We start from the raw sequence: 115,343 nt of genomic DNA on the forward strand, positions 1-115,343 counted from the left end.
TTGCCCTAACCGTCGTTTTCACCTTTTTTATTTCATGGTCACTATATCAGACCTTTAATTCGGCCACCGAAATTGTTTTCGGTACCGGACTCAACGCGGATGGTTCTATTGCGGGGGAAACCCATGAATTTACCTTGGATCAACCGATTACAATCGGTTTCAACAAATCCGTAGGATCGCTCAAGGCATCTTCAGTTAGGATCACGTTGCTGGATCAAGAAGATAATGAGAACCTTATACATAGTTTCGACGTAGAGGTTGATCCTACCTGGGAGGGGGCATTTCTTGACCTAAAGCCGGGCTGTGTTGATGATATAGGGTTTGGAAAATATATACTGAGGATTTTTATACAGGACAAACTTGTCGCAGAGGGGAACTTCCAAATCGAATAAAGATTAAGAAATGATGCCAGCCTATCGGAGAACCACCGGAGCTGGCATTGTTTTTTGTATAGGATGCGGATGGATTCAAAATGGGCTTGGGAATGGGTTTCGTAGAATTCGAAATCATTGACAGCGGGCCATAAAAGTGAAATAATTTATATATGATCAATCATTCATATGTTATCCGTTTTTCTCGGAAGGATGGGATAGAAGATGGAGACGGCTGCGGGTACGGCCAAACGTAAATTTTTGCTGGAAGGTCTGGATTGCGCCAATTGCGCGATGAAAATTGAGAACGGCGTCAAGAAGATTGACGGCGTGTCCGCTTGTTCGGTGAATTTCGTAAACAAGACGCTAACGATGGAGATGGCCATGGAGCGGTCCGAGGAGATTGTGGATTTGGCCAGGAAAAAGATCCGCGCATTGGAGCCTGACGTCAAAGTGCTGGAGCAGGGGGCGCCAGGGACGCCAGCGAGCGGGGGGCGGAACCGGAAGTCCGCCGAACCGGGTCAAGTCCATGACCACGCTCATCACCACGGCCACGCTCATGACCATGACCATGATCATGAACACGGTGACGGAGCTTCGGTTGACGGGCACGGCCATTCCCACGATCATGGCGCACAGGGCGTAAAAACCATGGTACTTCGCCTGGCTGCCGGCCTTGTCATCGGGGCGGCGGCATTAGGGTTGTCTCTGGGCCGGGAGCTGGAATTGCTTCTGTACCTTGTTTCTTATCTTGTGGTAGGCGGGGATATCGTACTCAAGGCGCTGAAAAATATCGTCAGAGGCCAGGTGTTCGACGAATACTTCCTGATGTCGATCGCGACCATCGGCGCCTTTGTGATCGGGGAGTACCCCGAAGGCGTTGCCGTCATGCTGTTCTACCAGGTCGGAGAACTGTTCCAGAGCATCGCCGTCAACCGGTCGCGCAAATCGATCGGCGCGCTGATGGATATCAGACCCGATTTCGCCAACTTGAAATCCGGGGACGAGATCAAGCGCGTGAACCCGGAGGAAGTGCGGGTCGGAGATCGGATCGTCGTACGACCGGGCGAAAAGGTCCCGCTGGACGGCAAAGTGATCGAGGGCGGATCGGCCATGGACACCTCCGCGTTGACCGGTGAATCCGTACCGCGCGAAGTGGCGGCGGGCGACGACGTGCTGAGCGGATTCATCAACAAAAACGGGGTTCTGACGGTCGAGGTGACCAAGGAGTTCGGCGAGTCGACCGTAGCCAAAATTCTCGATCTGGTCGAGAACGCCAGCGGCAAAAAAGCGCCGACGGAAAACTTCATCACGAAGTTCGCCCGTTATTATACGCCTTTTGTCGTCATCGTCGCCGTTTTGCTGGCCGTTCTGCCTCCGCTGGTCGTCAGCGGCGCGACTTTTTCGGATTGGGTCTACCGGGCGCTGGTCTTTCTGGTCATTTCCTGCCCTTGCGCCCTGGTCGTTTCGATTCCGCTCGGCTTCTTCGGCGGCATCGGAGCCTCTTCCAGGAACGGTGTGCTGGTCAAAGGCGGCAATTACCTGGAAGCGCTGAATGACGTCAAATATGTCGTCTTTGACAAAACGGGAACGCTGACCAAAGGCGCGTTTCAAGTCGCCGGAACTTATCCGCAAAACGGATGGACCGAGCAGGAGCTGCTGCGTCAGGCCGCTTTTGCCGAGATGCACTCCACGCATCCGATCGCCCAGTCGATCCGGGAGGCTTACGGACAGGAATTGAATGAAGCGCTGCTTGCGGATTATAACGAAGTTCCGGGGCACGGCATCCAGGTCGTGTTCGAGGGCAGAGAAGTCCTTGCGGGGAACGCCAAGCTGATGGAACGGGAGAATATCGAATTCGCCGCGCCAACGGAGCTGGGGACCATCGTGCACGTCGCGGTCGACAAACAGTATGCCGGCTATCTGGTCATCGCCGATGAGGTCAAAGAAGACGCGGCGGATGCGATTCGTTCCTTGAAACGATTGGGTGTGAAGGAAATCGTCATGCTGACGGGCGACATCCAAGCGGTCGGGGAACATATCGGCAAAAAGCTGGGTGTGGACGAGGTCAAGGCCGAACTGCTGCCGCAGCACAAGGTGGAGGAGCTGGAAAAGATCGACCGCCGGAAATCGAAAAAGGAAAAAATCGCGTTCGTCGGCGACGGGATCAATGACACTCCGGTTCTAGCCAGAGCCGATGTCGGCGTGGCTATGGGCGGGCTCGGATCCGACGCGGCGATTGAAGCCGCCGATATCGTCATCATGACCGACGAGCCTTCCAAATTGAGCTCCGCGATTCATATCGCGAAGAGCACCCGGCGGATCGTATGGCAAAACATTATTTTCGCCCTGCTGGTCAAAGCGGTCTTCCTGCTCTTGGGCGCTTTCGGGATCGCCACGATGTGGGAAGCGGTGTTCTCGGACGTGGGCGTGACATTGCTGGCCGTTCTCAATGCCATGCGCGTAATGAAAATCAAGCCCAATTTGGAATAGGGGATGCGGTAAGTGAACAATCGCTGGAATAAGTTGATTTATCGGGCGTTGTCCCCTTTCTATGATGCTTTGTTCGACGCGGGCCCTTTCGCCCGGGCGAGAAAAAGAGCGTTCGCCGATCTAGCTCCGAAGCCGGGCCAACGCGTGCTGCTGGTTGGGGTGGGAACGGGCGCGGACCTTCGCTTTTTCTGCGGAAAGGAGCTTGAAGTAACCGCCGTCGACATCTCGCCGGTGATGCTCGCTAAAGCGAAATCCAAGGCAAGCGGGAACGAGAATATCCGCTTTATGGAGATGGATGCGCAGGACCTGCGTTTTGCCGACCAATCCTTTGATTTGGTGATCGCAAGCCTGATTCTGTCTGTTGTGCCCGATGAGCACAAATGTATGCTGGAGCTCGTTCGCGTTACGAAGGAACAGGGGAGGATCGTCGTATTCGACAAATTCAAGCCCGGGGAGAGCAAAATGTCGCTGCCCATGCGGTTGCTGCGGCCGCTTATCGCCGTATTGGGCACCGATATCGGCCGGGATTATCAGGCTATACTTAAACCTCATCTTGGAGAGTTATTGATTCAGGAAGACAGCCCCGCCATGTTTGGAGAAATGTATCGCAAAATCGTGCTCCAGCGGCGGGCTTCGGCAGAACTCCGTTTTGATCCGGATTGAAGTGCGCAAAGCTTAGCGCTAAATTAACAAGGACTGTTCCGCATGCACCGCGGAGCAGTCCTTGTTTTTGAACAACGCCTTGAATCGAATCTATATAGGCCAACTTATGGTTTGGTTCGAATTAAAGGGAATTCTTCCCGCTAATTTGATGCGTATGCGGCTACAGAGGCGAATTAGCTGGAAAACCTCCCGCTAATTCGCCTGAAATGGTGTATATCAGCAATAGGGCCGCAAAATAGATGGAGCTTTTCCAGTTAAATCCGATCGGAGAGCCAAGAGCGGTACACATTAACAGGAGCTTTTCCCGTTAATGGTGTAGACTCCGGCGGTGGGACCTTGTATCCACAATTGTCCCCGCATCATCCATGGTTGGTGTGCTGGAGGGTTTGCAGAAAAATCTGCTCGATATGCGCGTCGTCGAGCGAATAATAGACCGTCTTTCCGACTTTGCGCCGTTTTACGATCCTCATGTTGCGCAGGTACCGCAGCTGGTGCGAAACGGCCGATTGTCCCATCTCCAGGAGGACCGTCAAGTCATGCACGCATAGCTCTCTTTTTAGCAGGGCGCCGATGATTTTGACGCGGGTCGGGTCGCTGAAGGCTTTGAACCAATCCGCGAATTGAACGGCCGCCTGGTCATCGATTAACTCCGCCTTGATCGCATCCAAGTCCACCGTTCCCGAGCAGCTCGTATCGCATTCTTCCGTTATATTTATAGATCGTGTCATGGATGATCACCTTTCCGCTGGGGGTTTACATTATTATATCAAAAAGGACGAATTAAACGAAATCATTACTATTAAATGGAGATGATATGCGCTTGAGTGCGGATAGTGCGAATTATGTATTTGCAAAAAATGCAGTCAAAGGGTGAAAATAGAAGGGACGATACTATAAGGGAAGGATGAACCGGAGTGCAGCGGAGTAAACGTGTGTTGGCTTTTGGAGTTCTGATCGTGGCGGTCGCGGGGGGCTCTCTATTTTTATCCCAAAATGCAAACCGCCCCACCCGTGAAGTACAACAAGACAATCCCGAGATTAAGGAAATCGTGCAAAAATATAGTGCCTGGAAGGGTGCTTCCGAATCGGCATCGATCACCTCGCACCAACTCATTGTGTCCGACGGGGGAAAAGAAGTCGTCTACGACCTGCCCGAACGTGAATTTTTTGTTTCCATCGCACCGTATAAGCAGGATACACATCCCTGTCAAATTCACAGTTTGACGGGCTGCCAAGGGGAACTGGTCAATGAGGAGTTTAACGTCCGCATTGCCGATTCGAACGGAAATATCGTGTTGGATGAAGTAAAGATGTCCGGGTCGAATGGGTTTATCGACTTATGGCTGCCGCGAGACCAACAATATCAAGTAATCATCGAGCAGGACGGGAAAAAAGCGGAGTCCACCCTTTCTACGTACAAGAATGATAATACCTGCATTACTACGATGCAACTAGTATAATCTTGAACGAGCTTCTTCACGCAAAAAAAACAGCCTCTCCCTGACACTGCACGGGAGAGGCTGTTTTGCTTTTGATCAGGATAGATTCGACTACAGGCCGGAGACGAAATTGTATACGGCCTGAGCCGCTTGAGCGCGGTTGGTTTTAGCCTGCGGCTCCAGCAACCTATCGCCCGTACCTTGGATGATTCCGGCCTTCAGCATGGCTTCCATGGCCGGCGCGGCGTACCCGGCCACCTTGTAGGCATCCCGGAACGCCTGGATCCCGCTACTCCCGCTGCCGGAAGGCAGCTTCGTACCGGAGAGCTCCGCGATGCGGTGGAGCATCACCATCATATCTTGGCGGGTAATTCCGGCTTCCGGCCGGAAGCGGTTATCGCCTTCGCCTTTTACCAGCCCCAACCGTTTCGCTTCCGCCAGGTATGGAGTATAGTACTTGTTCCCCGCATCGGCAAAATTGGCGTCTGCTCCGGTGCCGGAGATTTTATACCCGAAGGCGTTCATCGCCATGACCAGGAAATCCGCCCGGCTGATCTCGGCTTTCGGCCGGAAGTTTTCGGCTCCCGTCCCTTTGACGACATCCCGGGCCGACAAATAATTGACCGCCGCGAAATACCAATCGTTCGCCTTCACGTCCGCGTACGGCACCGTTTGGTAAGCTACGGCAAATGTACCGAGATGATTCGTGCGGAAAACCATGGAGCGAGTCTGCTCGTCGTAACGGCCGTTGATGACGGCCCGAGCCGTCCCGTCCTCCCGAATCGACATGATTACTAGATTGTCCGGTTGTTCTCCTGCTGCCGGAGTGTAAGGCAGGGAGATGACGACCTCCGTTTTGCCGTTGGCCCATTTGGCTGCGGCGCCTTCGATCCGGAGCGACAAATCGATAGCCGGTCTGGCTCCGATCATTCCGCGGACCGGGGAGGCCAGACTTTCGCGTTCGGCCCGTCCGATGACAAGCTCTGCGTATTCGCCCGTATTCGGCAAATTCGTCAGCAGATCGGAGGGAACCGTAACGGTTGCTGCCGGCGTTTCTACACGATACCGGTCGCTTCCGCTAACTTGGTTCAGCAATCCGGAAGGCAGACGCAGGACGACGTCCCCGTTATGCCGTTTCCCCTGCGCGTCCAATTCGATCGTGACCGTACGGATCCCGTTGTCTGTCGCCGCCTGGTTCAGCGCCTGGTTCAGCGCGCTTGCATCCGGCGTAGCGACGGCTTGGTCTCCCTCGATCTTGGTAGGGGCGACCACGGTGCCCGGGGGCGGTGTTTGGCCCGATGGCGGTGCGGTTCCATTCTTACTGCCCGGAGCGCCGCCGGTCATTCCGCCCGAACCCGAACCCGATCCCGGGCTGTTCCCGGCGTTGCCGCCACCGCTTCCCGGATTCGTTCCAGGGTTACCGCCGGGATTCTCCCCGTCTCCGCCGCCCGGCTTGGGCGTCCCGGTCGTAAAACGGTAAATCGGGCTCAGCCGCTCAGCGCCGTATTCGTCCGTAAGCTGCATGTACCAGTAGTAGGTATGGTCTCGCTGCAGGTTTTTCCAGACGGCCGACGCTTCCGAACCGGAGGCCAGGTCCGTTTGTTCGCCGATGACCCGGTCCTTGAAGACGTTCAAGGCAAAGTAATCGGTGGCGACCCGTTTAGTCGTATCGCGGAAGGCAAACGGCTCGGTAAAGTCCTCGATCGCGTCATCGAAAAAGTTGTAGTCGTCCAGATACGGCGAATACGTGTCCACGTCGAGCGTTCCCGCCGACGGATCGAATTTCAGCAGGCGCAAATAGCCGCTGCCTCCGCTCGGTCCGCCCTGATAGTCCGCCAGCATTTCAATGACCCGGCGCGTGGAGCCGTCCGGGTTCTGCACCGTCTTCACCACACGGTTGGCCGCATGGTAATGGCCGCTCAGCACGAGCTGAACATTCGGATTCGGCGCAATGACCTGATCGAAGACGTTTTGCGCCATATTGGACAACGTCCCGTTCGTCTCCAGATAGGCGTGCATCCCGACAATCGCGACGCGGTCCGCATGCTTCTTCAGCACTTCGTTGGCCCAAGCGATCGTTTCCGGTGTATCCTCCAGACCGAAACCGATGTACAGGAAGATGAAATCATGGCCGCCGAACGAATAGAGGTCGTAATGATTTCTGTTGTTGTCCATTTGCCCGCCGTACCACGGGTTTTTCTCGTACCGGTCGGCGCCCACATATTTTCCGTAGTTGGTATAATCCACGCCGTCGATAATGACGTCGTGATTTCCGGCAAGCACGCCGTAAGGCACTCCGGCCTCGTCCAGCTTCTTCAGGTTCCGGTCGGCCACCTTCCACTGAGCCTCGTCATTCGCTTTGTTGACGATATCGCCGGTGTGAATGGCGTAGCTGAACGTACCCCGACGGTACTGATCGGCGATCCAGTCGCCCATCGTATCAAAGATTTCCGGGTAGGACTCGGCGTAATATTGCGTGTCCGTAAACCACAGGATCGTAAACGGATCGTTAACGCCCTTCACTTCATCCTGCACCATCGCCTGAATCCGTCCATCCCGGACGAAACGGGAGGGCTCGACCTGCGACGCAAGCTCGATATCGCTCTCCTTCGCGTCACCTGTCGCCGATTTCAGCGCAGTCCATTTGCCCGCTTCGTAATCCCAGGCATACAGCGTGACGATCCGTCCCGGCAGCGTGCGGCCTTTCCAATACAGCTCGGCCTTATCGCCAGGCTGCAGTTCTTGTTCCAACTTGATCTCGAACCGGTGATACGGGAATCCCGAATCGGTGTCCGATACCAGGTATTCGCCGTCGGGTTTGGCGATCCGCGCTTTTTCGTCGGCCGACAGGCCCGTCTCTCCCTCGGGAGTCAGCACGAGCGGAGGTTCGCGGTCGGCCGTGTTCCGGTAGCCGGCGATTCCTTCAGTTCGAACGAAATCGTACTTGTCGGCTTCGAGGAACCGTACATCCAACTTGTCCCCGCTCGGGTCGGAAACGTGAGCGCGCAGCGTCGCGTCCGTCGGCACGTTGATCGCAAAATCCGCAGGCGACACTTCGCCCGGAGCGAGCGGTTTCTCTTCGCCGATGACGAAAGCGCGCTCCATAACGGCGGTGTTGCCCGCTCCGTCATACACGGTAACCTTAAGCCGATGTTCGCCCGGCGTCAGCACCGTGGAAGAAGTCGCGTGCGGCAGTTCGATTTTCGCTCCGTCGAGCTCGGCTTCCGTCTTGTGGATGCCGGTCAGGTTATCGGAGGCGATGACGTTTAAGGTAATGGCGCCTTTCAGCGCCTGTCCTTCCTCTACCGGTAGCCCTTCGCCGGATACGACGGCTTCGATGACGGGATCGGTGTTATCGATCATAATGTCGAAGGCTTCCAGCTCGTCGTTTCCGATCGTCAGGGCCAGCGGATAGACGCCGTCTTTCAGTTTTTCGGTGTCCAGCTCCACGTACCGGGCCGTGTACTTCTCTTCCGGCACGGGGAAGTGGAAGTGGCTGATCATCGGTTTGTTCGGATTGCTGCCGTAATCGGCATCCCCGAACCCGTAATAGGTGTCTTCCCGGTAATCCACCATCGTTTGGCTGCGGTTACCCAAATAGTTAACGACCCGGTCGGGTTTGACCACCGAACCGTCGGGCAGAACCAGATGCACGTTCATCACTTCAAAGTCGTCGTGGTTATTGATGCCGAACACTTTGTCGTGCTCGCTTAACTGATAGGGAGCATTCTCGTTGCCCGTATGCACGGATACCACGGAGCCGGTGACGAGCAAATCCGGTGTCATCGGGAAAATGGACCAGGCCCCGTCGGAATATTTGGGCAGGATGCGGGTGAAAAAGGACGGCTGGCCCGACGGATCCAAGGCGCTCGCCGAAGCCTGATAAATCTGGTCGACTCCCCGCGTCTGCATCCCCAACTGCAACGTGCCCGGTAGGGCCTTGCGCATCGGAAGCGGCTGGCCGTCCAACCGGACTTCGACTTGCTCCTGCGCGCTGCGCCCGTAAGCGTAGAACGCGGCCTTGTCTTTGAACATGCCGCCCGCTTCAATCGACAAACCCGGCTCCGGCAGTTCGGTTCCGGCTCCCGTTGCGTTCACGGTGAGCAGGCCGCCCCGCGAATTGTAAGGAACGCGCGTCCGGTTGCCGTGCTCGTCCTGCGCTTCGATAATGTATCGGTAAGCCCCTTTTTCAGGGAAGGCGATCGTTCCGCCATACACATACTTGCCGCCGTCCTGGGACAGCAGCTTCAGCGGCTCCTTGCCGGCGAAGACGGTCGCTTCGTTCGTTGCGGGACCGTACATCACTTCCGCTCTCGCGAGCGGCTCGTTGCTGACCAATTTTACGGTGTAGGGCTCGTTTTGCCCCAAATTATAAACCGCCTGCTCATGCTCGAGAACCGGAGCGGTCATATCCACGCCGTCCACGGGCGGAACCTGACCGGGATCAATGCTGCCCGGATTCGCATACATCCGGTTGTCCAGACGTTTCATGACATGTCCGGATTCCGGATAAGTATAGCGTACTACGGCATTGCGTACGTCATTGACGAGTCTGTCGGGACTATCCGGCGTGCTCGGATCGTACCAAGCCTCCACCAGGTAACGGTCCGGCTGTTCCGGACTCGACAACGCCAAGCCGCGCTGCAGCGAATTCGGCAGGTTGAAGTCCGACGGCTTCGAGTTGTCGTAGAAGATCACGTCGCTGTCTTCCAGCGTAGAGTTAAAGTGCAGATTAAAATCCGCCGTCGTTGTATATCCCTGCCCGTTGGCTATCGCTTCCTTGGCAAACCAGATGACCGCTGCGGTGTAGGGCTCGATGGCCGTATGCTGCGGGATGGTCCACTGCTTCGGTGCGGTATTCCCCGGATACAGGTACCATAAACGGTAATCCTTCAGGTCCAGCGTCTCGCTCGAATTATTGTAAATCTCCACATATTCGTATTGATTGCCGCTGCCCCAGCGGTAATCGCCCGCCGGATTCGGCAGAATTTCCGTAATCAATACAAGGGGGACCTCCGCAGTCACGGTGCCGGTCAGCGTTATCGCGTACTCTTGGGACCGGGTCGTTTCAATGCCGTCCGTAGCTTCGATGTAATAATACAACATGTCCCCGAACAGCTGAGATGAGGGGATAACGCCTGCATAGGCGTCTCCGCCGGAGCTTTGCATCGGAGCTTCCGCGAACGGACTGTTCGCGATCGACTTATAGAACAGCTTGACCTGCGGCGCGTCTCCATCCTCATCGTAAACGCTGGCCGTTACGGTCACATCCTGCGAACGGTCGGCTGAAGCCGCCGGAACATGGACGATGGCCGGAGCGTGGTTCGCGACGGATACCAGCTGTTCGGGTTCGATCACGCCGGCGGAAGGCGCCGCCTCCCGGGCGTATGCGACCATGGCGGCACCGCTGGAGGGCAACTGCAGATGCAGGCTTTTGCCGTCCCCGACATCGTCCGCGGTGTAATACACTTCGCTGATCACGGCGGCATTGTCATTCTTGCGGGTCACGTACAAGCCGCGGTCCGTGTTAGCGAGGCCATCCTGCCCCCGCAGCTTGAACACCGGAATCCCGTCAGGTACGCCGTGATAGCTTCTAAAGTCCGCCTCGGTCAATTTGCTGGCGGCTCCGGTAATGGATGAGCTGGTACGCTCTACCCAGAGTACCGCCGGACTTCCCGCGGGAATAATGACATCGTTAAGGCTGCCGTAGGCCGTATCCGTAACGGTCACGGACAAATCCTTTACGCCGGTATTATAGTTGTAGCGGATTTTATACTCCTCGTTGAACGATACCTCCCGGTCCGAGGGGTTATAAATCTCCACGAACTCAAACAAATCCGCACTTCCGGCGCCCTCAATCCGATCTTGATTGGAGCGATCGTCGGGATATACCTCCGTAATAAATACGCCCGCTCCGGGCGCCGCCGCTTGTGCCTTGTTCTCCAACGCAGGATGGAAGAACTGCACGCATAGCATGCTGCAAGCTAAAAGACCGGCCAACCACTGCTGTTTCCTCATGTTTTCCTCCCTATGTCTTTTTTACCTTAAAGAGCATAGCGGAGGGAGGTAAGAAGGATGTCAAAAGAAGTCGATAAATATGTAAATTTATACGGAAATTTGATTTTCTATTCATAGCACATCAACACTTTTCTAAAAGAATGTCATTAAAAAGTCACAATCTTCCTCGTGCTCCCCGAAAATATCCCCCGTGAGGGCTATACGAAGTGATGAAAGTTATAGCTTAATATATCGGTGAAAGTCTTTCAATTTTTGGAATGGGAAAATCCAAGGATCGGAGTAGGTTTATGAAATGATGAACGGAAAGCGCTGGATTTGGGGGTGTCTACGTTTTGCCGCGGCCTGTTGGATTATCCAGTTGTATATGGGGGATTCGAGCCAAGCCGCCCAAGCCGCCCAAGCCAAAAAGCCTCCGATACCGCTCCAGGAACTGGTGGATCGGGCGCGGCCGGGCGAGGTTGTCCGGCTTAAGGCGGGGGACTACGCGGGCCCTGTGGTCATCGGTAAGAAGCTGGTCCTTCAGGGGGAGGACGGAACTTTGCTCGTACAGGATAGCCGGGGGCCTGCCATTACGGTGAAGGCCGAAGGCGTGGAAGTCCGGGGTCTTGCTATCCGGCAGAAGGCGGAGGGGGAAGGCTCGGCGGCGGTACTCGTCCGTGCGGACAAGGCGGTCCTGCGGGAGTTGGACATCCGAACTCGCGGGTCCGGCATTTTGCTGCGCGAAGCGAGCGGCGGACGAATTGAGGATAACGTCATTACGTGGGACAGGGCCGGGGCCAGACTCAGTCTGGGACAGAAAGGTAACGGGATCGATCTTTACGGTTCCCCCGACAACCGAATGATTCGCAATGAAATCCGGAACATGAAGGACGGAATTTACCTGGAGAACAGCCGCAGCCTTACCATTGAGAATAACAGGATTTACGGCTCGCGTTACGGCATTCACTGCATGTACATCGACGGTACCCGGATCGCGGGAAACCGGGGTGAATCGAACTTTACCGGCGCGATGGTCATGGGAGTCAAGGATATCGTTCTATCCGACAACGTGTTCACCAAACAAAGTCAAAATGTTCATGCCCAAGGCATCCTGCTGTATGACGTGCGGACTTCGCTGGTCGAAAGAAACAGGGTCGACGGGAACCGCGTGGGAATTTATCTCGAGCGATCCAGCGATAATGAGCTGCGGGATAACGCGGTTTACCGGAACTTCATCGGCATCCAGTTTGCGGATGCGGAGCGAAACCGGATTCACGGGAACGATTTCGTAGCCAATGTGATCGAAGCGGAGGCGGCGCAAAGCGGGGAGAACCGGATCGAACGGAATTATTGGGATTCCTTCCAGGGACTGGACCTGAACGGTGACGGGTTTAGTGAGACGGAATACGCAATGAACCCGTTTTACAAAAACCTGATCTCCCGTACTCCGGCCTTTCAGCTGTTCTTTCAATCGCCCGGCATGACGTTCCTGAGCGATATGGTGGAAGAAGATCGGAAGCGGTGGGCTAGGGATGCTTCTCCGTCGATGCATCTTCTTCATCCCGATCTCGACCCTGCGCTGGAGCCGGAACAAGATCCGGTCGCGGAGCAGCGGGAACGGATTCCGGAGAAAACATTTATGCTGATCATCGCTTCCATGCTGTTTGCGGGATCGTTGGTCGTCATTATTTATTCGAGAGGGGCAAAATCATGAAAAAGGGATTTTTCGCTTTAGCGCTGATGACCGTGGTGTTGATTATGCTGGCGCTGGCAGGCTGCGGCGGAAGTAAAACGTATCAGCCGCAGGCCATTAATGAAGATGTCGACGTTTGCGTTGTCTGCAACATGCAGGTGAAGGATGACGCTTTTGCCACCCAGATCGTGCTGAAGGACGGGAAAAGCTTGAAGTTCGACGATATCGGATGCATGAACGAATGGAAACGGAAGAACGATACGTCCCAGATCGGGATGGACTTCGTGCGTGATTACAATGATAAGGAATGGGTGGAATTCAAAAAGGCGACCTACGTCTATGACGCCTCCATTCGTACCCCGATGGCTTACGGGATTGTCAGCTTTAAGGACAAGGCTTCCGCAGAGGCGTTTCTAGCCGAACAGGGGGTTGGGCAGATCATGAGCGCCGAGGAACTGGCGAATCATACCTGGAAACAAAGCAAGGAAATGATGGAGATGCCCGGTCATATGGAGCATGGCGAAGGACACGGAGAAGCGCAAGGAGAAGGACATGGATCATGACAGATCTGCTGCAAGTGGCCAAAAAGGAACTTAAAATCGGCTTTCGCAACCCATGGGCCTATTCCTTTTTATTGCTGTTCTCGGTGTTCGGCCTTAGCTTGCTGCTTGTAAATTCGCAAAACCGGATCGGCGGCTATTCGGGGATTACCGGCTCCATGTTGAACCTGATCTTGTACCTGCTTCCTCTGATGGCCCTTTTTTTGGGCTCGTTTTCCCTGACGGCGGAAAAAGAGGAAGGAAGCTGGCAATTGCTTTCCACCTATCCGTTAGGAACGGTCCCGTTTCTGCTGGGCAAATATGCCGGGCTGGCGATCGTTCTGCTAACCATCCTCTCCTTCGGGTACGGGCTGATGGGGCTGGTCACCGTGCTGCTCGGGAAAGCGTTTGAAATCAATACGTATTTGCTGTTCTTCTTTTTTTCCTGCGGCCTGGTTCTGTTATATCTGGCGCTCGCTTTATGGATCGGAGCGTTGTCGAAAAACCGTTGGCAGGCGATGACCATTTCCGTCATGGTGTGGTTCTTTACGGTCATCGGCTGGACGACCCTACTGGTCGCAGTCCTGGGTTTGCTGCCCTACTTATGGATCAAGCCGGTACTGACCGTGCTGACGCTGTTGAATCCGGCGGAATTTGTGCGCCTGTTCGTCGTCGTGAAGCTGGGCGGTGGTTCAGTGCTGGGACCGGAATATTATCAATGGGTTGGCTGGATTCAAAAACCGGGCGGAAGTCTGCTGTTCGCCCTGCTATTTATCGTGTGGGCAGCTTGTACGATATTCGGCGTTTGTCGGATTTGGGAAAGGGGGAGAACCCGTGGCTGAGCCTCTGGTCGTCGTTAGTAAAATTGACAAATCCATCAAAGGGCAGAGGCTGGTGGCGGATATCTCTTTCGAGCTTGGCGCAGGGCAAATCGTCGGGCTTTGCGGGGGCAATGGCGCGGGAAAAAGCACCGTCCTGCGTATGGTGGCGGGGATTCTCCAGCCAACCTCGGGAGATATTCGAGTAAACGGCTTGGAGTGGAAAAAGGAGCGGAAACGGTTTTCGGAGCAGATCGGGTATATGCCGGACGATTTTCAGTTTCCGCAAGGCATGACGGCGGCCGAGATGTTGTCCTTCTGGGCCGGCTTGCGCAAGCTTCCGGCCGCTAGCGTGCAGGAGGCCCTGGCACTGGTGGGACTTGAGGACAAGCGGCACAAAGCCGTCGGTACATTCTCCAAAGGGATGCGGCAGCGGGTGCTTTTTGCGCAGGCCATACTGGCGAAACCGGCTCTGCTTATTATGGATGAGCCCACCAACGGGATGGACCCCTACTGGATCGGCGAGTTTATGGCGCTGCTCAAGCAGATGAAGCGCCAAGGGCAAACGGTGCTTTTCTCCACGCATCAACTGGAGATCGCCGAAGAGCTCGCAGACTATGTCTTGTTTTTGAACTCCGGCCGAGTCTGCGGGGAAGGCCCTGTGGAGCTTTTTCGCAAAATGTACGGGACGCTGCCCCTTCATGCGGCCTTCCGGCACAGCTTGGGGCTGGATCCGGGAGGGACGATCCGGGATGATGAATAGAACGCTGAACAAGCGAAAGAATTCCTTTCTTGCCGCCGGAATACTCGCTTTGGTTTTGATTGCCTCAGGATGGGTGCTCTTGACGAATCTCTCCGAAAACGACGGACCGTCTCAGTCCGGCAGGTTGACGGTCGGCAGCCCGGCGCCGGATTTCCAGGCTGTTGATATGGCGGGCGAAAAGGTATCGTTGTCCGATTACCGGGGAAAGGTGGTTGTCCTTAACTTTTGGGCCTCCTGGTGCGGTCCCTGCGTGAACGAAATGCCGCTCATCGACCGCGTCCGGCAAGCGAATGTCCCGGAAGCGGAAGTCCTGTATATCAATGTCGGCGAGTCGAAAGGAACGGTGCGCGAGTTTCTGGCTTTGCATAAGTTTAATTTTTCCGCCTTCATTGATGCTACGGGGAAATTAGCCGGCCTCTACAAAGTGACCGGACTGCCGGTGACTTATGTTCTTGACCCGGATGGAGACATCGCTGGGGTAGCCATCGGAGAGATCCGCAGTGAGGCGCAGCTTCAAGCTTATATCGATGCCGCCAAAGAGGATTAAATTTATTTTAATCCTCTTTGCTGTGGGCGGAACTTGTGGTTTGATACTAATATACGACCAAGCGCTTGACAGGAATCGCGAAACGGAGGAGTTACTTTGACCTATAAACGGATAAAATGGATGATCTTGTTCATCCCTACGCTTACCGTGGGGATATGGGAATATGTAAGGCATCAATTTCTGTTATCCTATATTTCCATGGATCTGGGTAACTGGCTGACCCCTTTGCTGGTGTATCTGGTCAGTGTGACTCTGCTGGCCCAATTGTTCTCCGTGCTGGAGAAAATCCAATCCGAGCTGCAGGCCGAACGAGCCCAGAAGGTCGCTTTGGAGGAGCGCGAACAGCTGGCCAAGGAGCTTCATGACGGCATCTCCCAATCGTTGTTTTTGCTGTCCGTCAAAGCGGATCGCCTGGAGTACACGGAAGACCGGGCCAAGTTCGAGCAGGAGCTGTACAAAATCAGAAAAACGGTCCATGAAGTGAACCGTTATGTCAGACAAGCGATCGCCAACCTGAAATACGTCCCGACCTCCGAGGCTGATTCGGCTCCTTTTGCCACCTTGCAGGAACAAGTTAAGCAGGTGGCGGGAGAAGTTCTAATCCCGGTGGACATCCGGTGGGAGATCCCGGAGGAAGCTTTTTCCCCAAAAGAGAAGGTGGAGCTTCTGGCCTGTATCCGCGAAGCTGTCGTCAATATTCAGAAGCATGCCCGCGCGGGAAAAGGGTGGATTGAAGCGCAGGGGACTTTCGGCGAATGGAAGGTTGAAATTATGGACGATGGACGCGGGTTCCGGAGAAATCCGTTTGAATCGCAAGGCAGTTACGGGCTCAGCATTCTGAAGGAACGGGCTGAAGCGATGGGATGGCGATTCCGGATCCGTACGGAGCAGGAGCGGACGACGCTGGAGCTGCAAAAGACGGGAGGCGGCGCATGAAATGAAGACGCGCGTGCTTGTTGTGGACGATCATGCCCACGCTAGGGAGGCTATCTGTGAAATTTTGGCGATGGACGATCAGTTTGAGGTGATCGGCGTGGTGAAAAGCGGCCAGGAGGCGATCGAGTTTACCGAACAGTGGATGCCCGACCTGATTCTGATGGACATTCAGATGCCGGGGATGGACGGGCTGGCGGCGACGCAGCGAATTAAGCTGAGTTTTCCCTATGTCAAGATCGTTATGATTACCGTCTCGGATGATATGTTTCATCTTCTCGAAGCTTTAAAACGGGGAGCGCAAGGGTATCTGCTCAAAAACCTGGCCCCCTCGACCTGGATCGAGTACCTCCGCTCCATCGTCAACGAGGAGGCCCCTTTAAGCCGGGAGCTGGCCTTCGAGATTCTGAAGGACGTTTCGCTTTCGACGAAGCGGGAAGCGGCGGAGGGTCTGACCCAGCGGGAACAGGAGATTTTGGGGCAGGTGGCCAACGGCCTGACGAATAAAGAGATCGGGGAAACGCTGAATATTTCCGAACACACGGTCAAAAACCATCTGAAAAACATCCTTCAAAAGCTGCAGGTACAAAACCGGGTGCAGTTAACGAGGTATGCCCTGGAACAAGGGCTGGTTGCGGGGAAGGGCAGCGGCCTTAAAGGGGAAAAGGGAAGGGAAGAGACCGATTAGGGTCCGGGTCCCCTCCCGTTGGCGGAAACCGGGTCATAGGGCAGGGAGGTCGTAGGCTTCGCCCGCGATCTGAAGGGAATAAAGGTCTTTTGAGGCGCTATGGTGTCGAATTCGGCACAAAAGCGTAGATTAGCGGTTTTTTGGGCCTTTATTTTTGGAAAAAGCGGGCCAATCCCTTATTTCGCGGCTCTCACCGGGTAAATAGGGTCCTTTTTGGCCTTTTTGGCCGCTATGTTCCCCACAGAGCTGATCTGGGCCGGAATAGCGCCCCAAAATGCCGCTAAGTTGGCGGACGGGTAGCTGGGCGGGGGGGATTGCCGGGGATTTTACCCGGCACGCGCTGCCGTTTTTATAAAGCGTCGATGCCGATACCGAGTGCCTAATTCTGATGCCAAATAAGATGAGATAAAATCCAAGGAGGAACCACCACCATGATTATCGTAAGCTCCTGCCTGGCGGGCATGAAGGTCCGCTATAACGGTACGGACTGCCTGGAGGACACCATCGGGCGATTAGTGAAAGAAGGGAAAGCCGTGGCTCTATGCCCCGAGCTACTTGGCGGCTTTGCGACGCCGCGGGAACCGGCGGAAATTGCGGGCGGCACCGGCGAGGACGTTCTGCTCGGTAAAGCCCGGGTCGTGACCAAATCCGGCGAGGACGTTACGGACATGTATATGAAGGGGGCCGAGGAAGCCCTCCGTCTTGCCAAAGAAGCCGGCGCCACCGCCGTCGTGCTGAAGGAATTCAGCCCGTCCTGCGGAAGCTCCATGATTTATGACGGCAGCTTCGCCAACCGGCAGACTGCCGGCAATGGAGTTACGGCCGCTTTGTTCGAGCGGGAAGGGATTCGGGTCGTCTCCGAGGCGCAGATCGCGGAGGTCGTCGACGTCGAATAACGGCGGCGATTGACAGCGGTCATTTTATACATCACAAAGCTTGCGGTAAATAAAATACCGCAGGCTTTTTTTATTTGGGGCTTTAACCAGTTGAGCTCGCGAAGCGTGCGAAACAAAATTAAGAGGCGCCTATTGTGCTTCCAGGCTTCCAACTCCAAAAAAGATGCAAATCTGCAGGTATTTAGGCCGATTCCCGAGGGAATGCGAAAAAAGATGCAAATCCTCTGCAGGTATTTCTAGTGATTTTAGAGAAACGAGCCGGTTTTGTCAAAAATTCCTGCAGATTTGCAGGAATTTTGAAATTTTGGGCCCCGAACAAGAAAAAAACATGCACATATGCAGGAATTCTATGTTATCAAGGTTTGTCTGACGGAGTACGAGTTATAATCGCACCCCTCCAGGGGTAGGCAAAAGCGGCAACGGCATACCTGATCGTAGTGAAAGGTAGCGCCTTTAGACGCGAGCCGGTAATAAAGGCTTATAGCCTTAGAGGAAACCACCAGTTTGACGGATGGTTATGATTTTTGAATAAAACGTAATAAAAAGGCCCGGAAGCCCTAAGCTCCCGGACATCTTCCAACTAGGCTAGCGGTGCTCGATCAGATCGATCGCGCCAAGCACGATGTGGGCCAAGCCAAATCCGAGAGCCCCGGTCGCAGCAAGCTTATACTTGCTTCCAAGCAGTGATGCGGCAGAAGCGGACACTACAGCTCCAAGAACGGTAGGAATCAAACCTTCACGCATGCGTAACACCCCTTTGGACTGGTTTGGAAAGACATCACTATTTTGGGGAGGCAGGGGATCATTTATGCATCGGGTCAGATTCAAAGCTTGAACCGAAAGGGTAAAAAGAGGGCAAAACAGTTAGTCAAGGGGTGAGACGCATGAAACGGAGAAAAACGTCCCAACTGACGCAACAGCTCGTGTTCGTTGGACCCTCCACGATATTTTTCGTATTGATCGTGGCCGTTCCGTTTTTTCTCGGCTTATATTACGCCTTTACGGACTGGAACGGGATTTCAAGGCAGGCGGATGTGGTGGGCGTCCGCAATTTCGTCCATATTTTTACCAAAGATCCCGCCTTTCTGAATTCATTTTGGTTTACGGCCAAATTTACCGTGCTCGGCGTCATTCTCACGAATGTGGTGGGCTTCGCGCTGGCGTATTTTTTAACGAAGCGTTTGTACACGCGAAACGTGATGCGGACGGTCTTCTTTATGCCGCACGTCATCGGGGGGTTGCTGCTGGGATTCATCTGGCAGTTCATTTTTGTCCGGGGGTTCGCTTCCATCGGCGGGGCGACCGGCATTCCCTTTTTCCAGCTGCCGTGGCTGGGAACGGAAGCCACCTCGTTTTGGGCGATCGTGATCGTCTTCGTGTGGCAAAATGCGGGTTACCTTATGATCATCTACATATCCGCCATCAACAATGTGCCGAAAAATCTGATCGAAGCGGCCAAAGTCGACGGGGCCGGACGGAGACAGGTGCTGAGGCATGTCATCGTCCCGCTGGTTATGCCGGCGGTCACCGTCTGCTTGTTTCTGGCGATTTCGTGGTCGTTCAAACTGTTCGACCTGAACTTGTCCCTGACCAAAGGGGGGCCGTACAAATCGACCGAGTCGGTGGCGCTGAACATCTACAATGAGGCGTTTACAATCAGCCGTTTCGGGATGGGCTCGGCCAAAGCCATTATTTTCTTCATCATCGTGGCGTTGATCTCGATTCTTCAGGTCCGGGCCACCAAGCGCAGGGAGGTTGAACTGTGATGGATACAGCCAAACGTTATCGTGGCGGCATGCTGCTGGTCGAGGCGCTTTTGATCCTCGGAGGCCTGGTGTTTCTCGTTCCTTTCTACTTCCTGGTGGTGAACTCGGTGAAAACCTTCGGGGAAATTCTCAGCGACGCGGCCGGATGGCCCGCCGTGGCCCAATGGAGCAACTATGCGGAAGCCTGGGACAAAACCTCGTTCCCGAAGGCGTTCGGCAACTCGTTGCTCATTACGGTGGCCAGCAATTTGCTGCTCGTCCTGATGTGCTCGATGGCCGCTTACCGGATGGCCCGCAAGCCGACAGGATATAACCGTTTTTTGTATGCGGCCTTCGTCGCCGCGATGGTCATTCCTTTCCAGGCCATTATGATTCCGCTGGTCAAGGTGTCCAGTCTGCTCGGCCTCATGAACTCGACCTGGGGACTGATCGTCTGTTACCTCGGCTTCGGCGCGCCGCTGACCGTATTCCTGCTGCACGGCTTCGTCAAGTCGGTGCCCGTGGACATCGAAGAAGCGGGGCGGGTCGACGGCTGTTCGGTGTACGGCATTTTCTTCCGCATCATTCTGCCGCTGATGCAGCCGATCGCGGTGACGGTCATCATCTTGAACACGCTTTGGATCTGGAACGATTACCTGATGCCTTCGCTGATTTTGCAGAAACCCGAACTGTATACGATTCCGATCGAGACTTTCGCCTTCTTCGGCCAATACACCAAGCAGTGGGATCTGGCGCTGCCGGCTCTGGTGCTCGGGATTACGCCGATCGTGATCTTTTTCCTGTCCATGCAAAAATACATTATCGAGGGCATCGCCCAAGGTTCGGTAAAAGGGTAAACGGAGGGCCGAGGCGATTCGATAAAAGAGATCGACAAGAGTGGTGGAAGGAGAGTGACTCAGACATGAGAAGGGGTAAACTGGCATGGCTCCTGCTGGTGATGGCGCTGCTTGTCGCCGGGTGCGGCCAAAGCGGTCCGGACATGGACGGAGGACGCAAGGTGCTGCATATTTTTCAATTTAAAGTCGAGATTGCGGAAGCGATGGATCGCCTGAAGGTAGAGTACGAGAAAGAGCATCCGGACATCAAGCTCGATATTCAGACCGTGGGCGGAGGCAGCGATTACGGCGCTTCACTGCGGTCGAAATTCGCCTCCGGCGAAGAACCGGATATTTTCAATATCGGCGGCTACACGGAAATGGAGATGTGGCAGGAGTACCTGGAGGACCTGACGGACGAGCCGTGGGTGAAGGACGTCAAAGAGATTGCCCTGGAGCCGATGACCAAGAACGGCAGGCTGTACGGCATGCCGGTAAACCTGGAGGGCTATGGGTTTATATACAATAAGGATCTGTTCGCCAAGGCCGGCATCAAGGAAAAGCCCGTCACGCTCAGCGGGCTGCGCGAAGCGGCCGAGAAGCTGAAGGCGGTGGGGATCACGCCGTTCTCCAACGGCTACCAGGAGTGGTTCGTGCTCGGGAACCATAACGTCAACGCCGCCTTTGCCAACCAGAAAGATCCGGCGGATTTCATCCGGGGATTGACCGAAGGCAGGTATAAATTTGCCGACGATCCGGTATTCGAGCGGTGGACGAAGCTGCTGGATCTGACGCTGGAATACGGCAACCCGAACCCGCTGACCACGGATTACAACACCCAGGTGACGATGTTCGCCAACGGGGAAGCGGCCATGCTGCAGCAGGGCAACTGGACCCAGGTGCAGTTGGACGGCATCAATCCCGACCTGAATCTCGGCATTCTGCCGATGCCGATCGACGATACCGGGGAAGACAATGACAAGCTGTTCGTCGGCGTGCCGAACAACTGGGTCATTTACAAGGACTCTCCCATGAAGGAAGAAGCGAAGGAGTTTTTGAACTGGCTCGTCACTTCGGAGACGGGGAAGCGGTTTATTACAAAGGAATTTAAATTCATCCCCGCCTTCGACAGCATTGAAGGGACGGAGGAGGATCTCGGCGCCCTCGGGATGGAAGTGCTGAATTATACCGATGCCGGGAAGGCGCTCACCTGGAACTGGTTCCGCTTCCCGAACGGCATGCCGTCCGAGTTCGCCAGCATCATCCAGGCTTACATCGGAGGCAAAATCGACAAAGCGGGAATGTTCGAACAGTTCCAGCAGAACTGGGACAATCTCAGTGTAGAATAAAAAGCCCGTAAAATGGACGCAAGCGTCAAACGGTTTGATCCGTTGACGCTTGCTTTTTTGTTTCTTTAATTATATATTGCAACCCGTCACCTTCATGTACACGCTGAAGGGATGTTGGCGAAGTGGTTCCTGCCTAGACTACAACCGTAACTGCAGACGGTTTCCAAAACAACAAAAGCCCTACCTCTCATTTGTCCTTGCGGCTCCGATGACCGCGCCAGTGTGAATCAGAAATCTACGAAAATTCTTACTCGTTGGGTCATTCAAATAGGAATTTCATACCGGATAAGGTATTAGGAGAGTTATAATCTTTTGAGGAACTACTATAGAGGGTTTAACAATCTAATAAACTATATTACAGGAAGTTTTATGGAAAGTCAAATTTGAGCTGTCAACCGTCGTTGAAGTTCCCATCGAATTTTATAAAAGTAAAAGCGCTTAAGTTTTATTGCCAATTCGATAAAATCTATCTCTCGCGGCTCATGGCAAACGATTCGGGAGATTTTACGCTGTTTTACACCTGCTTAATGTGAAATTGACGCTAGAATCGGATAATATAAGGAGCTCATCGGAGAACCCCCGGACGCATCATTTAGTGAGAAATAAGTTGAAAATAGTTGGGGTTTGGGAAAAATATGCATAGAATATTTGCGGATCTATAAGCTATAATGAAAGCGGATTCGTTCTTCATGCAAGGGATCCCGGTGAGGTTTGAAGAACTCGGTATAAGAGAGGGGGCGCGTTTGGAAAACGGAATATTTTTTACGACAAAAGTTTAAGCGCTTAAACTTTATGAAGAAGTGAGGGGGTAGACCGGATGAAATATCAGGGCGGAACTAAATTGAAAAGGATGCTGTCTCTGTGGATGGCCTTATTGATGCTGCCGTTTCAGGTCGCAGGATTCGCCGCCGCGGAGGAAGCGGCAGACGGGGGAGCGCCGACCGGACCGGAGATCGTGGCGGAATGGGGGGGTGATCAGGCATACGCTTACACCGATGACGTTATCTCGGCCACGTATGGAGCGTACCGTTCGGCATCGCTGATCTCCGCCGCCGGCGGACCGTATTACGAGCAAGCCAGCGGGGAAGGGATTCAATATCAAGGATGGGATCGGGGCAAGGACAAAAAATATTGGCTGGCGCTGATCCCCACAAAGGGCTTCCGGAATATCACGCTGTCGTCCGAGCAGAAATCCTCCGGATCGGGGCCGCGCGACTTCCGGCTGGAGATCAGTAACAATGGTCGCGACTGGACCAAACTGAAGGATATTGAGCTGTCCAAAGGAGCCTACAGTAAAATCAACGATCTTCCGCTTACGGCGGCCGCCGACGATCAAGACTTGCTCTATGTCCGCTGGATCGTCGCTTCCGAAATCGCGACGGACTCGAAGGCGAATTCCGCCGTGGGACCGTACGGCTCCAGCTATTTGAAGGATGTTCGCGTGAAAGGCGATCCGATCGCCGGTGCCGGGCATACGCCTGTCGTTCCAACGATCGATCTGGCGTATTCGCCCAAAGACGGAGCGGAGGAAGTTCGCGTTGACACGCCGCTTACGGTGAAATTCAACAAGAACATTGCCCTGACCAGCGACGCGTCCGCCGTCATTACCGACGGAACCGACACGTTGCCGCAAGTGTCGTTGGAAGTTGCAGGCAACACGCTGCGGATCCATCATCCGGCATTCGCTTACGGTAAAACATATACGGTTTCCATTCCGAATAGGGCCGTCGAGAGTAAGGACCATGCCGCGCTGGTGCGCGATATTTCCTGGAGTTTTACCGTACAGGACTCCCCATATCTACCGAAATTGATCAATATGACCTTCAACGCGGACCCGAAGACAGGCATCGCTTTTGCGTGGTATACGGACGAGATGACGGACACGAAGGTACAGGTCGTCGAAGCCGCGCGCATGACGGCAAAAGAGTTCCCGGCACAGGAAGCGCGGGAATTCACGGGAACCGGCGAAGTCATTAAGACGTTCATGTCAAAGAGCGACCGGGAGTCCGGCGATCAGGCGCAATTTATCAGCCACAAGGCGATCGCCGACGGCTTGAAGCCGGGGACGAAGTACCGTTTCCGCGTCGGCGACGGCAAGGAATGGAGCGAGACCGGTTCGTTCACGACCGATGCGGCGGACCATCAGCCATACCGCTTCATCGTCGGATCGGATTCCCAAGCGTCGAGCAAGGAGGATTTCGAGCCTTGGGGGGATACGTTCCGCAAAGCGCGCGCCCATATCGGCGATCCGAAGTTCCTCATCAATGCCGGCGACCTGGTCGATAACGGCGACCTGGAGGAGCAATGGCAGTGGATGCTCGGCGCGGCGCAGGAAGAATTGCTGAACGTGCCGTTCGTACCTGTACTGGGCGGCCATGAAGTTCAAGATTACGACGGAGACGAGACGACGCCCAACAACAACTTTTACTACCATTTCAACCTGCCGCGGAAAGTGGTCGCGGCGACGCAGGACGGTTCCGTCTACGCCTTCGAATACGGCGACGCGCTCTACATGGTGTACAACTCGCAATTTGACGGCAAGCTGAACGAAGACGGAACGGTGAATTGGGACGACGAGCAGCACGAACAGTTCTGGAATCAGGTGGACTGGATGCGCAACACGGTTGCCAAGACGGACAAAAAGTGGAAGTTCGTCACGTTCCACAAATCCCCTTACGCGGCCGGCGACAATTCGGCTCAATGGGAAGGCGGACGCATTGAATTTTATAAGAAAAATTTGATCCCCGTCTTCGACGAACTGGGCGTCGACATGGTCTTTGAAGCGCATGACCATATGTACATGAGGTCTTTTCAAATGTACGGCGACAAAGTCATCGATCCCGACAGCTTGGAGAAGGATGGGGAAGGCAATGTGATTAACCCGCAAGGCACGGTCTATCTGATGTCCAACGCCTTCGGGAACAAGTTTTATTATAAAAACAATCAGTACGTGATCGGCGAGGACGGCGAACCGGTGGAAGCGATCGGCCCGGATGGCAAACCGATTCCGTACGACGACTATTTCGCCGCGAAAGACGAACAGCCGGAGAAGAAAATGTTCACCGACGTATCCATCGCGGACCAAGTCATGAAATTTACCGCTTATACCGCGGCGGTGGAAGACGAAGGTAAGGAAGGGACGGTCGGCGACGGATTGTTCGCTTACGACCGCTACGGTATCAAACGCACGGACACCAAGCCGGATAAGGTGGAACAAGCCAAGGCCGCGCTGCAAGGCAACAAGGCCGTTCTCTCCTGGAAAGCCCCGGCGAACAGCAAGGAGTCGGTAAGAGGGTTCCGGGTTTACGAGAAAAACGATAAAGTCAAAACCTACTGGAGCGAATATGTGCCGACGAAAGCAGGGCAGACGGAGTACAGCCTCGCCGTGGAAGGCCTGAATCCGGCCATAAAATACGATTTTATCATCAAAGCCGTCGGCAGAAGAGACAATTCCGCTCCGGTCGAGACGAGCACGATGGACGGTCCCGTGGACCGGGAACCGCCGTCCGCGCCGACGAATTTGCGCGGAACGGGAGTTTCGCCCTTCCAGATCAATCTGAGCTGGAACGCATCGCCCGGCACGGCCGCGCCGGCGGGATATCATGTGTACCGCGACGGAGCTTTGGTCGGGACGACCGCGGAAACGTTCTACCACGATACCGGATTGCAGCCGGAAACGTCCTACCGTTATGCGGTCAAAGCATACAGTGCGGCGGGCGTCGAATCACTGGCGAGCAACGAAGCCGTGGTGAAGACGAAATCCGCGCCGGCGGGCGAAGGGCCGCACCGGGCGTTCCCGCAGCATACGGCGTATGCCGCGGGTTCGATCAAGCCCAGCCATGTGACGCAAGCGCAAATGGATCAGACCGTGGCCCGGCTCTACGATGAATGGAAGGCGAAATATTTGAAACGCCATCCGTATCTGGCGGCTTCGGAACCCGACCAATACTATGTATGGTACGCCGACGGCGATTGGTTCGAGGAAGAGTTCGATGAAGAATTGGGCGTCGAATATATGGCGACCACCGTGTCCGAAGCGCATGGCTACGGGATGTTGATCACCGCCTTGATGGCCGGGCATGATCCGGACGCGAAGCGATATTTTGACGGGATGTTCCGTTATTTCAAGGCCCATCCAAGCCATATCAATCCGAATCTGATGGCCTGGAAGCAGGGCGATACGGGGAAGGACATCGTTGACGTCGACGGCGCCGATTCCGCGACCGACGGGGATATGGACATCGCCTACGCGCTGCTGTTGGCCGACAGCCAGTGGGGCAGCGGCGGGGAGATCAACTATCTGGCCGAGGCGAAGAACCTGATCGGCGCGATCATGGACAGCGAAGTGAACCGGGACGACTGGATGCTGCGGCTCGCCGACTGGGCGACAAGCGGCAAGTGGGCGTCGGCGACAAGGCCTTCCGATTTCATGCTGCAGCATATGAAAGATTATCGGAACGTAACGGGTGACAGCAACTGGGACCGGGTCGTCGAAACAACGTATGACATCATCGATGAACTGGTTCGCAATTACAGCCCGAACGCGGGGCTGCTCCCGGATTTTGTCGTGAAGTCCGGCGGCAAATACGCTCCCGCGGAACCGAACTTCCTGGAATCGGAATACGACGGGGATTACAGTTACAACTCTTCCCGCACGCCTTGGCGGATCGGCACCGATTACCTGATCACCGGCGACGCGCGGGCGAAGGAACAGCTCGGTAAGCTGAACCAATGGATTCGCGGGGTTACCAACGGGGATCCGGACCAAATCCGGGCGGGGTACAAACTGGACGGCTCGCAAGCGATCGAGGAATATGGGGATATTACTTTCTCCGCTCCGCTGATGGTAAGCGCGATGGTCGATTCCTCCAATCAAACGTGGCTGAACCGGTTGTGGGATCACAATGCGGCGGTACGGACGGAAGATGATGTGTATTTCGGCAACAATCTGCGCCTGCTGAGCATGATTGTCGTATCGGGCAATTGGTGGTCGCCTTCCGTGACGGACACCGAGGCGCCTTCCGAACCGACGATCGAAAAAGCGGAGGCCGCTTCGTCCACGGCCATTACGCTGAAATGGGCTCCGTCCTCCGACAATCTGGGCGTTGCCGGTTACAAAATATACCGTGACGACGTCGAGATCGCAACGACGATGAAGACGGAGTATCGGGATACCGGCCTGTCCCCGGGTACGACGTACAAATATTTTGTGGTTGCGTTCGACGCGGCAGGAAACTTGTCGAAAATGAGCAATATGAGGTTCGTGGCAACGCTGGGATCGTCGGGTGGCGGTTCTGGCAGCTCCGGCGGTTCCGGATCTAGTGGCGGTGGTTCGGCGTCCACACCGGGCGGAACGAAGACCGAACCGGAAGTTACGGCGCCGGAACCGGGGAAAACCCCCGATGCGGGCGGGACTCGGCCAGGGAAGAAGAACTTTATCGATATCGGCGATAAATACGCTTGGGCGAAAGAGGCGATTGAAGAACTGGCGGCCCAAGGCATTATCCGGGGCACGTCCGATACGACCTTCGAACCGGGACGAAAAATTACTAGGGCGGAATTCACCGTGCTGCTGGTGCGAGCGCTCGGACTGAAAGCCGATTTTGCGACAAGCTTCGGCGATGTCGCTTCGGACGCTTATTATTACGAAGCGCTGGGCATCGCCAAAAAACTCGGTATCGCCAAAGGAGTCGGCGCCGACCGTTTCAATCCGCAAGCGGTCGTTTCCCGGCAGGAAATGATGGTGCTGACGGCTAGAGCACTGCGGCTGGGAGGCAACCTCGGCGATGGCGCGGGAATCGCGGCCGACCTGGAACGTTTTACGGACGCCGATACCCTGGCCGACTATGCTGTCGACAGCGCTGCGTCTCTCGTCAAGGAAGGCATCGTCCAGGGCGACGGGGCGAACCTTCGCCCGGGAGCCCCAACAACGCGGGCGGAATCCGCGGTCATGATTCACCGCATTTTCAAGAAATACGGCTTATAATCTGAAAGAGAAACCCGGGCAAAGCCCGGGTTTCTCTATGGCACCGTCGCGATATTCAAAAACCCCCGCTTTGTAAAGCGGGGGTTTTCCTGCGTAAACTAGTTGGCGAACGTATAGCTGTCGTTGGTCTTCTTCAACATTTCCTTAAATCCGGGAGAAGCGTACAGCTTCTTGTCCTTCGTGATAAAAAGGACTTCCGTGTTCGGCGTATTTTCCGCGAATTTAAGCCCGTCCTCAATGCCCATAATCAGCAGGGAAGTGTCCATCGTATCGGCATCGGTGGAGCGGTCCGTCACGATCGTCACGCTGCTGATATTGTTATCGACCGGATAGCCGGAACGCGGATCGATGATGTGCTGGTACAGTTTGCCGTCTTCCACGAAGAAGCGCTCGTAAATCCCGGCGGTAACGACGGTTTTGTCTTCGACCCGGACGGTTCCGATCGGATTGCCCCGTTCCTGCGAAGGATCTTGAATACCGATGTTCCAGGTGGAGCCGCCCGGCTTGCTGCCCATCGCAAAAATATTGCCCCCCAGGTCGATGATCGCGCTGCTGAAACCCTGTTCCGCCAAATAGTCGTAGATGGCGTCCGCGGCGTAGCCTTTTCCGTAGGAGCCAAGGTCGAGCTGCATCCCTTTATCACGCAGGTAAATCTCGTGTTTCTCCGGGTTAAGCTCGATCCTGCGGTAATCCGTCAGCTTACGGGCGGCTTCGATGTCCGCGGCCGGTGGGACGTGGGCTCCCTCATGGCCGATGTTCCAAAGGCTGACGAGCGGGCCGATCGACGGGTCCAGCAGGCCGTCCGTTTTCCGGGCATAGTCGACGGCGAGCTGCACGAGTTCGAACGTATCCGGCGAAACCTCCACGGGGGCGATACCCGCTTGCGCGTTTACCTTATGGATCTCGCTGTCCTCGTTCGTCCGGCTGATTTTGCGGTCGATATCTTTCATCAGAGCTTCCAGCTCTTTAAAGTTGTTGGCGGTAGCCCGGTTATCGTAAATTTTGATGTTGACGACGGTATCAAATATAAAAAAGGTCTGCGCCAAAGGCTTTACGGAGGTTCCTGACTTCGACGAATCCTTCGCGGCGGAGGCGGCCCGCACATCGGCCGGGATGTCCGCCGCCTTCACATTCGCGGAATCGCCGTTTGTACAGCCTCCAAGCAGCGTCGTAATCATGGTCAGAGCCAGCAACAGGATTGCCGTTTTGTTCTTTTTCATATGCGTAGCCTCATTTCTCCCGTTATCTCGCCTTGATTTTAGCAGAAATAAAAATGAGCTAAAAGTACTTTTATTCACAAAGTAAGAATTATTCTCATAAACCGTCTTTTAAGTGAGGATTTTGTGAAATGGGTCCTGGATTGAGACATTTATCACATGGGAGTGAGGAAAGTTACAGGTATAATGGTTTCATCTAAGATTTATATAATTAAAAAATAAGATAAAGGAGTTAGCCATGAAACGTGGAGATATCCTGCTGATCGGGCTGATCGTTGTCATTGCCGCGGCGTTCTTGGTCCCCCGCTGGTTTGCCGGGGAATCAAGTGAAAAATATCACAACGAGACTCGCATCGCTAAAATTTCTGTGAACGGCAAACTGTTGCGCACGGTGGAGTTAACCGGAGAGGAACAGGAGATCGAGATTAAAACGGAGTACGGGTACAACCTCTTGAAGGTTCACGATTACGGGATTGAAATGATCGATGCGGACTGTCCGGATAAAGTATGTTATACGTTTGGATTCATTGAGCGCAACGGCGGGACCATCGTTTGTTTGCCGAATAAGCTGCTCGTGGAAATCGAAGGGGCGCCCGGAGAAGGAGATGAGGTCGATGCCGTCGTTAAATGAACAATCCCATCTGGCCTTAAAAAGAACGGTCATCGTCGCCATTTTTGCCGCGGTAGCGGTTGTGCTCAGCCTGGTGGAAAGCGTGATCCCCGTGAATATGAGCATCCCCGGCGCCAAGCTGGGGTTAGCCAACATCATGGTGCTGACGTGCCTTTATTTTCTCCGGGCAAGGGACGCCCTGATGATGGTGCTGTTAAAAACGCTGCTGACGGCTTTTATTTTCGGCACGTTTTCCAGCTTTTTATTCAGTATTATGGGGGCGCTGTTCAGCTTCGCGGCGATGTGGTTCCTGCTGCTGGTTGGACGCAAACGGCTTAGCGTCATCGGAATCAGCATCGTGGGGGGGATCGCCCATAACATCGGCCAGCTGACCACGGCGGCGCTGTACTTCAAAACGTCGAATATATTCTACTACTTGCCGATGCTGCTTCTCATGGGGGTATTGACCGGCATCGCGGTCGGTATCGCGGTTCGCTATCTGATCCCGTCTTTGTCCAAACTCGCGCTGTTCGACGGATTTTTGACCGAAAACGCCTAGCCAATTTATGGCCGGAGATCGGCCGGAAAGGGGAATGACGATGAATTCTACCGGGCTCGCTTATGAACTGCAGCAGGTTTCTTTTTCTTATGACCCGGAACATCCGGTCCTCAGCGATTTGTCCTTCTCCATCCCGCAGGGAAGCTGGATTTCCCTCGTCGGTCCGAACGGCTGCGGCAAATCGACGCTGGCAAGGCTGCTCGGGGGGCTTCTGGCCGCCAACGCCGGCACCATTATAGTAGAAGGAACGCCTCTGCTTAAGGAGACCGTTCAGCAAATCCGGCCGCGAATCGGGATGGTGTTTCAGAACCCGGATAACCAGTTTATCGGGGCCACCGTCGAGGAAGATATCGCCTTCGGCCTGGAAGGGAGATGCCTGCCGCGCGAGGAGATGGTCGAGCGGGTTCACCGTTACGCGGAAAAGCTGGAAATCGGCCATCTGCTGTCCAAACACCCCTCCGAGCTGTCCGGAGGGCAGAAACAGCGGGTCGCTATCGCGGCGATTTTGGCGCTGGAGCCCGGAATTCTGATTTTTGACGAAGCGTCCTCCATGCTGGACGAACGGGCCCGGGGGGAATTGCTGGCCATTTTAAAAGAAATGAAGGGTTCCGGGAGGTACACCATGATCTCGATCACGCATGATGCCGATGAAATTCTGGCCTCGGATCGGGCGATCGTGCTCCATAAGGGCGGAATGGCCGCGGATCTGACGCCGCGGGAGTTGTTCGGGGACGAAGCGCTGCTGGATGCCTGCCGTCTGATCGCGCCCTACGGAATCCGCCTTTTGAATGAACTCCGCAAGCGGGGGATCGACCTCTCGGCCGAGTCTCCGAAGGAGGTGGCAGACGCGATATGGCCATTGTATTCGAACAGGTAAGCTTCGCCTACGACGACCGCAGCCTCTGGCGTCAAAGCGCGCTGGAAGAGATCTGCCTGACGTTGGAGGAAGGTGTGTTTGCAGCCGTGGCCGGGGCCTCGGGATCGGGGAAATCGACGCTGTTGCAGCTGTTCAACGGGATTCTGAGACCGACCGGTGGAAGGGTGCGGGTACTGGATTGGGACATTCAGGCGGGGGAGAAACCGTTGCCCCTGCGCCATCTTCGCCGGCGGGTCGGACTTGTGTTCCAGTTTCCGGAACAGCAGTTGTTCGAGGACACGGTGGAAAAAGATCTCTGCTTCGGCCCGTTGAACTTCGGCATGACGCGAGCCGAAGCGAGAGTGCGGGCGAGCCGGGCTCTGGACATGGTCGGGCTGGACGATACCCTGCTTGGGCGGAATCCGTTTCACCTCAGCGGCGGACAGATGCGCAAAGTGGCGATCGCTTCCGTACTGGCGATGGATCCCGACGTGCTCGTCCTGGATGAGCCGACCGCCACGCTCGATCCGCAAAGCCGGGCCGAGCTGGCGCTTCTGCTGTCCCGGCTGCATCGGGAACAAGGGAAGACGGTCATCGTCGTTACGCACCGTCTGCAGGAGATGCTGCCGTACGCGGGCCTGTGGATCGTCATGAAGGAAGGCAGACTGGCCTTCCAGGGCGGTGCCGCCGAATTGGTCCGGGAGGCGGAGAGGTTGGAGCGCGATTGCGGCCTGGCCGTCCCGGCTTGCATCGCCATGTGGAACGAAGTCGCGGGCAGGCTGGGCCTGAGCGGCGAGGAGCCGTGCTTGACGCCGGAGACGCTGGCGGAGCGCCTCGCCCGTTTGCTGAACGAACCGAGCGGGCCGGGAGTTGGCCATACGGGGAGAGGGGGATAACCGTGCGCAACAAACTGCTGTTCGGCCGCCGGATCGATACCGGCTCATGGGTTCATGGCCTGGATCCGAGAGCCAAGCTTACCGGCATGCTGCTGTATCTCGCGGCGATCGTGCTCGTCGGCTCATGGCGGGCGCTTGCTTTGGCCGCGCTCTTTTCCCTGACTTACATGACGGCGACACGGATCCCGCTCAAGTATTATGTCAAGGCCGCCAAGCCGCTCTGGGCGCTGATGGTGTTTATATTCGCGGTCCAATGCCTGACGGTGGATCGGGGACAAGTGATTTGGCGCCTCGGGTCCTGGGCGTTATATACCGGGGGCCTAAGCAGCGGATTCATCGCCGCCTCGCGTATGGCGCTGCTCGTTTCGTTCACGGCGATTCTGACGTTTACGACCACCCCCGGGCTCCTGAACCAGGGGCTGGCCGGCGTGCTGGCGCCTTTTCAGAGAATCGGACTGAAACCCCAGCGCCTTACGCTGATGATGAGTATCGCGCTGCGGTTCATCCCGACGATTTTGGAGGAAACGCAAAAGATATTGAAGGCCCAGGCCGCCCGGGGCGCGGATCTGAAGGAGCTGCCTTGGCGGGAGAAAGGGAGAATGCTCGTGTCCTTGCTGGTGCCCGTAACGGTCGGCGCTTTTCGCCGCGCGGAAGAATTGGTCCTATCGATGGAATCGCGGGGATATACGATCGGCGCGCCGCGCACGGAATACCATCGGCTTGGCTGGAGCCGCCGGGATACCTGGTTTGTGTTGTCTTATGTCGCCTTGATTGCGGCGGTACTGATGTTGAGATAAATAAAAACGCGCGAACTGGACGCGGAAATCTGGAGGAGGAGAACGGGGTGGCACGTTATTTTAACGGTAGAGAGGTCGAACTGCTTGCACCGGCGGGAACGTTTGAAATTTTCAGAGAGGTGATCGAGTCGAAGTGCGATGCCGTCTATTTTGGCGGTCCCAGTTTGAATATGAGGCTGATGCGCAAAGGCTACAACTTTTCCCGGGAAGAAATCACGGAGGCGGTCAAGATCGCCCATACTTTGGGAAAAAGAGCGTACGTCACGGTCAACAACTTGTTAAACGAAGGGGAGATTGACGAGGCTGCGGAATACCTGCGGTTTCTCGAGCAGGCGCGGCCGGATGCGATTATCGTTCAGGATTTCGCCGTCTTGGCGCTGATCCGGGAATTGAAACTGACGATTCCGGTGCATTCCTCGGTCATGATGAATGTACATAACGTGGAAATGGTCAAAGCTCTGAAGGAGCTCGGAGTTACCCGGGTCGTGACGTCGCGGGAAATGGATCTGCATACGACGCGTTATCTGCAGTCGGTGACGGGGATGGAGCTGGAGTATTTTGTGCACGGGGATATGTGTTCGGTTCACGGAGCGAATTGTTACTTCAGTTCGCTGGTGTTCGGCATGAGCAGCAACCGGGGCAAGTGCCTGAAGCCGTGCCGCTGGGACTACCGGGTCAAAAAGGACGGGAGTATTTACCCAACGGAATACCCGCTCGCCGTCAAAGATATGTTCATGTACGAGCATATCCCGGAACTGATTCACGGGGGAATCACCTCGTTCAAAATCGAGGGGCGGATGCGGGACAAAGCGTTTGTCATCATGCTGGTCAACGCCTACGGCGATGCGATCGACCGGTACATCGACGATCCGGCGGGTTTTGAGCGAAGCAAGGATACGCGGCTGCTGTACGATAACCGGAAACGCGATTTTTCCACGGCTTATGCTTTCGGGCGTCCGGGCTTGTCGAACATCAACAAGCGTTACGAGGGGACGGGCAAGTTCTACAGCACGGGAAAAGTGTTCAGCACACCGACCGAGGAACGGGAATTGGGCGTAAAACGGCTGGATGAAATTCGCGGACAGTGGGCCGCGCTGGCCGGTGCCGGAGGCGGGGAAACCGAAAAAAGCCTGCCCGAGATCTCGGTGCATGTCAACAACAAGGCCCAGGCGCTGGCCGCGCTGGAGGCGGGGGCGGACCATATTTACCTGTCCGGCGACGTGTTTGAGCCGGATCGTCCGTTCACCAAAGCGGAGATCCTGGAGCTGGCGGCGGTAAAGGGACGGGCAAAGCTGTATTTGGGCCTGCCGCGGATGATGACGGAGCTGCATTTCGACATTTACGATGCGCTGCTGTCCGGGGAACGGCTGCCGATCGACGGGCTTATGGTGACGAACCTTGGAGCGATTCGCCGCTTCGCCGGCAAGGGCTATCCGCTGGTCGGAGACTTTAACCTGAACGTATACAATCGGTTGTCGGCGGAATTTTACGCCGGGCTTGGCGTCCGGCGGCTGACCGCTTCGCTGGAATTGCCGCTGCTGGACTTTACGGCGCTGCTGGCTCACGCCCCGGTGCCGCTGGAAGCGATCGTGCACGGCTCGCCGGCCTTGATGTACATGGAGCATGACCTGTATGAAAATGCGGAGGTGTTCGAGCCGATCGGGGAGGAAGACAACCGGTTCGTCGACAACAGCGTGCTCGTGCTGATGACGGACAAAGGCGAGAACCCGGTGTACCGGGACGCGCACGGCCGCAATCATTTGACCATGGCCAAGGAGCTGTGCCTCCTGCCGCTGGTCAAAGAGCTGAAGGAAGCCGGGCTGGCCGTCTTCCGCATCGAAGGGGCGACCTACCGGCTGGAGCGGCTGCGCGAGGTCGTGGCCGCCTACAGAGCCGCGCTGGCGGAGCCGGATACGGCCGCCGAGCGCTTAGCGGGCCTGCCGCCGGTTTACGCCGGCTACACGCTGGGCGCGCTGCAGTTTGACGGCGGCGCGGAGGGGACGGCGAGTGCTGAGGTGGCGGAGCCGGCCGCGGCGGCGCGGGCGTAAGGCGCACCAGACCCCGCGCGGCTCTAGCCGCGCGTTTGGAAGAGCCGCGCGGGGAAGGCCGTAGGCCGTCGCGGCGACTGGGCGCACCGCGGGAGTGCACGCTACAGGCTTGCCGGCGGCGGCCGGCAAGCACCGCTGCTCTGCCCGTTGCCCTGTTTCGGCCAACTGCGACAATTAGCTGGAAAAACTCCCGCTAATTGCGCACGTAAGCTATCCATTTACCAATTTAACAGGAAAAACTGGAGTTAATTTTGCTATTTTCGCCGACATTTACAGGTTTTCTCTAAAATAACTCCAGTTTTTCCAGTTAATTCGGCTATCACCGGAATAACGGGTGAAATAGCTGGAGTTTTTCCCGCTAATTTTGTCTTAACCGTGTCAACAGGGCACCAATTAACGAAACCAAAGGAAAGAGGGCGGTTGAAGATGAAGCAAACTTATATCGGACCGGAGGGTGTGTTGGAGAAGCGGCGGAAGTATTTCTATCCTTGTACCAGCCACTTTTACCGGAATCCGCCGCAGTTGGTCAAAGGCGAGATGCAGTATTTGTACGGGCATGACGGCACGTGCTATACGGATTTCTTCGCGGGCGTCTCCGTGGTCGCCGGCGGTCACTGCAATCCGGAAATCACCCGGCGGACCGCGGAGCAGCTGCAAACCCTTCAGCATACGTGCACGATTTATTTGACGCAGCCGAACGTGGACCTGGCCGAGCGGCTAGCGGGCGTGCTGCCGGGACGGCTCGCCCGGACGTTCTTTGTGAACAGCGGCTCGGAGGCCAACGAAGGCGCGCTGCTGCTCGCCCGTTTGCATACCGGGCGGAAAGGGTTTATCGCGCTGGAGCAGGGCTTGCACGGCCGCACGTATCTGACCATGAGCGTCACGGGCCTGGCGATGTGGCGCGCCGATCCGCAGCTCGACCATCCGCAGGCGCAGGCGGTCGAGGATGTGTCGTTCATCCCGCGCCCGTTCGAACGCGGGATGAGCCGGGAAGCGGCGGCACGCCGCTCCATCGATGCCCTGAAGGAGGTGCTCGCGGAGAAGGGCGGCGACATCGCCGCCATGATCGCGGAGCCGATCCAGGGCAATGGCGGCATTATCGTGCCGCCGGACTGGTATTTCCCTGAAGTGAAGGCGCTGCTGGAGCAGTACGGCGTACTGCTCATCGCCGATGAGATTCAGACCGGCTTCGGCCGCACGGGCCGTATGTTCGCCATGGATCGCTGGGGCGTCACGCCCGATATCGTGACCATGGCGAAGGCGCTGGGCAGCGGCGTGCCCGTGGCGGCGTTTGCCTCGACGGACGAGATCGCCGCCAGTTTCACCCGGCCTTCGGCCTCCACGTTCGGCGGCAATCCGGTCTCGTCCGCGGCCGCGTTGGCGGTGCTCGATTACATCGAGACGCACCGCCTGCCCGAGCGCGCCGAGCGCCTCGGCCGCCAGGTGCTGGACGGCCTGCGGGAGCTGGCCGGCCGGTTCCCGCGGCTCGTCTCCGACGTGCGCGGCGCGGGGCTGATGGTCGGCGCCGAGCTGTGCGCCGACGATCCGGGACGCGGAGCGCAGCTCGTTGACGAGGTGCTGGAGGAGATGAAGGACCGCGGGTATCTCATCGGCAAAAACGGGGTCGACCGGAACGTGCTGGCTTTTCAGCCGCCGTTGGTCATTACGGAGGAGGATATCGCCGAAATGCTCGCCGCTCTGGGGCAAGCCCTGCATGCCGCCGGTGAGGTAAAGGGGGAGATCGCACATGGAGTACGCCCGTAGAATCGGCTCAAAAATCAAACTCTACAGCGAATTGGTGATGTTTTCGCATACGCTGTTTTCCCTGCCTTTCGCCATCATTTCGATGGTATGGGCCGCGGAAGGATTTCCTTCCTGGCGGGTCATGCTGTGGGGGCTGATCGCCCTCATCGGGGCCCGTAACGGGGCCAACGCCTTTAACCGCGTGGTGGACCGTACCTTTGACGCGCAGAACCCGCGCACGGCCCACCGGCACCTTCCGCGCATGCTGTTGGGGGAGCGGGAAGTACTGAGGTTCGTGGGGATCAATTACGCCATCTTCATCTTTGCGGCGGGGATGCTGAATCCGCTCTGCCTGATCTTGTCGCCGGTGGCTATTTTTCTGATCTCATCCTATTCTTACACGAAGCGCTTTACTTATTTGAGCCACCTGTATCTCGGCTTCACGATCGCTTCCGCTCCGATCGGAGCGTGGTTCGCCGTGACCGGCCGCTTTGCATTTACCCCGTTTATCCTGGGGACGGTCGTTATGCTGTGGATCGCCGGATTTGATATCATCTACGGATCCCAGGACATCGAATTCGATAAAAATCACGGACTGTGGTCCATTCCCAGCATCTTCGGCCTAAAAAACGGCTTGCGCATCGCCGCCGGACTCCATCTGATTATGGTGCTGCTGCTGATCGCGCTAATTCCGATTCGGCAACTGGGCTGGCTCTATATCACGGGGATCGTGATCTCCATCTTCCTGCTGATGACGGAACATAAAATCATTACGCCGTCAAACCGCAAGGTCATGAAGGTGGCGTCCTACAATCTAAACCAGGTGATCAGCATGGTGATCCTGTTCTTTACGCTCGGGGATTATTTCCTCACCTAAAAAAATACGGGCTGCCAAGTGGTTTTTCCACAAGGCAGCCCGTATTTTTTTGTCTCAGGGCGGTGCGGTCCGCTTCCTTGGAACCTGGCCGATGAATAGGGGCCGTATGGGGCGCTATTTTGTCGAATTCGGCTTAGCGGAGGGAAATAGCGGCGTTTTGGGGTCTTATTTTGGGGAAAAACGTCCCAAATGGTGTTTTTGGGGTCCATTCCCGTGAAATAAGGCCCTTTTTGGCCGCTATTTTTCCCGAACACGCAAATCGGGTCGAAATAACGGCCCAAAAGGCCGTTATTCGGCGGGCGGCTGAAGAAGCTGCGGGTACCGGACCCAGTTCGCCACGCCGCCGCTAAAATTGGCCCATAAATCTCATAAAGGCTGGCAAGGTAAGCACCCATATCGGTTTTAATGCGACGCTAGGGCTTGTTTGACAGCTACTATCCCCGTAAAGGCGATTCTGGCCGAAATAACGCCCAAAATGGCCGCTAATGTGCCGGACATCGGTGCGTAATGTGCCGAAAAGCTGGTGCACTAATCTACCCGACAGTTGATGCGCCAATGTCATGGACAACTGGTGCGCCAATGTGGCGGACAGCAAGTGCGCTATTGTGACAGACAGTTGGTGCGTTTATAAGGCGTACCGCCGGAGAACCCGCTCAGCAACGAATCGCCGGTGCTGCCTCGGCCAGTAAGCGAGAGCACCGGCGCCGGTAAGCAGTGCTGCCCTCGTCTAGGAAGCGTGGCACCAGCGGCAGTTGCGCAGTGCTGCCTCAGGCGGGCAGAGGCTAAACCGGCGCCGTAACACTGCTGCGGTCCAGCTCCGGGGGGATGGGGGATCAGCTTTCCCGCCCGCCAAAATAGTGCAGCAGCGTCTGCAAGTCCCGGTGAGCCGGGAAGGTTCTCAGCCGGTTGATGATGGACTCGGCCTCGTCCAGATAACGGCGGCCGAGGCGTTCGCTTTCGTCCAACGCCCCCGACTGCTGTATTTTCCCGATGACCGCATCGGTAACTTCCGCAGGCGTGTCCGGGCCTATCGCCCGGATTGCGGGAGCCAGCCGTTTGTCCCGCAGCGCGAACAGCACCGGCAGCGTAACCTGCCCCTTGCGCAGGTCGCTGCCCGCCGGTTTGCCGAGCTGTTCCGCGGACTGCGTAAAATCGAGAAGATCGTCGCGGATTTGGAAGGCCATGCCGAGCTTTTCCCCGAAGCTGTATAGCAGCTCCGCGATGTTCTCCTCGGCGCCGGCGGATTGCGCGCCTATTTTCAAACAGGTCGCCATCAACTGGGCCGTCTTGTTTCTCGATTTCTCCAGATACTCGTCAATGGTGACGTCGTAATCAAAAAGATGCGAGAGCTGTTGATACTCGCCAAGACAGAGCTGGGTGGTCGCCAGGGAGGACAGGTCGTAAACGTACCGTTCCCGTTCGGCGGAGTATACGGACAGAAGCTCGATGACCCGGGCGGACATGTAGTTGCCGACATGAAGCGCTCCGCTTACGCCGAGCTTGATATGCATGGCCGGCTGCCCCCGGCGGACCGGAGAGTCGTCGATGATATCGTCATGGATGAGGGAGGCGGCGTGGATAAATTCGGCCGCTGCCGCGAGCCGCCAAACTTTACGCCTGTCAGGCGACGGGCCGAAGCGGCTGCCGACGATCACCATGAGCGGGCGGACTCTTTTGCCGCCGGAACGGACCAATTCCACGATACTCTTACCGAGTGCGGAAGAACGGGGAATGTCTTTGTCGTACTTCACCATGTTTTCAATTTCACGGTCCACCGAGCGGAGTGAAATATCGAGCGCTTCGTCAAGCGTAAGTTGTGGCTTCATGCGAAGACCCCTCCTTAGGGTACTGTTCGTTTGAGTTTAAATCGCCCGCCGGATATGGTGATTTTCCAACTGCACATATTGTTCGAGGCTTGTTAGCAGGCGGTCGTCCTCCGCCCGGCCTTCCGCGCGTTGGATCTGGATCTGTTTAATAACGGGAGCGAGTTTGGCGAGCAGATCGATCTCGCTCCATTTCAGGCAGAGCTGTACATATAAGCTGTATAGGTAGTCGCCGTCCAGCACTTTGCGGACAAGGGCTTCCCCGCCGCCGGTGCCTTCACATTCCCCATGACGCTGGAGGGCGAGCTTGATTGCGATATAAATGGACAACAGGCGCTGACGGCGAAGCGCAGGCATATCGGATTGCTCCAAGAGCAGGGCGTAAGGCTGAATGTCTGCGATCGGCAAGTCAAGCTCTATGCCGGCTTCGGGCGACAGTTCGCCCCGTAACAAGTGGCTAGCGTTCTGGATGAGCTCAACATTCATAAGGGCACACTCCTCGGCTGAATACCGCGATAGTTAAAATCTTAGGTATTGGATTAAAAATTAGAGTAATGTGCGCGTACGCACATTACTCTCCGTGAAATAAGTTAAAATGCTTAAATAGTTCATTTCATTACTTGATTAATCCGTGTACAAATACCATCTTCGTACGAGCGGAATCTTCTTCCATTGTTTCTTCAGCCAAGGGAGGACGTAGTAATCGAGGCCGAAGGTGCTTCCGGAGCCGCCGATCAAGGCTACCCCTGCGGTCATATACCAGAGCATTTCGGTCGAAGCCATGCTGGACGACCAGATCATGATTCCCAAGGCGACCGTGACAGCCGAAGCAACCGCCGTGAACAAACCGACGATGATCAGGATGCCGAGTGCGATCTCCATGAATACCATGAAGAATTGGAATACGGTAGCAAGCGCCGTGTAGCCTCCGTCCGAGGTGTAGAAGAAAATATCCATAAACCAATTGACGATGGACTTGATGAATCCCGGTACCGGCAGGGCGGTGACCGCCGTCGAGGCGCTCTCGACCGCGGAAGCGGCCGCCTGGGCGTCTACGGTTTCAGTAACTTTGCTGGCCGCTTCACTCGCGGCGGATACGGCGTCACCCGCATGTGGAGAAGCCGGAATCAGGAAGATGTTGTTCGGATCCTTCAGGATCTTCGGAAGCTTGTCGAGCCCTTCTTCCAGCCACTTGTAACCGACGAATAACCGCAGCGGAACGAGCCAGAAATTCGGGGAACGCTTGGCGAAATGACCGCCGACAAAGCTTCTGCGATTATTGACATGGAAGAACTCGTGCATCATATAAGTCCAGACTTTATTGAATCCGGCGACGGTGAACAAGTAATACATGTTAATCAAGTGCTTGCTGAACATCGCCATGAAGCCGGTAAGCATGAACATTTTATTTGGAAGCCCTACGTTCGCTACGCCATAGCGGCTGCCGATGCAGACCATCGTTCCGTGGAAGCCGGGCTTATAAGATTTCTTCGGCTTGTTATGCACATCGGCGTGGATGTTATGGGCGATCAGCGGACCGGCCTGTTCGGCGTTTTCGACCATCTGCGGCACCGGACGGGTCTCGCCTTCCGGAATGTAGAAGATGTTGTCGCCGACGACGTAGACATCTTCATGATCGATGCTTTGCAGCTTGTCGTTGGTGACGATCCGTTTGCGGCCTTCCTGCTTCACATCCAGCTTGCCGACGAGCTCCGAGCCTTCGACTCCAGCGGTCCATACCACCGTGTCCGCCTCGAGTTCTCTGTCGCCAAGGACGACGCCGCCGGGGGTAACACCGGTGATTTTGGCGCTGGTGACGATTTCGACGTTCATCTTATGCAGGCGTTTTGCCGCCTTATCGATCAGCTTGTCGGGCAGGATCGGCAAAATTTTCGGCGCCATATCCGCCACGACGAGACGAACCTCGTCCGGTTCAATATAGAATTCCTTACATAACTCATCGCGGAATTCCGCCAATTCGCCGACCAGTTCGACCCCGGTAAAGCCGGCGCCGACCACGACGAAGGACAGCTTCTTCCGGCGTTTGACCGGATTGGTCTCCTTGGCGGCTTCGCTGAATTTGCGCCGCACTTGTTCTTTCAGACGGACGGCGTCTTCAAAGGACCAAAGGGTCAAGGAATGTTCCTCGGCACCCGGAATTCCGAAGAAGGTAGGTTTACAACCGGTACCGATCACCAGGTAGTCGTATTTGTAAGTGTTTTTCTCGGAGCGGAGCTCCTTGGAAGCAAAATCGATGTGGTCGATGGAATCGAGCACCACATCCACCTTTTGTCCGGCAAAAATCTTTTTAAGTTCGATTTTGACGGAATCCTCCGGCGCGCGATTGGCGGCCACTTCGTGGAGTTCGGTCAGCAGGGTGTGGTAAGGATTGCGGTCGATCAGCTTGATCTCGACATCCTTGTCTTTTTTGAACAATTTGGCCAGATGTTTGGAAGTCACCACGCCGCCGTAACCGCCGCCCAGAACGACTATCTTTTTCAAGAGACTCACCTTCTTGTTATAGAGTGGAAATCATGGAGCCACAGGCTTTATTTCGCTTGTTCCAGCGCTTTGGTTACCAGGTCGAAGTAGGACTTCAAGCTGATCGATACGCCGGAAATCGCGTCGGTTTTGCCTTCTTCGTTAAAAGTAAGGGAAGCCGGATCCTGCTTTTCAACCAGATAGGCTTCGGCTTTGGCGGCTTCTTCATGCCACTCGGCTTGCGCACCGCCGGCTTTCATGCCGTACTTGCCGTCGATCGAGTTCTGCTTCTTGTCTTCACCGGCTTGGTTTACGCCGCTGAAGTTGACCTTGATAATCTTGCCAGCGGCGATGACCACATCCGCGGTTTCCTTCCAGCCGCTCTTCTCGTCGAACTTATCCCCTTCGGCGTGATAGGTTCCGTCTTTGTACGGGCCGACTTCTACCGGACCTGCCGTCAGAGCTTGATCCGCCAGGTTAAAGAATTCGTCGACGTGTACGGATACACCGGCAATGGCGTCGGTTTTGCCCTCTTCATTCAGTGTGATCGCTTTCGGATCTTGCTTCTCGATCAGGTACTGCTCCGCTTTCTCGGCCTGCTCATGCCATTCGGATTGAGCTCCGCCCGCCTTCATGCCGTACTTGCCTTCTTTGGAGTAGGTTACTTTGTCTACACCGACATTCGCGTTGGTCGCGTTCCACTTGGCTTCCGTAATCTTTCCATCGGAAACCGTCAGCGTAACGTAGTATTGCCAGCCGGTTTTGGCGTCGGCTTCCCCTTGGGCGAAGTAAACGCCGTCTTTATATTTGCCTTGTTCGGTTCCGGCGTTGGCGTCGTTCGTCCCCGTTTTGGCGCTGTTCTCCGCCGGGGTATTGTTGGCCGGAGCGGCCCCTTTCCCTTCGCCGTTGGAACCGCAACCGGCGAGAACGCCAAGCAGAAGGGCACTGCACAAAAGAATGGAAAATTTCTTCATAAATAATGACCTCCAATTTGGAATATATATATTAAAATGTACGGACATTTTAATAACGACATAAGAGGGCGGAATTCGCGCCATTGCTGGGTTTCTAGGACTATTAGGGGAGTCCCAAAACCTTTGTTCGATGGCATTTTAGCATATCTGGATGGGGGTTAATGTGAAAAATATCACTTAGTATGTGATAAAAAACAACCCCGAAAAACGCCGTAAGCAAGGCACCGCTTAGGGTTTCGGGGTTGAGAGGAGAGGCTTACCTTCAAAAATATTTTTTTAAAATTTTATTTATCCGGAGGAAAGGGCTTGTCTATCTCCTTCTCGTCCACATCGCCCGGAATCAGCTCCGGAGTAGGCGCGACCGGGACGTGTGGCGATTCCCGGAAACTAAAAATTTCTTTGATTTTTTCGCGTTGGGCCTTTGGTCCGAGGATGTAAAGCGTGTCTCCTTCCCGGATCACGGTATTCCCCCGAGGGGTGACGATTTGCTCCCCGCGAATCACCGCCGTCACGAGTACTTCTTCGGGCAGATTCAGCTCCTGCAGTTCCTTGCCGATAATCTTCATTCCCGCATGGATATGGAGGTGGTTGATCTCCGATTTGGTCTTGCCCAAAGCGACCAGTTCCAGCAGGGAATGCTGCCCCGAAGCGCTTTCGCCAGCCAGGCCGAGCTTCACCGCCAAGGGGGAGATCGTGGCTCCCTGAATGACCGCCGAAGTCAGGATAATAAAAAAGACGACATTAAAGAAAAGGGGCCCGTTCGGTAAACCGCTCATCAGCGGGTAGGTCGCCAGTACAATGGGAACGGCGCCGCGGAGGCCCGCCCAGGAGATCAGCACCTTTTCCGGAAAGGAGAATTTGGAGAACATCGTACTGAAAAACACGCCGACAGGACGCGCCACAAGCATCAAGAGAAGCGACAACGCCAAGCCGGGCAGCATAATTCCCGGCAGTTCGGCGGGGAAGACGAGCAGGCCGAGCAACGTAAACATCGTGATTTGCATGATCCAGCCAAAACCTTTGTTGAACTGGAGAATCGACTGACGGTAGGTCAGATCCGAATTGCCCAACACGAGGGCCATCACATATACCGCAAGCAGCCCGCTGCCGTGCAAGGCGGAGACGACGCCGTAGGACAATATGGCAAAAGCTATGGCCATAACGGGGTATAAGCCCGAGGAATCAAAATTCATACTGTTGATCACTTTGACCGCCAGCCAGCCGAAGCCCAACCCCAGCAGCAGGCCTAAGCCCATTTCGAGAAAAAAGGAAAGCGCGAGCGAGACAAGATCATGTTCTGGATGCTGAATCCACTCGATCAGCGTGACGGTTAGGAAGACCGCCATCGGGTCATTGCTGCCCGATTCGGCTTCCAGGGTTGCCGTAAGGCGCTCCTTTATATTTTTTCCCCCGAGCACGGAAAAGACCGCGGAGGCATCCGTACTTCCGACAATGGCTCCGAACAGCAGGCCCTCTTCCAGGGAAATACCCAATATGTAGGTCGCGCTGATGCCGATGATGACCGTGGTAATCAGAACTCCGATCGTGGCGAGCGAGAGAGCGCTGGAGATGACGGGCCGAATCGTCGTGTACTTGGTTTGCATGCCCCCCTCGAACAGGATGACAATTAAAGCGAAGGTGCCGACCAATTGGGCGAGAAAGGCATTGTCAAAATAAACAAAGCGGCTGAGCACCATGCCCGCGGCGATGAAAAACACGAGAGCCGGCAGCCCGAAACGGCTGGAAAACTTGGTGGCGAATACGCCGATCAGAAGCAAGCTGGCCAGCAATATAATGATCGAATCCGTGAGTGCGGTAAGGTCCATAGCCTGCCTCCCTTCTAAGTAGTTCTAACATTCATTAATCATGAAATCCGGATATGAAGCTGCCGTTCCCGCTTCTTATGAAAACTTTTCTCGCTTCTGCCGATAATGATGTAAGAAGCGTTTTGTTCCGCGAAGCGGTACGGAAGGAAGGACGGGCGATTCCTTGACGGTATATAACACTTTTATTTCTCGTTTGAAGCTCAATTATGCAGCCGGTACGCTTCTGGCGATCACAGCGGCCGGCAGCCTGATCCTATTTGCCCCTTTGAACCTTCCGAGCGAAGAGTATTATTGGCTGTCGGGGGTGCTGTTTTTTTCGATCTGCGTGATGTTTGCGTTGGAATGGTCTGTGTTTACAATGCAGGTTAAACCGATCCGCAACTGCTTCGCGAAGGAAGGCGGCAGCTATTCCGGCCTGCAAACGGTTTACATACGGACGCATCGGCTGCCCGTTCTGGCCGTCAAACGGATTCTCGGCCCCCATCTGTTCGGCCTGCTGCTGCCGGCTGCCGGGTTGACGCTATGGCTGATTTACATCGGTAAGTTATCGATTCCTTACTATTATGTCCTGCTCGCTTCGATCGGAGTAATTATCGTGGCCGGGATGCATGCGCTCCTCGAATTTTATTTAACCTCCTATACTATTCGTCCGGTTTTAATGGAGCTCTCTTCCCGGTCGCTCCGGCTATACGGCAAAGAACTTTCGCTCGGGGGCAGGGTCCTCTTGTCGATACGCCGCAAGTTGAGATGGAGCTTTTTTATGATCGGGGCGTTCCCTCTCCTGCTATTCAGCCTTTCCGTGCAATTTCGCATGGGGGGGAAGTGGATGGACATCGATTCTTCCTATTGGCAATGGGCCGTCTACATTCTAGCGGTCGGTTTCGGCTTCGCCTTTATCGGCTCCAGGCTGCTGACCCGGGAAATCGTGCTGCCGATCCAGCATCTTTACGAAAAGATGGCCGAGGTCAAGGTCGGGCAGATCCGGTCGGGGGCAAGCGACCTGTTCTCCGACGAGTTTTCGCGGCTGGTATCGGGGTTTAATCATATGCTGCGCGGGATCAAGGTTCAGGCCGAGCGCAACAACCAGCTGTTGGAGAGCTATTTTGCGACGCTGGCGGCCGCCCTGGATGCCCGCGATCGATACACGGCCGGCCACTCTCTGCGGGTCGCGGAATATGCGGTCGAAATCGGCAGGCTCGCCGGTCTTTCCGATGAGGAACTGCAGGACTTGAGAAAAACGGCGCTTCTGCACGATATCGGAAAAATGGGCATCCCCGATTCGGTCCTTTTAAAGGAAGGCCAATTGAGCGATGAGGAATGGGAACGAATCAAGCAGCATCCCGTACTTGGCGAAGCGATTTTAAAACGGATCGAACCGGCCGACGCGATGGAACCTTTTCTGCCCGGCGTAAGGTCGCATCATGAGCGGTACGACGGCGCGGGCTACCCCGACGGGTTGAAAGGGGACCAAATTCCGCTGTTCGGCCGGATCATCGCGGTGGCGGATGCTTTTGACGCCATGACTTCCGATCGGCCTTACCGGAAGGGACTGGACGAGGATAAAGCGATAGCGATTTTGGAAGAAGGCCGCGGGACCCAGTGGGATCCTTATTTTGCGGAGCTTTTTATCGAGGCCTATCGCAATAAGCGAGTGAAGAAACAAGCCCAATAATCTCATTGGGTTTGTTTCTTTTTTAAGGCCGCAAGAGGAGGATCCAGGTTCAAAGCCATAGTCTGCGGGTATTAACAACATATACGGAAAGTTCCCATGCTCATTCTGCTTTGTTACAAATCGGACAAGGAGTTGATCTGAGATGGACGAGAACGTATTCAAGGGAAAATGGAACCAGTTCAAGGGTGAAGCCAAGAAGCAGTGGGGCAAGCTCACGGATGACGATCTGGATATCATCGCCGGTGAAAAGGATAAGCTTGTGGGCAAACTCCAAGAACGTTACGGACATACCAAGGATGCAGCCGAGCGGGAGTACGAAGACTGGGCCCGTGCCCGTAAGTAGACTCGCGGCTTGAGCCTGAACTGTCGGAGGCGAGAAGATGTACGTATCCCGCGTAATTACCGGAAAAATCATCGAGATGCGGGGAGACAGCGTGGTGACGGTCCAGGGGGATACAGTCAGCACTTATCATCTCCGTTATTATTCTTTGCGGGAAGTGGAAGTTGAACCGCAGCTTCAGCCCGAAGTCGAGCCTTTGCCCGAACGGGGCGGACTTCGTGGCCTGTGGGCCGGCCTGCTGAAGCGAGGGGCTGACCGCAGCCCGCTGCCGCTTCCGCTATTCTGGAAAAAGGGCGCGAATCGAATCTGATTTGCGCTCTTTTTGTATGGGGTTAATTCCATTTAATCAAACATTTGTAAATCAACTCATCTCCTTCCTGTATCTCAGGATGTGATAAGATGGAAGAGCCTCACTGGAGGAATAGATGTCGGGAGTGAGCTTATGGGTTTTGGCAAGATGTTTCTGCTTAATCTCGGGATGCTGGTCACATTTGCTTACCTGGTAAACGTGGTCTACAAATATGCATTGTCGAAAATCAACCCTAAACTAAATTATGTGTTATCCGTGCTGATCTTCGTTTTTTCCGGGTGGGTCTGCATGGAGTTCGGATTTCAGCTTAGCGAAAACGTGATCTTTGACCTCCGCCTGGTCCCCTTGATCATCGCCTCGGCCGTCTACAAGAAGCCTTTGCCGCTGGTTTTGATCGGCCTCGGCATCGGGTTGGCCAGGCTGACGTTCGGGGTAAACGATGCGGCTATAGCCGGGCTGATCAATATGTCGATTATGGGCGCGATATGCGCCTTGCTTAACATTTGGATGCGGCGTACCGACTATCGCTTGGTGATTAAGGCTCTGTTTACCATCCTGGTCGCGAACGTCTTCAATACGATTAACATCGGCGTGTTCGGCGTGATTCCCGCCAGGCAGTATTTGCTGGAGATCGCGCCCGTTACGTTTCCGTTAACCGTGGGGATGAGTATCGCGTTTGCGCTGATCCTATGGGATTTTCAGCTGGGGCGCAAACATACGCAGGAACTCAGCTATGCCAACAATCTGCTGCAAAAGCAGACGGAAGAACTGCGAATGGCCAAGCTGGCTTTGGAAGAACGCGCGGAGCAATTGGCGATGGCTTCGCAGTATAAGTCGGAGTTTTTGGCGAATATGTCTCACGAACTGAGAACACCGTTAAACAGCATCATTAACTTGGCACAGATTTTGGCGGAATCCGAAGAGGGGGAAGACCAAGGGAAGGGCGGCGATGACAGCCCCAATTTCGGAACAATCATTTACAAATCGGGACAAGACCTGCTCGGCATTATAAATGATATTTTGGATTTATCCAAGGTGGAAGCGGGACATATGGAAATCGTGCGGGAACCGGTGGGGCTGAGGGAGATGGCCGACTCGCTGGAGATGCATTTTGCACATATCGCCAGGCAAAAAAATATCCGGTTCGAGGTCCGCATTGAGGAAGGCCTGCCGGGCACGATAGTGTCCGATGCCCAGCGGGTCAAGCAAATCATGCGGAATTTGCTGTCCAACGCCTTTAAATTCACCCATCACGGACAAGTGAAGCTGGAGATCCGCAAGCCGTCGGGGGATGATGGGCTGCCCGGAGAGTGGATTGTGTTCGCGGTCACGGATACCGGGATAGGAATCCCGAAATCCAAGCAGGAGGCCGTTTTCGAAGCGTTCCGCCAGGCGGACGGTTCCATCAGCCGGAGATACGGGGGAACCGGCTTGGGGCTCTCGATCAGCAAAAACCTGGCCCAACTGTTAGGAGGACATATCCGTCTGCAGAGCCAGGAGGGGGCCGGGAGCACGTTTTCCTTGTACCTGCCGATTACGTAGTTCACACCCCACACCTCCGTCAGCGGTTGCGTTTGGAGCCCAAACCTGTCTACAATATAAGAAATTTAAAAAAGAGGGATGAGCGATGAATAAACAAGTCATATCCACAACAGCGGCCCCGGGGGCTATCGGGCCTTATTCGCAAGCCGTTCAGATCGGAGAGCATGTGTTCACCTCCGGTCAGCTTGGATTGAACCCGGAGACCGGTGAATTGGCCGCCGGGATCGAGGCGCAAACCGAACAGGCGCTGCGCAATCTAGGCGCGATTTTGGAGGCGGCGGGCACCGGACTGGACAAAGTCGTGAAGACGACGGTTTTCCTGAAGGATATGAACGATTTCGCCACGGTGAATGCCATCTACGGGCGGTTCTTCAGCGAGCCGTACCCGGCGCGCAGCGCCATCGAGGTAGCCCGTCTGCCGAAGGACGGACTTGTGGAGATCGAGGCGATCGCTTTCAAATAAGCGATCCCTGGGAATTTGGGACGGTTCCTTGGCGGGCCCGTCTCGGTTGAAGAGGCTTTGCCGGTCGATAAGACCCGGCGGGAGCCTCTTTTTTATCGAATAGAGATCAACTGCAAAAAACCGCCTTCCTCAGTCCCTCTCCCGAGCGCGAATGAACAACAGGGAGGCGGAGAGAAGGAACAGTAAGGCCGCGGCCAAGCCCGCCGTCACAAACAGCAGGCGTTCGTCCGAATGCTTGTCCGCGATGGCGGCAAACCCCCAGGCCATCGGCAGAGGGAGCACCGCGTCGCGGGTGCGGCTGACGAGCAGGAAAACGACGGCGGCTCCGACAATCAGCAGCCCGGCAGCCGGAACATCCGCCGGAAGCCCGGGCAACAAGCGGGTAGAAACGGCGTGCTGCATCAGGATCTGCAGATGGATCAGCGTCGCTGTCAGCACCCACCCCAAGTACAGACTAAAGGGCAGACGGACGAACCAGATTTCCCCCAAATCCGGGCGAAGCGCGCTGCGGGTATGCCGGTGGAGCAGGAAGAGGGATAATAAGAGCAGCAGCAAAGCTCCGAAGGAAAGCGGCAGGTATTCATAGCGCCATAACAGCAGCCAGCTAATATGGAATAGACAGGACAGTCCGAACCGAACGGTAAAAGTCCGCATCCACCGGCTATCGTGCTTTTTTTGCCGCCAAAGATAGACAACCGCGCATCCGATCAGCAAATAAACGATATTCCAAATGATGAAGGCGTACCCTTCCGGGGTAAGTCGGGAAAAATACCGATTGGACAGTTCCCCGGCTTTTGCGCCCCCTAAAGGAAACGCCTCCGCCATAATAGTAACCGCCATCAGGACGAGAAAGAATAATACGTTCCACCAGCGGCAAGCCTTGCTATTGAACATGGAAGGGCCCCCTTCATCCGGTTATAAGTTGCTCCATTGCGTTTACTATATGAATATACCCATTCCCGGGAAAACAATTATAGGTTGAACTAAAGGATTGGCGTTGGGGAAGGATATGAAAATAGGTTTCGGAGATACGTTGCCGACATTCAGCATTGAAGATTAAGATCCTTACCGTCGGGGCTACATCATTAACGGGAAAATCTCCCGTTAAAGTACCGTTCTTGGCGCTTCTATCGAATTTAGCTGGAAAAACTCCATCTATTTTGCAGCCTTTTTGCCGATATACACATTTTCAGGCGAATTAGCGGGAGATTCTCCAGCTAATTCGCCTCTGCAGCCGCATACGCACCAAATTAACAGGAAGAATTCCCTTTAATCTAGATGAGTTGCAGGCGGAGGGAAGGGGAGACTGTGGGAAAAGTCGGAATGAAGAGCGGTTTTATATAGGAAAGGTTTCGTATAAGATAGAACTAGTGTGTTTCAAGGGAACAAGAATTGGGAACGACAGGAGATCACCATGAATCAACGCCTTTATGGAATATGGCTTGGGGATGTGTTTTTTTGCTTCTCGGGCGAAATATCGGAGAGCAAAGTGGATGCCTGGACCGCGGCGGTACGGCCTTTGGAGCCGGTGCCGGGATTGCGTCCGTTTCAGCATGCGGCCCTTCGCCTTGCCGAAGTAAGATATCCCGTCGCCCCGGGGAGAAGATCTGCGGGGGGAGGGGAGCGAAAAGGGCTGATCGGCCGGACGCTGGAAGGCCTGGCTCTCCCCGTGCCGGATGCCTGGCAGCTTCTTCTGAACTGGGACGAAGGATATTACGCATCCAGAGGCGTGCAGCCCGGACCGGAGTTCTCCTACTGGAGCACGGCGGCCCGCTTTGCCCTCGACCTTCTGCGTCGGGGGAAAATCGTGCCGGGGCTGAGGGCGGCGACGGGTCCGCTGAGCCGACGCCGCGGAACCCAAGCTTCGGCTGGGGCCGTCTGGGGGCCGCTGCTTGACCGCGAGGAGGACGCCGGGCGGTTCCGGCGGCTGGCCGAGGCGATGCCGCCGCTGGGGCTGGCCGCCATGCAGCAGCCTCCCGAAGCCGCGGAATGCGGAACGATCGCCGGTCGGCAGAACGCGCTGCTGCACTCCTTCCTGACGGCCATGGTGGATCATGAAGTCCGAAAAGCCGTACAGGACCTTGGCCGGAAGCTGAATCCTTCACGCGCGGATTACCGCAGAGGGAGCTCGCCGCTCGCCGAGCTGTGGTGGAATGGCCTGCTGAGCGCCGGAACGCCGCCGGACCTTACAGGCCACACGGCGGAGGTGGAACAGCTGGCGGAGGAGATTGCCAAAGCCGGCGGGGGACGCCTATGCGCCGAGGACGAAGAGCAGGGGAGGCAAGCGGCGGGGACGCTTCGGCTTTGCCTGCGGATCGAGCCGCTGCCTTCCGGAGGCGGCGAGCCGGAGTCCCGGTTGGCCTGGCGCCTTTCGTTCTGGGGCGAAGGGGCCGAGGATCCGGCCGTGCTTCTCCCTGCCGGATTGGTATGGAGCTACCCGCATGCCGATATGGAAATCCGCGGACGGAAGTACGGCAAGGTGCGCGAAAGTCTGCTGCTTCGCTTGAAGAAAGCGGCGGAACTGTCGCCCGAGGTGGCGAGGGGGCTGGAAGCGTCCCGGCCGGAGGCGGTTCTACTGGAACCGGCGGAGATGGTGGCTTTTTTGAGCCGGTCCGTGGCGCTTCTCCGCAAACAGGGGGTGACGGTGCAGATGCCGTCCCGCTGGACCCGGGAAGGGCGCCGCCCCGCCGGGGTGAAGATCAAGGCATCGGGCTGGGGGGCCAAGTCCGAAAGCAAAGGAACGGAAGCCGGACTCGGCGTCCAGCAGTTGATCGCCTTCGAGGCGGGCGCCGTACTGAACGGAGAGGAATTGAGCCAAGAGGAACTTGCCCGGCTGGCGGCCTCCAAGTCGCCGCTCGTCCTGTTCCGCGGGGAATGGATTGAAATCGACGTCAAGGAGCTCCGCCAGGTGCTGAAGTTTATGAAGCGGCAGGAAAGCGGTATGCTGACCTTCCGCGACCTGATGTACCTGGCTTCCGGGGCGGACGAGGATCATCGGTTTGAGGGATTCCAGGTAGAACGCGTGGAGACGGAGGGGCTGCTGGCCGTGCTGATGAACGGCGAGCTGCTGCGGAACGCGCAGCCGCGCCCGGTGCCCGAAGCGCTGCACGGCACGCTCCGGCCTTATCAGGAAAGAGGTTTCCAATGGTTGGCGGCCATGCGTCAACTGGGATTCGGCGCTCTGCTGGCCGACGATATGGGGCTCGGCAAAACGGTCCAGGTCATTACGGAGCTGCTGGACGGCCTGGCCGATTCGCCCGGAACCAGCTTGATCGTCTGCCCCACTTCGCTGCTGGGAAACTGGCAGAGGGAGCTGGACCGCTTCGCTCCGCAGCTGCGCCTGTACGTTCACCATGGAAGCGACCGGCTGCATGGGGACCGGCTGGCTTGGGAATGCCGGAACAGCGACGTGGTGCTCACGACCTATCAATTGGCGGGGCGCGACGGCAAAGAGCTGCGGGAATTGGAATGGAAGACGATCGTGCTGGACGAAGCGCAGTATATTAAAAACTTCGGCACGAAGCAGGCTCAGAGCGTCATGAAATTGAGCGCGCCGCAGCGCATCGCCATGACCGGCACCCCGGTGGAGAATCGGCTGAGTGAGTTGTGGTCGATTTTTCAATTCCTTAACCCGGGATACTTGGGAACGCAAGCTTCTTTCCGGGCCAAATACACCGGGGGCGGCGATCCCCAAACCGCCGAGCTGGGAAGGCTGCGCAAGCTGGTTGCTCCGTTTTTGCTGCGCCGGCTGAAGAGCGACCCGGATATCCGTAAGGATCTGCCCGAGAAGATCGAGCTGAAATCTTACTGCTCGCTTACGGCGGAGCAGGCTAGACTGTATGAGGCCGTTACTGCCGATCTCATGACGAGAATCGGCGGTAGCGGAGGAATGGCCCGCAAAGGCCTGGTGCTGTCGTCGCTAACCCGGCTGAAGCAGATTTGCGACCACCCGCGGCTTGGAGCGAAGGGAGCCTTCGCCCCCGGGGCCGACCTGGAACGATCGGGCAAGCTGGAACGGCTGACCGAGCTGCTCGACCTCATCATGGATAACGGGGAGGCCGCTCTTATTTTCACGCAGTATGTACAGATGGGGGAGATTCTTCAGAAAAAGCTTGGCGAACGCTACGGGCAAACACCGTTTTTCCTGCACGGGGGCGTCGCCAAGCCGGAAAGGGACGCGATGGTCCGCGCCTTCCAGGAGGGGGCGGGAACACCGATCTTCGTCCTGTCGCTGAAAGCCGGGGGCGTGGGACTTAATCTCACGCGGGCCAATCATGTCATACATTATGACCGTTGGTGGAATCCGGCCGTGGAGAACCAGGCCACGGACCGGGTATTCCGGATCGGGCAGCAAAAAAACGTGGAGGTGCACAAGCTCATCTGCCAGGGGACCCTGGAGGAACGGATCGATGAACTGATCGAACGGAAAAAGACGCTTTCCGAGCAGGTCGTCGGATCGGGTGAGCAGTGGCTAACGGAAATGTCCGACGAAGAGCTGCGCGGTCTGGTGATGCTGCAGGGTGCGGGAAGTATCATCGAGGAGGATGCGAGATGAGCCGGAGAACGGATCTCCCCGATCAGGGGAAGCTGAAAATGGAGCCTGTGCCGGGGGCGTTGCGCGTGCTGTTTCCGGAAGAGCGGCCCGAAGGAAGCGGGACGGGCTGGAGCAAGCGCGATCGAGAGGGAACCGGGGCGGGAAAAGCCGCCGCCAAGGCGGCCGATGGAGCGGGGGGCACCGGAACTGCCGGGGCCGCCAAGGCCTCCAAGGCCTCCAAGGCCGCTAAGGCCGACGGGGACGTCGCGGCCGCCTCCCCGCCGCTGTGCGTCGTCGAGCTGCCGGTTCCCGCGCCGGCCGGCGCCGATGGCGACCGCTTGGTGCGGCAGCTCGAGGGCCGGCCGCTGCTCGTCGCCGGCCTGCTGGAGGAGGGGGCGGCGGCGCTGACCGCCCTCCTCCCCGAGCTGCCGCCGTGGCGGCGGGAGCCGGACGCCGCCGCTGCGGCGCCCGCGTGCAACTGCGTCGCGGCCGGCTGCGGCCACGTGCCGCAGGCCCTGGCCGCCGCCGACGCGGCCTGGGCGGCCGACCCCGGCCTGCGGCTCGCGCTGCTCGGCTGGACGCCGGAGGCGCTGGCCGCGGCCGTGCTGGAGCGCTGGGCCGCGGCCCGGCCGCTGCCGGCGCCGGAGGAGGCCCTCCGCCAAGCGGCGGGCGGGCCGGAAGCCCAGCGCTCCGCGGCGGGCGACGGGCCGAACGTCGCCGAGTGGCTCGCGGAGCTGGCCGCCGAGGGGCGGCTGCACCTGCCCGGCCCGCAGCTCCACGACGTGGAGGCGGAGCTGCGAGAGCTTGCGCCTCCGCACGTGGAACCGGGGCGCGAGCCCGGCCCCGATCCCGCTCCGTGGGCCGGCCTCCTGCCCGGTGTCTCCGGCGCGGCCCGGGGCCTTGCTCTGGTCGCCGGCCGGGTGATGGAGCGCGCCGCGGACCTTCAAGCTGCGCATCCGCCCCAAAAGCCGCGTTAGCTCCCCGGCACGCTCGCAATTGCACAAAAAGCTGTCCCTCACCGTTGAACACGGCGGGGGACAGCTTTTTTTTGGAAGCGGGGGGCGTCTATTTCGGCAGGGGTTCGGTTTCGGTCCGCCGGGCGGGGATTTCCGAGGCCCCCATGATCTCGCGCCGCAGCCCGTGCATTTTTTTGTCCAGGGCGTCGGCCGCTTTGGCCGCCTCCGTCAGCTCGCGGATGACATGAGAGGGCACCTGTTTATCATACTTATAGAACAGGATGTGTTCCATGCTGGCCCAAAAATCCATCGCCAACGTACGCATTTGGATTTCCACCTTCATCCACCGCTGCCCTTCGAACAGGGTCAAAGGGACCGCCACGATGACATGCAGGCTCTGGTAGCCGTTCGGCTTCGGCTGCTCGATGTAGTCCTTGATTTCAATGATGTTGATATCCTCGCGCTGCCGAAGATGGTCCAGCAGGCTATAAATGTCCTGGGCGAAGGAAAAGACGATCCGCATGCCCGCGATATCGTGGATTTGATTCACCATATTGTCGACCGTCAACGCGAAGCCTTTGCGTTCCAGTTTTTCCAAAATGCTTCTCGGTTCCTTGATCCGGGTCTTGATGTGTTCGATCGGGCTGTACCCGTTATGGATCTTCCACTCCGTCTGGATCAGCTTGATCTTGTTCTTCAGTTCATCCAGAGCGAGCTGGTACAGCGTGGGTAGCTTCTTCCATTCCTCCAGCTTCCGCAGCGCGTCATCCTTGATTTCCCATTGGTACAGTTCGCGAAGGTCCAACTGGTTCAGCAGGCCGTCTTTGTTACTCGGGTTGGATATACTCAGTCTAATCTACTCCCATTTCTTCTGAAGTTCTTACGTTTATTTTACCTTGAATAGGCCTGGAATTTCAAAAGAAATGCAGAGTGGTTCCAATCCCGGAATTCAGGCGTCCTGGTCTACCTGTTTAGCGGGGAGCCGCCGTTATATCCCGGATGATCGTAGTCCGTGTTCGACAGATTGCTGAGCACGCCCATATTCATGATCGCTTCCCGGGTCTTCTCGGTTCCGTTGCGGTACAGCAGCACGTAGATCTCGGTCAGCCGGCGGTTGAACCGATCGGACGCCTCGTCATGATCGGCCGATTTATAGGGTACGGGCGCGCGCTTCAACGTATACTCATCCTCTTTGGCCAGCTCACCGATTTTGTCGCGGAGCATCGAGAGATCCTCTTCATCGAGCACAACCTCGAATTCGGTGGACTCGTTCGGCACCTCCTGAACGAGGCGGTGCGTCACGGAAATATAGTAGTTTTTTTTCGGGGATGTCAATTCGCCATTCCTCCTCTCCTAATAGGGAGCGTTTGTGATCTACACATTAATACACGGGGGCCATTCCAATGAATCAACGGGCGGATTTTCACCGCGGCCCCAAATCTGGTATGATAACTTCTAGAAATTTATATCATAGGCATGATTAAGAGGCTCTAAGTGCATAGAAAGCTTTTCCGGTTGCTTTTTTTCGGGGAAGCCATGGAATGGGAGGATTGCATTCATGAATTTTTTACAGAGGATTAAAGACGGTGCTGGAAAAGTAACCGACCGCGCGCAAAACGCCGTGGAAATCGGGAGGCTGAACACACAGATTTCGAATATTGAGCGGGAGATGGGGCTTTATTTCCAAAGAATGGGCGAAGTTTTCTATGAGGGTTATTCCCGCAAAGATATGTCCAATGCGGAAAAAGAGATGATCGAGCTGGCCAAAACCTGCGATCTGTTATCGGAAGAGCGGGACGAAGTCCGCGCGAAAATCGCCGAGTTGAAGAATGAACGGCTGTGCGGCGCTTGCGGGAGAGCGGTCGCCGAGGACGCCATGTTCTGTCAGTACTGCGGACATAAGCTGGATAAGGCCAAGACGGCCGTCGGCAGGAAAAACGCCGCCAAGGAGTCGGAGGAGATTCGAAGCTACGGAAGTCACGGAAGCCATGACCTTAAAGATCCGTTGTCCTTGTTCGAAGAACCGGTTTCGGACGAAACGATCATTTATAAAGAGCCGGCGGCCACGATGTCCCCCGTGGTCCAAGAGGAGCGGGATCCCGACGAATTCCGCCGCATACGGGATCTGGAGCGCGAGCGCGAGCGGCAGGAGGAATTGGACCGCCGGATTCGTACCTGGAAGGAAAATGTCGATCCGCCGAAGAAACAGGTTTCCTCCGCGCTGGAAACGGGGATTCCGACAGTAAGCTGCCAAATCTGTGCTTCGGTGCTCGTCAAAGGGACCAAATGGTGTCCTCACTGCGGATCCGAGCAAATTTAAGTCTGGCTTTGGCTAATTCACCAATTTGTAAAAAGTGGGGCCCGAAATACGGATATCTTATCCGTAGTAGAAGGAGAGGCGCCCGCTGCTTGACGGCACGGATTCGGGAGAGAAGGCTCTCCCTGAGCCGTGCCGCTTGCGTTTCGGTCAGCGGACTTTCGGTTCGCGTCGGGATGAAAACGCAGAGCCGGGGGAACGCTTAACATCAGTGCGGATCGTCATTTACTTAGTGAAAGGAGCATGAAGCGCATGGAGTGCATCGTACATTTTGACGTCCATCATAAGAATGAGGTGAAAGAATTAAGGGGCCTAATCTTCTTGGAAAAAGGAAAGGTTCCTTCCGAGCAGGATTTTCTTTCTATGTTTGGGGAGATGGGTTACAAACTGCGGCTGGAGGACAAACAAAATTTGGTCTTTAAGCCGACGGACCCGGGAGCGGACTATTCGCAGATCAAAATCCGCCGTCTGGACACGGGAGATAAAAGCTACAAAGAAGATACGGAGCTGCGCTCCCTCTTGAATCATCTTATTCCCGGTGAGTCCCGTCCTATCTAGGACGTCGAGCCGGTCATAAAATTTCCTCTTTATTTCTTCGCCGGGTTTGCGTTATACTTCTAACATTGCATGAAAATCGACATTTTTTTTCATATATTTTCTCGTATATGTGCAGGAATCGGCCTGCATGTCTCTACCCGATCACCGGAATGGTCGGACTACGGGGAATACCGCGGGTTGAAGAGAACCGCGGCGCTTGGGAGGGATCCCGAGCCGCCGGAGGTTCTGCTCTGAACCCCGGTTTTTCCCTTGCTCTAGTCCATATTCCGGTCGGTCCGGGATATGGGCTTTTTTTTCATGCTTGGCGTTAGGTACGGCAGAAGTTTGAGTTTGCAAGGACGAACGATATCAAGGGGGAGACGCGGAATGAAGCTGTTAAAAGATAAGGTCATGGCGGAAGGAATTGTCCTGGGGGAAAACGTTCTTAAGGTGGATTCGTTTCTGAACCACCAGATGGACCCTGTCCTGATGAGAGAGGTGGGGAGCGAATTCGCCCGCAGATTTGCCGGCGAAGGAATTACGAAGGTGCTGACGATCGAGTCGTCCGGCATTGCTCCCGCGATTATGACCTCGCTGGAATTGGGCGTACCGATGATCTTTGCCCGCAAGCATAAATCGCTGACGCTTAAGGATGATATCTTGGTGGAGAAAGTTTATTCTTTCACCAAGCGGGAGAGCAACGAGATCACGGTATCGCGGAAATTTCTGCACCCCGAGGACCGGGTGCTGATCATCGACGACTTTTTGGCAAACGGGGAAGCGGCGTTCGGTCTGGCCCGCATTGTGGAGCAGGTCGGCGCATCCGTGGTCGGGGTTGGCATCGTTATCGAAAAATCGTTCCAGCCTGGCGCCAGACTGCTGGAAGAGGCGGGGTACAGAGTCGAATCGCTCGTCCGGATCGCCTCCTTGGAGAACGGGACGGTTGCCTTTGTGGAAGACGTACACGAGGTCTGATCGAAAGGAATATAGCATAACCGGAACAACTCCGGGTACCAAGGAGAGGAGCTTTCATATTCATGGAACGTGAAGTTATTTTTCAAAGGAACCGCCATCCGCTCAAAACGCTGTCGCTTGGGATTCAGCATGTGCTGGCTATGTATGCCGGCGCGGTGATCGTTCCGCTCATCGTGGGCGGGGCGCTGAACCTGTCCCATGAGGCGTTGACTTATCTGATTTGTATCGATTTGCTGGCCTGCGGAGTGGCTACGCTGCTTCAGGTATGGGGGAACCGGTTGTTCGGCATCGGACTTCCCGTTATGCTCGGCTGCGCCTTCCAGGCCGTATCTCCGATGATCGCCATCGGACTTACGGACGGCATGGGCGTCAGCGCCATCTACGGAGCGATCATCGCTTCAGGGCTGTTCGTCTTCTTGTTCTCCGGTTTGTTCGGAAAACTGATCGCCTTGTTTCCGCCGGTCGTCACCGGTTCGGTCGTTACCATTATCGGAGTAACCCTGATTCCCGTTGCCCTGACCGACTTGGGCGGCGGTGACGTGTCCAAGCCCGGCTTCGGGAGTCCGGCCAACCTGGCGCTCGGCTTCGGCGTCCTGTTGTTCGTGGTATTGATGAACCGGTTTGCCAAAGGCTTTCTGCGCTCCATCTCCGTCCTGATCGGTCTGATTGTCGGGACCTTAGCCGCGGCGCTGCTCGGCAAAGTCGATTTGACGCCTCTAAAGGAGGCGAGCTGGTTTCATATGGTGCAGCCGTTTTACTTCGGGACGCCGACCTTCCACGCTTCGGCGATCCTGACGATGATTCTCGTCGCGATTGTCAGCGTGGCGGAATCGACCGGCGTCTTTATGGCGCTCGGCAAAATCGTGGACAAAGACATTACGTCCAAAGATCTGGCCCGGGGTTACCGCGCCGAAGGCCTGGCGATCATGTTGGGCGGTATTTTTAACTCATTCCCTTATACGACTTATTCCCAAAACGTGGGACTTGTACAGATGAGCCGGGTCAAAACTCGCGATGTTATCGTGGTCGCCGGCGGCCTATTGATCCTGATCGGTTTCGTGCCGAAAATCGCGGCGTTGACGCAGCTGGTGCCTACCTCCGTACTCGGGGGAGCCATGATCGCCCTGTTCGGGCTTGTTCTGTCTTCGGGAATTCGGATGCTGGGCGATCAGGTGGATCTCAACCGGCACGAAAATCTGCTGATTATCGCTTGTTCGGTGGGCATGGGTCTCGGGGTGACGGTCGTGCCTGAAGTCTTCGCCAGCCTGCCGTCCTGGCTGCGTATTCTGGTGGATAACGGCATTGTGGCAGGCAGCTTTACGGCTATTGTGATGAACCTTTTGTTTAACGGTCTCGGCCGGAAAAGCACGCCGGTTCCCGCAAAGGAGCAGCTTTGATCGCTTTGCGGGAACCGGGGGGCCTTACGGAGGAGGATAAAGGGTTACATGCGGTTTAATTGCTTTTCCGCGATCTCGCCGATCCACGGCAGCTTCAGCCATTTTCCTTGGAGTGTAGCCAGCATGAGGACCAGCCAGAGGACCAGCCCGACTATCGAGAGGAGCAGTCCAACGACGGCCCCGATAATCGGCAGAAAGCCGGCCAGCGCGTGAAATACCATGAGTCCGCCGAACAATATAACGGACTGCAGGGCGTGGAACAACACGAAGCGGCTTCTCCGTTCCACGGCTAGAAACACGATTCCGCCGACGAAGGCGAAAAGATAGCAAAGAAAACCGGCTACATTCTCGTACAGGCCTGTTGAAGATTTGAAAGGGGACAAGGAATCACCTGCTTTCTAAATACGGTTGCCTACCCAGTACTCAATGTATGACGAGCCTGGGGGGAGCAGAACCGATTTGCGCAGTGACCGGCTTGCGGGAAGCAGACTGAAACCATTGCTCCAGTATATCGTTGACTATGACCTCCGCGGCCATCGGCTTGCGGAGGTTTTCCATATTGGCCATAACGGTGGACAATTGCCCGCCGTCCTGCAGCAAGGCATCGATTTCGGCCCGCAGGGAGACGGGATCGGCGGCGATGCGGGCGATTCCTTTCTTTTCGAGGTAGCGGGCATTGTTCAGTTCTTGGCCGGGAACCGGGCGGTACAGGAAGAGGGGCAGACGGCAAGCGAGCGCTTCCGACAGCGTGATCCCGCCCGGCTTGGTGATCATGCAGTCGCTCGCCAGCATAAATTCGGCCACCTCATCGACAAAGCCGAACAAGTGGATGTCCGGATGGTCCCCGAAATCGGAGGCAAGTCCCTGATACAGCTCTTGATTTCGGCCGCACACGGCGAGGATCTGGTAGTCCCCCCCGGCAAGCAGAGCTTCGCAGATCTCCCGGTTTCCCTGCATTACGCCGTATGCGCCGGCCATCAGCAGGATCGTTTTTTTTCCGGGATTCAAAGTGAGGCCAATCCCCGTATCGGCGGGGGGCTGTTCGTCGCGCCCGAAATCCGGGCGGAGGGGGATCCCGCTTACCAGAATGCGTTCGGCCGGGACGCCGCGCTCGATCATTTCCCGCTTCATATCTTCGGTGGCCACATAGTACCGGTGGACTCCCGAATGCAGCCATCTCGCGTGCACGTCAAAATCGGTAATGACGTTGACCATCGGCAGGGATAGGGAGGCTCGTTTGCTCAATTCCGGCAGGATCAGTTGAGGAAAGGTGTGGATCACCAGATCGGGCTCGTGCTGGCGGATCGCTTTCTTCAATGTCCCCGTACCGATGGCGTTGACCGCTCGCAGCAAGGCGGACTCGCTTCGCAAATCTTTGGTGGCGTTATAGATCCAGCCGTATAAAAAAGGGAGCGCCTGGAAACTGGTTAAGTATATAAATTTTGTGAATTCGTTAAGTCTTGGATGGGATTCCGCCATCAGGTCCAGCAGCACGACATCGTGAATCCCCTTGCTGCGAAAGCAAGCCTCGATCGCTTTGGAGGCGCGGTAATGCCCGTCCCCGTAGCTGGCGTAAAGTATCATGATTTTTGGCGATTTCACGTTCAAGGACCTTCACCCCTTAATGATGTCGATTGAAGAGCGGGCAAAATGTGATGTTCCAGAAGAACTTTAGGGTTTTTATAGCGTCTGACCTTGCTGTCCGAAGCGCTCGCAACCACCGCCTCCAGATCGGGAATCACATAGATTTGCTGTCCCCCGTGCCCATGGGCATAACTGTAACGGATGCCCGAGGATTCGTCGTTCCACCAATGGTAGCCATAACGGCCATAGGTGTGAAACGGCGGACATTGCGGTGAACACGCGAGGCCGATCCATTCCGGCGAAACCAGGGCCCGGCCTTCCCATTTGCCTTTTTGGAGGCACAGGATGCCTATTTTCAGCATATGTTCAGCGGTCATATGGAGCCCGACATGTCCGCCCGAATAGCCTTCCGGGCTAGCTTCCCAGCGGACGCCGGCGATATTTAACGGCTGGAACAAATGGCGGGACGCATAGTCCAAAGCGGTGCACCCCGTCCATTTGGACAGCAGCACGGACAACAAATGCGAGCATGGGCTGCAGTACATAAATGCGCCGCGCCGCTCCGGAACGACGGGAAGCCGCAGGATGAAATTCCTCCAGTTCCGGCTGCGGTGAAACCGGTGGATATACCGCTCCCCCAGCTTGGGCCCGGTCTGCCAGTAGAGTCCGCTCGTCATGGAGAGCAATTCATGCAAAGTCAACTCGGACCATGCGGGATCGGGCCTTGCCGGCGCGTGGTCTTTAACGTCGTCCCAAACCGGCTGATCCAGGCCGGGAAGTTCGCCCCGGCGGTGGGCGATGCCGAGCAGGAGGGACAGTACGCTTTTTGTCGCGGACCGAAGATCGTGTAGGTGTGAAGCATCGTAACCGTTGTAATACGCCTCAAATCTGGGCGTCCCGCTCTGCCATACCAGCAAGCTGCGGATTTTGGGGTAAGCCCTTCGCACATTTTGGTCGATAGGGGTCCAGCGGCTTGGATCGGCGGACTGTTTTAACATATATGTCCTCCTGTTTGAGAATACAACAGTATGATTAACGCGGCGTTAACTCCCCGAAGGTTCGAAATGCGTCTAACCATATCTTAACCAACGGCGCGGGATTCAAATAAAGCGAATGGGGAGAAGCAAAAAATGGGTGAATGGAAGAAAGCTGTAACTGCCTGCTGAATATGTTACAATAGGGGACATAAAGGTCTTTCCTTGATTTGCTAAGACCGGTAAACATGCAAGACGCTGTTCTCGCGTGCCTGATTCATCGGGAAGTGGTTCGGGTATGTATAGTGTCATGCGCCAGCTGAATAAGTTAAACCGTAAGCTGACTTCATGAAGTACTGCTTGTTACGCATTCTCGAGATCGGAGCATTGAACTAGAAACGTTCTGGGAGGGAATTTGGTATGGCAACGAAAGGTCACAATGAAGTGAAGGAAAGTTTGCGGGAGATGACCCGGATATTCAAGCCGAAAGACCCGAAGAAGTTCGTAAAGGAATATGTCCGCAAATACCGGATTACTGGCGGTTATGAGGAAGAGCTGACCCTTTTGGTAGAGACGGAAATGGGGAAGTTGAATTCGTCGGTTTCCTGAAGTCTGTCGTTCATAAATTTGAACCCAATACCTATAGGCTAATTACCGTCCCGGCCAAAGCCGGGGCGTTTTTTCTTTGTTTTTAACATATAATGAAATACCCAAGAGGTTATGTGTAGTCAGGGACAAACAGCTTAGTGCCGCGAAAGGGGATTCCTAGATTGAAACCAAACTTGAAGTCAAAAGAAGAGGTTGCCCGAATCCGCGAAGCCGGAGCGATATTGGCCGAGTGTCATCGGGAGATCGGCAAGATGATGGCTCCCGGCATCACCACGGCGGAGATCGACGGGTTCGTGGAATCGTTTCTTGCCAAGCGGGGCGCGAAACCGGAACAGAAGGGATATCGAGGCTTCCCTTATGCGACCTGCGCTTCGATTAATGAAGTGGTATGCCACGGGTTTCCGGGGCCGCAGCGGTTAAACGCCGGCGACATCGTCACGATTGATATGGTCGTGAACAAGAACGGATGGCTGGCGGACTCGGCGTGGTCTTACCGCGTTGGGGACGTGAATCCCGAGGCGGACCGGCTGCTGAAAACTACGGAAAAAGCTCTTTATGCCGGCATCGACTCGGCGAAACCCGGGAATCGGATCGGCGACATCGGTTACGCCGTGCAGCGGGTGGCCATGGAGGCCGGCGTCGGCATCGTTAAGCCCTTGATCGGGCACGGCATCGGTCGCCAGATGCACGAACCGCCGGACGTGCCGAATTTCGGCCGCCCCCGCAGCGGCGTGAAGCTGCTTGCCGGCATGGTCATCACGATCGAGCCGATTTTTACGTTGGGCGAAACGGGCGCGGTGCTGTGGGACAACGACGGCTGGACGATTCGTTCGGCGGACGGAAGCCTGGGCGCCCATTACGAGCATACGCTGGCGATCACGGAGGATGGCCCGGTCATTTTGACGATATAAAAAATGGAGGAGAGCGCAAGCTCTCTTTTTTTGGTAAAAAATTTGGCGGCATCTTCTTTGCTCGTTTGAATCGCGGCGGCGGGCAGCGGGTAGTGAACGGCTGGCAGCGAGAACGGAGAGCGGGGGAACGGCGAACGGCGGGCGCTAAGCCATTTCCTGGGCGGATCGGCAAAATAACCGCCTTTTGGGCCGCTATTTCGGGCAAAATCGGCTCCGAGGGGAGAATAGGGGTCAAAAAAGGCCTTATTTTCTTGTTCAGGGCCCAGAAATCGGGTTTTGGCCCGGTATTTCCAAAAATAAGGCCTCCAAAGACCGCTATTTCATGCCGATGAGCCAAATTCGACAAAATAGCGGCCTATTCGGCGGTTATTACCTTCCTAGAAGGGAGAGGATTGGCCTCTTTCTCCGGCAGACGGGGTCACATGTGTCAGACTGTATCCTCTGCACACGATTATCTATAGATTTTTTATAAATATCTAAATAAAGTTCTGGGAAATGTCAAAAATGAAAATAAGGATTTAAAGCGGGAAAACTGACATAACCTAGTAAGGTTCAGGAGAGTTTTCAGAGGGACATGCCAGGTTGAAAACGTTCGCAAATCCACTTATGACGCGCTATTTCGGCTTTTTGAACAATTTGTGAACTCGCCGCCGATCATTGACAAAACAAGGGTTCGATCATATATTTAATAGGTGATTGTTGTAATTGACAGAAGTGCAGTTTCCGTGATAAGACAGGTAGTTTTATGAGTGCTGGATGCCTGTACATAACCGGGAAGAAAACGGAAAAGTGGGGTAGATCAATGATGAAACCGTGGAAGGCTGGAAAGCGGCTCGTACCTCTGTTTGCCGGGCTACCGCTTTTGTTGTCCGCATGCGGCCGCGAGGACTTGTCGGTACTCAGACCACAGGGAACGGTAGCCGAAGGACAATTGGGCTTGATCAAGCTTTCGGTGACGATCATGGTGGCGGTCATGGTAATCGTGTTTGCGATTGCGGCGTACGTGTGGATCAAGTACCGCCGGAGACCGGGGCAAAATGAGGTTCCGAAACAGGTGGAGGGCAACTTTAAGCTGGAAATTATCTGGACGGCTATTCCGCTCGTACTGGTATTGATTCTGGCCGTGGCCACCGTTCAAAAAGTATTTGCGTATGGAGAAGATTATTCAAAAGACAAAGACGCGGTAAAGGTGAAGGTGACATCCCATTTATTCTGGTGGGAGTTCAATTACCCGGATTACGGTATTACGACCGCTCAGGATTTGATCATTCCTACGGGCAAGAAAATCGCGTTGGAGCTGAAAACGGCGGATGTGCTCCACTCGTTCTGGGTGCCTTCGCTGGCCGGGAAAACCGATACCAACACGGACGGTACGGTCAACAAGGCTTGGCTCGAAGCGGACAAGGAAGGCGTTTACCTGGGGAAATGCGCGGAGCTTTGCGGTCCGTCCCACGCCTTTATGGAATTTAAAGTGAAGGCGGTCAGCGACGATTCCTTCAAAAAATGGGTCGATGCCATGAAAGCGCCTGCGGTATTGCCGGAGGATCCGGCCGTGGCCGAGGTCTTCAAGAAGCAGTGCTTGACTTGCCATGCTGTCGGCGACCAGGGGGGACCTAGCGGTCCGAACCTCACCGGCATAGGCGGCAGGGAAAGCGTCGCAAGCATCCTGCTGAATGAAGAAGGCTCGGGGAAACCGGCGAACAGCAAGCCTGTGAAGGACAACTTGGTGGAATGGCTGCAGGACCCGCAAAAGGTGAAGCCGGGCAACAAAATGCCGCAGCCGAAGGAAGATTTGGGCCTGAGCGATGAGGAAATCGACGCGATTGCCCAGTATCTGGCCGATTACAAATTATCGTATTGATCTTTGGTGCCTCTGGCGGCATTGAGGTTATAGGAACTCTAAAGGGGGTACAAAACCTTGGCTCACGCTCACAGTGTCAAGCGGTACAAGGGTTTGATGGACTGGTTGACGACAGTCGACCACAAGAAAATCGCTATCCTGTATTTGATAGCGGGCGGTCTGTTCTTCGGCATCGGCGGGATTGAAGCGCTGCTGATCCGCGTTCAACTGGCCAAACCGATGAATGATTTCGTAACTGCCCAGCAATTTAACGAATTGATTACGATGCACGGAACAACCATGATTTTCCTCGGCGTGATGCCGATTATTTTCGCGCTGATGAACGCGGTCATTCCGCTGCAAATCGGCGCCCGCGACGTGGCGTTTCCGTTTCTGAACTCGCTCGGCTTCTGGACCTTCCTGTTCGGCGGTCTGCTGTTGAACCTGAGCTGGATTATGGGCGGGGCGCCGGATGCCGGATGGACCTCCTATACGCCGCTGTCTTCCACGGATTACAGCACGACGCACGGGGTCGATTTTTACACGATCGGTTTGCAGATCGCCGGCCTTGGTACGCTGATCGGTGGCATTAACTTCCTGGCCACGATCATCACGATGCGCGCGCCGGGGATGTCGTTCATGCGCATGCCGATGTTTACCTGGACCACCTTTGTCACTTCGACGATGATCCTGTTCGCTTTCCCTGCGATCACGGTAGGTCTGGTGCTGCTGTCCTTTGACCGGATTTTGGGCGCGAATTTCTTCAATCCGTCCATGGGCGGGAACCCGGTGCTCTGGCAGCATATCTTCTGGATCTTCGGGCACCCTGAAGTTTATATTTTGATTTTGCCGGCGTTCGGGATTATCTCCGAGGTGGTCAGCACCTTCTCCCGGAAACGGCTGTTCGGTTACAGCTCGATGGTATTCGCGACGATTCTGATCGCCTTCCTCGGCTTCATGGTTTGGGCGCACCATATGTTTACCACGGGAATGGGGCCGGTCGCCAACGCGCTCTTCTCGATTGCGACCATGCTGATCGCCGTTCCGACGGGGATCAAAATCTTCAACTGGCTGTTCACGATGTGGGGCGGGCAAATCCGCTTTACGACGGCCAACCTGTTCGCTTCCGGCTTTATCCCGACCTTTGTAATGGGCGGGGTGACGGGGGTTATGCTGGCCTCTGCTCCGGCGGATTACCAGTATCATGATACTTACTTTGTCGTAGCGCATTTCCACTATGTTATCGTCGGCGGTCTCGTGCTGGGGCTGTTCGCGGGGCTTCATTACTGGTGGCCGAAAATGTTCGGGCGCGTGCTGAACGAAAAGCTCGGCAAGCTCGAATTCTGGACGTTTATCATCGGCTTCCATTTGACCTTCTTCGTGCAGCATTTCCTCGGGCTTCTCGGGATGCAGCGCCGGGTATTCACGTACCTGCCGAACCAAGGTTTTGACCTGTTGAACCTGGTGAGTACGGTCGGGGCCTTCCTGATGGGCGTCGGCGTTATCGTCTTCTTGATCAATGTGGTCATTTCGTTCAAACAGCCGAAAGGCGTTGACGGGGACGTGTGGGAAGACGGACGTACGCTGGAGTGGGCGATTCCTTCGCCGCCGCCGGAGTACAACTTCAAGCAAACTCCGCTTGTGCGCGGCATCGACGCTTTCTGGAAAGAAAAGATGGCCGGCAACAAAGAGATGACGCCTGCCGAACCGGTGGGACCGATCCATATGCCGTCGCCGACCATCCTTCCGTTTGTCATGTCGGTCGGGCTGTTTATCGCAGGGCTTGGCTTTATGTTTACGAAGGACGACTTCGGCAACGGCCTGCTGAATTTCCTGTTCAGCAACTATATCATCACGGGAATCGGCCTGGCCATTACGTTCGGCTCCATGCTGCTTCGCTCGCTCTTCGACGATCACGGCTGGCATATTGAACCGGATGAATTGAACGACAAGGGGGTAAAAGCATGACGACACCTCATGCACAGCAGGTTTCGGGCGAACTTCCCCATGAGCCGGAAAAGGCGACGCTGGAAGGCCGCAACAAAGTACTGGGCTTCTGGCTTTTCCTCGGGGGCGAAGCGGTTTTGTTCGGGACCTTGTTCGCCACCTTCTTGACGCTGCGAAACCAGGTGGCCGACGGTCCGTCCGCCAGTGAACTGTTCAGTTTGCCGATTACGGCGGCGGCTACGTTTATTCTCCTGGTCAGCAGTTTGACGAGTGTTTTCGCGATTCAGGCGATGCACCGGGGGAACCGCAAATCGTTGGCGAATTGGCTGGCGGTAACGGTAGTGCTCGGTCTGGCGTTTCTGGTGCTTGAAATTTACGAGTTTGCGGAGTATATGATCCACGAAGACTACGGGATGACCACCAGCGCATTCAGTTCCGCTTTCTATACGCTGGTCGGCTTTCACGGAGCGCACGTTCTGTTCGGCATTCTATGGATTTCCATTCTGATCGGACAGCTGTTCAAAAAAGGCCTGAACGTCGTGACGGCTCCGAAAGTCTATGTGGCCGCTATGTACTGGCACTTTATCGACGTCGTGTGGGTGTTTATCTTCACCGTAGTTTACCTGCTCGGAAAGGTGGTAGGTTAACATGACCAGTCACGATTCGAACGGAGGAGCGGTGAAGCACCGCCACCGTCAAGAGGGACCGCAGAAGCATATCGTCGCCTTCATCTTCTCGATCATTTTGACGCTGATCGCGTTTGCGGCGGTGGCGGCCGGAGGCGTGAATACCGCCTTTACAGTGCTGCTTCTGCTGGTAATGGCCGTGCTGCAGGTTCTTGTTCAGCTCGGCTACTGGATGCATATGAAGGATAAAGGCCATATGATTCCGATCGTATTTATGGCCGGCGGATTTTTCGTCGCCGGAACGGCGATCATAGCGGCACTATACTGGATGTGGTGGTAAAATACAAAGAGGTGGGCTTGAATTCAAGCCGCCTCTTTCATGTTATTGAAGGGATTGTTTCGTTCACAAAATCGACAGAAAGAACCAGGCGGGAAGGGAGGGTTCAGCGTGCTGGGGTTAGAATATTTTAAATTTGCGGAAGTTTGGAGTCCTGTATTTTTGGCGGTTATGCTGCTCATCACGGCAGGGTATCTTGTATTGACTGGACCGGTCAATGAAAAATGGGGACAACCCGCGGTAACCGCAGGCCGCAAAAGTTTGTTCTTCCTGGGGATGACCGTGTTGTATTTGGCCCAGGGCGGCCCGGTCGAATTGCTCGGCCATATGATGTTCAGCTTTCATATGGTGAGCATGGCGTTATCCTATCTGGTGGCTCCCCCGCTTTTGATGCTCGGCCTTCCCGCCTGGGTATGGCGGTCGGTCGCGTCGTTCCTAGGCCGCGGTCCGCTGCGCCGGCTGGGGTTCTTGACGCATCCGGTGGTGGCGGCGGTGGTGTTTAACGGCCTCTTTTCCATCTACCATCTTCCGGTCGTTCATGACTATGTCATGCTTCACTTTGGCGTTCACCGCTTGTATTATTTTATTTTGTTCCTCGCCTCGGTGCTGATGTGGTGGACGCTCGTCAAACCGCTGCCTGAACAGGCGGGGGCCCACGGGTTGAAGAAGATGGGCTTCATCTTCCTCAACATGGTGCTGCTGACGCCGGCCTGCGGCCTGATTATTTTTGCGCCGGAGCCGCTTTATGCGACCTACAGCGATCCCGAAGTCTGGGCCAAAGCGATGGGATACTGCGTATCGGGAGACCCGGCCATGCTGCTCAGCCGATTCGGAGGGCCGGAATACTTCGGTTATCTCGAACCTCGGGTGGATCAGCAGGTCGGAGGGATATTGATGAAATTCATTCAGGAGATCATCTTTGCCTCGATGCTCGCCTATGTATTTTTTCAATGGTATCGGCAGGAGAATCGTGAGGATAAGGAAGAGATGGGGCCGGAGGATTTCAAGCTGAACCGGGTTTAGATTGACGCGTTGACAGGAGGATTCTCATGGATTTATTCACCTTGTTCCCTACGATCAGTACATCGTTCATTGTGATCAGCGCCGTGCTGGTGGCGATCGGTTGGAATCTGATCATTAAGGGAAAACGGGAAGCGCACAAGAAGACGATGATCGCCGCCGCTGTGGCCGCGTTGCTCTTCTTCATCATCTATATGTCGCGGACCGTATTTATCGGCAATACATCTTGGGGCGGGCCGGATGATTTGAAAATCTACTATCAGATCTTCCTGGTGTTTCACATCGTGCTGGCCACGGTGGCCGCCGTATTCGGGATCACCACGCTGGTTCTGGGCTTCAAGGAGAAATACGCGAAGCACCGGAAATGGGGGCGGACCACTTCCGTGATCTGGTTTTTTACGGCAATCACGGGTGTGGCGGTGTATGTCCTTCTGTATGTGTTGTATCCCGGCGGACATACGAAGCCGGTGTGGGAAGTTATTTTTGGGCTGTAAAGAAACGATGGCGTGAAACCGCCGGAGCAGATTGCTCCGGCGGTTTTTTTGCGCGGTTATAGCGAGTCAAAATAAAAAGACGGGTTGACGTCATCATAAGCACAGTATATAGTGTGTATAAAGATATAAACAGTAAGCACAGTTCAGTTAGGGGGATCCAAGTTGAAAACCTGGAAGGATGCCTGGTTTATTTTTAGGAAAGACCTGCGAGCAGACCGCCTGTATCTGATTTGGAACGTCGTCTTTATGGTATATTCCGGCGTCATGATCAGTTTCCTGTTCCAGTCCGGTGAAAAGGCCGCGGTGGAAAGGCTTCTCACTCCAATGGCTGACTTTATGGCGCTCATGCTGATTCCGATGATCGGCTTTTATTTTTCGCGGCGGTCCTTTAGTTACATTAAAGAGGATTCCTACACGCAGATGCTGCTCTATTACAGAACGCTGCCGATCCCGAGCCGGACGATTATGAGAAGCCGACTCATCCAGCTGGTAACGGCCGTGGTGTTTAACGGGGTCATCTTCTTTACCGCATTGTATACGATGCTTTACTTTATGGGTGAGGAAATCGCGGGCGTCCAGTACATCTCCTTTGCGCTGACCTGGATGGGGTACGCCTTGGCGATGAACGGTCCTTTTATCTTTTTGGAGCTTATGACAAAAGGCCGCACTTATCTGTGGATGACATTTGTCTTCATGTTTGTGGTCGGCATTCTGGCCTTCGTCATTTCCTGGTTTAACGGCAGTTTGCTCGATTTTACATTAAACCAATCCGGACGTTTCGGATTATTGTCTCCGGTGATGTGGGGATGTTTGGCTGGAGGCGCGTTACTTCTCTTCCTATTCAGCAGAATCACGTTTCGGCAATTGGGCAGGAGGGATCTGGCAAGATGATGAACGTCAAAGCTCTGCCCGGAACCGGAGGTGAACCGGAAGGTGTGGATTCCTATTCAGATCAACGAAAATAGCGCCGAACCCCTGTATCACCAAATCGAGACCCAGCTCAGGTCCCTGATCGTCAGCGGGCAGATTGAGGAGGGTACTTTGCTCCCGTCGATCCGCGAGTTTGCCGGCAGTTTAAACTGCAGTGTCATCACCGTCCGGAGGGTGTATCAGGATCTGGAGAACGAGGGGCTGCTTCGTACGAAGCAGGGGACGGGAACGTTTGTGGCCAGCGTCGGGGCCGGGGAACGCGACGCTTACCGGAGGACCGTGGTTCAGGAAGCGGTGGAAGCGGCCGTGGACACCGGGATTTCGGTCCAGTACAAGGAAGATGAGCTGAAGAATTTGTTCTTGCAGATTTTGAAACAGAAATACGGGGACGCGAAAAGCAAGGGGGAATTCAAGTGACGTGGGCTGCGGAGCAAATAAATGCGATTGAAATGAAAGGCGTCGTAAAAGAAGGACGAAGAAAAACGATCGGACCGTTGGATCTCCGCATTCCGCAGGGTTATGTGGTCGCCTTGGTCGGTCCGAACGGGTCCGGGAAGAGCACGATCATGAACCTCATGCTGCAGACGATCCATCCCGATGCGGGGGAGATCTCCTGGTACGGGGGGCCGGCCAATCAGGCACTGCCGCTGGACTTAAAGCAGCGGATCGGGTATGTTCCCGAAAACCCGGCCCTGGAGGAGAACTTTCTGACGGCGAGGGAAGCGGCGGAATTTCGTTCCCACTGGTATCCAACCTGGAATCAGCAGCGTTTTGAAGCTTTGGTGTCCCGCTTCGAAATCCCCTGCGGAGAGCGCTTGAACAGAATGTCCAAAGGAGAACGGCGAAAATTCGAAATCGCTGCGGTGTTGGCGGCCGGCTCCAAACTGCTGCTGCTGGACGAACCGTCGTCGGGTCTCGATCCGTTCGCCTGGAAAGATATGATCGAACAGCTTCGCGCTTGCCTGGATCAGGAGGATGTTACGATCGTCATCTCCACCCATGTCGTGGAGGAAGTGAAGCGCCTCGCCGACTTCATCGTTCTCGTCCATCGAGGGCGGATCTGGGGCATGGCCGAGAAGGACGCCTTGTTCAGCATTTGGAAAGAAGTTTGGGTCCGCGGCGCGGAGCCGGAGGAGCTTGCCGAGGTGCCGGGCGTCCTGAGCTGCGTCCCTGATGGACCGTCCGTTGTCCGCGTCCTGGCCAAGAACGCCGCCGGGCTGGAAACGGAAGAACGGGCAGGCGCGATTCAAATTCTCAAAAGCCGGAGCCTGGAGCTCGATGAAATTTTGGAACTGTGGATTCAGGGGCATCCGCCCGAAGAACTCATTTCATAGGAAAAGAGGGAGTTTCATGTCTAAACCATTGGTATTGGAAAAGGTAGTCAAGCAATTCGGCGATAAAACCGCCGTGAACGAAATATCGCTGCAGGTCGAGGAAGGAGAAATTTACGGGCTGCTCGGGGCCAACGGGGCCGGCAAAACGACGACCATGCGGATGGTGCTGGGTCTGATTTACCCGGACGGGGGGCGGATTCTGTACAACGGGAAGCCTTACGGCTCCGAACTCCAGCATTTGATGGGGTATTTGCCGGAAGAGCGCGGGTTGTACCCCAAGGTCAAGGTCAGCGACCAGATCATATATCTGGCCCGCCTGCGGGGCATGTCCGCTTCCGAAGCCGACAAGAGTCTGAAATATTGGCTGGAACGGTTCGAGGTTCCGGAATACTACGACAAGAAAATCGAGGAGTTGTCCAAAGGGAACCAGCAAAAGATGGGCTTCATCGCCGCCGTCGTTCACAAGCCAAAAATCGTCATTATGGACGAAGCTTTCAGCGGTCTCGACCCGGTTAACGTCGAGCTGCTTAAAGCGACGGTCAAGGAACTGCGGGACAGCGGGACCAGCATCCTGTTCTCGACGCACCGGATGGAGCATGTCGAGGAGTTGTGCCGCAACATCACGATCCTGCACCGCTCCAGAACCGTGCTTCAGGGCAGCTTGCGCGAGATCAAGAAACAGTACCCGAGAGAGGAAGTTCTGCTTCATACCGCTTCGGAAGTTTCGGGGCTGGAAGGGATCGCCGGCGTGACCGGTGTGGAACGCAAGGAACGGGGATATCTGATCCGCATCTCCGATGTGGGAGCGGCCAAAGCCATTTTGCGCACGGCGATGGATCAGAGCGAAGTGGAGCATTTTGAAATCAAAGAACCGACTCTGAATCAAATATTCATTAAAGAAGTGGGTGAATCGCATGAATAAAATGACCACCGTTATCGGGTTTACGTTTCTTAATAAGGTCAAAGCCAAATCGTTTTTGATCACGACGCTGGTGTTGGCGCTGCTAGTGACTATCGGCATGAACGTGCCTTATTTTATCGCCAAATTTACCGGCGGGGACGACGGGCTGGCGTCGATTGGGTTAGCCCGGGGCACGCAACCGGAAATCGTGCAGTCCTTTAAAGCTTACTATGAAAAACAGGAGACGCCGGGGTTCACGCTCGCGGAGTACGAGCAAACGGATGAGGCGGCCTTAAAAAAGGATCTCGAAGCCGGGAAAATTGATGGTTACCTCCAATTCGGCGCAAGTACAGCCGGGGAATTTCCGGGCGTGACCTATGTGTCCAAGAAAGACAGCGTGCCGCAAGACATTCAGGCCTCTTTGCAAGCGGTGCTGCAGAGCGTCAAGGCCGAATATATCACCAAGGGGACGCTCAACGAGGAGCAAATTGCAGCCCTGACGGCTCCGGTTCAGATCGAAGCGCAGAAACAGGCGGCTGCGGGAGAGGCGGGAACGGGGGAAGGCAAGACGGAAAAAGCCGCACTTATTAATTATGTGATCGTGTACGTTTTGGTCATTCTCTTCTTCATGACGATTATGATGACGGGCAATATGATCGCCGCGGAAGTGACGGCGGAAAAGAGTTCGCGCATCATGGAAATTCTGATTACGAGCGTATCGCCGCTAGCGCAAATGTTCGGCAAAATCATCGGCATGTTCCTGATCGGGTTGTTCCAGATCTTCATTTTTGCGGCCGTGATCGCCATTAACGTGGCGCTTCCGCATAACCAGCCGATCCTGTCCGAATTGAATCTGGATCTGTCCCAAATCAGCGTGGAAGTGCTTGTGTTCGGCTTCATTCTGTACATTCTCGGTTATTTCCTGTACGCCACCTTGTTTGCCGCCATCGGTTCGCTCGTTAGCCGTACGGAAGAGTTGGGGCAGGCGATCATGCCGATCACGATGCTGTCGCTGGCCGCTTTTTATATCGGAATCTTCAGCCTTTCCGCCCCCGATTCAACCTTGCTGAAGGTAAGCACGTATATTCCGTTCTTCTCGCCGGTTTCCATGATCGTCCGGATCGGTCTGGGGGATACGCCGATGTGGGAAATCCTCGCTTCGCTGGCCGTACTGCTTGCCGCCATCTTCCTGTTCGGTTGGCTTTCCGCGAAAATTTACCGTACGGGCGTGCTGCTTTACGGCAAACGTCCGACCCTTAAAGAGCTGCAAAAAGCGATGCGGGCTTATAAAATCTAAGGGAAACCTGAAACCTAGATTCCTCAAGAGGATCTAGGTTTTTTCAGGTGATGTAAAATCGTTCAAAAATTGTAGAAACACCTGGTTAAATGCCGAAGGATTATCTTGATTTGAACAATGGCTTGCCTTAGGGATTTCAACTAATGTGCAATAGGGTTCGTTTAATGCCCAGGAGGGAGCAATTTTTTTGATATTCCCTGTATGATCTTTCTCCCCGTAGACAAGGAGGAGTGGCTTGTTAATCTGATAATTCTGTTCGTAGTGCAGGCAAAAAGTGGTCGCCAGGAATATCTTCACAAAATCTTTTTTTCCTATCCGCTTAAATGAATTTCTTAAATACTCTTGTACATGGGGGCTTAATGCACTTGCTTTAACACTTGCATTGACCAATTGCTTCCAAGGAATCAAACGAATCAAAACAGGAGTTATTTTCAAATAACAAGTTTCCAAGCGGGTCAACTTCCTTGTATTGCAGGTACAATCGATCAATACCAGCTTCTCAATTTTATCCGGATAATAAAAGGCAAGTTCTTGTGCGATGTTTCCCCCCATAGATTGGCCGATAAGCGTAGCACGCTGAATACGTTCGGTATTCATGATCTTAACGAGATCTTCCACAATCATTTTAATACTAAAATGCTTCCCCATGGGTCTGGATTGACCGTGCCCCCGCGCATCCCAAAGTAAGATATTAAATTCGTTAGTTACAGACTCTAACTGTTCAGTAAACATTTCATGGTCGGCACCTGCGCCGTGTAAAAAAATGAGCCAGGGGGAATCCCCGCGATTTGAAATCCAGTAGTGAATGTCACAATCCGCATGGGTCAGCACTTTGTTAATGAGTATATCCTTCATAGATAAGATCCTCCATGTTCGTTATTCCATTTAAATGTGATCTCTCTAATTTTAGTTTACATTAAAAAGGGTGGCTTTTTAATGTAGTGACAAATATCAGCGGAACCTGATAGATTAGAGGAAAAACGGAGGATTATCATGAATGAACAAAATCGGCTATCCGAAGTCCCGTATTACGCCGTTATTTTTTCGAGCAAAAGAACGGCCGGCGATCACGGGTATGCGGAAATGGACCAAAAGCTGGACGAGCTGGTGGTGAATCAGCCGGGCTATCTGGGAGCGGAAAGCGTCCGCAACGATGAGGGGAAGGGAATTACCATTTCGTATTGGGCCAGCCTTGAAGATATCAGGAACTGGAAGCAAAACGAACTGCACAAAACGGCCCAGCAGCAGGGGCGGCAGGTTTGGTACGAGAATTACACCGTTCGGATTTGCAAGGTGGAGCGGGAGTATTCGTTCGGCGAGATTTAAAAGAGGATAGACGGGTCCCTAACCGAAACCGGCGGAGATTTGGGGTTATAATCTTGAAAATAGCGCATAATACGGATGATTTTAGGCCGAGGCCATAGCGATTAGGAGGTTGCAAGGCATGAATCATCTCATTGTGTACGCCCACCCCAACGAGGACAGCTTGAACCACAAAATCCTGCAAACGGCGGTGGATGCCCTGAAAGCGGGCGGTCACGAGGTCGTAATCCGCGATCTTTACAAAATGGGCTTCAACCCCGTATTATCCCTGGAGGATACAAAAGCCTTGAAGCAAGGAAACCTGCCGGAGGACATTCGAACGGAGCAAAACCACTTGACCGGGGCGGACGTCATTACTTTGATTTACCCGATTTGGTGGGCGGGTCTTCCCGCGATTCTTAAGGGATATATCGACCGGGTTTTTGCATACAAGTTTGCGTATACTTACAACGGTGAAGGCACGGTGGACAAACTGTTAACGGGAAAAAAAGGGGTGATTATCAGCACCTACGGAACGTCCGAGGACTATTACGAAGCGATCGGCATGGAAGAGGCGCTGAAGCAAACTTCAGGCGAGGGCATCTTTGAATTTTGCGGCGTCGAAGTCGCGGAACAGCTGTTGTTCGGCGGGGTCAACAAGTCCGTAACGGAACAGGAGCGCCGGGAAATGCTTGAACGGGTAAGGAGCCTGTTCAGCTCATTCTAGGATTTTCTTTTCCGGAAAAGGCCGCGAACGAACGCGGCTTTTTCTGTGCCGCGGAACACCCGCACGCAAGGGCTTGTCCGATGGCGGGACTTATAGTACGATCTGACAAGAGGTGAATAACATGAACGAAAACCGCAAAATCGGCGTGCTTTTTGTATGTCTGGGGAATATTTGCCGTTCCCCGATGGCGGAGGCGGTCTTTCGGCATCGGGTCGCTGAAGAGAAGCTTACGGAGCAATTCCTGATCGATTCCGCCGGAACCGGCAACTGGCATATCGGCAAGCCGCCGCACGAGGGAACCCGGGCGATCCTGGATCAATACGGCATCTCCTACGAAGGACTGCTGGCGCGGCAGGTCGGGGTGGAGGATTTTACCCGGTTCGACTATATCGTCGCGATGGACAACCAGAATGAACGCGACCTGAAGGCTTTGGCCCGGCAGGCGAATGCCCAAATCGTCAAGCTGCTCGACCTGGTGCCCGATTCCAAGGTGAGGGAAGTGCCGGACCCTTATTTTACCGGCAATTTTGAGGAAGTCTATGAAATGGTCGTTGAAGGATGCAACGCCCTGCTGGAGAAGATCAAGCGGGAAGCGTTGTAATGTTGTCATTGTATCTGTGGAGCCTGTCCCATCTATGGGGCAGGTTGTTTTTTTAGCATCCGGGTGCCCATCAGACATCGTAGTAGGAGTTTTTAGACACTGCGCCTCGTCGTAGCGGGCTTCATTCTGCATGTCCCCGCCACAATTTCTCTAGGCCCCGCTTTCGCTGCAATAGCGGCCTTTTGGGCCGTTATTCCGGCCCGATTCGCCTCCACCGAGAAAATAGCGGTCAAAAACGATCTTATTTCCCGCCGCGGGGCACTAAAGTTGCATTAACCCAAGGGGGCTAATGGCCGTAACCGCCTCCCTTTGAAGCCGGGCGGGTGGATAACGGCCTTTTGCGGCGCTATTTTGTCGAATTCGGCCCTTTGGTGTGAAATAGAGGTCATTTGGGGCACTCGCGTTGCATTAATTCGAAGGGTCTAATGGCCGTAACCGTCTCCCTTAGAAGCCGGGCGGGTGGATAAGGGCTTTTTGAGGCGTTATTTTGTCGAATTTGGCCCTTCGAGGTGAAATAGAGGTCATTTGGGGCCTTATTTTAGAGAAAGTCGGGCAAAAACCGGATTTTTGAGCTCGCACCAGAGAAATAGGGCCCCTTTTGACCGCTATTCTTCCCGAAAAAGCGAATCTGGGCGAAATAGCGGCCCAAAACGCCGCTATTATGACGGGCGGCAAGAGAGAGTGCGGACAGGCAGCATCATATCAGTTTTAATGCAACGCTAGTGCATTTGGGGTCTTATTTTTAGGAAAAGCGGGTAAAAACCGGGTTTTTGGACTCGTAGCAGAGAAATAAGGTCCATTTTAGCCGCTATTTTTCCCGAAAAAGCATATCTGGGCGAAATAGCAGCCCAAAATGCCGCTATCATAACGTGCGGTAAGTGAGATTGCGGGGTCGGCAGCACCATGCCAGGTTTAATGCAGCGCCAGTGGCCGTGGGGTCCAGAAATCAAGTTTTGGCCCGCTTTCTCCTGAAATAGGGCCCTAAAAAGCCGCTATTTCCCGGCGTCTAAGCCGAATTCGACAAAATAGGGGTGTAAAAAGCTCTTATCACGATCCACCAACCTAGCTTTCAAAGGGAAAACGGGGCTCCGCCGAATAGGATAAGGTGTTGGACTAGAATTCCTGCAAATCTGCATGTTTTTTTTCTTGTTTGGCACAAGAATTTCAAAATGCCTGCAAATCTGCAGGAATTTTCGACGAAACCGGCTCGTTTCTCTAAAATCGCTAGAAATGCCTTCAGATTTGCATCCTTTTTCGCATACGGGCGTAAATCGGCCTAAATACCTGCAGATATGCATCTTTTAGAGCTGGAAGGGTTGGAAAGTGCGCTAGGCACCCTGATCGCAGAGGCCCCAAACGATTTGGATATCTATGGGCGTGAGAATGTACCCTCAATTCCCCCTACTACGAAGTCTGATGGGGCGCTAGTCCTGTCGCGGGTTGGAAGGAATGCGTTTGACATACGGGGAAGGCTTCACTATTATTATACCCATAGGGGTATGTTCGACCCCGAGATGGAGGGATTCCGATGGAAACTTATTCGGAAGATTTAAAACGGCGCCTGAAGCGGATCGAAGGTCAGGTTCGCGGCGTTCTCCGGCTGATGGACGAAGGGAAGTCCTGCAAGGAAGTCGTCAGTCAATTGTCCGCCGTGCGCAATGCGTCGGATAAAGCGATCGCCCAGATCGTGGCGGACCATCTGCAGCACTGCCTGCTGCAGGAAACCGACGGAATAAGCGCGGATCAACGCGTCAAGGAAGCCGTCGAACTGCTGGTCAAGAGCCGGTAAACGGCGATGAAGATAAGGAGATGAGGATGAAGATGAGTTTCCAAGCGAATAAGGAGATTACGGCCGATGAGCTGGCACAGCGGCTGGAGCGTGGAGAGGATTTGAATATTGTGGACGTGCGCGAGCCCGTCGAATGGGAGGAAGCTCATATCCCCGGCTCCAAGCATATCCCGCTGGGGCAGCTGCCGGAAAGATTCGAGGAACTGGACCGGGAGAAGGAATGGTTCGTCGTCTGCCGCAGCGGAGGCCGCAGCGGACTTGCCTGCGAGCTGCTGACGGAGAAGGGGTATGATGCGGTGAACATGACCGGCGGGCTTTTGGCCTGGAGAAGCGAGCTGGTTTAAGGGATGATGGCCGTAACAGCGATCGTTTTATTGGCTCTGGCGGGCTGGACGGTTTACCGTCTACGGCCCGTAAAGGGGCTTGCTTTTGTGGAGCCCGGCCAGCTCCGCGAATCGGCGAATCTGAAGGGTGAGGCCAAGCTGGTGGATATCCGCGATGCGGTTTATTATGAACAAGGCCATGTTCAGGGCGCGATCAATATTTCCCTTGGACGGCTGCCGTTCGTGTGGAGCAAGGAATTATCGCCGGATGAGCCCGTCATCATCCTATCCTGCAGTTTGTATCAGAGCAAACGCGCGGCCAGGATGCTGAAAAACCGCGGCTTTCGCCAGATTTACGCGGTACGTGGCGGATTTTGCGCTTGATTGGATATGCCGGTTCAAAGCACGGGTTCGGCGTTGAGGCGAATCCGTGCTTTTTTTGATGTATAAATTATTCATGGCGAGTGAAACTTTCTGTCTTCGGCAGACGTTTACTTGGAGAGTAGAAAACAAGGAGTCAGGAGAACAGAGAACTATGCAAACCATGCAGCCTTCATCGCTGCCTAGCCGGTCGTCCGTTCGGCGGGGAAAAGGCACGCCAAAGCGAAAAAGCTCGAAAAAGAAGAAAAAAAGAGGCTTTTTCCGCTTTATCGGCAGATTGATTATGGTCATGATGTTTTTGGGAGCGGTCGCCGGGATCTGGCTGTTTTTTACGCCCTCGGGGAACGATGTCCGCTATTTGATGGCGGATACGCTCATAACGACGCAGCATCGGCATTGGGCCAAATATATTATCGGACAAGCCGAATTGGATAAAAGGGTAGCGGCTTATCAAGAGAAGTTTGAACAGATGGGCGAAGAGAGGGACACCCATACCATTGACCTGCCTTCGGAAAAAAACGAAACCGAGGCTGAGAAGCCGTTGATCGAAACGGAGGAAATTTCGGGCGATGGCTATCACGGTTATGTGCTGACCGTGAACGATCCGACGAAAATTCGGCTCGGGGTTCCGGCCAAACGCGGCCGAGGCGAGAAGGTATCCAGCATGGTTGCCCGAACCGGGGCTCTCGCCGGCGTTAACGGCGGCGGCTTTGCCGACCCGAACTGGAAGGGGAACGGATTCAAGCCGATCGGAGTCGTGATTTCACGGGGCAAGCTGTACTACAACGGCATCGGCTCCAAGGCTTCAACCCAAATCGTCGGAATCGATAAGAAGGGCAAAATGATTGCCGGCAGGTATACCCTTAAAGAGCTCGATGAGCTGGGCATTCAGGAAGCCGTAACGTTCCAGCCGCGGATTATCGTCAACGGCAAGGGACAGATCCGCAGCCAGAAGGACGGCTGGGGAATCGCCCCGCGGACCGCGATGGGACAAAGGGAAGACGGCGCGATCCTCTTCGTCGTCATCGACGGCCGTCAGCCGGGATACAGCATCGGCGCGAGCCTCTACGACGTCCAGAATATACTGCTGGAACGCGGTGCGGTTATCGCGGCCAATTTGGATGGCGGTTCCTCCACGGTGCTGATCTCGAAGGGCGGGGAGATCGTGAACAAGCCATCGTCCCAATACGGAGAGCGTTATCTGCCGACGGCCTTTCTGGTGTTCGACGATCCGGATCAAGCGGACATTCCAAACATTTGGGAGGGGCTGCGGCCGCAGGATATCGATCCGGGCAAAAAATAACGCAGCGTGTTCCGAACAAGAAAAGGCGCCTGTATCCAACCATCTTCGGGTGTTGGGCACAGCGCCTTTTTTGCTTATTTGATAAATACCCCGCCGAACGGGATCGCCTCGCGCAAAAACCGTTTGACGATGCCGTCGTTATTGTCGAGATCGCGCTCGAGTTCCCGGCCTCCGCCGCCGGCCTGAATCAGTACGGTGCCGTGCCCGGTGATTTTCCACTGGTATTTCATATGCTGGCTGGCCAGATGGTTGCCGTAGACGGACAGCTCCAGCTTGGCGTTCTCGGGGTAGGCGATGACGCAGCCGGCCTCTACGTATAACGGTTCCTCCGGCAACAGCGGCAGCTCCAGGACCTGGCCCTGCGTCAGGATGCCGATCTGCCCTTCGCCGGAAAATTTCATTTTGATGGCGTCACGGGTAATCATCATGTTCTTCATGCTCAGCATCCGTGTTTCCATGCGCACGCCATCCGTATAGAAGAACAGATGCTTGAAATCGTAAAGCAGGTCGCTTCCGTCGGACAGGTTAATCGACTTCAGGGTCACGGAAGGGGGCATGGCGGCTACAAATTCGCACGGACCGGCGAGATCAGCACGAATGAACTTTCTCTTTCGGTAGATCCCCTTCATATTCATCAGCCGGTCCGTCCGGCTTCCGGCATGCCCGCGAAACGCGATAATTTGCGCCGGGTGCAGCACGTGGAGCAGTTCGCCCTCCCCGATCCGGAAAGTAACGGCTTGTCCGCCAAAACCGGACGGATCGCTTTCGTACACCAGTTTCATTCCTCAGTTCTCCTCGTCAGCCCAAAGTCTAGTCGCTAACTTTTATCTATTTACCGCCGCAGCAGCAGCCGGATCACCCGCAGCAATAGAAAATAACCGGCAAGCAGAGCGATCCCCGTCAAAATAAGGATGCGGGTCTTCCGTGCGTTGGCCTCGCGTTTCTGCTGGGCTTCGGTCAGAGCCGTCACGGACGCGGCCAGTTCGCGGTTTTGTTCCATCAGAGCCTCATTCTGCTCACGGTAGGATTCCAGGGTCGATTCCGCTTCCGACAGCTTGTCCAGCGTCATTTCATAGTTGGCTTTCAGCTCGTTGACCTCTCCCGGAAGTTCGGACAGCTCTTTAGCTCCCTGGTAGAAATCGCTGAAAATGCCGGCATGCGCGGTGGAGGCCATAGGCAGAAGCGGGCCGAATAGCAGCCCTGCGCCGATCGGCAGGACTAATGCGGTTTTGGTTAAAGCGGAGCGCAGGCGCATCCTTCACCACCTCCGTCGAATACAAGTTCTCTTCAACTATTACGATCCATCCCGTCAAAAAGTTTCCTCACGTATCATTACACGCTGAAGACCGTACATTACACATCCTAAGCAGAAGAAGCCCGTCCCCATTCGGACGAGCCCCCGGAAACCGTTCAAAACCGGTTAGGTTACATACTGTAGCCCGGCCGGCGTAAATACATGATCGCTACGGTGCGGGGACCGCAGTGGCAGGAAATCGCGCAGCCCCCTTCGATAACGGCCACGTCGCGAATGTCGGCTTTTTCGAGCAGGGTCGTCTTGATGTAATCGGCCGCTTTCTCCGCAAGCGTTTGGGCTACGATCACGAGATCCCGGTCAACCTTGTGAATATTTTCCGTAAAATGATGGACCATTCGCTCCACGGCTTTTTCGGTCTTTCCTCTATATTTATCGGCGGAAATGACGAGTCCTTCCTTTATGCGAAGGACGGGGCGGATTTTAAGCAGGCTTCCGATCATATGCTGTACACTGGACACCCGTCCGCCCTTGTGAAGATAATCGAGGCTGTCGACCAGCACTTCAATCTCCACCCGGTCGCGGAGTTCCTCCAGCATGGCCGCGATACCCTCGGCGTTTACTCCAGCCTCCGCCGCTTGGGCGGCTTTCAGCGCCAGGAGGGCGATTCCGCCCGACACATTCAGTGAATCCACGACGATAACGCGGCCTTCCGGCAGTTCCTCCGCGGCGATCAACGCGTTTTGACAGGTTGAAGAGAGCCGGGAAGACATGCTGATAAATACAATCGTATCGCCCTTCTCGATCCAGGGCGAAAAGGCCGCGATAAAATCGGCGGGAGACGGCGCCGACGTCCGGGGCAACTCCCCGGTTTCGTCGACCCGCCGGTAAATATCGGTTGTGGTGATCTCAAGTTTGTCTTTGTAGGCCGTTTCACCGAACACGACATAAAGCGGAACGATCCCGATGCCGTACCGGGTCATCCAGGACTCGGGGATATCGGAGATACTGTCCGCGAATATTTTCACTTGTGTCAACGCATTTCCTCCAATTAGGTATTTATTTGATAAGAACAGGAGCTTTCTTTGATTATAGTGGGCGGCGATGCATAAAGCAAAGAAGTTACCTAGGCCCTAATTATATGGCGGCAATCCGCGCCATATGTTCAGCTTTTGTTATACGCGAAGCGCTGCCGGTATTTGCGTGGCGACATCCCCTCAAAACGCGAAAAGCTTGCCGTAAAATAGGCGGCCTGATTGAAGCCGACCTCCTCCGCGACCCGCTCGACCGGCAAATCCGTTTGCAGCAGAAGCAGCTTCGATTGGTCGATCCGCAGCCGCAGCAAATAAACGGACGGCGAGCAGCCGAACATTTTTTGCATGCAGCGGGCGATGTATACGGGGTGAAAATTAATCGCTTTCCCCAGTTTCTTGGCGGAGAACGGCTCGCGATAATGCTCCCGCAAGTAAGAGGCGGCCCGTTCCGCGCATAGCGATTGCGGGGTAGGACGATCCGACTCCAGCGAAGCTGAGAGAAGCAGGATCACCTCCTGAAACAACGCCTGCTGTTTTAAGCGGACGCTCGGCAAATGGATGTGTCGGTTCATCTCCGTAAGCTCGCTGATGATCTCCGCCATCTTCTGCTGCTGGGCCAGCCTGGTGAACTGCGGCAGGGCCAGCGTGTAGGCGGTAGTCGCAAAGGGATGTAGCGACAAGTAGTCCTGCGGATCGCTTTCGTGGCTTCGTCCTCGGCTGGACCAGTACTCCTCTTCGTCCAGCACCCGCCAGTCGCCGAGGATCTGAAAGTGAAGCCAATGGTGCAGCGACTCTTCCCGGCAGCCCTCGTAAGCGTAATGGTAACTGTCCGGGCGCAGAATCAAGGCGTGACCTTCGGTTATTTCGTATTCCCGCTCCTCCTCGCCGACGTAGAGGCATCCGCGGACGGCGACGAGAAGGTCAAAGGCGCCGATATTTTTGCGGCTGGGATGCTTGCCTCCTACCGGAAGAGCCGATAAGCCGCTGACGATATAATGGGGTAACGGCGGTGCGGTAAACTCGATAATAGGCGGCACGGCACACCTCCAGGCAGTGAAGTTTTCAGGTTTAAATATTGAAAGATTGAGTTGGTTTTCTGATACATCGATATAACTATACCATCTATAATGTGTTTCATGCTAAAAAGTTTGTGGTGACAACAAGAAAGGTCCCCGTACAACAGGAGGTTTTAATAATGAAGAAAAATAAGGGGAGCGAAAAAAGTAAATTCTCCTTGTGGCTTTTGGCGTGGCCGATATTTATCGAGCAGTTTCTGCAATTTTTGCTCGGTTCGGTGGATACGTTGATGGTCAGTCGGATATCGGATAACGCGGTGGCCGTCGTCGGTTTCTCCAATCAGCTGTTTAACGCCCTGACCACGCTGTTTGCCACCGTGGCCAGCGGTGCCGGCATCGTCATCGCGCAAAAAATCGGCTCGCGCAAAGAAGAGGACGCCCGTACGGTAGGGATTATCGCGTTTAACGCGACTGGTGCGATCGGCCTGGGTCTCAGCATCCTGTTGATCGCGCTTCCCCGGCCGATCGCCCGGATCCTGCAATTGCCGGAGGAATTGCTGCCCTTGGCCGAAGTTTACATTTCCATCGTCGGCGGCGGAATGATCTTGACGGCCTTAATGGCCGTACTCAGCACGGCGATCCGAAACACGGGCAACACCAAGGGACCGATGATGACCGCGATCGGGATGAACGTCATTCATATCGTAATGAATTACGGTTTTATTTTCGGAGCATTCGGCTTCCCGCAATGGGGGCTGACCGGCGTGGCGATCTCCACGGTCGTCAGTCGGCTGCTCGCCACCATCGTGCTGTTCGTGATCTTCCTCGGCGCTTTCCACCGAAAAATCGAGCGAAAGGACTTCGCTTTGTTCGACCGCAAGCTGTTCAAGGAAATTCTGGTCATCGGCTGGCCGCTCGGCGTCAACTCGGCGAGCTGGGTGTTCTCCCAATTGGCGATTTTCTCGTTCCTGGCGGTGCTGGGGTCGACGGAATTGGCGGCCCGAACCTATATGAATACGCTGGAATCCTTCTGCTTCCTGCTGGGCTTCTCGCTCGCACTGGCCGCCCAGATCCAGATCGCCCATCTGTACGGAGCGGGCCGAACGAAGGAAGCTTATCAAGCCGTATTCAAAGTGCTGGCGATCGGATTGCCGCTCGTCATCGTCAATGCCTTTATTCTGGTGGTCTTCGGTCACAACGTGCTGGGCTTGTTTACGAAAGACCAGGATATTCTCGCGCTTTGCGGCGCGCTGCTGTGGCTAAATCTGCTGCTGCAGCCCGGTAAAATGGTCAACATGGCCATCGGCAACTCCCTCAATGCGGTGGGGGATACCCGATATACCATGAACATCTCGCTGATTTTCATGTGGGTCGTCGCCACCGGCTGTTCCTATTGGCTCGGCGTTTCGCTCGGTTACGGCATCATCGCGATTTACTCCTGCATGATCGCCGATGAATATATACGCGCTGTGCTCTCTTTCCTTCGCTGGCGGGAGCGCAAGTTCCTGAGGATGAAGGAAGCGGATATGGAAAGGACGCGGACCGGAGATCCGGCGATTTGCGTGTAAGACGGCGATCTCGCTGCAAATAAAGAAAGGCGCCCCGATTCTCTAATCGGAGCGCCTTTTGCCATTATTCCGTTTCCTCGGCTTTAACCCGGTCCGGGAGCTGCTGCACATAACTGTCGGAGAGCCGGAGCAGCTCCAGCGCACGGTTGTATTCCTTCTCCGTGGTGAGCGCCTGGCTCACGCCGTCTTCGGCGACGGGATATTGCGTGCCGTCTTTGTACCACACACCCGGCATAAACAGCGCCTTGTCGTTGAGGAACGAACCGGACGGCAGGTAATACCGCTGCGGGAGCAGGTTGTAGGTTTGGTTCAAAATATCTTGGCCGAAGTGAAGATGCTGGTCCAGCGAAATCCCCATCAAGTTGGCGACCGTAGGCAGAATATCCACCTGGCCTCCGACATTTTCGAACGTGTTCGGCGCGGAGACGCCGGGTGCCGAAATGATGAGCGGGATGTTGATCATATCGATATATCCGTAGTCCCGGCCGTAGATCTCATGCATCAATTCAAGCCCATGTTTATCCAGCGAGTACATCGGCAATCCCAAATGATCGCCGTAGATGACGACGACGCTGTTGTCCCAGATGCCTCTTCGTTTCAAGTCTTCGATAAACTGGCCCAAGGCGTAGTCCGCGTAATTTTGCGAGCGGATGTAATCGCCGACCATATTGTCCTGATAACGTTCAGGGAGCGTTATGCGGTCCTTTTCATGCGGCATGGTGAACGGATGATGGGCCGTCATGGAAATGACCTGGGTGTAGAACGGCTTTCCGGCCTGCTGCATCTTGTCCAATTCTTCCGCCGTTTTTTTGTAAAGCACCTCATCGGACGGACCGAAGAAAACGGTATCCTCCTGACCGAAAAACTCCTGATCGTAGTACCGGTCAAAGCCGATCGCTTTATACAGCTCGCCGCGGTTCCAGAAATCGACCACATTTGTATGGAATGTAGCCGTATCGTAGCCGGCCGATTTCATCAGCTTCGGCAAACTCGGCAGTTCTTTGTCCGGATAATTTTGCGTAGCCGCCTCATTATAAGGGATATAGAAAGAGGTGTTTACGACAAATTCGGCGTCCGACGTGTTTCCCTGCCCTACCATTTGATAAAAATGCTTGAAGTACATATTTTCTTTGGCCAGCTTGTTCATGACCGGCGTAATTTCCTGTCCGTCGATTTTCAGGTCGATCAGAAAATTCTGAAAGGACTCCATCTGGATGATGATCAGGTTCTTTCCCTTCGCCTGTCCGAAGTATTTCGGATGCGCCGGCGGGGTGACACCCTTCAACTGGTCGATCTTCGTTTGGTTGATTTCGTTCTTGTCGACCAGGTCCTCTTTCTTGCTGCTGTTGGAAAAAATGACATAGGTTTCGTAATTGAGAATCCCCATCTGTTCCGCCTGTTTGATCTCGTTCATGCTGGCCCGGTTCGGCCACACGTTGAAGATACACAGGGCGACCGAAACGCCAAACACCGTCGCGACGATACCGGTACGCAAGCTCTTCAAGTTAAAGAAAGCCTTCAGCTTCTCGGCTCTCTTCTTGCGGAACAGCCAAAACCCGATCACGACGATATCCAGGAAGATCAGCAGGTAGTACGGCGCCAGCAGGGAAAACACGCTGTTGCTGACCGCCGTGACCTGGTTCACCTGCTGGAGGGCGTGATAGGTCACCATAACACCGTAATATTTATGATACATCATGGCGGCGAAGAAAATCCCCGTGACGATCAAATTGACCGTCAGATAAACGGCGATTTTGCGCTTGGACGAGAACCATTCGATGAGGCAGAACAAGGCCCAAATGAACGGCAGCTCTTTAAGCAGGGGGCCCCAGGGCGGCATCTCCTCGAAGATGGCAATCCAGGCGAGATACGTTTTCAGAATCAAAATGAAGGTGAAGAAAACGAACGGCTTAATATTGCCCAGCCTGATACGATTTAAAGCAGGCACGGTACGATCCTTCCTTTCGATGCGCGATTCATGAAGATAATATTAATACTGCCTTTACATTTTAAATACCCTTAATATAATACATGAAAAGAGTTGGAGAACAAAATAAATCAATTCACACATTTAACAAGATATCCCAAGTGAAAGGCAGGGATACGGGCCTTATATCGCTTAGTTGACACTTAACTGTATTTTTTGGTAAATTGAAGGCATCCGCAAAGTGTAGGAGAGATTTTGATGTCGGTGAGCGTTCTTAACTAATTAATTTCATAGCGACCGGAAGAAACGAAGGTTCGGTTCATTGTGTTTTGTTTTTTTTGAGACACAAGGGAACCTCTGATTTTTTGCGCCTCTTTTCGGTCTCTGAATTTAGTTAAGAACACACGAACACAATCATTCAGCGCTTTTGGCCGCTGTCTGTTTCTTCGGATCTATATTCCCGAAGCCGTGCTGTTTTTCAGCACGGCTTTTTTTGCGGCATTCACATCCGATAAAGAAAAGACATTTTGCATTTTGCGGATAAAAAAGGGCAAAGGATGGCATTTTCGTGCTGTCTTTTGCCCTTTTTCTGTTGTTACCACATGTACAGGAGGAATCTATGGATCATGGAAAACTTTACGTTAAATATGTTGGAGTACGAAAGTATGAAACAAGACTTGTCCGCGTTCGCCGTTTCTTACGAGGGGCGGGCCCGCATCGCCAGGCTGGTCCCGATGGAAGAACTCAGACCGATCGAACGCGCGATAGCCGAAACGGCCGAGGCGCGGGAACTGATCGGCAGAGGATCGAGCGTTCCGCTGCCGTCCCTGGAAGGCATCGAACTCGTCGCTTCCTTGCTGGGAACGGGGTATTTGTTCACGGAACAGGATTTGACGGCGGTTCAGACCTTCCTGCAGAGCTGCGGACAGTTGAAGAAGTATATTGAGTCCAAAGGCGACGCCGCCTGGCAGATTGGTATTTACGCGGCTTCCCTGCGGGATTTGCCCGAATTGCGGCAGGAGATTATGCGCTGCATCCGGCACGGTGTCATTACGAACGAAGCGAGCCGCGACCTCGAGAAAATCCGCCGGAAAATCGATATGCTTAAAGAGAAAATAAATAAGAAAATGCACTCCGTCATGTCCCGGCACGCGGCGATTTTACAGGAGAGCATCGTCAGCGTGCGGGGAGGCCGCTATGTCATACCGGTCAAAAAGGAATTTTACAGGCAGGTCAAGGGGCGGATGCTGGACCAGTCGACCAGCGGGCAGACGGTATTTATCGAACCGGACGAAATCTCGTCCTTGCAGGGGGAACTGGAACTGCTGCAGGGCGAGGAAGCCAGGGAAGAAGCGAAGATTCTCGGCTATCTGACCGAGCTCGTGGAGAAGGAGGCCGCAAGCATCACCGGGAATATCGAAATTACCGGCTTGTACGATTTTATCTTTGCCAAGGCGAAATATGCCGCTTCGATGGACGCCGCAGCCGTGGGCGTCAATGACAAAGGCAGAACGGTGCTGCGCGGGGCGAAGCATCCGAAGCTGCTCGGCAGCATGGTACCGTTGGATTTGGAAATCGGCGCCGATTATAAAACTTTAATCATCACGGGACCGAACACCGGAGGGAAAACGGTGGTGCTCAAAACGTTCGGCCTGCTGTCCTTGATGGTGCAATCCGGCCTGCTTGTACCGGTAGGCCCCGGCAGCGAGTTTGCCGTTTACCGCGGCATCATGGCGGTAATCGGGGACGGGCAGAACCTGGAGCAATCGCTTAGCACCTTCTCCGCGCAGATTCAAAGCCTGGTGGCGATGTTAAAAGTCGCCGGCCCGTCGACGCTCCTGCTGATCGACGAACTGGCGGCCGGCACGGACCCGGGAGAAGGAATCGCGTTGTCGATCGCGATCCTGGAGGAATTCAGCCGAAAAAAAGCGACCGTCCTGGTGACGACACATTTCAACGAGCTGAAAACTTTCGCCTCCCGGGCCGAGGGGTTTGAGAATGCGCGGATGGAGTTCGACCCGGACACCCTGCGCCCCCTGTATAAGCTGACCATCGGCCGGGCCGGGCAGAGCTATGCCATCGAGATCGCCAGAAAACTGGGGATTACGGCGGACATTATCGCCAGATCGCAGCATATCGTCAGCCGTCAGATCGGGGCGGGGGGCAAAGTGTCCGTATGGGATGAGATCGTGCCGGCAAGGAATGATTCGCCGGCGGATTCGATAGCCGGACAGTTACCGCAACCGCAAACACAAACAGAAACGGCCTCGGAAAGGATAAGCGAAGCTCGGCCGGAGGAAGACAAGCAACTCGAAGCTAGAGCGCTAACGGAGAAGGAACGCCGATGGCCAGAGGCGCGGGGAACTTCCGGACATCGGGTTAAAACCGATACTTCCGGCGAGGAGGAGCGGGAGGACGAGATGAAGCTGGCTCCTCATCGGTTTGAGATCGGAGATGCCGTCTATGTAACGGCTCTCGGGAAGATCGGCATCGTCAGCGAACCCGAAGACTTGCGGGGGACGGTCGGCGTCCTGATCCAGAAGCAGCGCATCAAAGTCAACCGGAAGCGGTTGAAACCCTATCTTAAAAAAGATCAGCTGTATCCGGAGGATTATGATCTGGACATCGTGCTGGATACGAAAGAAAACCGCAAAAAGCGCAAGCTGATGTCCAAACAGCATGTGGAGGGGATGGAGATCGTCCGCAGGCCGGACGAGACTTATTAACGGAGCGTGAGAAGGCCCGTCGGCGGAGATGACCGTCCGGCGGGCCTTTTGACATAAACTTAGACCAAGGATAACGGGAGCACGAGGCCTTCCTTTAAAACGTCCACAAAGCGTTCCAGGAATGCCTGGTCCTGCTCGTCAAAGCGGCCTTTAAGCGGGCTGTCGATATCGAGGACGCCCAGCAGCTCTCCGTCCTTGACGATCGGAACGACGATTTCGCTGTTGGAAGCGGCATCGCAAGCAATATGTCCGGGAAACGCGTGGACGTCTTCGATTCGCAGCGTCTCCCGGCGTTCGGCGCTTGTTCCGCATACGCCTTTGCCGAGCGGAATACGGATGCAGGCGGGGAGTCCCTGGAACGGACCGAGCACAAGTTCGCGCCCGTCAAACAGGTAGAAACCTACCCAGTTAATGTCCCGCAAAAAGAAATGGAGCAGCGCCGAAGCGTTGGCCAGATTGGCGGCCGCGCTGCGCTCCCCGGCAATTAGCGCTTGAAGCTGGGACAGAACCGCCCGCTGCTGTTCTTCACGGGGCCCCGTCGGTTGTTCGGCTTGAAACATATAGGGAATTCCTCCTTTGCGTATACCCCTATTATACCTGAATTCCCGTTGTTTCCGCGCTGATTGGCAGGGGTATATAAAAATTGAACGATTTAACGCCGGAAAGGGGAGTTCTTACCATGCGCGCCGACGTGCAGAATTTGTTCATACGCATACAGATGCTTCATGAAGCCACACAGGGAGACCTCACGGTCAACGAAACGCTCACGCAACTGGAAGCACAGGGATACAAGGTGGGAGAACGCGAAGTAAAGCAGGAACTGGACCGCCTGACGGAAGACAATTTTCTGACCGCCCATAACGATGTGTATTCCATCACCGGCGCGGGTAGGGATGAGATAAAGGAAATACGTACGGTGCTCAAGCGCCTATGCGATGTGGTTCATCAAACGGAAAGCAAGGCCAAGGCCGGCTCTGCCTGAACGAACAAGAACCGCCCGGTCCAAGTCCGGGCGGTTCTTGTTTTGGGTGCGCTGAATGCTGGCTAGTCACATTTGACAAAGTACGATAATTTTTTTCAAAATTTTGAAAAAATTGTTTTTCGCATCATAAGCTAAAATGACGGGAAGAAGTCAAAGAAGGTGAACTTATGCCCATCTCCTCGAACGGCTCCGCCCCAGGCCTGCGCCGTCCCAAGGTCAGCGCCGATTTATTGGACAAGATCGAGCATCTGCGCGCTGAATTGATGCATGCGGCCGATGAGACAAACTTTAATAGCGAGGCCGTCGTGGAGCTCAGCCAACGGCTGGATCATTACATCGTGCTGGCTCAGACGCAAATGCTCGGGAAATTAAGCGATTCGGGCCTCTCTCAGGAGTAGGCTGCGGAATGCCGGGACTCTTGAACGTGGGAAGCCGCCGCGGGGTGGACATTCTCTTCCAATGCGTCCTGGATCAGGGCATGCACCTCTTCGGCATACCGGGCGGGGTTCACCCCGTAAGCGTTGGCATGCACGGCCCCTTCGACGAGCAGCAGCCGTTTGGGCTCAGGCTTGCGCTCATACAATTCCTCGCTCATATAGGTCGGAACATAGTTGTCGCGAGTTCCGTGCACGAACAACACCGGAATCCGACTTTTCTCCACCGCTTTTAGCGGACTTACCTGTTCCATCCGGAATCCGGCAACGCGTTCCATACGTCTGTTCACGAGAGGCAAGAGCGGGAAGGACGGAAGTTTGTTCAGTACGCTTATCTGATGGCGCATCAACCGGGTCAGATCGGAATATGGACAGTCGGCGACCACGAATTTCACATGCGGATCCGCAATGGCCAAATATTCCAACACGGTTCCTCCGCCCAGCGATTGCCCGTGCAAGCCGATGACGCAATCGTCCCCATACTGCTCCAGCAGCCAGTTAACCCAGCACTGCACATCGTATTTTTCGTAATAACCATAGGTGGTATACGTGCCTTGACTGTTTCCGTGCCTGCGCTGATCGATCAGCAGCAGATTGAAGCCCTCTTGTTCAAACATATCGATATATTGGGTGGATACATGAAGGGAAACGGTATACCCGTGCACGATAATTACCCACTTGTTTACGCCGGGATGGGGCTCCACGATGTAGCCGCTTAGCTTTAAACCGTCCTTGGAGGTGATGGTTACCTCCCTTTTGTTCAGAGTGTTAAAGCGTTCCCGGGTAAATACGCCCGAGCCTTCAAGATAATCGAAAATGCTCTCGAACGTTTGAAGCTTCATTTGGGTAATTTGCCGGAAGGCAAACCGCGTAATGCCGTTAACCGCCAACAGCAAAAGCAATACCGCGAGGATCAGAATCGAGTACATCATAAGTTGTGACAACCTCCTATCCCATTTCCGTCTGTATTGTGGTGCCGCAACCGCAAAAGGTCTTTTGTAAATAGTATCACCGAAAGAATGCGAAGAAAATCGCGATGACTGTATTTTTTATGTAAACGAGGCTTGGATATGGGGGATTTTGACGTTGGCCGGTCAGGTATGGTTAGATAAAATAGGACTATTGCGGTCTAATATTATATGGATATTTCAGGAATCGGAGGAGATGGAGTTGTTTAAATGCGGCGGTGAAATACCGGTGCTGGAGAGTGAAAGACTGCGGCTGCGGCGGATGGAGCGGGAAGACGGTCCGGCATTGCACAAGTTTTGGAGTGATCCGGAGGTGGTCCGGTATATGAATATCCCTCCGTTTGCTTCCATCGAAGACACTCATCAGATGATCGACCTGTTGAACGGTCTGGCCGAGAGTGAGGATGCGATGCGCTGGGCGATCGAATTAAAGGAAACCGGACAGGTGATCGGAAGCTGCGGTTTTAATACTTGGGAACTGGCGGGAGCCTTCCGGGGAGAAATCGGCTACGATTTGGGGCAAGAGTTCTGGGGCAGCGGCTACATGTCCGAAACGCTGCGCACGGTCATCCGGTACGGCTACGAGACGATGGGGCTGAACCGGATTGAAGCGCTGGTTGACCCGCGGAACGAAGCTTCGCGCAAGCTGCTTGCCGCGCTGGGTTTTCAGGAGGAGGGACTGCTTCGGGAATACCAGAAGACCGAGGAAGGTTTCGTTGACCTGATTATGTACTCATTGCTGAAAAAAGATTACGACCGGCGCTTAAACTCGGGGGGCGCGAATGTATGACGGCGGCGGCCAAGGATGACCCGCTTCAGCTCCTGGATCCGCTCAGCAAGCTGGTGTCCTTGTTCTGCATCGCCGTGTTGGCCATGCATTGGGACAGGCCGCTGCCGTTAGTCCTTATGCTGGCGCTACTGCTGGCCGTTGCTCGCTATGGGGCGGGTATGACCTGGCGCCGCCTCTCCAAACGGATGGCTTATATCGCCATATTCGGCTTGCCGCTGCTGCTGCTCACCGCATTGGCGGCGCCTCCGAGCGGGGCCGTCCTCGAGGTGGGGCCGATCCGCTTGTCGGAGGGCCCGGTCGCTTACGCCGCGGCGATTACGCTGCGGATGTTTTGCCTGTTTCTGTCGTCCCTGATTTATATCGAGTCCACCGATCCGCAGGACTTCGTCGTGATGATGACGATTCGGCTGAGGCTGCCATACCGCTTCGCTTTCGGGGTTTCGATGGCGTTGACCTTTCTGCCGATGCTGGAAGCGGAAGGCAGAAGTGCGGCGGAAGCCCGCAAAATCCGCTACGGAAGGAAGCCGCGGGGATTCGGGGAGCGCGTCGAGAACTGGCGCGGCAATGTGACCGCGGTTTTTACCGGGGCGGTCCGGAGAATCGAACAAACGGCCGGTTCCATGGAGGCCAAGGGTTTTGGCGCATTTCGGCACCGGACCTTTTTGCGGGAAGCGCGCATATCGGCGGGGGGATATGCGGTCATGCTGCTGAGCGTTACGGGGGCGTCGCTGCTGTTGTGGATTTCCTAAGACAAATTGCAAAAAAGACCTTGACGAATCTTTATTGTCAACCTATATTTTATCAATAGGTTGACAATGAGGTTGGAGAGGGAGGAACTGCAATGAAAGAAGCTGGAAAGAAAAAAGGGTTTAGTTGGTCCGCGTTCACTACGCTGGATATCGTGTTGATGGCGATGCTGGCCGCGGCCAACGCCGTTTTGACGGTTTACATATCGCCGGTGAATCAGGCGCTGAACGGGATCGGAGGTCCTATCGCGACCTCGACCATCACCGGTCTGTACATGGTCTATGGACTCCTTGCCTGTTACATCATCCGCAAACCGGGGACGGCGGTGATTACCTTCGGAATCGGCGCGGTGGTCCAAGCGTTTATGGGGACGGCTTACGGAATCGCTTCCTGCTTTGTGGCGGCCGGCTGTTACATGGTCGTGGCGGAGACGATCTTTGCCGCTTTTCGGTACCGGAAGTGGAATCTGCCGATTATGCTGCTGGTTGGAGGGGCCATGGTACCGATTTGGTTTTTCTTCGCGGCCCGGATGTTCGGCTATATGAAATGGGGCACCGATATTCTTCTTATCGCCCTGGCGGTTCGGATTTTAAGCGGGATTGTCCTATGCGGCCTGCTGTCCAAGCTTCTGGGCGACGCCCTTTCCCGCAGTGGGCTGCTGCGGAGGTTTGCGGTGCATCGGGGAGCAGAGGGCTAAATGGACCCGGCAACCGCCATATGGCTTGAAAACGTGACTTACGCTTATGAGCAGGGCTCACGGAGCGTCATCGACGGCCTTTCCCTGAGGGTCCGGACGGGGGAGTGGGTTACGGTGTGCGGCGCGAGCGGCAGCGGCAAGTCGGCCTTGGCCGGCCTGCTTAGCGGGTATTTGCCGCGGTCCGGCGGCGGCCACCGGGAAGGCCGGATCGAGGTGGACGGGCTGGACCCGGCAACGGCGGCGATCGCGGATCTGGCGAGCCGGATCGGGCTGGTGTTCCAGGACCCGGATGCCCAGCTTGTCCAAGGACTGGTGGAGGACGAGGCGGCCTTCGGCCCGGAAAATCTGTGCCTGCCACCCGACGTGATCCGGCGTCGGGTGGACGAAGCCCTGCGGGACGTGGAGCTGCTGGAGCGCCGCCGGGACAAGGTGCACGAGCTGTCCGGTGGAGGGCGTCAGCGCGCGGCGATCGCGTCCGTGCTGGCGCTTGAGCCGCCGATCCTCGTGCTCGACGAGGCGGCGGCGAATCTGGACGCCGGCGGTCGGCGGCGTCTGCTGGCGCTGCTGCGCCGGCTGCACCAGGCGGGCCGGACCCTGGTGACGGTGACGGGGCGGCTCGACGAGCTCGCCCTGGCCGCGCCGCGGCTGGTTGTGCTCGATGCCGGCCGCGTCGTGCTCGACGGGCCGGTTGAGCCGCTGCTGCGCGAGCACCGCGGGCGGCTCGCGCGGTTGGGCCTGCTGCCGGCGGAGACGCGGGTCTCCGCGGCGGCAGCGCCCGCGGCCGCGGCTTTGCGCGCGGCGCGAGCGGACGCTTCGCCGCCGCTGCTGGAGATTCGCGGCCTTTCCTTTGCCTATGGCGAAGGCAAAAGGGCCGCGCGGCGGCGGAGCGGCGCCCTCCCCGCAGGGCCTTGCGCCCTGCGGGACGTGTCGATGCGGATATGCCCGGGGGAATGGCATATCCTGCGGGGGGAGAACGGGTCCGGCAAGACCACGTTGTCCCGGCTCATTCTGGGACTGCTCCCGGCCCCCGCCGGAGCCGTCTTCTGGCAAGGGCGGGATGCTTCCCGCCTGTCGGTCTACGATCTGGCCGCCGAGATTGGCTATGTGTTTCAGCATCCGGAGCAGCAATTCGTCGCCGCGAAGGTGCTGGACGAACTGCTCTTCGGACCGCGCCGCGCGCTGCGGCTGCGGGCGAAGGAGCCGACGCCCGAGCCGCTCCTGCGGCAGGCGGCCGAGCTGCTGCGGCAGATCGGCCTCGCAGGCCGGGAGAGCGAGTCGCCGTATGTGCTGAGCGGCGGTGAGAAGCGCCTGCTCAGCGCGGCCGCGGGGTTGATGTCCGGCAAGCGGTTGATCGTGCTGGACGAGCCGACGGCCGGAACCGATTACGCCGGCGCCCGGCTGCTTTCGCGTCTGTGCAGGGAGGCTGTGGCCCAGGGAAAGTCGATTTTGATGATCACCCATGAACCGGAGTTTTTTGCCGGGGAACCGACCCGCATTTGGACGATGGAGAAGGGGCGTTTACGGGAATATTAGAAGAAGTGGGCAGCAGAGACCGGAGCGTTTGTCCGGGACATGCTGCCTTTCTTTTTAATAAGGCTTCCTTTATAATAGTACTCTTGTGAAAACCCGAACGGGAGAGAAAGGAAGTTATGTTGTGGTTACCGACATGAAAAGAAAGTATATTTTGATCGGTTTGCTGTTATCCACGTTTTTGGCCGCGATCGAAGGGACCGTCATCGGTCCGGCAGGCCCCCGGATCGTCGGCGATCTGGGCGGGGTCGAGCTGCTCAGCTGGGTGTTTACCGCTTATCTGCTGACGATGGCGGTATCGACGCCGATTTTTGGCAAAATCAGCGACCTATACGGCAGAAAACCGGTGTTTGTGATCGGTTCGGTACTGTTTTTGCTGGGCTCGGTGCTGTCGGGGATGGCCCAGAGCATGGAGCAGTTAATCTTATATCGGGCGATCCAGGGCATCGGGGCCGGCGCTTTGACGCCGGTGACCTTTACGATTATCGGCGATATTTACTCGATGGAAGAGCGGGCGAAGGTTCAGGGCTGGATCAGCTCGGTATGGGGAATTTCATCGCTCGTCGGACCGCTGCTCGGCGGTTATTTTGTCGATTCGTTGAATTGGCGCTGGGTGTTCGGATTTAATGTTCCGTTCGGACTGGTGTCGTTGATTTTTATCATTAAGTATTTGAAAGAACAGCGGGAGCCGCGTAAGGTCAAAATCGACTACGCGGGCGCGCTCACGTTTACGGTCGGGGTTACGGCGCTATTGTTCGGCCTGGCTACGGGCGGCCAGCAAATTGCCTGGAACTCGCCGCTTCTGATCGGGCTGCTGATCGTGGCGGGGATTTCGCTGGTCCTCTTTTTCATCATCGAAAAACGTGCCGAAGAGCCGCTGGTTCCTTTAAAGCTGTTCCGGATCCGGGATATTGCTTATTCCAATGTGGCGAGTTTTCTGGCCAGCGCCCTGCTGATCGGCCTGACCTCTTACCTGCCGTTGTTTGTGCAGGGAGTGCTTGGGGAGAACGCCACGATTTCGGGACTGGTGCTGGCGCCGATGTCGATCAGCTGGATGCTCGGGTCCGTGCTCGGCTCCCGCTGGATTATCAGCCGGGGCTCGCGGATGACCTCGCTGATCGGTATGTGCATTATCGCCCTGGGGGCCGTAGGAATGGCTTTCATCAACGACAACACGCCGATCTTCGTCATGTTGATCTTCAATGCGCTATACGGGCTCGGTTTCGGGTTCTCGTTCTCCGTGTTCACCATCATCGCGCAATCTTCCGTCAATTATGATCTGCGGGGAGCTTCCAACGCGCTCAATTCGTTCGTGCGGTCGATCGGCCAGACGATTGCCGTAACGGTGTTCGGGGCGCTGATCAACCTCGGCATTGTATCGCGGACTTCCAGCGGAACGGCTTCGGGCATCCCGGTGACCCAGGAGGACATCAACAACCTGCTGTCGCCGGAAAAAGTCCACCTGCTGCCCCAAGAACTGTGGGACGAGCTGAGGCATGTGCTGGGCGGGAGCTTGCATGTCCTGTTCATCATTATGGCCGTCATCGCCGTTTTCGGCGTGGTGTCCACTCTCGGATTGCGGAGTAAGGCCCCGGAACCCGAAGAGGTATAAAAGCCTGCCCTCCTCCGCACCATAACGGGAAAGGGGAGGTGTTAGCATGAATGAGGAATTGACACTGGACCAAAGCTCGCTTGTCCATGCCTGGCAGCGGCAGTTGCCGGAGTATTTGAATCCGGGCGACTCGGCCCGGGTGGAGGCGGATCTCGGGAACCCGCGGGGACTGCGGATTCATATCGATGCGGCGGGACGGCAGTTTTACTCTTTCGATTTTGAATGTTCTTATATGGACCAGCGCGAGGTTCGCGTGGAATTGGTCGATGTGGAGAAGGACGGGCAGACCGTCAATGAGCGGAGCGAAAAAATCCAGGAGATGACTTCGGACTATGTCCGTCATCTTCATGAATGTGCGCAAGCTCTCCACCGGCTCACCAAATCGACATAGGAAAGGGAGGACAGCCGAATGACGCGTGTCAAAGGATCCGCCGACAAAAACCTGAGCAATGTCGTTCAGGATTTGGACCGCTCCCCGGTCAACAGCCAGGAGGCGCAGCAGATGCAGCAGGATATCAACGACCAGAAGCGTGCGGACGCCCGCCATCATCACAAGGCCAAAGATATGGACCCTACTCATTAAGCGGATTTCGGATTACAAGACAAGGCTGCCCCAAGGGGCGGCCTGTTTTGTGTCCGCGGCTGCCGCGGCTGACCGTATCTCCCCTCAGATCTGTTCCTGCTAACAGATCCGTTCGCAGTTGACCACCACATCTGTTCGCAGTTAACCAATACATCTGTCCGCAACTGTGAATTCCTGCAAATCTGCAGGCTTTTTCACCGGATGAGGCCCGAAAATCGGAAATTCCTGCAAATCTGCAGGTTTTTATTCATAGAACCCCTCTAACCCCTGACTCCGCAGAAAATTCCTGCACTATCGCATCTTTTTTAAAACATGCCCCTCCGACTGGCCGAAATTCCTGCAGATTTGCATCTTTTTAAACCTGGCCATTTGATTCCAGGCACAAAAAAATTGCGCCCCAACAAGGAGTGTTCTCCTCGGTTGAAGCGCAATTCCGATTTCTTTACTTGCGGGGAAGCGGGGCTAATTTTTCGGCTTCGCGGCCCATTTTTTTCAACAGCTCGATCATGATTTGCTTCTCCTCGTCATTCAACCCGCTGAGCGCATGGTTGATCCGCTCCGAGAACTCAGGATACAGCTGGTCCATTAATTCCTTGCCTTTCGGCGTCAGCTCCGCAAAAATAACGCGCCGGTCCCGTGGGCAGGGCGTGCGGTGCAAATACCCGGCCGACTCGAGCTTGTCGATGACGTAAGTGACGTTTCCGCTTTGCAGGAGCAGCTTGGCGCCGATTTGCTGAATCGGCTGGGCGCCTTTGTAATAAAGCACTTCCAATACGGCAAAAGCCGTCGGATTAAACCCTTGGATCTTGCTCCCGGTTACGGCATGCTCATTGACGCTCTTGAACGATTTGGCAAAAACCCGGTAGAGATGCAAAGACAAATCGGTTCCGCGTTCCTCGGTTTTCAACATGTTCATCCCGCCTTATTCTATTTTTTCGAAATATCGAAGTGAAGTATGGTTATTGGAGTTACTGTCACTGCTATCTTAGAACACCTGGCGGATTGAAAAAAATATAATTTATCACAATTTGCAGATTTAATTTTTTGTCTAACTATGGGAAATCTCCGTCCCGGGACCGAGTGAAATTTCATTCCACAGGAACCCGCGGAAATCAGGCGGCCGAAGGAGGGAAGGAAGCGGCTGTTTTTATATGATAGATCTCGTAAATCAAAGGAACAGGTGGGATCTATCATGAAACAACCGCAAGCCCGAATCGCTGCCGAAGGAGGACTCCTGCAAAACAAGGCGTACCTGGCCTTGATGGCCTCGCAGCTGATCTCCAATCTGGGGGACTGGCTGCATATTTTGGCCTTACTGACGATGATCGGATTAAAGTGGGAGGCCACGCCGTGGCAGATTACGGCCACCATGCTCTGCATGCTGATTCCGATGCTGCTGGGCGGCCCGGCCGCAGGAGTGCTGGCCGACCGGATGGAACGCAAAAAATTGATGATCGTTGCGGACGCCGTCCGCTTTGTTATCGTCCTTGGCCTTGTGTTCGTGACGCATCTCTGGCAGGTTTATGCGCTGTTAATCGCCAAAAGCGTGTTCGATGTGCTTTTTTCGCCGGCCAAAAACGGAAAAATCAAGGAAGTGGTGCCCCCCGAGCATATGGAAAAAGCCGTCTCATACAGCGCCATAATCGAGCAGGGGAGCAAAATCATCGGGCCCGCGCTCGGCGGCGTGCTGACCGTTGCCTTTGGCATCACCTCCTGCTTTATGATCGACGCGGCTTCCTTTCTCTTATCCGGCTTGATTTTGCTCGCCGTTCCCGGAAGAAGGACGGAAGCCGGCAGCTCGGCGGAAGTTGACAATCCGGGGGAGAAGCCCGGTTTCTGGGGGGAGCTGACCGAGGGGGTGAAGGCCATCGCCCGCATTCCGCTTATCGCTTTCGGCCTGCTGATGCTGGCGATGGCGCTCCTGATCCTCCAGGTTGCGGATTCTCAGACCGTCGTCTTGTTCCGGGAAATTCCGGGGATGCCGGAGGATATGCTGGGATGGAGCATCGCGCTCAGCGGGTTCGGAACCTTGGCGGCCGCGGGCCTAAACGGTTTGCTGCGTCGCTGCACCCCCCTTATGAAGATGGGGACGGGCGGCGTTCTGCTCGGGGCCGTTTTTGCCGGGGCGGGATACTTTGCCGTGAGCGGCGGCCTGCTCGGGGCTTCCGGCCATGCCTTGATGCTGGCTCTGTATTTCCTTGCCGGCACCGGTGCCGGTCTCGTGTTTATTCCGTTCCAGGTGACGCTCCAGCAGCGGACGCCGGAATCGCTGACCGGGCGGGTGTTCGGAACCGTCACGAGCGTCACTTCCGCCGCGGCGGTCGCGGGGCCGATGTTCGGAGGCTATATCGTGACCGCCTTTGGTCCGGCTCCCGCTTTTATTTTGTCGGGAGGGCTCATGGTCTTGCTGGCTCTTCTACTACTCTTCTTCAAATCTATGATTATGAAACGGGATCGGACTTCTCTCCAGCAACAGCAGGCGGCCGGGCTTTAATGAAACCCGGCGGGCGCCCCGAACGTATTAGTAAAGACAACTTATGAAGAAAGAGCGGGGAACAGCATGGAGCCATTGTTGCGGGTAGAAATTGAGGAAGCCGGCTACGAAGCGGGGAAGCCAAAGATCAAGCAGGTGTCCCTGGAGGTGATGCCCGGGAAACTGACCGGGCTGATCGGGCCGAACGGGGCGGGGAAGAGCACGACCTTGAAGGCGATTCTCGGTCTGATCCCCGAGATTAAGGCGGACGTGCGGTTTGCCGACGGACACGGCAAATACGCGTATGTGCCGGAGCATCCCGTTTTCTATGATACGTTGACCTTATGGGAACATATGAGCCTGGCGGCCGCGGTTTACGGAATAGACGATGCGGAATTCCAGCGGAGCGGCGGCGAGCTGCTCGAGAAATTCAGAATGACCGGGGTGCGGAACCATTTGCCCGGGGGATTCTCCAAAGGGATGCGGCAGAAGATGATGCTGATGATCGGATTCCTGCTGAAACCGGAGGTGTACATCGTCGATGAGCCCTTTATCGGGCTGGATCCGCGAGCGACGAAGGATTTCCTCGGCCTGTTGGAGGAAGAGCGAAGCAGAGGGGCCGGGGTATTGATGTGCACGCACGTGCTCGACACGGCCGAGCGGATTTGCGACGACTTCATTCTGATGGCGGACGGCCGAGTGGCCGCCAAGGGGACGCTGCACGATATCCGCCTTGCCGCCGGATTGCCCGAAGCTCCGTTATTCGACTGCTTCGATGTGCTGACATGAGGGAGCGGGGATCCATGATGGAAATGACCTCGAACATGACGGCGGGACGTCTGTTTCTTCGCAGGTGGGCGGACCACTGGAAAAAGCAGATCGTCATGCTCCGGTCCGTGTTTGACGGCATCGTGCTGCTGTATATCGGAATTCCCGGCTTGCTGCTGGTGGGACGCGTTTATTACGGCCTATGGCGCGAAGCGCTCCCGGCCTGGCTCCTTCACCTTCCATTTACCGTGTTCCCCGCATATTTGCTGCTCGTTATGTATGCAACGGGAGGCCTGATTCTTTTCATTGAAGCGGCGGACGTGCTCTTCCTGAAACAGCGGCGGGAATGGATTCACGCTGTGATGCGGCGAGCAGCTTTGGTGTCTCTTCCCGGCCATTTCGCGGTGATCGGGGCGGCCGTGGCTTTGGCCGCTCCCGTCCTCGTCCGGGTTCACGGCCTGGAGACGGGGGAGGTTTTCCGGATTTTTGCCGTCGCCTGCGGGATAAAAGCCGTCCATTTGTTTCTGCAGAACCTGATTCAGATCATGCGGACGGGGTGGCGGTGTGTCCTCTATCGTTCGGCGGCGTTTATCCTGCTCGGCGCAGGCTTTGTTTCCTGGCTGGTCATGGAAGGCGGGCGCGTTCACGCGTTCGCGTCTGCCGCGGTGCTCGCCGCCTGCGTCCTGCTGACCGTTCTCCTTGCCGAAATCCGCTTCCGCCTGCGCGGCAGATTCGAGGCGGAAGTACGGGAGGAAGAGCGCCAGCGGACGGTGCTTACGGGACTGCTGTTGGCGGGGACGATGGACAGGCCGCCGGCGGTCCGAACCCGGCCCTGGCTGTTCCGCCGAGGGGGGCGTTTGCTGCGCTCGAACCGGCCGGAGGCCGTGATCGCCGAATCGATCGTTAAAGCCTTTTTCCGGGGGCCGGAATGGAGGCTGTATGCGCAATTCGTCTTGTACGGCGCCGCGGCGGTCTGGTTTCCGGCCTACCCCGTCAACCTGATCGTATTCGCTGCCTTGCTGCTGCTGTTCGCCTATTGGCTTAACGGGCATAGGCAGGCGTTTTTCGCCAAAGGGCTGATGCCCCTGCTGCCGCTGCCCGAAGGGACGGAGTACAGGGCGGCTCCGCTCTCTTTGCGGCTGCTTCTTTACCCCGGGACGCTGCTGCTGACCTGCGTGCTGGGCGCCTCTTTGTTTCACGCCTGGTGGGGCGTCATCGCCGGAATTCCGGCGGGCCTGCTCCTGACCCGGGCCGCCGCCTCGCTGTCGGGGCTGTTCACGCTCGGCCGGCGGCGTCATTCCGGTAAGGGCTAGGGCCTCATCCGCCATCCGTAGTAGAATTCTCTTCGCCTCGGCGTAGCAGGCTGAATCCGGCGCCCCGCAATTGCCCTCTCAAGCAAATAACGGCCTTTTGGGCCGCTATTTCGCCCAGATATGCTTTTTCGGGAAAAATAGCGGCTAAAAAGGGCCCTATTTCTCTGGTGCGAGCCCAAAAATCCGGTTTTTGCCCAACTTACTCTAAAATAAGGCCCCAAAAGACCGCTATTTCACAGCAAAGAGCCAAATTCGACAAAATAGCGCCGCAAACGGCCGTTATCCACCCGCCGGGTTTCAAAGGGAGGCGGTTACGGCCATTAGACCCTTCGGGTTAATGCAATGCTAGTGGCAATAGGGTCCTTTTTGACCTTTATTTTTCCCGCGGAGTCGATTTTGGCCGAAATAGCGGTCCTAAAGGCACTGGCATTGCATCAAAGCTTACACGGTGACTCACAGAGATACTGTGTAAATATTTTCCATTTGGTTTATTCAGTATTTGGTCAAAAAATGAAGGGGGGCAGAAAATAGATGCGTTATTCCATTTTTTGGATATTAACTTTTTGTTTTATTTTGCCTCTTCTCTCAGCTTCATTTTCCCCTTGGCTTGATTATTCCAACTGACGTGTTCATAATAGGCGGTTCCTTGTATATTTTTGTACCCCTTTGACGCCCTTTGTTGCTCTGGCTTTTACTCCTTCGATGAAGCTCGGTTTCAAGTAGCAAATTCGGCTTCTCCCATAAAAGACGAAGGGATTGAAGCACTTCCCATAAACTCATTCGGGTTCCACTGCTCACGTGAATGAGCATGGCAATAGCGTAGGCGATCAGAGCGATAAAGATCTGGTTCCATATCCCTTGAGGATCATAGCTATATAGCTTCACTAATCGCAAATGCTGCTTCATCCACTTGAAAAATAGCTCGATCAGCCAGCGCTGCCGATAGATATCCGCGATTTCCTCAGCACTTAGATCCAAGCACGAAGTTGCCAGACGATACTTGCGACCCTTTTCATCCAAAAACTCTACAAGGCGTAAAGAATTCTCTGTCTTACGGAAGGCGCTCCCTAATTGAACGATAGCATCTCGGGTGATGTTTGAATCGGGATCAACCGGCAGCTCTTGCTCCACCTGCCAAACCCTATGGTTTTCGTTGATACGGGTTACGAATTGAACTTTTTGTTCTAGCCAAGTATCGAACTGTTTGTACTTGACATAGCCGCGATCCATAACGTATATTGTGCCATCGTCTTCAACCAGTAAGTTCATGGTTTCGTAGTCACTCACATTTCCCGTAGTAGGGATGGCCTTCTCAGGAATGACCTCTTTTTCTTCACTTTTGGTCAAAACCAAGACTCGAACGTGAATTTTGATTTGAGTATGATCACGGGTTACGTACGCCCAACTGGCCAGTGTCGCCGGAAGTTTTAGACAAGTCGAATCGATAATCCGAATCTGTTTGTCCTTGATCCCTGATGGGAGGGCTTTCTGCTTGACCTTGCCGATGAGTTCAAGGAATAGACCTTCGAGTATTTCGGTAGGAATCGTCTTTAAACGCCTGGAGATTTGGGAGCCACTGATGCTGGATAGTTCCAGGCTTTCCTGCAATGTTGTGCTTGTTCGAAGCGCTTGAGATATTTGCTCATAAGAATCCCACTTAGCGAGTTGGGAGGCCAAAATCAACTTGATACTTTTGAAGGTTGTAAGCTTACGAACACGATAATCGGAAATTGGTAAGCAAAAATTTTCTTCAGAAATATAAGAAAAGCATTGACGAATCACAGATAAATTGTGTATGTTACCCATGGGTTGGCTCCTTTTGTTGAGATGAGTTATGGGTAACGCATCTAACTCAACAATAGGAGCTTTTTTTGTTTTAATCCATGAAAATAACATGATATTTAACATATTTAGTAAATACTGAGATCTTATTTTATCGTGTTAGGTTTAATGCAATGCTAGTGTCCTAAAGGCCGTTATTTCGCTGGGCGATTCGAGAAGTTACGGGTGCCAGCCCCAATTTGCCACGCCGCTGTTAAAGTTTGGAGTAAATCTCCGAAGGAGGAACAGAAAAAAAGTGCAACTGTACAGGTGGGGCGTCATCGCCGGAATTCCGGCGGGCCTGCTCCTGACCCGGGCCGCCGCCTCGCTGTCGGGGCTGTTCACGCTCGGCCGGCGGCGTCATTCCGGCAAGGGCTAGCTCCGCCGCTCTCCGAGCGCGGACAAGCCGGCATGATGGCCGGCCGTATAGCCGGTGGCAAAGGCGGCGGTGATATTATACCCCCCGGTGTAGCCGTGGATATCCAATACCTCGCCGCAAAAAAACAGCCCCGGCATCAGCTTCGATTCCATCGATTTCGGATGAATCTCCTTAAGGTGAACGCCTCCGCCGGTGACGAAAGCTTCCTCGAACGGACGTGTCCCCGTCACCCGGATCTGAAAGTTCAGCGCCGTCGCCACAAACGCCAGCCAAAGTTCCTTGGGAAGATGTTCATAGGTCGTATCGCCGGAGAGTCCGGACTTTTCGAACAGAAGCGGCAGCAGGCGCTCGGGGATCGTGCCTTTCAGCACGTTCTTCAGCGCCTTTTTCGGCTCGGCCGCCGCCAAGCGGCGCAGGTGCTCGTCCAGGCTTCCCGGGGATTTGTCGGGAAAAAGGTTCAACGACATCGTAACTTCGGCGACGCCGTGCTTCTTTTTGACGGTGCGGATAAAACCGCTGCATCTGAGCGCGATCGGGCCCGACAGTCCGAAGTGGGTGAAGATCATATCCCCCCGGTGAGACACCACGGTTTTCCCCTTCGGGTCAAGCACGGACAATTTGACGTCGCGCAAGGAAAGTCCCTGCAGTTCCCGGCTGGTGATGAACGGTTCTTTGGATATCAAGGGAACCTCGGTTGGGTACAGCTCGGTAATCGTATGGCCGGCCGCCTGGGCCCAAGGATACCCGTCCCCGGTGGACCCCGTATGCGGCACCGATTTGCCGCCGGTCGCCACGATAATCGACTTGGCGCCGAATCGTTCTCCGTCTGCCAGCTTTACGCCCTCCACGCCCTCCGGTCCGTAAACCAGTTCCTGAACGGGGTGATGCGTCAACAACTGTACGCCCAGCGACCGGGCCTTGCCGACCAGAGCGTCGACCACCGTTTTGGCTTTATCGGACACCGGAAACATTCTTCCGTTGTCCTCCTCTTTTAAGGCGATCCCCAGGTTCTCGAAAAATTCGATAATATCCCGGTTGCTGAACAAGGAGAAGGCGCTGTGAAGAAATCGCCCTCCCCCCGGAATGTAGGTAATCAGCTCATCGATCTCTTTGGCATTGGTCACATTGCAGCGCCCCCCGCCGGATATCCCCAGCTTTCGTCCCAGCTTGTCCCCTTTGTCGAGCAAGGCCGTCCGTGCTCCTTGCTCCGCGGCGGCAATCGAGGCCATTAGGCCCGAAGGTCCGCCTCCGATTACGATGACATCGTAATTTTTCATGATGGACTCCTCCTTCGTGTCAAAAAATGATTTGCACTTTATTACAATAAAGAACTTTGTGGCCTCTCTAAAATAAGAAATATTGTAAAACTTTGTCGCCTGTGATTTAATCGAGAATGAGAACGATTTCTTCCGCCAGAGGAGGGAGAAGATGGGGGAGATAAAGGAAGTTTTGCTGCAGATGCTGATCGCCGGTTTGCCGGCCTTTTTGTTCCCGCTGACCTACGGGAAAAGAGGTCCGTCCACGGGCGATGCGGAGGGGGAAATCCGCAAATATCCCTATGCCGCCGAACTCCTGTACACTTGTACGTTAAGTATGCTGCTGTGCTTGATATTTTCCACCCGCTTATGGGGGAATATCCCGCTCCACTACGGAATTCTTCCGTTGTTCGCCCTGATGCTTTACGGCAGGCTGCGCGACGGTGCGGCTTTGGGGTTGCTTCACCTGATCTTGTATCCTTTATTTGCATTAAACTTCACATGGCCTAAGTTAATGCTCGAGACAGGCCTTCTTCTGTACCCATTGGTTCTCTTAAGTTCGAAACGCTTTACAAAGACCGACCGCCGCGGGAAGATCGCCATACTCTCCTTTTTTTTCGTCGCCGGCGAATTGATGATTACCTCGTCACCGTTTATCAGCGGGGCTGAAACGTTTCCGGCCGATCCGTTTTCCTTGTCGGCCGCCTTAATGAACATCTTGGCAACGCTGTTGATCGGAGCTTTATTTGTATACATGATCGAACATACGCTTGAAAAAGAAAAGCTGCGCCTACAGGTTCTCCAGTTGTCCCGCAGTTATTTCAGCGAGGCGGAAAAGCTTCAGCAAAGCCTGGATGCCGCTCCGCTCAGCATTATTCTGCTCGACCGGGAGGGAGATATTACGGCGGTTAATGAATCCTTCCTTCAATTATACCGCCGGCGTTATCCCGCCGAAAGCCGCGAGGACCTCGTCAAGCTCAAACTGGACAAGGTGCTGTCCGACATCCGGCTTGAGATGCTGCTGCCCCGGGCGGCTCAAGCCTTGAAAGGAAACAAGAGCTCCGGCGAACTGCTGCAAAGCGGGGATCAGATCTATTTTACCAGTACGGCCCCGATCAAAAAAGGCCGCACCGAAGAACCGATCGGAGCGGTTTTGGTCATTCAGGACATTACGGAGCTCGAGACATTCCGAAAGGAACTGAATCACGTTGAGCGGCTAAGTCTCGTCGGGCAGATGGCGGCGGGGATCACTCATGAAATCCGCAATCCCATGGCGGTGGTCCGCGGATTTTTGCAGCTGATGCGGGAGAAGAGCCCTTCGTCGCTGGACCATTATTACCGGATTGTGATGGAGGAACTGGACCGGGCGAACAGTATTATCAACGACTTCCTGGCGCTCGCTCAGAACCGCCCGGTACAGATGGAGCTCTGCGATCTTCACGATATCATCCGGGAGCTGAGCCCGCTGCTTTGGGCGGATGCCAATCTCAGGGGGCAGAGCATTGAAGTCAAGCTGGACGAAGCCGTTCCCCGGCTTATGCTGAACCCGAAGGAAATCAAGCAGCTCATTCTGAATTTGGGGCGAAACGGGATGGAGGCGATGCCGGAGAAAGGCCAGCTTGTGCTGGAAACCCGGTGTGTTGCCGACGGCGTTGCCTTGTACGTCAGGGATACGGGCCCGGGAATCCCGCCGGCTCAGCAGGAACGGCTGTTTGAACCGTTCTTCACCACCAAGGCGCAGGGGACGGGGCTCGGCCTTTCCTTATGTTTAAGCATTATGGAACGCCATAGCGGAAAAATCAGCGTCCAGTCGGAGGAGGGAAAAGGGACGACCTTTACGGTGTTCTTTCCTTTTAATGAACATCTGCAAAGGCAGGAGGGGATTCCGGCCGTTGCCGAATAACCGGCTGCCGGAATCATTTGCTTTCCTTTTTCTTATGAATGTATAATTAAACATAGCGTAAAGCTGAGACGGAAGGCTAGCTTCCGCCGCTAAGCCAAGTTTTTAAACATAAGGAGTGAGCCAAACGATGTCCATGTCATTTGATCAATATATGAGAGACATGATTCAACCGATGCGCGATGAGTTAACTTCCCTCGGGATTCAGGAGCTGCGCACGCCGGAGGAAGTGGAGAACGCCCTGCCGACGGCCAAAGGAACGGCGCTTGTCGTCGTCAATTCGGTATGCGGATGCGCCGCCGGCCAATGCCGTCCGGGCGTAGCCAAAGCGCTTCAGCACGATTTGACGCCGGATCATCTGTATACCGTCTTTGCCGGTCAGGATAAGGAAGCTACAGCCAAAGCGCGCGAGTATTTTGCCCCATATCCGCCATCTTCGCCGTCGATCGCCCTGATGAAGGACGGAGAGCTCGTTCACTTCATCGAGCGCCATCAAATTGAGGATCGTTCCGCCGAGGAGATCGCCGCGGATCTGACCAGCGCATTCGACCGTTTTTGCCGTTAATCTGCTTGATGTGAATTAAATAAGCGATTGTAGACAAACGTCCCTGTTGGTTAGAGTTGTTCTTACCGGCTGGGGCGTTTTGTTTTTTTTGAGACAGGAGGTTTCGGGAAAAAGACAAAAGTTTAGTGAATCTTTCCACATGCAATGCCGTATATATAATGACTGCTATTTTTTTTACATAGGTGTGGATAGAGTTAGAGCTCGAGATTGAAAAATTGGGAGGGAGATCGGTTTGAAAAACCTGTTCACCATTTTTGTTTCTCCGGAGGCTACGTTCCAGAGGGCCCGGGAGAGCAAAACGGCCTGGATTTTTCCGTTTGTTCTGCTGATTGTTTTGTCGGCCGTGGTCGTTTACTTGCAGCTTCCGGCGATGGAGGCCGCGATGTACGAAAGTCTGCGCAAAGTTCAGGGGATAGACCCGAGTACGTACGATGCTTTGGTAGCGGGCAGCAAGTCCACCACGCTAATCATTACTCCGATTACCGCGGCCGCCGGCGTGTTTATCGTGGCGCTGCTGTTCGTATTGTTGAATCTGATCGTTCGCGGAGAAGCCAAGTTTATGCAGTTGGTTACGGTCGCTTCGTTTTCGGCCTTGCCCGGCTTGCTGGGCGGACTGATTACCGGCATCATGTTGACGGCCACGGGCGCACAGTCAATCACGGCTTTTACGCTGAGCCTTGCCGCCTTTGTTCCGGAAAAAACGGGGATTTTGTATTATCTTTTGTCACTGGCGAATCCATTCAGTATCTGGGGACTTGTTCTTTACGTGATCGGGGCTTCGGTCATGATGAAACGCCCGCGGAAAAAGGTCGGCATCTGGATTGTCGGGGCTTGGCTGGTCTTTTCTCTGGGTTCGCTGCTGTTCGTTTAAACGACCAAGTTAACAGGAATAGGTGATGGAAAGTGTCAAAGAAGAAATGGTTGATCGGAATATTGCTGGGAATCGTCGTAGTGGTTCTCGTCGGCGTAAATCTTATGAATATGAACCGGGCGCTCGCCGTCAAAACCGCGGAAGTGACCGAGGGCGAGATCGCCGAGGAGATCTATACGAACGGCAAATTGGAACCTGAGGCAACGACCAAGCTGTACTCGCCGGTGAGCGGGATTGTCGGAGAACTGCGAATCAAGGCCGGGGATACCGTCACGAAAGGCCAGGTGCTGCTGACCTTGAAGCAGGACGGTATCCGGGAGCAGTTGGCCAAGGAGCGGTTGAGTCTGGAGCAAGCCGAAGCGGAGCGGCTGCAGGCAAAGAAACAGCATTTCGAAGCCTTCAAGAAATCCGTCAGCGAGGATCCAAGCCTGGACGTTGAGGAACCGGATTTGACCTCGTTCGATCTGCGCATCAAGAGCAGCAAGCTGACGATCGCCTCCCTGGAGGACAAGCTGGCGAACAGCGCGGTATACGCTACGGCGGGCGGTGTGGTCACTTCGTTGACGGCGGATGCCGGACAGATGATCGCGGAGGGAAGCGAGATCGCCCAAATTTCGGATCTTTCCGGCTTTAAGGTTCGCGCCAATTTAAACGAGCTGGATGCCGGCAAAGCCGCGGTGGGCATGAAGGCGGTGGTCACCGGTGAATCGATCTCCGGCACTTATGAGGGCGTCGTGGACTATCTGGCGCCGACCGCCAAAATCGTGGACTCGACGTCCAAGGACGCCACCGTGGAAATGGTCGTGCGTTTATCGAGCACGGCCGCGGAGCTGCGGCCCGGCTACACCGTGACGGTGGCGATGAAAGTTCCGGACAAGCCCCGGCTGCTCGTCCCGATCGGTGCGGTGCAGTACGAAGGGGAGCAGGCTTATGTTTTCACGGTAGAGGAAGGCAAGGCGGTGAAGGTTCCGGTTCAGACCGGCAAGGAAGGCGATGAACAGATCGAGATCACGAAGGGCGTAGCAAAGGGGGAACCGGTTGTCGTGGAAGGCTTGGAATCGCTGAAGGATGGCGATAAGGTGACTGTTCGATGATTACGCTCAAGGATATCAGCAAAGTTTATAAGAACGGTCCGCTGGAAGTCGAAGCGCTGAGCAAGATCAGTTTACAGGTGAACCGCGGTGAATTCGTGGCGATTATGGGGACTTCCGGTTCGGGGAAATCCACCTTGATGAATATTATCGGCTGTCTGGATGTGCCGACCACGGGCAGTTACATCCTCGACGGAGAAGAGGTCCATACCCTGAACGAGGACGACTTGGCCCGGGTGCGCAACCGGAAGATCGGCTTCGTGTTCCAGAGCTTTAACCTTCTCGGCCGGCAGACCGTGCTGCAAAATGTGACGCTGCCGATGATGTACGCCGGCATTCCCCGGGAGAAGCGCCAGACGCGGGCTTTGGAGCTGCTGGAAAAGGTCGGCCTGAAGGAAAGGGTCAAGCATCGTCCGACCGAGCTGTCCGGCGGTCAGAAGCAGCGGGTGGCCATCGCCAGGGCGCTGACGATGGAAGCCCCGATTCTGCTGGCGGACGAGCCGACCGGGAATCTCGATACGAAATCGTCTCACGAAATTATGGCTTTGTTTAAGGAGATCCACCGGGAAGGGACAACGATCGTTCTTGTCACGCACGAGCCGGATATCGCGGAGCACGCGGATCGCGTGCTGCTGTTCGGTGACGGCAAGCTGCTCAAGGACACCCGTAAAGGAAGTGACCGAGCATGAGTATTTGGGAGAGCATCCTGGTCGCCCTGGATAATTTGCGAATGAACAAGCTGCGGTCTTTTCTGACGATGATCGGCATCGTATTCGGGGTCGCCGCGGTGGTTACCGTCGTTTCGATCGGTCAGGCGGGGCAGACCTCCATTATCTCGATGGTTTCCAACTTTGAGGACGGGTACTTTGTCATCTATCCGAATTACAGCGACGAGAGCAATGTGGAGAAAGCCCAGTTCCGCCAGCGCGATATGGGGGAAATTCGCAAACTCCCGGGGATCCGTTACGTGTCGGCTTCGCTGGGCTACGGTTCGACGACCAAGCTGAAGCAGGAGAAGCTCCGCTTCGATGTGACGGCCACGACCTCGGTTTTGCCGAAAATGCAAAAGGTTGAGCTGGAGGCCGGGAGATTTTTTAACGCGCAGGAAGAAAGAGGCCGCCAGAAAGTGATGGTGGTTGACTTGAAGTTTGCGGAGAAGGCGTTCGGTTCGGCCAGAGGAGCCGTCGGACGCAAGTTTGTTTTGGGGAACGACAGGTTTCGCATCGTCGGTGTCTATAAGCCGGAGGAGAACATCATGAGCGGCATGCAGGGCGAACTCTACACCGGTTATGCGCCGATCACGGCGATTTCCTTCGGCGATGAGAAGACGGGGGATAGCGACCGTCTCGGATCGCTGGAGATCGTCGCAACGTCGCCCGACAATATGCATGAAACCATCGATATGCTCAAAAAATGGCTGGCCGACCGGAAAAACGTGGAGCCGGACTCCTACCTGGCCGAAACGGGCAAGGACGCGGAAAAGATGGTGTCCAGCACCTTCTCCATACTGCAGACGATCATCGGTTCGATCGCGGGAATTTCCCTGCTGGTCGGCGGGATCGGCGTCATGAACATCATGCTGGTTTCGGTGACCGAGCGGACGAGGGAAATCGGGATCCGCAAAGCCATCGGAGCCACGCCGGGCACGATCATGCTCCAGTTTATGATCGAGGCCGTCATCCTTTCATTTTTGGGCGGTACGGTGGGGGCGCTGCTCGGCTTGCTCGCGGCATACGCGTTCGCACTTATATCCGGCTGGCCCTTTGTGGTCTCGGTTTGGGCGATTTTGCTCGCCTTCGGCTTCTCGGCCGCGGTCGGCATCTTTTTCGGGCTTTACCCCGCGAATAAAGCGTCCAAGCTGCACCCGATCGAATCGCTTCGCTATGAATAATACAACCGAGGGCTTCTTCCGTTGCAGACAGGACTGCATTCGGGAGAGGCCCTATGGCTTGTTGAGGAGGGGGCGTTGGAGCCAACTCCGCGCCGTCCGCAGACCGGTTAACGGGAAAAGCTCCAGGTAAATTGGCTGGTTCGGCCGGTTAACCGAGCATTACCTGGAGGAGATCCCGTTAATTTTCGTAAAAAGAAAACCCGCCCCTCATTTATCAAGAGGGTCGGGTCTTTATAAACTTTTTAAACGGATGCGGCGGGCTGAACGGGGATATATATATCTATCTGTTTGCCCTCCGTCGGCCAACAGCGTTGATCATACCATTCAAAGTCGGGGCCGTACGCTTGCTCGTAACCCGAGCTTTGGAACCATTCGGCGAAAATTCTGTTCCAGGTTTCTTGAATGGACGCCGTGAAGTCCGCTTGGCTGGCCGGCGGCGTGGTGAAGATGGCGTATCGGGCTTCGGGCACGCGGTATTCGACCATCCCTTCCGGTACGGCGGTCGCTTCATCCACTTCAAATCCGATGATATAGTGGAAAGATCCGTCCTCTTCATAGGTAGTGCATAGTCCGATCTCGACATCCGGGCACTTTTTGCCGGGAATGTGCTCACCTAGACGCTCTTCCATATACTTTTGCCAAAATGTCGGAATTTCGCGGCTGTTTTGTCCCTCGACGGTGGTTGTCTTGATGGAGTAACCGATAATTCTCATTTCCGGGCAAGTCTCAATCCGATATTCCATAGCATAATCTCCCCATTTTCCAAAGTTTTGGGCATCGATATTGGTCAATTCGGCTTTGGGATACAAATACGGAGGCTGGCCGAGCCGCCGGCAGGCTGTCGGCAAGATGCCGTACATTTTCCGGAATGCCCTCGTAAAGGCCGCGTGGGAATGAAACCCGCACTCCAGGGCGATATCGAGCAGTTTCGAATCGCTGCCGGCCAATAGCTCGGCGGCTTTGGACAGACGGCGTTTGCGGATATACGAGGTCACCGTTTCACCGACCACATAGAGAAAGGTACGATGAAAATGGTACTCCGAATAATGCATGGCCGAAGCCACTCCTTTTAAAGTCAAATCCTCATCAAGCCGCGTTTCAATATAATCGATGCTGTTGCGAATGACATCCAAATGGTTCATGAACTTCCTCCAGACCGGTCTATGGATTAAGTATAGAGGATGGGAATTTATTAAATTTGATCATTCTTGCTTTCCGGTTCACGGGGATTGAAGCGTGGGGATTCGGCGATTGTATCGGTCATAAAAGCGAGCGTAGCCCGGAGAGCGCCTTCCAAAAGCCCGGTCATGCCCGCGTAAGGATGTACCGTTCCAAAGGTGTGATTTCCCCCGGGGATTTGCACCCACGGAATGTCGGGACGGAGCTTGACCAGTTCGGCCGAACCTTTTCGTAAATGAGCGCCATCCTCCGACCCTTGAATCAGGATGGTTTTGAACTCCGCAGCATTCGCCCGAGCCATCCGGCCCAAAAGATCGTAGCGGTCCCGCTGCCGCTCCAGGTCCTCCAAAATAGCCGCGTCCAGCGGCATGCGCTGCCCCGTACGACCGTTTACGACATAACTGCGTCCGTTCTCCCTCATTTCTTTTTTCTGCTCATCGCTGAAAAGGTCCAGATTCGTAATCCCGTTCCAGGAAATGACGCCCCGCATCTGCCCCGGATGATCCAAAGCATGGATCAGGCATACGCCGGCTCCCCGGCTGTGTCCCAGCAAAAAAAGCGGCAATCCGGCGAACTCCGCTTCAGCGGTCAACCGTGCGACAAGGGCGCTTAAATCCGCAAGCTCGCGATCATAGGTATTCATGGCGAATTTGTCCAGTTCGGTAAACTCGTCCTTGACGTTTCCAATCCCGTTATGCGAAAAGTTGAAGGTCACCACTTCATGAAAGCGGCTGAGGTACTCGGCTGCCGGAGGGAACATGCCCCAGTCCTTAAAGCCTTTATAGCCGTGAGCCATGATGAGCAGCGCGGTATTTTCGTTTCGTTCCTGAGCCGGAAACCGGGTGCATTGGAGCGTATGACCGTCTTCCAGCGGGATTTGAAAATCGATAGGCATCGCAATCCGTCCTTTCATCAAAAGAAGGTTTGTTCCACTTTCCTGATTATACCATACTCCTTTCCGGGAACGGTCCGGTAGAACCCGAGTCAAAGGCGCGCGGGCAGGCGCGAAGCTACAGGATAGCCTGGCGGGACTCGCATCCCGGGAGTATCCCTGTTACAATGTGATTGGCAATACAGATTGTTTAATTTTAATCCCATGATGGTGGAAGAGAGGGAACTGCCCTTGATTTATGGCATTGGACATGATGTGGTGGAAATCGGCCGTCTGCAGCGCATGCTTGCGGGCCCGGCCGGCGGGAAGCTGAAGAGCCGCATCCTCACGCCCGGGGAACTT

105 protein-coding genes and 1 riboswitch (2 of these 106 only partly in view) are annotated in these 115,343 nt (G+C 55.2%); of the genes, 77 read left to right on the plus strand and 28 right to left on the minus strand.

The annotated features are described in order from the left end of the window. From FRY98_RS20875 to FRY98_RS20885, 3 genes are all read left to right on the plus strand, one after another. A protein-coding gene (locus FRY98_RS20875) for a hypothetical protein (RefSeq protein ID WP_249043485.1) crosses the window boundary here: on the plus strand, positions 1-392 show its 3' portion. Its footprint begins 217 nt before the window's first position; 392 of the gene's 609 nt are visible here — the last part of the coding sequence; the start codon falls outside the window, past its left edge; the stop codon is at positions 390-392. A 204-nt stretch (positions 393-596) separates the two neighbouring features. Beyond that, entirely contained in the window at positions 597-2,864 is a 2,268-nt protein-coding gene (locus tag FRY98_RS20880; RefSeq protein WP_148455570.1) for a heavy metal translocating P-type ATPase, read from the plus strand. 12 nt (positions 2,865-2,876) lie between these two features. Beyond that, positions 2,877-3,527: a class I SAM-dependent methyltransferase gene (locus FRY98_RS20885; protein WP_148455572.1), complete on the plus strand. Its 651-nt coding sequence runs from the start codon at positions 2,877-2,879 to the stop codon at positions 3,525-3,527. Positions 3,528-3,886: 359 nt separating this feature from the next. Here the strand turns inward: FRY98_RS20885 and FRY98_RS20890 are convergent, their stop codons facing one another. Then, complete coding sequence (locus FRY98_RS20890; protein WP_148455574.1) at positions 3,887-4,255, minus strand: ArsR/SmtB family transcription factor; 369 nt, start codon at positions 4,253-4,255, stop codon at positions 3,887-3,889. Between the two features lie 186 nt (positions 4,256-4,441). On the opposite strand from FRY98_RS20890, the gene FRY98_RS20895 reads away from it, so the two are divergent. Further along, positions 4,442-4,987 carry a CueP family metal-binding protein gene (locus FRY98_RS20895; protein ID WP_249043486.1) on the plus strand — a complete coding sequence of 182 codons (546 nt, stop codon included), beginning with the start codon at positions 4,442-4,444 and terminating at the stop codon, positions 4,985-4,987. 90 nt (positions 4,988-5,077) lie between these two features. Here FRY98_RS20895 and FRY98_RS20900 read toward each other — a convergent pair whose 3' ends face one another. Next, the gene (locus tag FRY98_RS20900) at positions 5,078-10,984 is read right to left on the minus strand and encodes an S-layer homology domain-containing protein (RefSeq protein WP_148455576.1); all 5,907 of its coding nucleotides are present in this window, start codon (positions 10,982-10,984) and stop codon (positions 5,078-5,080) included. A 292-nt stretch (positions 10,985-11,276) separates the two neighbouring features. Here FRY98_RS20900 and FRY98_RS20905 point away from each other — a divergent pair, with 292 nt between their 5' ends. The 8 genes from FRY98_RS20905 to FRY98_RS20940 all read left to right on the plus strand — a co-directional run bounded on the left by FRY98_RS20905 (position 11,277) and on the right by FRY98_RS20940 (position 17,840). Further along, positions 11,277-12,677 (plus strand): right-handed parallel beta-helix repeat-containing protein, encoded by a 1,401-nt coding sequence (locus FRY98_RS20905; protein ID WP_148455579.1) that lies wholly within the window; start codon positions 11,277-11,279, stop codon positions 12,675-12,677. After that, complete coding sequence (locus FRY98_RS20910; protein WP_148455581.1) at positions 12,674-13,219, plus strand: nitrous oxide reductase accessory protein NosL; 546 nt, start codon at positions 12,674-12,676, stop codon at positions 13,217-13,219. The genes FRY98_RS20905 and FRY98_RS20910 overlap by 4 nt, the downstream gene beginning before the upstream one ends. Continuing rightward, a complete protein-coding gene (locus tag FRY98_RS20915; RefSeq protein ID WP_148455583.1) occupies positions 13,216-14,037 on the plus strand; it encodes an ABC transporter permease in 822 nt (273 codons plus the stop codon). Before FRY98_RS20910 ends, FRY98_RS20915 begins: the two co-directional genes overlap by 4 nt. Continuing rightward, the gene (locus FRY98_RS20920) at positions 14,030-14,776 is read left to right on the plus strand and encodes an ABC transporter ATP-binding protein (RefSeq protein WP_148455585.1); all 747 of its coding nucleotides are present in this window, start codon (positions 14,030-14,032) and stop codon (positions 14,774-14,776) included. Before FRY98_RS20915 ends, FRY98_RS20920 begins: the two co-directional genes overlap by 8 nt. Then, on the plus strand, positions 14,766-15,323 hold the full coding sequence (locus tag FRY98_RS20925) for a TlpA family protein disulfide reductase (protein WP_249043487.1): 558 nt from the start codon (positions 14,766-14,768) through the stop codon (positions 15,321-15,323). The genes FRY98_RS20920 and FRY98_RS20925 overlap by 11 nt, the downstream gene beginning before the upstream one ends. A 96-nt stretch (positions 15,324-15,419) precedes the next feature. Then, positions 15,420-16,259 (plus strand): sensor histidine kinase, encoded by an 840-nt coding sequence (locus FRY98_RS20930; protein ID WP_148455587.1) that lies wholly within the window; start codon positions 15,420-15,422, stop codon positions 16,257-16,259. 1 nt (position 16,260) lies between these two features. Then, positions 16,261-16,944, plus strand: a complete 684-nt coding sequence (locus FRY98_RS20935) for a response regulator (RefSeq protein WP_148455589.1) — start codon at positions 16,261-16,263, stop codon at positions 16,942-16,944. 431 nt (positions 16,945-17,375) lie between these two features. Continuing rightward, complete coding sequence (locus FRY98_RS20940; protein ID WP_148455591.1) at positions 17,376-17,840, plus strand: 2-thiouracil desulfurase family protein; 465 nt, start codon at positions 17,376-17,378, stop codon at positions 17,838-17,840. Between the two features lie 585 nt (positions 17,841-18,425). On the opposite strand, the gene FRY98_RS20945 is transcribed toward FRY98_RS20940, so the two are convergent. Further along, positions 18,426-18,584, minus strand: a complete 159-nt coding sequence (locus FRY98_RS20945) for an asparagine synthase (RefSeq protein ID WP_114499079.1) — start codon at positions 18,582-18,584, stop codon at positions 18,426-18,428. A 140-nt stretch (positions 18,585-18,724) separates the two neighbouring features. Here FRY98_RS20945 and FRY98_RS20950 point away from each other — a divergent pair, with 140 nt between their 5' ends. The 4 genes from FRY98_RS20950 (at position 18,725) to FRY98_RS20965 (ending at position 27,756) form a co-directional block, all read left to right on the plus strand. Continuing rightward, entirely contained in the window at positions 18,725-19,606 is an 882-nt protein-coding gene (locus FRY98_RS20950; RefSeq protein ID WP_148455593.1) for a carbohydrate ABC transporter permease, read from the plus strand. Continuing rightward, a complete protein-coding gene (locus tag FRY98_RS20955) occupies positions 19,606-20,442 on the plus strand; it encodes a carbohydrate ABC transporter permease (RefSeq protein ID WP_148455595.1) in 837 nt (278 codons plus the stop codon). Before FRY98_RS20950 ends, FRY98_RS20955 begins: the two co-directional genes overlap by 1 nt. A 65-nt stretch (positions 20,443-20,507) precedes the next feature. Beyond that, complete coding sequence (locus FRY98_RS20960; RefSeq protein ID WP_148455597.1) at positions 20,508-21,770, plus strand: ABC transporter substrate-binding protein; 1,263 nt, start codon at positions 20,508-20,510, stop codon at positions 21,768-21,770. A gap of 817 nt (positions 21,771-22,587) precedes the next feature. Beyond that, entirely contained in the window at positions 22,588-27,756 is a 5,169-nt protein-coding gene (locus tag FRY98_RS20965) for a glycosyl hydrolase family 8 (RefSeq protein ID WP_211373338.1), read from the plus strand. 98 nt (positions 27,757-27,854) lie between these two features. Here FRY98_RS20965 and FRY98_RS20970 read toward each other — a convergent pair whose 3' ends face one another. Next, positions 27,855-28,976, minus strand: coding sequence for an FAD:protein FMN transferase (locus FRY98_RS20970; RefSeq protein ID WP_148455599.1), 1,122 nt, complete (start codon positions 28,974-28,976; stop codon positions 27,855-27,857). 235 nt (positions 28,977-29,211) lie between these two features. On the opposite strand from FRY98_RS20970, the gene FRY98_RS20975 reads away from it, so the two are divergent. The 8 genes from FRY98_RS20975 to FRY98_RS21010 all read left to right on the plus strand — a co-directional run bounded on the left by FRY98_RS20975 (position 29,212) and on the right by FRY98_RS21010 (position 37,359). Then, positions 29,212-29,604 carry a NusG domain II-containing protein gene (locus tag FRY98_RS20975; protein ID WP_148455601.1) on the plus strand — a complete coding sequence of 131 codons (393 nt, stop codon included), beginning with the start codon at positions 29,212-29,214 and terminating at the stop codon, positions 29,602-29,604. After that, a complete protein-coding gene (locus FRY98_RS20980) occupies positions 29,588-30,142 on the plus strand; it encodes a Gx transporter family protein (protein WP_148455603.1) in 555 nt (184 codons plus the stop codon). The genes FRY98_RS20975 and FRY98_RS20980 overlap by 17 nt, the downstream gene beginning before the upstream one ends. A 40-nt stretch (positions 30,143-30,182) precedes the next feature. Continuing rightward, positions 30,183-31,019, plus strand: a complete 837-nt coding sequence (locus tag FRY98_RS20985; RefSeq protein WP_148455605.1) for an ATP-binding cassette domain-containing protein — start codon at positions 30,183-30,185, stop codon at positions 31,017-31,019. Continuing rightward, positions 30,995-31,894 carry an ATP-binding cassette domain-containing protein gene (locus FRY98_RS20990; protein WP_148455607.1) on the plus strand — a complete coding sequence of 300 codons (900 nt, stop codon included), beginning with the start codon at positions 30,995-30,997 and terminating at the stop codon, positions 31,892-31,894. Before FRY98_RS20985 ends, FRY98_RS20990 begins: the two co-directional genes overlap by 25 nt. 2 nt (positions 31,895-31,896) lie before the next feature. Continuing rightward, complete coding sequence (locus tag FRY98_RS20995) at positions 31,897-32,691, plus strand: energy-coupling factor transporter transmembrane component T family protein (protein ID WP_148455609.1); 795 nt, start codon at positions 31,897-31,899, stop codon at positions 32,689-32,691. A 47-nt stretch (positions 32,692-32,738) separates the two neighbouring features. Further along, on the plus strand, positions 32,739-34,739 hold the full coding sequence (locus FRY98_RS21000; protein ID WP_148455611.1) for a peptidase U32 family protein: 2,001 nt from the start codon (positions 32,739-32,741) through the stop codon (positions 34,737-34,739). 426 nt (positions 34,740-35,165) lie between these two features. Further along, positions 35,166-36,503: an aspartate aminotransferase family protein gene (locus FRY98_RS21005; protein WP_148455952.1), complete on the plus strand. Its 1,338-nt coding sequence runs from the start codon at positions 35,166-35,168 to the stop codon at positions 36,501-36,503. Further along, a complete protein-coding gene (locus FRY98_RS21010) occupies positions 36,487-37,359 on the plus strand; it encodes a UbiA-like polyprenyltransferase (RefSeq protein WP_148455613.1) in 873 nt (290 codons plus the stop codon). Before FRY98_RS21005 ends, FRY98_RS21010 begins: the two co-directional genes overlap by 17 nt. Positions 37,360-38,192: 833 nt before the next feature. On the opposite strand, the gene FRY98_RS21015 is transcribed toward FRY98_RS21010, so the two are convergent. The 5 genes from FRY98_RS21015 to FRY98_RS21035 all read right to left on the minus strand — a co-directional run bounded on the left by FRY98_RS21015 (position 38,193) and on the right by FRY98_RS21035 (position 44,463). Next, positions 38,193-39,185: a polyprenyl synthetase family protein gene (locus FRY98_RS21015; protein ID WP_148455615.1), complete on the minus strand. Its 993-nt coding sequence runs from the start codon at positions 39,183-39,185 to the stop codon at positions 38,193-38,195. 36 nt (positions 39,186-39,221) lie between these two features. Further along, on the minus strand, positions 39,222-39,668 hold the full coding sequence (locus FRY98_RS21020; protein WP_148455617.1) for a hypothetical protein: 447 nt from the start codon (positions 39,666-39,668) through the stop codon (positions 39,222-39,224). 138 nt (positions 39,669-39,806) lie between these two features. After that, entirely contained in the window at positions 39,807-41,684 is a 1,878-nt protein-coding gene (locus FRY98_RS21025) for an FAD-dependent oxidoreductase (RefSeq protein ID WP_148455619.1), read from the minus strand. Between the two features lie 47 nt (positions 41,685-41,731). Then, on the minus strand, positions 41,732-42,637 hold the full coding sequence (locus tag FRY98_RS21030) for an FMN-binding protein (RefSeq protein WP_148455621.1): 906 nt from the start codon (positions 42,635-42,637) through the stop codon (positions 41,732-41,734). A gap of 284 nt (positions 42,638-42,921) precedes the next feature. After that, the gene (locus FRY98_RS21035; protein WP_148455623.1) at positions 42,922-44,463 is read right to left on the minus strand and encodes a potassium/proton antiporter; all 1,542 of its coding nucleotides are present in this window, start codon (positions 44,461-44,463) and stop codon (positions 42,922-42,924) included. Between the two features lie 163 nt (positions 44,464-44,626). Between FRY98_RS21035 and FRY98_RS21040 the strand changes: the two genes are divergently transcribed. From FRY98_RS21040 to FRY98_RS21060, 5 genes are all read left to right on the plus strand, one after another. Beyond that, the gene (locus tag FRY98_RS21040; RefSeq protein WP_148455625.1) at positions 44,627-46,135 is read left to right on the plus strand and encodes an HD-GYP domain-containing protein; all 1,509 of its coding nucleotides are present in this window, start codon (positions 44,627-44,629) and stop codon (positions 46,133-46,135) included. Positions 46,136-46,277: 142 nt separating this feature from the next. Further along, positions 46,278-46,478 carry a CsbD family protein gene (locus tag FRY98_RS21045; protein ID WP_148455627.1) on the plus strand — a complete coding sequence of 67 codons (201 nt, stop codon included), beginning with the start codon at positions 46,278-46,280 and terminating at the stop codon, positions 46,476-46,478. A 37-nt stretch (positions 46,479-46,515) separates the two neighbouring features. Beyond that, a complete protein-coding gene (locus FRY98_RS21050) occupies positions 46,516-46,785 on the plus strand; it encodes a hypothetical protein (protein ID WP_148455629.1) in 270 nt (89 codons plus the stop codon). A 132-nt stretch (positions 46,786-46,917) separates the two neighbouring features. Continuing rightward, positions 46,918-48,327 (plus strand): ATP-binding protein, encoded by a 1,410-nt coding sequence (locus tag FRY98_RS21055; protein WP_148455631.1) that lies wholly within the window; start codon positions 46,918-46,920, stop codon positions 48,325-48,327. Between the two features lie 85 nt (positions 48,328-48,412). Beyond that, complete coding sequence (locus FRY98_RS21060; protein ID WP_148455633.1) at positions 48,413-48,790, plus strand: RidA family protein; 378 nt, start codon at positions 48,413-48,415, stop codon at positions 48,788-48,790. Between the two features lie 129 nt (positions 48,791-48,919). On the opposite strand, the gene FRY98_RS21065 is transcribed toward FRY98_RS21060, so the two are convergent. Continuing rightward, positions 48,920-49,684 (minus strand): tryptophan-rich sensory protein, encoded by a 765-nt coding sequence (locus tag FRY98_RS21065; protein WP_148455635.1) that lies wholly within the window; start codon positions 49,682-49,684, stop codon positions 48,920-48,922. Between the two features lie 520 nt (positions 49,685-50,204). Here FRY98_RS21065 and FRY98_RS21070 point away from each other — a divergent pair. Both FRY98_RS21070 and FRY98_RS21075 read left to right on the plus strand, forming a co-directional pair. Further along, positions 50,205-53,345 (plus strand): DEAD/DEAH box helicase, encoded by a 3,141-nt coding sequence (locus FRY98_RS21070; protein ID WP_148455637.1) that lies wholly within the window; start codon positions 50,205-50,207, stop codon positions 53,343-53,345. After that, positions 53,342-54,301 carry a hypothetical protein gene (locus tag FRY98_RS21075; RefSeq protein WP_148455639.1) on the plus strand — a complete coding sequence of 320 codons (960 nt, stop codon included), beginning with the start codon at positions 53,342-53,344 and terminating at the stop codon, positions 54,299-54,301. The genes FRY98_RS21070 and FRY98_RS21075 overlap by 4 nt, the downstream gene beginning before the upstream one ends. Positions 54,302-54,389: 88 nt before the next feature. On the opposite strand, the gene FRY98_RS21080 is transcribed toward FRY98_RS21075, so the two are convergent. After that, positions 54,390-55,094 carry a GTP pyrophosphokinase gene (locus FRY98_RS21080; RefSeq protein ID WP_148455641.1) on the minus strand — a complete coding sequence of 235 codons (705 nt, stop codon included), beginning with the start codon at positions 55,092-55,094 and terminating at the stop codon, positions 54,390-54,392. A 149-nt stretch (positions 55,095-55,243) separates the two neighbouring features. Further along, complete coding sequence (locus FRY98_RS21085; RefSeq protein WP_148455643.1) at positions 55,244-55,615, minus strand: hypothetical protein; 372 nt, start codon at positions 55,613-55,615, stop codon at positions 55,244-55,246. Between the two features lie 223 nt (positions 55,616-55,838). On the opposite strand from FRY98_RS21085, the gene FRY98_RS21090 reads away from it, so the two are divergent. From FRY98_RS21090 to FRY98_RS21105, 4 genes are all read left to right on the plus strand, one after another. Further along, on the plus strand, positions 55,839-56,600 hold the full coding sequence (locus FRY98_RS21090) for a zinc-ribbon domain-containing protein (RefSeq protein ID WP_148455645.1): 762 nt from the start codon (positions 55,839-55,841) through the stop codon (positions 56,598-56,600). 249 nt (positions 56,601-56,849) lie between these two features. Next, positions 56,850-57,155: a hypothetical protein gene (locus tag FRY98_RS21095; RefSeq protein WP_170287148.1), complete on the plus strand. Its 306-nt coding sequence runs from the start codon at positions 56,850-56,852 to the stop codon at positions 57,153-57,155. Positions 57,156-57,236: 81 nt separating this feature from the next. Further along, a riboswitch (purine riboswitch) is annotated at positions 57,237-57,336 on the plus strand. 185 nt (positions 57,337-57,521) lie between these two features. Then, entirely contained in the window at positions 57,522-58,109 is a 588-nt protein-coding gene (locus tag FRY98_RS21100; RefSeq protein WP_148455649.1) for a xanthine phosphoribosyltransferase, read from the plus strand. 62 nt (positions 58,110-58,171) lie between these two features. Further along, positions 58,172-59,506 (plus strand): nucleobase:cation symporter-2 family protein, encoded by a 1,335-nt coding sequence (locus tag FRY98_RS21105; protein ID WP_148455651.1) that lies wholly within the window; start codon positions 58,172-58,174, stop codon positions 59,504-59,506. A 44-nt stretch (positions 59,507-59,550) separates the two neighbouring features. Here the strand turns inward: FRY98_RS21105 and FRY98_RS21110 are convergent, their stop codons facing one another. Genes FRY98_RS21110 through FRY98_RS21120 form a run of 3 tightly spaced genes read right to left on the minus strand, consistent with a single transcriptional unit; the run spans position 59,551 to position 62,088 of the window. Continuing rightward, on the minus strand, positions 59,551-59,889 hold the full coding sequence (locus tag FRY98_RS21110) for a DUF4870 domain-containing protein (RefSeq protein WP_148455653.1): 339 nt from the start codon (positions 59,887-59,889) through the stop codon (positions 59,551-59,553). A 40-nt stretch (positions 59,890-59,929) separates the two neighbouring features. Then, a complete protein-coding gene (locus tag FRY98_RS21115; protein WP_249043494.1) occupies positions 59,930-61,108 on the minus strand; it encodes an MGDG synthase family glycosyltransferase in 1,179 nt (392 codons plus the stop codon). A gap of 2 nt (positions 61,109-61,110) precedes the next feature. After that, positions 61,111-62,088, minus strand: a complete 978-nt coding sequence (locus tag FRY98_RS21120) for a serine hydrolase domain-containing protein (protein WP_148455657.1) — start codon at positions 62,086-62,088, stop codon at positions 61,111-61,113. Between the two features lie 396 nt (positions 62,089-62,484). Between FRY98_RS21120 and FRY98_RS21125 the strand changes: the two genes are divergently transcribed. The 13 genes from FRY98_RS21125 (at position 62,485) to FRY98_RS21185 (ending at position 74,310) form a co-directional block, all read left to right on the plus strand. Beyond that, a complete protein-coding gene (locus FRY98_RS21125; RefSeq protein ID WP_148455660.1) occupies positions 62,485-62,673 on the plus strand; it encodes a hypothetical protein in 189 nt (62 codons plus the stop codon). A gap of 161 nt (positions 62,674-62,834) precedes the next feature. Further along, positions 62,835-63,584 carry a type I methionyl aminopeptidase gene (gene map / locus FRY98_RS21130; RefSeq protein WP_148455662.1) on the plus strand — a complete coding sequence of 250 codons (750 nt, stop codon included), beginning with the start codon at positions 62,835-62,837 and terminating at the stop codon, positions 63,582-63,584. An 802-nt stretch (positions 63,585-64,386) separates the two neighbouring features. Continuing rightward, complete coding sequence (gene coxB, locus FRY98_RS21135) at positions 64,387-65,445, plus strand: cytochrome c oxidase subunit II (RefSeq protein WP_148455664.1); 1,059 nt, start codon at positions 64,387-64,389, stop codon at positions 65,443-65,445. 96 nt (positions 65,446-65,541) lie between these two features. Continuing rightward, positions 65,542-67,392 carry a cytochrome c oxidase subunit I gene (gene ctaD / locus FRY98_RS21140; protein ID WP_148455954.1) on the plus strand — a complete coding sequence of 617 codons (1,851 nt, stop codon included), beginning with the start codon at positions 65,542-65,544 and terminating at the stop codon, positions 67,390-67,392. Beyond that, positions 67,389-68,018 (plus strand): cytochrome (ubi)quinol oxidase subunit III, encoded by a 630-nt coding sequence (locus tag FRY98_RS21145; RefSeq protein ID WP_148455666.1) that lies wholly within the window; start codon positions 67,389-67,391, stop codon positions 68,016-68,018. The genes ctaD and FRY98_RS21145 overlap by 4 nt, the downstream gene beginning before the upstream one ends. A gap of 1 nt (position 68,019) precedes the next feature. After that, positions 68,020-68,337 carry a cytochrome C oxidase subunit IV family protein gene (locus tag FRY98_RS21150; protein ID WP_148455668.1) on the plus strand — a complete coding sequence of 106 codons (318 nt, stop codon included), beginning with the start codon at positions 68,020-68,022 and terminating at the stop codon, positions 68,335-68,337. Between the two features lie 108 nt (positions 68,338-68,445). Next, positions 68,446-69,357: a cytochrome c oxidase assembly factor CtaG gene (gene ctaG, locus FRY98_RS21155; protein ID WP_148455669.1), complete on the plus strand. Its 912-nt coding sequence runs from the start codon at positions 68,446-68,448 to the stop codon at positions 69,355-69,357. Positions 69,358-69,383: 26 nt separating this feature from the next. Continuing rightward, the gene (locus tag FRY98_RS21160; RefSeq protein WP_148455670.1) at positions 69,384-69,848 is read left to right on the plus strand and encodes a DUF420 domain-containing protein; all 465 of its coding nucleotides are present in this window, start codon (positions 69,384-69,386) and stop codon (positions 69,846-69,848) included. A 162-nt stretch (positions 69,849-70,010) separates the two neighbouring features. Further along, positions 70,011-70,739, plus strand: a complete 729-nt coding sequence (locus FRY98_RS21165) for a hypothetical protein (protein ID WP_148455671.1) — start codon at positions 70,011-70,013, stop codon at positions 70,737-70,739. A gap of 42 nt (positions 70,740-70,781) precedes the next feature. After that, positions 70,782-71,195, plus strand: a complete 414-nt coding sequence (locus FRY98_RS21170) for a GntR family transcriptional regulator (protein ID WP_148455672.1) — start codon at positions 70,782-70,784, stop codon at positions 71,193-71,195. Next, positions 71,192-72,112, plus strand: coding sequence for an ABC transporter ATP-binding protein (locus tag FRY98_RS21175; protein WP_225038766.1), 921 nt, complete (start codon positions 71,192-71,194; stop codon positions 72,110-72,112). Before FRY98_RS21170 ends, FRY98_RS21175 begins: the two co-directional genes overlap by 4 nt. A 16-nt stretch (positions 72,113-72,128) precedes the next feature. Continuing rightward, positions 72,129-73,034 (plus strand): ABC transporter ATP-binding protein, encoded by a 906-nt coding sequence (locus tag FRY98_RS21180; protein ID WP_148455673.1) that lies wholly within the window; start codon positions 72,129-72,131, stop codon positions 73,032-73,034. Further along, a complete protein-coding gene (locus FRY98_RS21185; protein WP_148455674.1) occupies positions 73,027-74,310 on the plus strand; it encodes an ABC transporter permease in 1,284 nt (427 codons plus the stop codon). The genes FRY98_RS21180 and FRY98_RS21185 overlap by 8 nt, the downstream gene beginning before the upstream one ends. A gap of 33 nt (positions 74,311-74,343) precedes the next feature. On the opposite strand, the gene FRY98_RS21190 is transcribed toward FRY98_RS21185, so the two are convergent. Next, positions 74,344-75,165 (minus strand): alpha/beta fold hydrolase, encoded by an 822-nt coding sequence (locus tag FRY98_RS21190; RefSeq protein WP_148455676.1) that lies wholly within the window; start codon positions 75,163-75,165, stop codon positions 74,344-74,346. Between the two features lie 138 nt (positions 75,166-75,303). Here FRY98_RS21190 and FRY98_RS21195 point away from each other — a divergent pair, with 138 nt between their 5' ends. The 7 genes from FRY98_RS21195 to FRY98_RS21225 all read left to right on the plus strand — a co-directional run bounded on the left by FRY98_RS21195 (position 75,304) and on the right by FRY98_RS21225 (position 80,736). Beyond that, complete coding sequence (locus FRY98_RS21195; RefSeq protein WP_148455678.1) at positions 75,304-75,636, plus strand: antibiotic biosynthesis monooxygenase family protein; 333 nt, start codon at positions 75,304-75,306, stop codon at positions 75,634-75,636. A gap of 118 nt (positions 75,637-75,754) precedes the next feature. After that, on the plus strand, positions 75,755-76,339 hold the full coding sequence (locus tag FRY98_RS21200) for an NAD(P)H-dependent oxidoreductase (protein ID WP_148455680.1): 585 nt from the start codon (positions 75,755-75,757) through the stop codon (positions 76,337-76,339). A gap of 121 nt (positions 76,340-76,460) precedes the next feature. Continuing rightward, a complete protein-coding gene (locus tag FRY98_RS21205) occupies positions 76,461-76,940 on the plus strand; it encodes a low molecular weight protein-tyrosine-phosphatase (protein ID WP_148455682.1) in 480 nt (159 codons plus the stop codon). A gap of 1,528 nt (positions 76,941-78,468) precedes the next feature. Continuing rightward, on the plus strand, positions 78,469-78,729 hold the full coding sequence (locus FRY98_RS21210) for a metal-sensitive transcriptional regulator (RefSeq protein ID WP_148455684.1): 261 nt from the start codon (positions 78,469-78,471) through the stop codon (positions 78,727-78,729). Positions 78,730-78,755: 26 nt separating this feature from the next. Further along, positions 78,756-79,073 (plus strand): rhodanese-like domain-containing protein, encoded by a 318-nt coding sequence (locus FRY98_RS21215; protein WP_338114616.1) that lies wholly within the window; start codon positions 78,756-78,758, stop codon positions 79,071-79,073. Between the two features lie 3 nt (positions 79,074-79,076). Further along, positions 79,077-79,436 carry a rhodanese-like domain-containing protein gene (locus FRY98_RS21220; RefSeq protein ID WP_148455686.1) on the plus strand — a complete coding sequence of 120 codons (360 nt, stop codon included), beginning with the start codon at positions 79,077-79,079 and terminating at the stop codon, positions 79,434-79,436. A 160-nt stretch (positions 79,437-79,596) separates the two neighbouring features. Then, positions 79,597-80,736 (plus strand): phosphodiester glycosidase family protein, encoded by a 1,140-nt coding sequence (locus FRY98_RS21225; protein WP_148455960.1) that lies wholly within the window; start codon positions 79,597-79,599, stop codon positions 80,734-80,736. Positions 80,737-80,810: 74 nt separating this feature from the next. Here the strand turns inward: FRY98_RS21225 and FRY98_RS21230 are convergent, their stop codons facing one another. From FRY98_RS21230 to FRY98_RS21245, 4 genes are all read right to left on the minus strand, one after another. Then, positions 80,811-81,518: an AIM24 family protein gene (locus tag FRY98_RS21230; protein ID WP_148455689.1), complete on the minus strand. Its 708-nt coding sequence runs from the start codon at positions 81,516-81,518 to the stop codon at positions 80,811-80,813. Positions 81,519-81,568: 50 nt separating this feature from the next. Then, the gene (locus FRY98_RS21235) at positions 81,569-81,991 is read right to left on the minus strand and encodes a hypothetical protein (RefSeq protein WP_148455691.1); all 423 of its coding nucleotides are present in this window, start codon (positions 81,989-81,991) and stop codon (positions 81,569-81,571) included. A 170-nt stretch (positions 81,992-82,161) separates the two neighbouring features. Then, a complete protein-coding gene (locus FRY98_RS21240; protein ID WP_306433522.1) occupies positions 82,162-83,016 on the minus strand; it encodes a DegV family protein in 855 nt (284 codons plus the stop codon). A 137-nt stretch (positions 83,017-83,153) separates the two neighbouring features. After that, positions 83,154-84,059 (minus strand): AraC family transcriptional regulator, encoded by a 906-nt coding sequence (locus FRY98_RS21245; protein WP_148455697.1) that lies wholly within the window; start codon positions 84,057-84,059, stop codon positions 83,154-83,156. 158 nt (positions 84,060-84,217) lie between these two features. On the opposite strand from FRY98_RS21245, the gene FRY98_RS21250 reads away from it, so the two are divergent. Further along, positions 84,218-85,606, plus strand: coding sequence for an MATE family efflux transporter (locus FRY98_RS21250; protein ID WP_148455699.1), 1,389 nt, complete (start codon positions 84,218-84,220; stop codon positions 85,604-85,606). A 64-nt stretch (positions 85,607-85,670) separates the two neighbouring features. Here the strand turns inward: FRY98_RS21250 and FRY98_RS21255 are convergent, their stop codons facing one another. Then, positions 85,671-87,554, minus strand: a complete 1,884-nt coding sequence (locus FRY98_RS21255) for an LTA synthase family protein (protein ID WP_148455701.1) — start codon at positions 87,552-87,554, stop codon at positions 85,671-85,673. A 605-nt stretch (positions 87,555-88,159) separates the two neighbouring features. Here FRY98_RS21255 and FRY98_RS21260 point away from each other — a divergent pair. Beyond that, the gene (locus FRY98_RS21260) at positions 88,160-90,259 is read left to right on the plus strand and encodes an endonuclease MutS2 (RefSeq protein WP_148455703.1); all 2,100 of its coding nucleotides are present in this window, start codon (positions 88,160-88,162) and stop codon (positions 90,257-90,259) included. A 59-nt stretch (positions 90,260-90,318) separates the two neighbouring features. On the opposite strand, the gene FRY98_RS21265 is transcribed toward FRY98_RS21260, so the two are convergent. Continuing rightward, complete coding sequence (locus FRY98_RS21265) at positions 90,319-90,819, minus strand: GAF domain-containing protein (protein WP_148455705.1); 501 nt, start codon at positions 90,817-90,819, stop codon at positions 90,319-90,321. Between the two features lie 119 nt (positions 90,820-90,938). Here FRY98_RS21265 and FRY98_RS21270 point away from each other — a divergent pair, with 119 nt between their 5' ends. Together FRY98_RS21270 and FRY98_RS21275 are read left to right on the plus strand one after the other, a co-directional pair. After that, the gene (locus tag FRY98_RS21270; RefSeq protein WP_148455962.1) at positions 90,939-91,241 is read left to right on the plus strand and encodes a hypothetical protein; all 303 of its coding nucleotides are present in this window, start codon (positions 90,939-90,941) and stop codon (positions 91,239-91,241) included. 167 nt (positions 91,242-91,408) lie between these two features. After that, entirely contained in the window at positions 91,409-91,639 is a 231-nt protein-coding gene (locus FRY98_RS21275) for an aspartyl-phosphate phosphatase Spo0E family protein (protein WP_148455707.1), read from the plus strand. On the opposite strand, the gene FRY98_RS21280 is transcribed toward FRY98_RS21275, so the two are convergent. Next, the gene (locus tag FRY98_RS21280) at positions 91,630-92,607 is read right to left on the minus strand and encodes an alpha/beta hydrolase (RefSeq protein ID WP_148455709.1); all 978 of its coding nucleotides are present in this window, start codon (positions 92,605-92,607) and stop codon (positions 91,630-91,632) included. The two genes, FRY98_RS21275 and FRY98_RS21280, sit on opposite strands and share 10 nt — an antisense overlap. Positions 92,608-92,839: 232 nt before the next feature. Here FRY98_RS21280 and FRY98_RS21285 point away from each other — a divergent pair, with 232 nt between their 5' ends. From FRY98_RS21285 to FRY98_RS28515, 7 genes are all read left to right on the plus strand, one after another. Continuing rightward, positions 92,840-93,433: a GNAT family N-acetyltransferase gene (locus FRY98_RS21285; protein ID WP_148455711.1), complete on the plus strand. Its 594-nt coding sequence runs from the start codon at positions 92,840-92,842 to the stop codon at positions 93,431-93,433. Beyond that, positions 93,430-94,182, plus strand: a complete 753-nt coding sequence (locus FRY98_RS21290) for an energy-coupling factor transporter transmembrane component T family protein (protein ID WP_148455714.1) — start codon at positions 93,430-93,432, stop codon at positions 94,180-94,182. Before FRY98_RS21285 ends, FRY98_RS21290 begins: the two co-directional genes overlap by 4 nt. 92 nt (positions 94,183-94,274) lie before the next feature. Next, positions 94,275-94,877 (plus strand): ECF transporter S component, encoded by a 603-nt coding sequence (locus FRY98_RS21295; protein ID WP_148455716.1) that lies wholly within the window; start codon positions 94,275-94,277, stop codon positions 94,875-94,877. Further along, on the plus strand, positions 94,878-96,410 hold the full coding sequence (locus FRY98_RS21300; RefSeq protein WP_148455718.1) for an ABC transporter ATP-binding protein: 1,533 nt from the start codon (positions 94,878-94,880) through the stop codon (positions 96,408-96,410). A gap of 133 nt (positions 96,411-96,543) precedes the next feature. Then, on the plus strand, positions 96,544-98,019 hold the full coding sequence (locus FRY98_RS21305) for an MDR family MFS transporter (RefSeq protein ID WP_148455964.1): 1,476 nt from the start codon (positions 96,544-96,546) through the stop codon (positions 98,017-98,019). 46 nt (positions 98,020-98,065) lie between these two features. Next, positions 98,066-98,410: a hypothetical protein gene (locus FRY98_RS21310; RefSeq protein ID WP_148455720.1), complete on the plus strand. Its 345-nt coding sequence runs from the start codon at positions 98,066-98,068 to the stop codon at positions 98,408-98,410. 18 nt (positions 98,411-98,428) lie between these two features. Further along, positions 98,429-98,602 (plus strand): hypothetical protein, encoded by a 174-nt coding sequence (locus tag FRY98_RS28515; RefSeq protein WP_170287149.1) that lies wholly within the window; start codon positions 98,429-98,431, stop codon positions 98,600-98,602. A 442-nt stretch (positions 98,603-99,044) separates the two neighbouring features. Here the strand turns inward: FRY98_RS28515 and FRY98_RS21315 are convergent, their stop codons facing one another. Next, the gene (locus tag FRY98_RS21315; protein ID WP_148455722.1) at positions 99,045-99,512 is read right to left on the minus strand and encodes a MarR family winged helix-turn-helix transcriptional regulator; all 468 of its coding nucleotides are present in this window, start codon (positions 99,510-99,512) and stop codon (positions 99,045-99,047) included. Positions 99,513-99,794: 282 nt separating this feature from the next. Between FRY98_RS21315 and FRY98_RS21320 the strand changes: the two genes are divergently transcribed. The 3 genes from FRY98_RS21320 to FRY98_RS21330 all read left to right on the plus strand — a co-directional run bounded on the left by FRY98_RS21320 (position 99,795) and on the right by FRY98_RS21330 (position 103,156). Beyond that, positions 99,795-101,096 carry an MFS transporter gene (locus FRY98_RS21320; RefSeq protein WP_148455724.1) on the plus strand — a complete coding sequence of 434 codons (1,302 nt, stop codon included), beginning with the start codon at positions 99,795-99,797 and terminating at the stop codon, positions 101,094-101,096. A gap of 66 nt (positions 101,097-101,162) precedes the next feature. Further along, a complete protein-coding gene (locus FRY98_RS21325) occupies positions 101,163-101,864 on the plus strand; it encodes an ABC transporter ATP-binding protein (RefSeq protein ID WP_148455726.1) in 702 nt (233 codons plus the stop codon). Positions 101,865-101,878: 14 nt separating this feature from the next. Next, entirely contained in the window at positions 101,879-103,156 is a 1,278-nt protein-coding gene (locus FRY98_RS21330) for an ABC transporter permease (protein WP_170287150.1), read from the plus strand. A gap of 591 nt (positions 103,157-103,747) precedes the next feature. Here FRY98_RS21330 and FRY98_RS21335 read toward each other — a convergent pair. Continuing rightward, the gene (locus FRY98_RS21335; protein WP_170287151.1) at positions 103,748-104,962 is read right to left on the minus strand and encodes an IS4 family transposase; all 1,215 of its coding nucleotides are present in this window, start codon (positions 104,960-104,962) and stop codon (positions 103,748-103,750) included. 271 nt (positions 104,963-105,233) lie between these two features. Between FRY98_RS21335 and FRY98_RS29220 the strand changes: the two genes are divergently transcribed. After that, on the plus strand, positions 105,234-105,356 hold the full coding sequence (locus FRY98_RS29220) for a hypothetical protein (protein ID WP_263639319.1): 123 nt from the start codon (positions 105,234-105,236) through the stop codon (positions 105,354-105,356). On the opposite strand, the gene FRY98_RS21340 is transcribed toward FRY98_RS29220, so the two are convergent. Then, positions 105,353-106,633, minus strand: coding sequence for a BaiN/RdsA family NAD(P)/FAD-dependent oxidoreductase (locus FRY98_RS21340; RefSeq protein WP_148455732.1), 1,281 nt, complete (start codon positions 106,631-106,633; stop codon positions 105,353-105,355). The two genes, FRY98_RS29220 and FRY98_RS21340, sit on opposite strands and share 4 nt — an antisense overlap. A gap of 151 nt (positions 106,634-106,784) precedes the next feature. Here FRY98_RS21340 and FRY98_RS21345 point away from each other — a divergent pair, with 151 nt between their 5' ends. The 6 genes from FRY98_RS21345 to FRY98_RS21370 all read left to right on the plus strand — a co-directional run bounded on the left by FRY98_RS21345 (position 106,785) and on the right by FRY98_RS21370 (position 112,930). Beyond that, positions 106,785-108,515 (plus strand): two-component system sensor histidine kinase NtrB, encoded by a 1,731-nt coding sequence (locus FRY98_RS21345; RefSeq protein ID WP_148455734.1) that lies wholly within the window; start codon positions 106,785-106,787, stop codon positions 108,513-108,515. Between the two features lie 127 nt (positions 108,516-108,642). Beyond that, the gene (locus tag FRY98_RS21350) at positions 108,643-109,077 is read left to right on the plus strand and encodes a BrxA/BrxB family bacilliredoxin (protein WP_148455736.1); all 435 of its coding nucleotides are present in this window, start codon (positions 108,643-108,645) and stop codon (positions 109,075-109,077) included. Between the two features lie 232 nt (positions 109,078-109,309). Next, entirely contained in the window at positions 109,310-109,948 is a 639-nt protein-coding gene (locus tag FRY98_RS21355) for a YIP1 family protein (RefSeq protein WP_225040816.1), read from the plus strand. A 32-nt stretch (positions 109,949-109,980) separates the two neighbouring features. Continuing rightward, positions 109,981-111,042: an efflux RND transporter periplasmic adaptor subunit gene (locus FRY98_RS21360; protein ID WP_249043488.1), complete on the plus strand. Its 1,062-nt coding sequence runs from the start codon at positions 109,981-109,983 to the stop codon at positions 111,040-111,042. Further along, positions 111,039-111,728 (plus strand): ABC transporter ATP-binding protein, encoded by a 690-nt coding sequence (locus tag FRY98_RS21365; RefSeq protein ID WP_148455740.1) that lies wholly within the window; start codon positions 111,039-111,041, stop codon positions 111,726-111,728. The genes FRY98_RS21360 and FRY98_RS21365 overlap by 4 nt, the downstream gene beginning before the upstream one ends. Next, positions 111,725-112,930 carry an ABC transporter permease gene (locus FRY98_RS21370; RefSeq protein ID WP_148455742.1) on the plus strand — a complete coding sequence of 402 codons (1,206 nt, stop codon included), beginning with the start codon at positions 111,725-111,727 and terminating at the stop codon, positions 112,928-112,930. Before FRY98_RS21365 ends, FRY98_RS21370 begins: the two co-directional genes overlap by 4 nt. A gap of 242 nt (positions 112,931-113,172) precedes the next feature. On the opposite strand, the gene FRY98_RS21375 is transcribed toward FRY98_RS21370, so the two are convergent. Further along, positions 113,173-114,072 (minus strand): AraC family transcriptional regulator, encoded by a 900-nt coding sequence (locus tag FRY98_RS21375; protein ID WP_148455744.1) that lies wholly within the window; start codon positions 114,070-114,072, stop codon positions 113,173-113,175. A 50-nt stretch (positions 114,073-114,122) separates the two neighbouring features. Continuing rightward, positions 114,123-115,004 (minus strand): alpha/beta hydrolase family protein, encoded by an 882-nt coding sequence (locus FRY98_RS21380; RefSeq protein ID WP_148455746.1) that lies wholly within the window; start codon positions 115,002-115,004, stop codon positions 114,123-114,125. A 228-nt stretch (positions 115,005-115,232) separates the two neighbouring features. On the opposite strand from FRY98_RS21380, the gene acpS reads away from it, so the two are divergent. Next, a protein-coding gene (acpS, locus tag FRY98_RS21385; RefSeq protein WP_148455748.1) for a holo-ACP synthase crosses the window boundary here: on the plus strand, positions 115,233-115,343 show its start. It continues 279 nt past the right edge of the window; the window shows 111 of its 390 coding nt (coding positions 1-111); the start codon lies at positions 115,233-115,235; its stop codon lies off the right edge, out of view.

It is taken from the genome of Paenibacillus faecis (assembly GCF_008084145.1).
In the GTDB taxonomy this organism is placed as follows: domain Bacteria; phylum Bacillota; class Bacilli; order Paenibacillales; family Paenibacillaceae; genus Fontibacillus; species Fontibacillus faecis.

Coding starts and splice junctions, on each gene's coding strand:
- FRY98_RS20880 (WP_148455570.1), top strand. CDS start 597: ATGGAGACGGCTGCGGGTACGGCCAAACGTAAATTTTTGCTGGAAGGT.
- FRY98_RS20890 (WP_148455574.1), bottom strand. CDS start 4,255: ATGACACGATCTATAAATATAACGGAAGAATGCGATACGAGCTGCTCG.
- FRY98_RS20900 (WP_148455576.1), bottom strand. CDS start 10,984: ATGAGGAAACAGCAGTGGTTGGCCGGTCTTTTAGCTTGCAGCATGCTA.
- FRY98_RS20905 (WP_148455579.1), top strand. CDS start 11,277: ATGATGAACGGAAAGCGCTGGATTTGGGGGTGTCTACGTTTTGCCGCG.
- FRY98_RS20910 (WP_148455581.1), top strand. CDS start 12,674: ATGAAAAAGGGATTTTTCGCTTTAGCGCTGATGACCGTGGTGTTGATT.
- FRY98_RS20915 (WP_148455583.1), top strand. CDS start 13,216: ATGACAGATCTGCTGCAAGTGGCCAAAAAGGAACTTAAAATCGGCTTT.
- FRY98_RS20925 (WP_249043487.1), top strand. CDS start 14,766: ATGATGAATAGAACGCTGAACAAGCGAAAGAATTCCTTTCTTGCCGCC.
- FRY98_RS20935 (WP_148455589.1), top strand. CDS start 16,261: ATGAAGACGCGCGTGCTTGTTGTGGACGATCATGCCCACGCTAGGGAG.
- FRY98_RS20940 (WP_148455591.1), top strand. CDS start 17,376: ATGATTATCGTAAGCTCCTGCCTGGCGGGCATGAAGGTCCGCTATAAC.
- FRY98_RS20945 (WP_114499079.1), bottom strand. CDS start 18,584: ATGCGTGAAGGTTTGATTCCTACCGTTCTTGGAGCTGTAGTGTCCGCT.
- FRY98_RS20950 (WP_148455593.1), top strand. CDS start 18,725: ATGAAACGGAGAAAAACGTCCCAACTGACGCAACAGCTCGTGTTCGTT.
- FRY98_RS20955 (WP_148455595.1), top strand. CDS start 19,606: ATGGATACAGCCAAACGTTATCGTGGCGGCATGCTGCTGGTCGAGGCG.
- FRY98_RS20960 (WP_148455597.1), top strand. CDS start 20,508: ATGAGAAGGGGTAAACTGGCATGGCTCCTGCTGGTGATGGCGCTGCTT.
- FRY98_RS20965 (WP_211373338.1), top strand. CDS start 22,588: ATGAAATATCAGGGCGGAACTAAATTGAAAAGGATGCTGTCTCTGTGG.
- FRY98_RS20970 (WP_148455599.1), bottom strand. CDS start 28,976: ATGAAAAAGAACAAAACGGCAATCCTGTTGCTGGCTCTGACCATGATT.
- FRY98_RS20975 (WP_148455601.1), top strand. CDS start 29,212: ATGAAACGTGGAGATATCCTGCTGATCGGGCTGATCGTTGTCATTGCC.
- FRY98_RS20980 (WP_148455603.1), top strand. CDS start 29,588: ATGCCGTCGTTAAATGAACAATCCCATCTGGCCTTAAAAAGAACGGTC.
- FRY98_RS20985 (WP_148455605.1), top strand. CDS start 30,183: ATGAATTCTACCGGGCTCGCTTATGAACTGCAGCAGGTTTCTTTTTCT.
- FRY98_RS20990 (WP_148455607.1), top strand. CDS start 30,995: ATGGCCATTGTATTCGAACAGGTAAGCTTCGCCTACGACGACCGCAGC.
- FRY98_RS21005 (WP_148455952.1), top strand. CDS start 35,166: ATGAAGCAAACTTATATCGGACCGGAGGGTGTGTTGGAGAAGCGGCGG.
- FRY98_RS21010 (WP_148455613.1), top strand. CDS start 36,487: ATGGAGTACGCCCGTAGAATCGGCTCAAAAATCAAACTCTACAGCGAA.
- FRY98_RS21015 (WP_148455615.1), bottom strand. CDS start 39,185: ATGAAGCCACAACTTACGCTTGACGAAGCGCTCGATATTTCACTCCGC.
- FRY98_RS21020 (WP_148455617.1), bottom strand. CDS start 39,668: ATGAATGTTGAGCTCATCCAGAACGCTAGCCACTTGTTACGGGGCGAA.
- FRY98_RS21030 (WP_148455621.1), bottom strand. CDS start 42,637: ATGAAGAAATTTTCCATTCTTTTGTGCAGTGCCCTTCTGCTTGGCGTT.
- FRY98_RS21035 (WP_148455623.1), bottom strand. CDS start 44,463: ATGGACCTTACCGCACTCACGGATTCGATCATTATATTGCTGGCCAGC.
- FRY98_RS21045 (WP_148455627.1), top strand. CDS start 46,278: ATGGACGAGAACGTATTCAAGGGAAAATGGAACCAGTTCAAGGGTGAA.
- FRY98_RS21050 (WP_148455629.1), top strand. CDS start 46,516: ATGTACGTATCCCGCGTAATTACCGGAAAAATCATCGAGATGCGGGGA.
- FRY98_RS21055 (WP_148455631.1), top strand. CDS start 46,918: ATGGGTTTTGGCAAGATGTTTCTGCTTAATCTCGGGATGCTGGTCACA.
- FRY98_RS21060 (WP_148455633.1), top strand. CDS start 48,413: ATGAATAAACAAGTCATATCCACAACAGCGGCCCCGGGGGCTATCGGG.
- FRY98_RS21065 (WP_148455635.1), bottom strand. CDS start 49,684: ATGTTCAATAGCAAGGCTTGCCGCTGGTGGAACGTATTATTCTTTCTC.
- FRY98_RS21070 (WP_148455637.1), top strand. CDS start 50,205: ATGAATCAACGCCTTTATGGAATATGGCTTGGGGATGTGTTTTTTTGC.
- FRY98_RS21075 (WP_148455639.1), top strand. CDS start 53,342: ATGAGCCGGAGAACGGATCTCCCCGATCAGGGGAAGCTGAAAATGGAG.
- FRY98_RS21090 (WP_148455645.1), top strand. CDS start 55,839: ATGAATTTTTTACAGAGGATTAAAGACGGTGCTGGAAAAGTAACCGAC.
- FRY98_RS21095 (WP_170287148.1), top strand. CDS start 56,850: ATGGAGTGCATCGTACATTTTGACGTCCATCATAAGAATGAGGTGAAA.
- FRY98_RS21100 (WP_148455649.1), top strand. CDS start 57,522: ATGAAGCTGTTAAAAGATAAGGTCATGGCGGAAGGAATTGTCCTGGGG.
- FRY98_RS21105 (WP_148455651.1), top strand. CDS start 58,172: ATGGAACGTGAAGTTATTTTTCAAAGGAACCGCCATCCGCTCAAAACG.
- FRY98_RS21120 (WP_148455657.1), bottom strand. CDS start 62,088: ATGTTAAAACAGTCCGCCGATCCAAGCCGCTGGACCCCTATCGACCAA.
- FRY98_RS21125 (WP_148455660.1), top strand. CDS start 62,485: ATGGCAACGAAAGGTCACAATGAAGTGAAGGAAAGTTTGCGGGAGATG.
- coxB (WP_148455664.1), top strand. CDS start 64,387: ATGATGAAACCGTGGAAGGCTGGAAAGCGGCTCGTACCTCTGTTTGCC.
- ctaD (WP_148455954.1), top strand. CDS start 65,542: ATGGACTGGTTGACGACAGTCGACCACAAGAAAATCGCTATCCTGTAT.
- FRY98_RS21145 (WP_148455666.1), top strand. CDS start 67,389: ATGACGACACCTCATGCACAGCAGGTTTCGGGCGAACTTCCCCATGAG.
- FRY98_RS21150 (WP_148455668.1), top strand. CDS start 68,020: ATGACCAGTCACGATTCGAACGGAGGAGCGGTGAAGCACCGCCACCGT.
- FRY98_RS21160 (WP_148455670.1), top strand. CDS start 69,384: ATGGATTTATTCACCTTGTTCCCTACGATCAGTACATCGTTCATTGTG.
- FRY98_RS21180 (WP_148455673.1), top strand. CDS start 72,129: ATGTCTAAACCATTGGTATTGGAAAAGGTAGTCAAGCAATTCGGCGAT.
- FRY98_RS21185 (WP_148455674.1), top strand. CDS start 73,027: ATGAATAAAATGACCACCGTTATCGGGTTTACGTTTCTTAATAAGGTC.
- FRY98_RS21190 (WP_148455676.1), bottom strand. CDS start 75,165: ATGAAGGATATACTCATTAACAAAGTGCTGACCCATGCGGATTGTGAC.
- FRY98_RS21195 (WP_148455678.1), top strand. CDS start 75,304: ATGAATGAACAAAATCGGCTATCCGAAGTCCCGTATTACGCCGTTATT.
- FRY98_RS21200 (WP_148455680.1), top strand. CDS start 75,755: ATGAATCATCTCATTGTGTACGCCCACCCCAACGAGGACAGCTTGAAC.
- FRY98_RS21205 (WP_148455682.1), top strand. CDS start 76,461: ATGAACGAAAACCGCAAAATCGGCGTGCTTTTTGTATGTCTGGGGAAT.
- FRY98_RS21210 (WP_148455684.1), top strand. CDS start 78,469: ATGGAAACTTATTCGGAAGATTTAAAACGGCGCCTGAAGCGGATCGAA.
- FRY98_RS21215 (WP_338114616.1), top strand. CDS start 78,756: ATGAAGATGAGTTTCCAAGCGAATAAGGAGATTACGGCCGATGAGCTG.
- FRY98_RS21220 (WP_148455686.1), top strand. CDS start 79,077: ATGATGGCCGTAACAGCGATCGTTTTATTGGCTCTGGCGGGCTGGACG.
- FRY98_RS21225 (WP_148455960.1), top strand. CDS start 79,597: ATGCAGCCTTCATCGCTGCCTAGCCGGTCGTCCGTTCGGCGGGGAAAA.
- FRY98_RS21230 (WP_148455689.1), bottom strand. CDS start 81,518: ATGAAACTGGTGTACGAAAGCGATCCGTCCGGTTTTGGCGGACAAGCC.
- FRY98_RS21235 (WP_148455691.1), bottom strand. CDS start 81,991: ATGCGCCTGCGCTCCGCTTTAACCAAAACCGCATTAGTCCTGCCGATC.
- FRY98_RS21250 (WP_148455699.1), top strand. CDS start 84,218: ATGAAGAAAAATAAGGGGAGCGAAAAAAGTAAATTCTCCTTGTGGCTT.
- FRY98_RS21260 (WP_148455703.1), top strand. CDS start 88,160: ATGGAAAACTTTACGTTAAATATGTTGGAGTACGAAAGTATGAAACAA.
- FRY98_RS21265 (WP_148455705.1), bottom strand. CDS start 90,819: ATGTTTCAAGCCGAACAACCGACGGGGCCCCGTGAAGAACAGCAGCGG.
- FRY98_RS21270 (WP_148455962.1), top strand. CDS start 90,939: ATGCGCGCCGACGTGCAGAATTTGTTCATACGCATACAGATGCTTCAT.
- FRY98_RS21275 (WP_148455707.1), top strand. CDS start 91,409: ATGCCCATCTCCTCGAACGGCTCCGCCCCAGGCCTGCGCCGTCCCAAG.
- FRY98_RS21280 (WP_148455709.1), bottom strand. CDS start 92,607: ATGATGTACTCGATTCTGATCCTCGCGGTATTGCTTTTGCTGTTGGCG.
- FRY98_RS21285 (WP_148455711.1), top strand. CDS start 92,840: ATGGAGTTGTTTAAATGCGGCGGTGAAATACCGGTGCTGGAGAGTGAA.
- FRY98_RS21290 (WP_148455714.1), top strand. CDS start 93,430: ATGACGGCGGCGGCCAAGGATGACCCGCTTCAGCTCCTGGATCCGCTC.
- FRY98_RS21295 (WP_148455716.1), top strand. CDS start 94,275: ATGAAAGAAGCTGGAAAGAAAAAAGGGTTTAGTTGGTCCGCGTTCACT.
- FRY98_RS21300 (WP_148455718.1), top strand. CDS start 94,878: ATGGACCCGGCAACCGCCATATGGCTTGAAAACGTGACTTACGCTTAT.
- FRY98_RS21305 (WP_148455964.1), top strand. CDS start 96,544: ATGAAAAGAAAGTATATTTTGATCGGTTTGCTGTTATCCACGTTTTTG.
- FRY98_RS21310 (WP_148455720.1), top strand. CDS start 98,066: ATGAATGAGGAATTGACACTGGACCAAAGCTCGCTTGTCCATGCCTGG.
- FRY98_RS28515 (WP_170287149.1), top strand. CDS start 98,429: ATGACGCGTGTCAAAGGATCCGCCGACAAAAACCTGAGCAATGTCGTT.
- FRY98_RS21315 (WP_148455722.1), bottom strand. CDS start 99,512: ATGTTGAAAACCGAGGAACGCGGAACCGATTTGTCTTTGCATCTCTAC.
- FRY98_RS21320 (WP_148455724.1), top strand. CDS start 99,795: ATGAAACAACCGCAAGCCCGAATCGCTGCCGAAGGAGGACTCCTGCAA.
- FRY98_RS21325 (WP_148455726.1), top strand. CDS start 101,163: ATGGAGCCATTGTTGCGGGTAGAAATTGAGGAAGCCGGCTACGAAGCG.
- FRY98_RS21330 (WP_170287150.1), top strand. CDS start 101,879: ATGATGGAAATGACCTCGAACATGACGGCGGGACGTCTGTTTCTTCGC.
- FRY98_RS21335 (WP_170287151.1), bottom strand. CDS start 104,962: ATGGGTAACATACACAATTTATCTGTGATTCGTCAATGCTTTTCTTAT.
- FRY98_RS21340 (WP_148455732.1), bottom strand. CDS start 106,633: ATGAAAAATTACGATGTCATCGTAATCGGAGGCGGACCTTCGGGCCTA.
- FRY98_RS21345 (WP_148455734.1), top strand. CDS start 106,785: ATGGGGGAGATAAAGGAAGTTTTGCTGCAGATGCTGATCGCCGGTTTG.
- FRY98_RS21350 (WP_148455736.1), top strand. CDS start 108,643: ATGTCCATGTCATTTGATCAATATATGAGAGACATGATTCAACCGATG.
- FRY98_RS21365 (WP_148455740.1), top strand. CDS start 111,039: ATGATTACGCTCAAGGATATCAGCAAAGTTTATAAGAACGGTCCGCTG.
- FRY98_RS21370 (WP_148455742.1), top strand. CDS start 111,725: ATGAGTATTTGGGAGAGCATCCTGGTCGCCCTGGATAATTTGCGAATG.
- FRY98_RS21375 (WP_148455744.1), bottom strand. CDS start 114,072: ATGAACCATTTGGATGTCATTCGCAACAGCATCGATTATATTGAAACG.
- FRY98_RS21380 (WP_148455746.1), bottom strand. CDS start 115,004: ATGCCTATCGATTTTCAAATCCCGCTGGAAGACGGTCATACGCTCCAA.